Below are 112,268 nucleotides of genomic sequence, written 5' to 3'. Positions count from 1 at the left end.
GCCAGGACGTGCCGCAGGTAACCGGCGAAGAACGCCAGGAAGAGTCCGGCGACGAGCAGCAGGTAGAGGCCGACGCCCTGCCTGGTGTCGTGGGTGAGGTAGAACGCCCTGACCGCGACCCCGGAACTGCCGATCCCCGGGGTGTCCCCCTGGAGCGCGTACGAGACGGCGGCGAGGATCACGGCCGCCAGGCCGGTGAGCGGTCCGAGTCGCATCGGGGGTCTCCGATCCGTCCGTTGGCCCCCCAGACCGGTGGATGTCCGTACCGATGCTGTCACGGCTGGTGTCGGGCCGCCCATCGGCGGCGCCCACCCGGGGCGGGTCCGGTACGGCTCAGAGGGCCTCGGCGACGGCGGCCCGCTCGGGCGTGACCGAGGCCTGCGCGGGCAGCGTCACCGGGACGACCGTCTGGGCGCGGCGCTCCCGGCGGAAGACGTACGCGGCGAGGGAGCCGGAGCCGACCAGGGCGACGGCGGAGGTGGCGGTGCCGAGCCAGCCGGCGCCGAGCCACTGACCGCCCGCGTAACCGAGTCCCACGCTGTACGCGGCCCAGGCCAGGCCGGCCAGCGCCGACCAGGGCAGGAACTCGCGGATGCGGCGGTGCGCGGCACCCGCGCTCAGGCTCACGACGGAGCGGCCGGCCGGGGCGAAGCGGGCGAGCACGACGAGCGCGCCGCCGCCGCGGGACAGGACCGCACCGAGGATCTCCTGGGCGGTGGAGAGGCGGCGGGAGTGCGCCACGTGCTGGTCGATCCAGTCGCCGCCACGCCAGGCGAGTCGGTACGCGGCGAGGTCGCCGAGGGTGGAGGCGACGGCCGCGCAGCCCAGGAGGGCGAGCACGTCGAGGAGGTCGTTGCCCCCGGCGGCCGTGCCGGCCGTGGCGGCCGAGATCAGCAGGACGCCGCTCGGCATCACCGGCAGGAATACGTCGAGCACGATGGACGCGGCTACCAGGGCGTAGATCCACGGTGAATCGAACAGGGAACCTGCTCCGATGAACACCGCGTCCTCCTCTCCTGGCGAGTGCGCGGCGCCTCCGGGGTGTGGGGCGGTATCGCGCAGAAGCGGTTCTTCTGCGATCCGCTCTCAGCCGTACAGCGTACGCCAGCCATGCTCCTGTGATCCCCTCGGGGGCGCGTGACGTTTTCCTCATCTTCGATGGTGAGCATCGGGAATAGCACGCGATTAACCGGGAGGGAGGACAGAACGTCCCCGGAACGAGATGTTCCGCCCAGGCCCGGGTTCACATCATGGACATGCCACACATTCGACGTCCCGCCGGTCCGCAGTCGAAGCCGCACGCGAAGTCGCACACGAGTGCGCCCGCGAGCCGGCCGGCCTCCTCCGGCGGCCCGGAAATCCACGCTCACCCGAATGAGTGAGTGCAGGGCACTCCACCCGGTGGGTAGTTTCCGAGGGGAAAGCGGCCGAAGGCAGGGGGACCACCGCACAACAAACCTCGTTTCAGCATGAATTGATTGCTCTAACCGCGCCTTTGTGGGCGTGGGCCATCAGGCCGCAAGGGAAGGACCATTCATGACGGTTGAGCCGGGTGTCGCGTCGGAGGCAGCGACGGGGAACGGCCAGTCTCAGCGGAGTCTGGGCACCGCTGCCGCGCGGAATTTGGCGACGACCACCAAATCCGCGCCGCAGATGCAGGGAATCACGTCACGCTGGCTGCTGCGGGTGCTGCCGTGGGTCGAGGCCGCCGGCGGCGCCTACCGGGTCAACCGGAGGCTCAGCTACTCGGTGGGCGACGGGAGGGTGGACTTCGTCCAGACCGGCTCCGAGGTCCGGGTGATCCCGGCGGAGCTCGGCGAACTGCCGCTGCTGCGCGGCTTCACCGAAGAGGCGGTACTGGCCTCGCTCGCCGGGCAGTTCGAGCAACGTGAGTACGCGGCCGGCGAGACGATCGTGGCCGCCGGGCAACCGGCCGACCACGTCTTCCTCGTCGCCCACGGCAAGATCAACAAGCTGGCCCCGGCCAAGTGGGACGGCGAGGGCGTGATCGGCAGCATCGCCGACGGCGACCACTTCGGCTCCGAGGGCCTGGCGGGCCCCGACAGCACCTGGGAGTACACCGCCAAGGCGGCCACGCCGGTCACCGCGCTCGCGCTGCCGCGCCAGGCCTTCCAGTCCGTCATGCAGCAGGCCGACGGGCTGCGCGAGCACGTCGCGGGCTTCGTCACCGGAACCCAGCAGGCGCAGAACAAGTACGGCGAGAAGGCCATCGAACTGGCCTCGGGCCACGTCGGGGAACCGGACCTGCCCGGCACGTTCGTGGACTACGACCTCTCCCCGCGCGAATACGAGCTGAGCGTCGCCCAGACCGTGCTGAAGGTCCACACCCGCGTCGCCGATTTGTACAACCAGCCCTACAACCAGGTCGAGCAGCAGGTGAAGCTGACCATCGAGGCACTGCGCGAACGGCAGGAGCACGAACTGGTCAACAACCGGGAGTTCGGGCTCCTGCACAACGCCGACTACCGGCAGCGCATCACCACGCACTCCGGTCCGCCCACCCCCGACGACCTCGACGAACTGATCAGCCGGCGCCGCAACGCCCAGTATCTGCTGGCCCATCCGCGGGCCATCGCGGCGATCGGGAGGGAATTCAACAGCCGCGGTCTCGTGCCGCACAGCATCGATTTCCACGGCCAGCACGTGCCTTCGTGGCGTGGAATCCCGATCCTCCCCTGCAACAAGATCCCGATCTCCCGCGAGAACACCACCTCGATCCTGGTGATGCGCACCGGCCAGGACAACCAGGGTGTGATCGGCCTGCACCAGACGGGAATTCCGGACGAGTACGAGCCCGGCCTCTCGGTGCGTTTCATGGGCATCGACGAGAAGGCGATCATCTCCTATCTCGTCAGCACCTACTATTCCGCGGCCGTCCTCGTCCCCGACGCCCTCGGCGTCCTGGAGAACGTGGACATCGCGCGTCCCGGCGCGTGACCCCGGCGAGCACGCGGTCGCCGGGAGCGGCGGCCGCGTGCTCGCGGAACCCCCGGACGTGGCGGGGGTTTTCCCCACCCCGCTTCCGGTGGGCGGCCTGATTCCGGGCACAACGGGCCCTCCGTAGCGTCCTGGGTATGACGAAGAGCACCCGCACGTTGAGGACATTCGCCGCCGCCGCGGGCGTCGTGGCGCTGATCGGTACGGCGTCCGCCTGCGCGAACGCCTCCGACGACAGCGAGCCGGAGCGCAAGGGCTTCGCGCTCGACGGGAGCGAGCTGACCATCGACTCCTCCGACAGCAAGGTCGTGGTGAGGCCGGCCGACGTGAAGGAGGTCCGGGTCACCCGTTGGTTCGACGGCTGGGCCGTGTTCGGCGACACCCCGAAGGCCACCTGGTCCATGAACGGCCACACCCTGACCTTCCGCACCAAGTGCCAGGGCGCGGTGCAGGACTGCTCGGTGCGCCACGAGGTGCTGGTGCCGCGCGGAGTCCGCCTGACGGTGGTCAACGGCGACGGCAGCGTGGAGGCGAGCGGCTTCAGCACCCCGCTGGACCTCACCACCCGCGACGGCTCGGTCGTCGTCCGGGACGTGACCGGACCGCTCCGGCTCTCCAGCGGCGACGGCCGGATCGACGCGGGCGGCATCGACTCCCGCGAGGTCAGCGCCCACACCTCGGACGGCTCGGTGAAGCTGGCCTTCGACAAGGTGCCCGACCTCGTCGAGGCGACGAGCGGCGACGGCCGGGTCAGCGTCGCGCTGCCCCACCAGAGCTACAAGGTCTCCGCGCGCTCGGGCGACGGGCACGTCAGCGTCGACGTGCCGCGCGACGACACCAGCGGCCACGTCGTGACGGTCCGTACGGGCGACGGCTCGGTGAGCGTCACGGAAGCCGGCCGCTGACCGCAACCGCCCGGCCCGTGTATTCGTCCCAGCCAGGTGGGAGACTGGAGCGGACAACCACCGGCGGCGGACCTGCGGGAGAGGGCGACTGTGACGACGGCACGCTCGTGGTGGCGGCGTGGGGACAATCTGCGCGCCGACGCCCAGGCCGCGAAGGACGCCGCCGCCGAGGCGTTCTACGAGCTGGACACGACCCAGCGCGACCTGGTGATCTCCATAGAGACCATCACCGCGGTCGACAGCTCCCCCGCCGCACGGCGCGCGAGCGAGGACTTCCGGGCGCTGGGCGAACGCATCGACCAGGTCAGCGCCGCGTACATCGCGGCGGTCGACGCCTACGACCTGGACCGCGACGAGTTGGAGGCCGCCACGGCGGCCCGTGCCCGCAACGAGCTCACCAAGGCGAAGGACGACCTGGTCCGTGCCAGGAAGGACCTGGACGCCTTCGCCCGGGGGCTCGGCCCGCTGCTGGACAAGGCCGAGACCCAGCTCGCCCGTCTCGCCCCGGCCGTGGAACGGGCCCGGCAGGCGCTGCTCGCCGCGTCCAACGCGCTGGACGCCGTACGGGCCTCGGGCCTGCGCGCGGACGACCTCGCGGCCCGGCTGGCCGCCCTCGGCCCGGAGCTGACCAAGCTCAACCAGGGCGCCGGAACGCACGGCGTCCAGGAGACCATCCGGCGCGGCGACGAGGTGCTGCGCACGGCCGAGGCCATCCGCGCCGAGGCCGAGCGGCTGCCCGAGCGGTCCCGTGAGATCGACAAGCGGATCGTGTCGCTGCGTACCCGGACCCAGGCCCTGGCCACCCGCACGGAGGGCGTCGATCCGGTCCTCAGCGAGCTGCGCCGCCGCTTCAGCATGGCGTGCTGGCAGGACCTGCAGCACGTGCCGGAGCGGTCGACGGAGGCCGTGGGGCGCGCGGAGCAGAAGCTCCAGGAGGCCGCGAAGGCCCGGGACGAACAGCGCTGGCCGGACGCGACGGCCCTGCTCGGCACGGTGCGGGCGCTGCTCGACGACGCCGACGCGGCGGTGTCCGCGGCCGGCGACCGGCTGCGGCGGCTCAACGAGGTCAGCAAGGACCCGCAGGGCGAGATCGAGCGGACCCGGTTCGCCGTCCGGGACGCGCAGCGGCTGGCCATGCAGGGCCGCACGACACCGGAGCAGCGGCACGCGCGCCCCCTCGACGAGGCGGTCGCCCGGCTCGACCGCGCCGTCGAAGGCATCCAGGGCCGGCACCCCGACTGGTGGCACTTCCTCACGGAGACGGCGGCGGTGCGCGAGACGGCCGGCCGGGTCGTCGCCGCGATCCGCGAGGACCGCGCCACGGGGCGGGCCTAGCCGCCCTCGGCCACCCCGCCGCCGCGCCACTCACGACGCGCCGCCCGTCCCAGCGCCAGTTCCCCGGGTGGAAGTCGCAATGCACCACGGTGTGCGGCAGCCCGCAGGCGTCCGGGTCCGCGACGAGCGCGGGCGGGCGGGCGGCAGGCCTGCGGGCCTGGGTCCGCTCCGGCGGGGTGAGTTCCCGCCCGGCGGCAGCGTCCCGCGAACGGTTCCGGTGCCGCGGCCCGTCAGCCGCAGCAGCCGCCGCCGCAGCAGCCCCCGCCGCCCGCGGCCGGGCGGGGCGCCGCCGCCCCTGAGGCGGCGGCGGTGCCGCCGACCGCGACCGTCGACAGGAGCTTGACGGTGTCGTCGTGCCCGGCGGGGCACTCCGCCGGTGCGGAGGACTCGGCCATCGGGCGGCTCAGCTCGAACGTGGTGCCGCAGGAGCGGCAGCGGTACTCGTAACGGGGCATGGGCACAGATTAACCACGGCTCACAGCCTGCGCGCCAGGGTCAGCCCGTCCGCCACGGTCAGCAGCAGCGCCTCGACGCGCTCGTCGGACGCGACACGGTCGTTGAACGCCCGGATCCCCGCCGTGTCACCCGTGGCGTGCGGGTCCACAACCCGCCCGTGGTAGAGCGTGTTGTCGGCGGCGATGATCCCGCCGGGCCGCATCCGCGGCACCAGCTCCTCCCAGTAGGCGACGTAGCTGCCCTTGTCCGCGTCGAGGTAGACGAGGTCGATCCACGGTTCGCGCGGCAGCGCCCGCAGCGTGTCCAGCGCGGGCGCGATCCGCAGGTCCACACGGTCGGCGACACCGGCCTTGGCCCAGGCCTGCCGGGCGACCGCGGTCCACTCCTCGGAGACGTCGCAGGCGATGAGCCGCCCGTCCGCGGGCAGCGCCTGCGCCATGGACAGCGCGGAGAATCCGGTGAAGGTGCCGACCTCGACGACCTGCCGGGCCCCGATCAGCCGGACCAGGAAGGCCAGCAGCGGGCCCTGCTCGCGCGCCGACTGCATGGCCGCCGCGGCACCGAAGCGGGCGCGGGTGACCTCGACCAGCTCCTCCTGCACCGGGTCCAGCGGCGGGTTGTGGTCGAGGACATACGCGTACAGTTCGGGCGTGAGCTGCGGGTTCTTGGTCTCGTGCACGGCTGCTCCTTAAGGTGGCGGCATGTACGTGGATGACGTCCTCGCCCTGGTGCCCAGCATGCCAGGCAGGCGGGTGCTGCTGGGGCTCGCGGGCGCGCCCGCGGCGGGCAAGTCGACCCTGGCCCGGGCGATGGTGGAGGCGGTCGACGCGCGCCTCGGCGCGGGCACGGCGGCGTACGTGCCGATGGACGGCTTCCACCTCTCCAACGCCCAGTTGGACCGGCTCGGGCTGCGCGGCCGCAAGGGCGCGCCGGAGACCTTCGACGTGGACGGATACGTCCATCTGCTGCGGCGGCTGCGCTCCCGGCAGGCCGGCACCGTCTACGCGCCGGACTTCGACCGGGTCCTGGACGAGCCGGTCGCGGCCGGGATCGCCGTGCCGCCGCAGGCCCGGCTGGTGGTGACGGAGGGGAACTACCTGGCCGACGACGCCGCCGGCTGGCACGAGGTCAGGGACCTGCTGGACGAGCTGTGGTTCGTCGAGACCGATCCCGCGGTCCGCGAGGAGCGGCTGCTGGCGCGGCATGTGACGGGCGGTCGCACGGAGGCGGAGGCCCGGGCCTTCATCGAGGCCAGCGAACGGCCGAACGCGCTGCGCGTCGAGGCGACGCGCAGCGCGTGCACGCGGGTGGTGCGGCCGGACGGGGTCAGCGGCGCGCCACGCTGAGCATCCGGCGCAGGATCTCCTCCCCCGCCGCGACGCCCGGCAGGGCCAGCGCGTCGACGTGCGGCGCGCCCCAGCCGGTGTCGGCGAGTTCGCCGTGGCCGGGACGCCAGGCGGTGTGGGCGGCGAGCAGCAGTTCGGCGTCCAGGAGGGAGTCGCCCGCGGCGAGCACGTGGTCGGCGCCGGTGCGGCGGACGACCTCGGCCAGGGCCGCGGACTTGGTGAGCGGCTTGGGCACGGCGTAGACCTTGCGGCCCTGCAGGGAGACCGTCCAGCCGCGCTCCTCCGCCCATTCGGCGAGGTCCTTCACCCACAGTTCGGGCAGCAGCGAGCGCTCCACGACCAGGTAGACGAACAGGTCCTCGGCGACACGCTCCTTGCGCAGCCAGGACTCGTCCGCGGTGCGCGCCATGTACGCGCGGACCTCGTCCAGCGGCGCGCAGCCCTCGGCGAGGCGGCGGCGCATCTCGGCGTTCCACTCGTGGTCGGTGTGGCCCTTGACCAGGATGTGCCCGCCGTTGGCGCAGATCGCGTACCGCGGGACCGGGCCCGGCAGGTTGATGCGCCGGTACTGCTTGCGGGTGCGGGTCGTGGCGGGGACGAACTCCGCGGCGGCCGCGAGCCGCTGGATCAGCGCGGCGGCGGTCTCGGTCATGAAGGACAGCGGCCGGCCCTCGTGCACCTCGACGCACAGCAGCCGCGGCGCCTCCTCGTCCGCCATGGACAGGGCCAGGGCCGAGGGCGAGTAGATGAGGGTGCGGTCCAGGTCGCTGGCGACGAGGGACTTCACGATCTCCGGGCGCTGCTTCACTTGGCCTCCACCGCCTTGCCGTCCGTGCCGGTCGCGCCCCGGGTGAAGCGCGGGTGGATCAGCCCGACGCACGAGTACGGCAGGTCGTCCACCTCCTCCACCGGGACGCCGCGCTGCTCGGCGAGCAGCCGGATGTGCGCCAGGTCGGCTCCCGCGCCGCGCCGGGCGAGCACCCGCCACGGCACGCGGCGCAGCATCACCCGGGTGGTCTCGCCGACGCCGGGCTTGACCAGGTTGACGTCCCCGATCCCGTACTCCTCGCTGATCCGCTCGACCGCGGCCCAGCCCTCCCAGGTGGGCGTGCGGTCGCCGGCCTGGAGCTCCTTGACGTCGCGGGCGACCTCGTCGGCCACGGCGCCGAAGCGGGCCGAGACCTCGTCGAGGAAGAGGCCGGAGACGTCCGAGCCGGCCAGCTCGCGGTAGAACTTGGCGCCGTGGAACTCGTCGGGGCCGATGAGGTCGGCGCGCAGCACGGTGCGCGAGACCAGCCCGGAGACGGTCGAGTTCAGGCACGCGGACGGGATGAGGAAGTCGTCGCGGGTGCCGAAGGTGCGAACGCACGACCCGGGGTCGGCCAGCACCGCGATCTCCGGATCGAAGCCCCCGAACGGGGCCACCGCGTCGGCCAGTTCACGGGTGATGGCGCCCTTGCCCGTCCAGCCGTCCACGAACACCACCCGTGCGGGGTCGTGGTGTTCGGCCAGCCAGCGCAGGGCGGTGGTGTCGATGCCCCGGCCGCGGACGATGGACACCGCGTAGTGCGGCAGGTCCAGGCCGTGCGCGTGCCGCGCCCAGCGGCGCATCAGCACACCGACCGGGGTGCCCGCGCGGGCCAGCGACACCAGGACGGCCTGCGGGCCGCGTTCGGCGAGCACCAGTTCGGTCACGGCGCCGACGGCGCGGGCGATCCGGCCGGCGGAGTCCGCCAGCGCGTTCCGGAACAGCTCCTGGTACTCCGCGCTGGGCTGGTACTCCACCGGCAGCGACTCGGCGTAGTGCGCCCCGCCGCTCTGGATGGCCTCCTCGCGCTCCTCGGTGGGCGCCTCCAGTTCGGCGTCGGAGAGGTCCTTCAGCAGCCAGCCGACCTCGTCGGGCGCGTACGAGGAGAACGCGGGCCCGCGCAGCGGCTCCGGGAGCGTCGGGGCGGGCGGACGGGGTTCGTACGAGGGCACCACGGCCAGCAGGAGCCTTTCGGTGTGGCCGGCGAGCTGCGCGAGCAGTCCTCCGGGAGCGTGCAGGGCGGGCGTGTCGCCCGCGCTGTCCACGACGGCGACGACGGCGTCGAAGCCGGCGCCCGCCACGTTGTACGCATGGCGCTCGCCGGGCCCGTCGGCCGGGTCGTCGTGGTCGGGGAAGGTGATCCGGGTACGTATCGCGTACCCCGGGTCGTCCACGGCCAGGACCGGCGAACGGGTCGTCGTGGAGAAGCGCACCTCCACCGCGGGCAGGGCCTCCTGGAGGGCCTGGGCCAGCCGCAGCGGGGCGTACATCAGCTCCTCGTTGCCGAGGACGAGGACGCGGGGTGCCGGTCCCTCACCGACGGCGCTCAGGCCCCCTGTCAGGCCCCCTGTCAGGCCCTCCGCCAGGCGTGCCGCCATCGCGGGCAGCGCCGCCTCCAGCCGCGCGCGGTGCGCGGGCGTGAAGCCGTGCCGGCCGCCGTCGGGCAGCCCGGCGGGCCAGTCCAGGTGCACCCGGTGCGGCGCCACGGCCGGGGCCAGGCGCGCGGGTGCGGCGGCGCCGTGCGCGGCCACCAGCGCCTGGCCCCGCTCCAGCACCCCGTCCGGCAGGCCGACCGTGCCCGAGGCCAGGGCGAGGACGTCGACGCCCGCGCCGAGATCCGCCGCGAAGCGGGCGAGCAGCGCGCGGTCGGCGTCCGAGCGCATGTCGACCAGGGCGACCACGACGTACCGGCGCCGGGGGTGGCGGGCGTGCAGCGCCCGCACCGTGTTGAGCACCGTCCGGCCGGTCGAGAACTCGTCGTCGACCAGCACCAGCGGCCCGTCCCCGGCCAGCAGGCCGGCGTCCTCGGGCAGCAGCAGGTGCGAGGTCGCGTGGCTGTGCTCCTCCTCGAAGCCGCCGACCGCCTCGACCCCGGGCACGGGGCGCCGCGTGGAGTGCAGGTACGGGGCGACGCCGAGGCCGTCGGCCACGGCGTGCCCGAGGCCGGTCGCGGTCTCGGCGTAGCCGAGCACCACGGCCCGGGCCGCCTCCTCCTCGCCGAGCAGCTCCCGTACGCGCACGCCGAGCCCGTACCCGGCGTCGTAGACGACCCGCGGGCGCTGCGGCACGTGCTTGCCCAGCACATTGGAGACCAGCAGGTGCGCCCGCTTGGGGTTGCGGCGCAGGGCGAGGCCGAGCAGTCCGCCCAGGCCCTCTCCCCGCAGGGTGACACCGAGGCGGTCGGCGACCCACTGCCCGGACCAGACGTGCTCCACTGCCATGCGTTCGGCACTCTCCCTCTCGTAGCCGGTCACGACGGCACGCACGCGGAGAGCAGCTCGACGAAGCCGATCTCCTCCCGCGCCACGCCGAAGACCTCGGCGCGCCGCACGGTGCGTTCGGCCCAGGCGCGGTGCGGCTTCACCTCGTTCATCTTGTTCGTGTAGGCCGAGCGCAGCACGCCCCCGCCGCTGCGGTCCTCGTGGAGTATGTCGGCCGCGTCGCTCCACTCCTCGTGGGAGACGACGCTGAGCGCGTGCACGGGCTGGACGTGCGAGGGGTGGATGCAGGTCTTTCCCTGCAGGCCGTTCGTCCGGTCCAGTTCGATCTCGCGCAGCAGCCCGTCCATGTCCCGCTGGATCAGGGCCTCGCGCAGGTCGACGGCCGCGGGGACGAAGGGGCTCTGCCGCAGCAGCGGCTTGAACATGCGCTCGGAGTGCTTGAAGTACTCCCAGACCGGTCCGGTGATGGTGAAGCCGGTGCCGTCGGCGCGCCCGAGGACGTTGACCACGTCGGCGATGATCGAGGCGACGATGCGGACGTCGTAGGCGGTCATGTCGGGCGAGCGGCGCAGCCCGTAGGCGGAGCAGAAGTCGGTGACGCCGAGCCGCAGCGCGAGGACGCGGTCGCGGTACTTGTCGACGGTGCGGGAGATGCCGTACAGCGTCTCGGTGCGGGTCTCGAGGTGGAGCAGCTGCGGGGACTCCAGGACCGGCATGGCGAACAGCCGCCGTCCGCAGTCCGCCTCGGCGGCGGCGAGGGCCTCCAGGAAGGGGACCCCGGACTCCTCGGTGAACTTGGGGAGCACGAACCCGGAGAGCAGGGACACGTCGTCGCCGAGCCGGCGCACGAGGTCGGTGATCTGGCCCGGGGTGCGGACGCGGATGAAGAGCAGCGGGGGGTCGCCGTCGGGGATCCGGTGGGACAGTTCCCCGAACTGGCGGACGAGGTTCTCCTCCGCGGTCTCGACCTCGCGGTCGTCGATGGAGTCCTCCAGGCACAGCACCATCGAGACGACCCCGCGCGCGGCCTGCTTGAGCACGTCGTCGGCGAGCCGCAGCCGCGTGGCGGGGCAGTAGAGGGTGGCGCCGAGGGCGACGGCCAGCGTGCCGGCCGGCGAGGCCGCGGTGAACTCCGCGGGCTCCCGGTGGAAGAGCTCGTCCCGTACGTCCGGTGCGAGGTGCCCGAAGTGGCGCATGCGTTCCCCCGTGGCAGGTGGTGGTTGGAGAGGTGGGAAGCGTCCCCCGACGCCGTGTGGCCGATTATCGTACGCGCGACCCCCCTGCGGACGTTCCCGGCGTACGTGAAAATCAGGTAACCCCCTCGGGTCCGGTACATGTCGGCCTGTCCGCATCCCTCCCCTGCGGCACACCCGTCACACGCCCCGCGTTGTGGACGCGGCCCCCGGGAGGGCAGGATTACGCGCATGACGCAGGCGATGGTGAAGGGCTCCAACATCCCGGTGACGGCCTCGGCGGTGCGGGCGGTGCTCCGCTGGAGCCCGGGGGCGGGTGTGCCGGACGTGGACGCCTCGGCGCTGCTGCTGGGCGCGGACGGCCGGGTGCGCTCGGACGAGGACTTCATCTTCTACAACCAGCCCCGGCACCCCGGGGGCGCCGCCCGGCACCTGCCCAAACGCAGCGAGCCGGCCGGGCTGACGGACGCGGTCGAGGTGGACCTGACCGCGCTCGAGGCGGGCGTGGAGCGCGTGGTCGTCGCGGCCTCCTCGGACGGCGGCCCCTTCGCCCTGGTCTCCGACCTGACGGTGCTGCTCTACGACACGGCCTCGGGCGCCGACGCCGAGCCGCTGGCGCTCTTCGACGTCGTCCCCGACACGGGCGACGAGTCGGCGCTGATCTGCGGCGAGCTGTACCGCAGGGCGGGCGGCTGGAAGTTCCGTGCGCTGGGGCAGGGCTACACCTCGGGGCTGGAGGCCCTGGCCACCGAGTTCGGCATCACCGTGGAGGAGGGCGACCTCGACGAGGCGCCGCCGCCGCGGCCGGAGGGCGAGGCCGCGGTGCCGCAGCCCGTGCCGCCGACCGTCGCGGTGACCGGCGAGCCGGACGCGTACACCCTGCAGGCCCCGGCGCCTGTGCCCCCGCAGCCCGCCGCGCCGCCCGCCTACGGCTACCCGCAGGAACCGCAGCCGACGGTGGCCGCCCCGGCGTACGGCTACCCGCAGGAACCGCAGCCCACCGTGGCAGCCCCGGCCCACGGCTACGGCTACCCGCCGCAGCAGCCCGTCCCGGCCCCCGCCCCGGCCCCGGCCCCGGCCCCGGCGTACGGCTACCCGCAGCCGGTGCAGGGGTTCCGGCTGCCGCCGATGGGCCCGCAGTTCCAGGAACGCCGCTGAACGTTCCCGGCACGGGGCCGCGCGGTCAGACCTTGGTCTTGTAGCCGCGGCCCCACTGCAGGCCCCAGCCGTAGAGCCGGTCGAGCTCGGCCTGGAAGCCGTAGACGTACTTGACCTCGCGGCGCACGGTGAGGTCGCCCTTCTTGTTCTCGATGAGCACCACGGCGCACGAGCGGGCCTGCGGTTCGCGCTCGTCCAGCGGGATCTCGATCCGCGGGCCCGAAGTAGGGAAGATCTCCACCTTGGCGTGGGTGCGGTCGAAGGCCGGCGTGCCGTCGTAGATGTAGACGAAGACGAGCATGCGCTTGAACTCTTCGTGCTTGTCGAGGTTGATGTAGAGCGTCTCGCCGGACGAGCCGCCGAAGCGGTCGTCACCGGTCATCTGGATGTACGGCGGTGCGTCGAGGTCGCCGAGGAAGCTGCCGAGCGGCTGCACGACGCCCTTGGTGCCGTCGGCCAGCTCGTACATGCACGCCAGGTCGAGGTCGACGTTGACCATGGCGGGGCCGGCGGCCTGTACGGGCTCCGGTTTGAACAGGTGCATCTGGCGGCTCAGCCAGGAGCCGCTGCGCTGGTTCCAGCCGCCGGTGTCGGAGGTGCGCATCTGCCAGGACAGGTTGATGCGCAGATTGCCGACGGCCGCGCCCTGCTTGGACAGGGACACGACCTGGTGCCGCCGGGTGAGTTCGATGGTGTGCGCGTTCGCCATGTCGAACTGCGTGTTGATGCCGCCGCTCGGCCGCAGGAAGTTCCACATGTCCGTCCCTCCCCAGGACGCAGGCCGCCCCCCGCCGGGCGGCGAGGGGCGGCGTGAGCCGTCTGCCGTGACGAGACGGGGGTCAGACCCCGCTCGTCACCTCCGCTTTGTCGTCCCGCTGCTCGGAGCTTTCCCCGAGACGGCGGTTCCGCACCACCGACGACCAGTAGGAGGCGCCGATCAGGACGACGCCGATGAGGCCGGTGATGACCTCGTTGATCTCGAACCGGATGGTGACCAGGAGGATGACCGCCAGCGCGCCGATCGCGTAGTGCGCGCCGTGCTCCAGGTAGACGTAGTCGTCCAGGGTGCCCTTGCGGACCAGGTAGACGGTGAGCGACCGGATGTACATCGCACCGATGCCGAGGCCGAGGGCGATGATGAAGATGTCGTTGGAGATCGCGAACGCGCCGATGACGCCGTCGAAGGAGAACGACGCGTCGATGACCTCGAGGTAGAGGAAGAGGAAGAACGCCGCCTTGCCCGCCAGGCCCACGGCCGAGGCGCCGCTGCCGGCCGGCTTGCCGCCCGAGCTCATCTCCTCGAGCTCCTCGTCGGCCTCCTCGGCCTCGTCCTCCAGCTTGTCCTCGAAGTAGCCCGAGATGCCGCCGACGACGAGGTAGGTGATGAGGCCGCCGATGCCGGAGAGCAGCACCGTGGAGGACTTGTCGCCCCCGCCGTGCGGGACGGCGGTGGCGAGGGTGGTGGCGGTGATCAGCAGTGCGACCAGCGCGACGACGACGGAGAGCGTGTCGAGCTTGCCGAGCTTGGAGAGGGGCTTCTCCAGCCAGGCGAGCCACTTGTGCTCACGCTCCTCGAAGATGAAGTCGAGGAAGATCATCAACAGGAACATCCCGCCGAACGCGGCGATCGCCGGGTGCGCGGAGGTGACGAGGTGCTCGTACTGTTCCTTGTTGTTGATCGCCAGGTCGATGGCCTCGATGGGGCCCAGCTTCGCCGTGATCGACACGATGATGATCGGGAAGACGAGGCGCATGCCGAAGACGGCGATCAAAATGCCGATGGTGAGGAAGATCTTCTGCCAGAAGGCGTTCATCTTCCGCAGGATGCCGGCGTTGATCACCGCGTTGTCGAAGGAGAGCGAGATCTCCAGCACCGACAGGATGGCGACGAGGGCAAGCCCCTCCGCACCCCACAGATAACCGGCGAGGGCGAGGCCGGCGGCGGTGACACCGAACGACCAGCCGAAAGTTCGGAGGAGCACTGGATATCCAATCCCTTTACGAAACGTTGACCCCAAAGTCTAGGGCGATGCCCCGGAGCCCTGATGCATACCCCTGGCCAACGGCTCGGAACTTCCATTCGCCGCCGTATCGGTACAGCTCGCCGAAGATCATCGCCGTTTCGCTCGAGGCGTCCTCGGAGAGGTCGTAACGGGCCAGTTCGCTCTGGTCGGTCTGGTTGACCACCCGGATGAAGGCATTGCTGACCTGACCGAAGGTCTGGCCGCGGGCGTCGGCTTCGTAGATGGAGACCGGGAAGACGATCTTGTCGACCCGCTCGGGTACGGCGGACAGGTCCACCAGCAGGACCTCGTCGTCGCCGTCGCCGTCGCCGGTCAGGTTGTCGCCGGTGTGCTCGACCGAGCCCTCCGGGCTCTTGAGGTTGTTGTAGAAGACGAAGTACTCGTCGCCGAGCACCCGGCCCGAGGCGCACAGCAGGGCGCTGGCGTCCAGGTCGAAGGGCGCCCCGGTGGTGGAGCGCGCGTCCCACCCGAGCCCGATCAGCACGCTGGTCAGGTTGGGTGCGGCCTTGGTGAGGGAGACGTTGCCTCCCTTGGCGAGCGTCACGCCCATGCTGTTCTCCTCCCCCGCGGGGCTCGCGGCCCGCCGGACGCGGACCGCGCGACCCCGGCGAATCAGACGTTGACGCCGAAGTCCTGCGCGATGCCGCGCAGGCCGGACGCGTAACCCTGGCCGATGGCCCGGAACTTCCATTCCGCACCGTGCCGGTAGAGCTCTCCGAAGACCATCGCCGTCTCGGTCGAGGCGTCCTCGGTGAGGTCGTAGCGGGCCAGTTCCCTGTCGTCGGCCTGGTTGACGACGCGGATGAACGCGTTGCGCACCTGGCCGAACGACTGCTGACGGGTCTCGGCGTCGTAGATCGACACCGGGAAGACGATCTTGGCGACCTCGCCCGGCACACCGGCCAGATTCACCTTGATCTGCTCGTCGTCCCCCTCGCCCTCACCGGTGATGTTGTCACCGGTGTGCTCCACGGAGCCGTCGGGGCTCCTGAGGTTGTTGAAGAAGACGAAGTGCTGGTCGGAGAGGACCTTGCCCTCGGTGCCCGTGAGCAGGGCACTGGCGTCGAGGTCGAAGTCCGAGCCCGTGGTGGTGCGGGCGTCCCATCCGAGGCCGACGATGACGGCCGTGAGGTTGGGGGCCTCCTTCGTCAGCGATACATTGCCACCCTTGCTGAGGCTGACTCCCACGAGTCCTCCCATGTCATCGCGTGCTGCTCGTATCAGGATCAACGCCCTGAGGTTAGTACCCGGTTCCCCAGGACTACAGGGCTTCGAGCGCCTTGACATAGTCGTTCAGGTCACGGGCGTCCGGCAGGCCGTTGACGACGGTCCAGCGGACCACGCCCTCCTTGTCGATGACGAAGGTGCCGCGCACCGCGCAGCCCTTGTCCTCGGCGAAGACGCCGTAGGCCCGGGAGACCTCGCCGTGCGGCCAGAAGTCGGACAGCAGCGGGTACTCCAGGCCCTCCTGGTCGGAGAAGACGCGCTGGGTGTGCATCGAGTCGTTGGAGACCGCGAGCAGCTGGACCTCGTCGTTCTGGAAGGCCGGCAGTTCGTCGCGGAGCGCGCACAGTTCGCCCGTGCAGACCCCGGTGAAGGCGAAGGGGAAGAAGAGCAGCACGACGTTCTTGGCGCCCCTGAAGTCGGACAGCCGCACGGTCCGGCCGTGCTGGTCCCGCAGCGCGAAGTCGGGAGCCTGGTCGCCTACGGCGAGCACCATGGTGGACACACCTCTCCGGTGGACGGTGAACGGGACCCGCGGCGGGCCCCGCCGTCAGTCTCGCACCGCCACGGGCACCCCATGCGAGGCGCCCCCGCGACGCTCGGTCACGGGGGCGCGGTGCCGGTCGCCAGGGTTCAGCGCTTGCCGGCCTTCGCCGTCTTGGGAGTCACCAGACGACTGGCGGTCCAGTCCTTGGAGACGTTGACACTGCTGGTCTGAGCCAGGCCGGCGGTCTGCGCGGCCTCTCCGATGTCACTCGGCTCGACGTGCCCGTCACGGCCGGTCTTCGGGGTCATGAGCCAGATCTGGGCGCCCTCGTCGATGGCGGACGTGGCGTCGACCAGGGCGTCGGTCAGATCGCCGTCATCATCACGGAACCAGAGGATGACGCCGTCGGCGACGTCGTCGTACTCCTCGTCCGCGAGTTCTTCGCCCGTGATCCCCTCAATACCCTCACGGAGCTCGTGATCGACGTCGTCGTCGTAGCCGAGCTCCTGGACCACCTGTCCGGGCTCAAAACCAAGCCGGCTTGCCGGGTTGGTCTGCTCCTCCGCGTGGCCCGCGGTCGCGCTCACGCTCTGCCTCCTGTCATGGGGGTTGTCTTCCCGCTCCTGTGCGGGGTTATGGGCGGTAGTCCACACGGGCGCGGCGGTTCGCGCAAGTACCCAGCCGCCCATCCCGCCCAAACGTTGACGTGTCACCGCAACCCGAACCGTGAGGGGTGACGTGGCTCACTCCACTATGCCAGGATTTCTCCCGAATCGGGGTTGCGGTCGGTCGTACGTCCGAGTGGGCGTAGAGTTGCGGTTTGGTCGAACGGCCACCGGACAGCCATGCGTGAGCCTCAAGAGGGTCTGTAAGAGGGGTCTGTCTCACTTAGTGATGGTTACCACTCAGTAGAGATGACGTATCCCGAACGCGCGGTACACGATGGAGGCGGCGCGACCCAGCAGAGCAAGACCCTAGAAGCGAAGGAATAGCGTGGCTTCCGGATCAGATCGCAACCCGATCATCATTGGCGGCCTTCCCAGCCAGGTCCCGGATTTCGATCCCGAGGAGACGGCGGAATGGCTCGACTCGCTTGACGCCGCCGTCGACGAGCGCGGACGCGAGCGCGCCCGCTACCTCATGCTCCGCCTGATCGAGCGAGCCCGCGAGCGGCGGGTTGCCGTGCCCGAGATGCGCAGCACGGATTACGTCAACACCATCGCCACCAAGGACGAGCCGTTCTTCCCCGGCAACGAGGACATCGAGCGGCGCATCCTCAACGCGACCCGCTGGAACGCGGCGGTCATGGTGTCCCGGGCGCAGCGGCCCGGTATCGGCGTCGGCGGGCACATCGCCACCTTCGCTTCCTCTGCCTCCCTGTACGACGTGGGCTTCAACCACTTCTTCCGGGGCAAGGACGACGGCAAGGGAGGGGACCAGATCTTCTTCCAGGGCCACGCCTCCCCCGGTGTGTACGCCCGCGCCTTCCTGCTGGACCGGCTCTCCGAGACCCAGCTCGACGCGTTCCGCCAGGAGAAGTCCAAGGCGCCGTACGGCCTGTCGAGCTACCCGCACCCGCGGCTCATGCCGGACTTCTGGGAGTTCCCGACCGTCTCCATGGGCCTCGGCCCGCTGGGCGCGATCTACCAGGCCCGGATGAACCGCTACCTGCAGGCGCGCGGCATCGCCGACACCGAGCAGTCGCACGTGTGGGCGTTCCTCGGCGACGGCGAGATGGACGAGCCCGAGTCGCTCGGCCAGCTCTCCCTGGCCGCCCGCGAGGGCCTGGACAACCTCACCTTCGTCGTCAACTGCAACCTGCAGCGGCTCGACGGCCCGGTGCGCGGCAACGGCAAGATCATCCAGGAGCTGGAGTCGCAGTTCCGTGGCGCCGGCTGGAACGTCATCAAGCTGATCTGGGACCGGACCTGGGACCCGCTGCTCGCGCAGGACCGCGACGGCGTGCTGGTGAACAAGCTCAACACCACGCCCGACGGCCAGTTCCAGACCTACGCCACCGAGACCGGCGAGTACATCCGCGACCACTTCTTCGGTGACGACCACCGGCTGCGGAAGATGGTCGAGGGCCTCACCGACGACCAGATCCTGCACCTGGGCCGCGGCGGCCACGACCACCGCAAGATCTACGCGGCGTACAAGGCGGCCCGTGAGCACAAGGGCCAGCCGACCGTGATCCTGGCCCAGACGGTCAAGGGCTGGACGCTCGGCCCGAACTTCGAGGGCCGCAACGCGACCCACCAGATGAAGAAGCTGACGGTCGACGACCTCAAGCGCTTCCGCGACCGGCTGCACCTGCCGATCTCCGACAAGGAGCTGGAGTCCGGCGCCCCGCCGTACTACCACCCGGGCCGGAACTCGGAGGAGATCCAGTACATGCACGACCGGCGCAAGGGCCTGGGCGGCTACGTCCCGACCCGCGTCGTGCGCGCGAAGCCGCTGGCGCTGCCGGACGACAAGGCCTACGCGGGCACCCGCAAGGGCTCCGGCAACCAGACGATCGCCACCACGATGGCCTTCGTCCGGCTGCTCAAGGACCTCATGCGGGACAAGGAGATCGGCAAGCGCTTCGTGCCGATCGCCCCCGACGAGTACCGCACCTTCGGCATGGACTCGCTCTTCCCGTCGGCCAAGATCTACAACCCGCTGGGCCAGACGTACGAGTCCGTCGACCGCGAGCTGCTGCTGGCGTACAAGGAGTCCCCGACCGGCCAGATGCTGCACGACGGCATCTCCGAGGCGGGCTGCACCGCGTCGCTGATCGCCGCCGGGTCGTCCTACGCGACCCACGGCGAGCCGCTGATCCCGGTCTACGTCTTCTACTCGATGTTCGGCTTCCAGCGGACCGGCGACCAGTTCTGGCAGATGGCCGACCAGCTGGCGCGCGGCTTCGTGCTGGGCGCCACGGCGGGCCGCACCACCCTCACCGGTGAGGGCCTGCAGCACGCCGACGGCCACTCGCACCTGCTGGCCTCGACCAACCCGGCCGTCGTCTCGTACGACCCCGCGTTCGGCTTCGAGATCGCGCACATCGTCAAGGACGGTCTGCGCCGCATGTACGGCGGGACCCCCGAGGCGAACGAGGACGTCTTCTACTACCTCACCGTCTACAACGAGCCGATCGTCCAGCCGGCCGAGCCGCAGAACGTGGACGTCGAGGGCATCCTCAGGGGCCTGTACCGGTACCGGACGGCCGAGGCGGGCGCCATCCCGGCGCAGATCCTGGCGTCCGGCGTGGCCGTGCCGTGGGCACTGGAGGCCCAGCGGATCCTCGCCGAGGAGTGGAACGTCCGGGCCGACGTGTGGTCCGCGACCTCCTGGAACGAGCTGCGGCGCGACGCCGTGGAGGTCGAGGAGCACAACCTGCTCCACCCGGAGGAGGAGCAGCGCGTCCCGTACGTGACGCAGAAGCTCAGCGGCTCCGAGGGCCCGTTCGTGGCCGTCTCGGACTGGATGCGGGCCGTCCCGGACCAGATCTCCCGCTGGGTGCCGGGCACCTGGCAGTCGCTCGGTGCCGACGGCTTCGGCTTCGCCGACACCCGTGGCGCGGCGCGCCGGTTCTTCCACATCGACGCCCAGTCGGTGGTCCTCGGCGTGCTCACCGAGCTCGCCAAGGAGGGGAAGATCGACCGCTCCGTGCTGAAGCAGGCGATCGACCGCTACCAGCTGCTCGACGTCGCCGCCGCCGACCCCGGCGCCGCGGGCGGCGACGCGTAACACCGTTTGCCCGACCGGGCCCCCGTCGCGCTTCCGCGCGGCGGGGGCCCCTGCCTTTCCCGGCTCCCCGCGGGCTCGTGTCACTGGTCGACGATCTGGAAGGCGCGGACGGTGTGCCGGGACTCCGGCACCCAGGTACCGGAGGGGAACGTCACGAAGTCGCCCTCGGTGGAGCACTCGGCGCTCTGGTAGGTCGTCACGAGCTTGCGGGTCCGGTTGACGAACGACTTCGCGGACGTCCCCGGCGGCAGCGGCACGCAGGAGTTGACGTCGGTGTCGGCGAGCTCGTGCACCAGGCGTGCCCCGCGGTAGCCCGGCCTGTCCCACAGGCACAGCTCCCCGGGGTCGCAGCGCCCCGCGGGGCCGGCCGCCGCGGGGGCGGCCGCTACGGGCGGCGCCGGGGCGGCCAGGGCCGCGGCTGCCGCGGCCAGGGCAAGGGTCAGGACGGCACTGCGCATGTGGATCACTCCCCCGTGGTGGTCGGAGCTCCACGGTGGACGGCGAGGCCCGGGGCCGCCAAGGGCCCCGGGCCTCGTTCACCCGGATAGGGAATCGTCCGGTGTCAGATGTGCACCCCGCCGCCGGCGGCGTCCGCGTTGACGCCGCGCTTGGTCAGGAACGCGATGCCCGCGGCGAAGGCGGCCACCACGCCGGCGACGGTGAAGGCCAGACCCATCCCCGAGAGGAAGGTCTCGTTGGTGACCTTCGTGATCAGGGCGACCACCTCGGCCGGGGTGTCCTTGGCGACGGGCGGCACACCGACCACGACCGCGTCGGCGGCCTGCGCGGCCTGCTCGCCCTTCAGCGGGGGCAGGCCGGCGCCGGCCCACTTCTCGGGCAGCACGCTGTCGACCCGCGAGGCCATGATCGTGCCCAGTACGGCGGTACCGAGGCTGCCGCCGACCTGCATCGCGGAGCCCTGGAGGCCGCCGGCCACGCCGGACAGCTCCAGCGGGGCGTTGCCGACGATGACGTCGGTGGCGCCGACCATCACGGGGGCCAGGCCGAGGCCCAGCAGGGCGAACCAGAGGGACATGACGCCGGTGCCGGAGTCCGCCTCCAGCCCGGTCATGCCGAACATGGCGACCGCCGTGCACACCATGCCGCCGACCAGCGGAACCCGGGGGCCGAACTTGGTGATGAGCGCGCCGGCGACGGGCGAGCTGACGATCATCATCGCGGTGAGCGGCAGCAGGTGGACGCCGCACTCCACCGCCGACATGCCGTGGACGTTCTGCAGGTAGAAGGTGACGAAGAACAGACCGCCCAGGAAGGCGAAGGCCATGAGCACCATCAGCGCCGTGCCCGCGGACAGCGGCACCGAGCGGAACATCCGCAGCGGGATCAGCGGCTCGGAGGCCCTGGTCTCCCAGAGGGCGAACAGGACGAACAGCAGCACCGAGCCGGCCAGGAAGCCCAGGGTCAGCGGGTCGCCCCAGCCCCACTCCGGAGCCTTGATCAGGCCCCACACCAGGCCGAACATCGCGCCGGAGAGCAGCAGGATGCCGGGGACGTCGAAGGACCGCGGCGCGTTCTCGGCGCGCACGTCCTTGAGGATGACCAGGCCCAGGACCAGCGCGACCAGACCCACGGGCACGTTGATGAAGAAGACCGACTCCCAGTTGACGTGCTCGACCAGCAGACCGCCCGCGATCGGCCCGGCGGCGGTGGAGGCACCGATGACCATGCCCCAGATGCCGATGGCCATGTTGAGCTTCTCGGCCGGGAAGGTGGCGCGCAGCAGGCCGAGCGCGGCCGGCTGCAGCAGCGCGCCGAAGACGCCCTGCAGCACGCGGAGGCCGATCACCATGCCGACGCCGCTGGACACGCCGATCAGGCCGGAGGTGACGGCGAAGCCGGCGAGGCCGACGAGGAAGGTCTGGCGGTGGCCGAAGCGGTCGCCGAGCTTGCCCGCGGTGATCAGCGACACCGCCAGGGCCAGCATGTAGCCGGTGGTGATCCACTGGATCTGCTCACGGGAGGCACCCAGGTCGGCCTGGATGGCCGGGTTGGCGACGGCGACGATCGTGCCGTCCAGCGCCACCACCATGACGCCGATGGCGACCGAGAACAGGGTCAGCCAGGGGTGGCCGCGAAGGGGTTTCTTGGAAGGCGCCGGTATCGAGTCCGGGGCCTTGTCGGTGACGACGGAGCCTTGGGTCATGGACAAGAGATTATGGCAGCGTCTGACATTTGACCAAAGCAGTCATCCGTCGGTAACTGTCAGGAAGCACCAAAGTATCGTGGGGGCCCCTGGAGGTGGACGGCAGATGAAGCATGCGATACGCGCGACGCCCGTGTGCGGCCTGCGCGAACGCAAGAAACAGCGCACGCGCGACGCACTCATAAGGGCCGCGATCGAGCTGTTCGTCGTCAAGGGCTACGAGCGCACGACCGTCGACGAGATCGCCGCGGAGGTCGAGGTCTCGCAGCGCACCTTCTTCCGCTACTTCGCGGGCAAGGAGGAGGTCGCGCTCGCACTGGAGGACAGCGTCGAGGAGGCCTTCGTCACCGCGGTGGCCGAACGCCCGGCCGGCGAACCGCCCTTCGAGGCGCTGCGCGCCGCGCTGGACGAGTCCTGGCACAGCATCAGCGCCGTGATCGCCGCCGTCGTACCGCTGCCCACGTACATGGCGATGTACCGCGTGATCGAGTCCACGCCGACGCTGCTGTCCGCCCAGATGCGCCATTCGGCGCTCGTCGAGGGACGGCTCGCCTCGGTCATCGCCGCCCGCGAGGGCCTGGACCCGGCCGACCCGCGGCCGCGGGTGCTCGTGGCGGCCGTCGGCGGGGTCATCCGGGTGGCCCAGCGCCTGTGGGGCGACGGCGACGAGACCAGCGTGGAGTCCATCCGCCGGACCACCGAGGAGCACCTGGACCTGCTGGTCCCCGTCCTCGCACAACCGTGGGACGAACACCAGGGTGTGTCCGGAATCTCCTTGTTCCAAACGTGACTTGGGTCACGGCGCGCCTCGGGGGTCTCCGGCGTCTCCTAGGGTGTCCCCCAGTGAACCTCGTCGACGAGCGCTTCAGCTCCCCCTCCCTGCGCGCCCTTCTGGCCTTGGCCGTGGTCTTCGTGATGCTGGCGACCACCGGCTGGACCGCGCTGCGCCACCACAAGGGCGGCGGGGACGCGCTGGCGGTGGCCACTGCCGCGTGGCGGCACGGCTCGGTGGGCGGACGTCCGCTCCCGGACCCCCAGGCGGCCCCGGGCGTCATCGCGCGCTTCTTCGCCTCGGTCGGACCGGACGGCGCCAAGCTGCTCGCCCACCGCTATCCGCTCGTCGTCGGCAACCTCAACGGCGCCCCGGTCGCCGTGCGTTACCAGGCCAACCGGCGCTCGCTCGTCACGGCCCGCGCCCAGGAGACCGCCCGCTCGCGCAGCTCCCTGCTGACCGCCGAGGGCCGCCAGGACGCCGCGCAACGCGCCGACCGCTACGCCTCCCTGCTGGACGGCAAACGGCAGATCCTCGCCTTCGACCCCACCGGCCGCGGCCGGGCGGCCGAGGTCTTCGGCGACCTCGGCACCGCCGAACGGGTGTCGCTCGTCGTGCCCGGGGTCGACACTGACGTGCTCTCCTTCGAACGCGAGGACGATCCGGCCCGCGCCCCCGTCGGCATGGCCGGCTCGCTGTACGCAGCCGAGCACGCCGCCGCTCCGCGCACGCGCACGGCCGTCATCGCCTGGGCCGACTACACCACCCCGCAGGGCGTCGGCCTGGACGCCTCCACCGGCGAACTGGCCGAGCAGGGCGCCGTCCGGCTGGCCGCACTGGTGCGGTCCCTGCCGGCGCACGGCAGCGTCTCGCTGTTCTGCCACTCCTACGGCTCGGTGCTGTGCGGCGTCGCCGCCCCCGACCTGCCCTCCGGGCGGGTCTCCGACATCGCCGTCTTCGGCAGCCCCGGTATGCGGGTGGACAAGGCGGCCGACCTGGGCACGGCCGCCCGGGTGTGGGCCACGCGGGACAGCACCGACTGGATCGGCGACGTGCCGCACATGGAGTTCGCCGGGCTCGGCCACGGGGCCGACCCGGTCTCCCGCGCCTTCGGCGCCCGCGTGGTGACATCCGAGGCCGCCGAGGGGCACGCGGGCTACTTCCGCCCCGGCACCGACAGCCTCGCCAACTTCACCAGCATCGCCCTCGGCCGCTACCCGGACGTCCGGTGCGCCGACGGCAGCGACTGCACGGCGGGCGTGGCCTAGTCCGGCCGTGCCCGGCCGGTTCCCGAAATCGCGACGCCGCCTACGATGACCCGTATGGGTGACGTATTGGCCGGATCCAACGCCGTATGGGAGTTCGATGCCGATGCGGTGCTCATCCGTTACGAGCGGGGGATGCGCAACTCGAAGCTGCTGCAGACCCTGGGACGGCGGCGTGTCCCGTACGAGGCCCTGGCGGGCGTCGAGCTGGGCCCGGGGCGGCGCGGCACCGTCGTGCTGCGCGCGCTCCCGCGGCGGGGCGCCGATCCCTTGATGGAGGCCGCGAAGGGCCAGCTCAAGGAGGCCGCCGACCCCTACCGGCTGGTGCTGCCCGCCGAGCGGGAGCTGCTCGCCGAGTACTACGCCGAGGAGCTGCTGTCCGCCATCGGCGCGGCCGGGGGCGGCTCGGACGCCGAACCGGCCCCGCGCCACCTCGTGGAGGTGCCGTCCGCACCCCAGTCGTTCAAGGCGTACGACGGCAAGGCGTCCTTCGACGGCGAGACGGTGTCCTTCCGCTGGTTCTGGACGGGCGCCTCGACGGCCAAGTGGAAGGCCGGTGACCAGCACTTCCCGGTCGCCGAGCTGTCCGGGGTCGACTGGCGCTCCCCCGAGATGCTCGGCGGTCACCTGCGGCTGCTGCCGCGCGACGCCGACGGCCACCACGCCGGCAACCCCGACGACGACCCGGCGACCGTGGTGTTCGGCCTGGGCTACGGCCTCGTCCACGAGTCGCTGCCGCTGGCGGCGGCGGTCGTGGCGGCGGTCCAGCGGGCCGCTCGAACGCGGCCCGCCCTGGACCGGGACGGCTACTCGCGCGCCGCCGACGTGGACGACATGTCCGGGTAGCGGTCGCCCGCGACCTGCCCGGCGAGCGGTTCCAGCCGGCCCAGTTCCGCCTCGTCGAGGACGATCCGGGTGGCGGCGGTGTTCTCCCGCAGACGCTCGGCCTTTCGGGTGCCCGGGATCGGCACCACGGTCAGCCCGTGCACCTGCGCCCGCTGCTGCACCCAGGCCAGGGCGATCTGGGCGGGTGTGGCGCCGTGCGCCTCGGCGACCCGGCGCAGCGGCTCCAGCAGGTCGAGGTTGCGCTTGGCGTTCTCCCCGGAGAAGCGGGGCTGGTACTGGCGGAAGTCGTCCGCCGACAGCTGGGAGGCGTCCTGGAAGGAGCCGGTCAGGAAACCCCGGCCCAGCGGGGAGTACGGCACGAGGGCCACTCCCAGCTCGGCGGCGGCACCGGTCAGCGAGATCTCGACGTCCCGGCTGAACAGCGACCACTCCGACTGCACGGCCGCGATCGGGTGCACGGCGTGCGCCTCGCGCAGCTCGGCCCCGGTCACCTCCGACAGGCCCAGGTGCCTCACCTTGCCGGCCCGCACCAGCTCGGCCATCGCGCCGACGGACTCGGCCAGCGGCACGGCGGGGTCGCGGCGGTGCATGTAGTACAGGTCGATGACGTCCACGCCGAGGCGGCGCAGGCTGCCGTCGACGGCATGGCGGATGTACTCCGGGTCGTTGCGCACGCCCCGGTACCGCGTGTCGTCCGCCTTCCGCGCTATGCCGAACTTGGTGGCGAGGGTGATCTCGTCGCGGTGCTCGCGCACGAAGGGGGCGATGAACTCCTCGTTGGCGCCCATCCCGTACACGTCTGCGGTGTCGAGGAGCGTGACCCCGAGGTCCAGCGCCGCGTCGAGGGCGGCGCGGGCGGCGGCCTCGTCGGTGGGACCGTAGAACTCGCTCATGCCCATGCAGCCCAGGCCCTGCACGCCGACCAGGGGGCCGCCCGTACCGAGCGTGACCTTGGCGATCGGCTCGTTGTTGTCGCTCATCTGCCTCATGCCCTCTCCGACGCCCGGCGGGCGCCAGCGTAGGTGTCGATCTTGTGGTCGAGGACCGCGAGGGTGCCCCGCAGCTCGTCGATCCGCCGCAGCACGTCGCGCCGGGTCGACTCCAGCAGCTCCTGGCGGTCGGAGAAGGTGTGCTCCCCGAGCCGCACCAGCTCGGCGTAGCGGACCATGTCCGCGACCGGCATCCCGGTCAGCCGCAGCTTGCCGACGAAGGCCAGCCAGTCGAGGTCGCGGCTGGTGAAGCGGCGCTGCCCGGTGTGCGAGCGGTCGACGTGCGGCATCAGCCCGATCCGCTCGTACCAGCGCAGCGTGTGCGCGCTCAGGCCGGTGAAGGCCGCCACCTCGCTGATCGTGTAGCGGTCCCGGCCGTCCGGGAGGGGTTGCCGCGCCTCCCCGGAGCAGTCGGGCACGCTTCCGGGCTTGCTCTTGGCCACCTGCGTCACGGTCATGGGTTCCACGCTAAAACCCTGGAGTGCACTCCAGGCAAGGCCATTCGTTAGGCTCACGGTCATGCGGAGCCTGAGCAGCCTGAGCGCGATCGAGAACTGGCCTGTCCCGACGGCCGCGGCGGCGGTCGTACGCCGTGACGGCACGGTCCTGGGGACGTACGGCGAGACCGGGCGGCGCTTCCGGCTGGCCTCGGTGACCAAGCCGCTGTCCGCCTACGCGGCGCTGGTCGCGGTCGAGGAGGGCGCGGTCGAACTCGACGAACCGGCCGGCCCCGAGGGCTCGACCGTGCGGCACCTGCTCGCCCACACCTCCGGCCTCGCCTTCGACGAGCACCGGGTGATGGCGGCTCCCGGCACGCGGCGGATCTACTCCAACGCCGGCTTCGACGCGCTGGCCGACCACATCGCCAAGGCCACCGGGATCCCCTTCGGCGAGTATCTGCGGCAGGGGGTGCTGGAGCCGCTCGGCATGCACGCCACCGACTGCCCGGGCTCGGCGGGCGCCGGTGCGGTCTCCACCGTCGACGACCTGGTCCGCTTCGCCGCCGAGGTGCAGGCACCGCGGCTGCTGGCCCCGGAGACGGTCGCCGAGGCGACCTCCGTCGCCTTCCCCGGCCTCAAGGGCGTGCTGCCCGGCTACGGCGGCCAGAACCCGAACGACTGGGGCCTGGGCTTCGAGATCCGGGACCACAAGTCCCCGCACTGGACGGGCGCCTCGTCCTCCCCGCGCACCTTCGGCCACTTCGGCCAGTCCGGCACCTTCCTGTGGGTCGACCCGGACGCCGGGGCGGCCTGCGTCGTCCTGACGGACCGTGACTTCGGCGAGTGGGCCCTGCCGTTGTGGCCGGCGCTCACGGACGCGGTGCTGGCAGCGCTGTGACCAGCGTCAGCGGGATCGGTCCGCAGGACCGGCCGCTGACGCTGCGCAGGAGGGAACCGGCCAGGTGCCGGGGGTCGGTGGAGGCCGCGACCCGGCCGCGGGCGTTGACCAGGGCGGCCGGCGCGGGCAGACGGCGCAGCAGGGGCAGCACGGCGGCCTCGAAGTGGCGCAGGTACACGTCGGCGGCGGCGACGCCGAGGAAGCGCCCGCCGTGCTGGACCGGCACCGACAGGGTGAGGCTGTACTCGTCGGAGCACAGGTAGTCCACGTACGGTCCGGCCACGGCGCGCTCGCCGGTGGCGCGGGGCAGGGCGAACCAGTCCCAGTGGGTGTAGTCGGAGTAGGCCGAGGTGCCCGGGTCGAGGTCGGGCAGGAGCGGCCGCAGCCCCTCCTCCCCGTGGTTCTGCCACCACTCCAGCCAGGCCGGTACGTCGCCGAGCAGCCCGGGTTCGGCGATGAAGCCGATGCCGGAGATCAGGTCGTGCCGCCGGCGCAGCCGCTCGTGGAGCAGCGGGCGCAGGGCGGCGAGGTCGGCGGTGGTGGGGGCCCGGCCGGCGGCGCGGACGGCGGCGATGGCGGTGGTGCGCTCGGCGACCTGGGCGACGGCGGCGAAGACGTCCTCCAGGGTGCCGCGGACCCGGTCCACGACGTCGGCGACGACCTCGTCGACGAGGGCGGTTGAGCTGACGGCCACGGCGGCTGCCTCCGGTGCGGGAGGACGGGTGGTGCGGACGCCCGGGTCAGCCGGCGACGGTCAGACGCAGTCCGATCAGGCGCTCCATCGCGTCCCGCACCCGCCGTTCGGCCAGGGACCGGGCCAGCTCCGCGTCGCCGTCGCGCACGGCGCGGAGCAGCGCGCGGTGCAGGTCGACGACCGCCGCGCGGGCGTCGTCCTCCCCGAGTGCGAGACAGATTAGCGCTCCGATCTCCGCCTGGATACGGATCTCCTCCTTGGTGAGACGGGCCGACTGGGCGGCGGCGGCGAGTTCCACATGCAGCCTGCCGTAGACGCGTCCGCGGGCGGCGGGTTCGCCGGCGGCCTCGAACTCCTCCAGGGAGCGCTGCAGCGGGGCGAGGTCCTCCGGCTCGGTACGCTCGGCGGCGAGCCGGGCGGCGGTGCCGGCGACGGCGGCCCAGTGGTCGGCGAGGTCGCGCAGTTCCTCGGTGCTCCAGTCGGCCAGCCGGTGGCCGAGCCGGGCGGTGCGCGGCTGGTCGGAGGCGGTGACGAAGCTGCCGCCGCCGCGGCCGCGGCGGGTGGTGACCAGCCCCTGCTGGCGCAGGGCCATGAGGGCCTCGCGCAGGGTCACGGTGGAGACTCCGAGGCGGGTGGCGAGCTCGCTCTCGCCCGGGAGCTGCTCGCCGTCGGCGAGCAGGCCCAGTTCGATGGCGTCCGCCAGGCGTCGTACGACCGCGTCGACCCGGGCGAGGTTGCCCACCGGTGCGAAGACGGCGTGCAGTGCGCCATTCGAAAGTTTGCTCACCCGCACACCTTCTCACTTGGCGAAAGTTTTACCCCGGCCAGGCCTTGTCCTCTGAAATATAACTTCATAGGTTTCCGGTCAATGCTCCAGCCGAAGAGAAAGGTTCCCCGCCGATGGAGGGAACGGCCAAGGAAACGGACACCGGCGCACCCGCCATACGCCTGCGGGACCTGCGCAAGTCCTTCGGCCCGGTGCACGCGGTCGCCGGGGTGGACCTGGAGATCGCCGACGGCGAGTTCTTCTCGATGCTGGGCCCCTCCGGTTCCGGCAAGACCACGGTGCTGCGGATGATCGCGGGCTTCGAGGCCCCCACCGCCGGCACCGTGGAACTGGCCGGCCGGGACGTCACCCGGCTCGCCCCCTTCGAGCGGGACGTCAACACCGTCTTCCAGGACTACGCGCTCTTCCCGCACATGACGGTGGAGCAGAACGTCGCCTACGGGCTGAAGGTCCGCAGGGTGCCGAAGGCGGAGCGGATCGAGCGCGCCCGCGCGGCGCTGGCCTCGGTCCGGCTGGAGGGGTTCGGCGGGCGCCGCCCGGCACAGCTCTCCGGTGGTCAGCGGCAGCGGGTCGCGCTGGCCCGCGCCCTGGTGGGCCGTCCCCGGGTGCTGCTGCTCGACGAGCCGCTGGGGGCGCTCGACCTCAAGCTGCGCGAGCAGATGCAGGTCGAACTGAAGGCGATCCAGCGCGAGGTGGGCATCACCTTCGTCTTCGTCACCCACGACCAGGAGGAGGCGCTGACCCTCAGCGACCGGATAGCGGTCTACCACCAGGGCCGGATCGAGCAGGTCGGCACCCCCGCCGAGGTGTACGAGCGGCCGGCGACGCCCTTCGTCGCGGGCTTCGTCGGCACCTCCAACCTGCTCAGCGACGGCTCCGGGACCTACAGCATCCGTCCGGAGAAGATCCGTCTGCTGGGTCCCGACGACGCCTCGGACACGTCGGACACCCCGGACGCCCCGGACACCTCGGACGCAGAGCTGCGCACCGTCTCCGGCACCGTCGCCGAGGTCATCTACCTCGGCGACACCACGCGCTTCCTGGTCGACCTCGACGAGGGCGGCCGGCTGACCGCCCTCCAGCAGAACCAGGAGACCTCCTCGGCCGACGTCGCCGCCTACCGGGGAACCCGCGTCCGCCTTCAGTGGCACCGCAGGCACAACGTCACCGTCCAGTCCCCCCACCCGGAAACGGAGCCCACGTGCGTCTGATCCGTACGCTCGCAGCCTGTACCGTCCTCGCCCTGGCCACCGCCTGCGGCGGCTCGTCCTCCCCCGGCAAGGGCTCCGGCTCCTCCGGCGGCGCCTTCACCCCGCCCAAGCTCAGCGCGCCGAAGGCCCTGGGCGAGACCGAGGGCGCGGTCAACCTGATCGCCTGGGCCGGCTACGCCGAGGACGGCTCGAACGACAAGTCCGTCGACTGGGTCACCCCGTTCGAGAAGGAGACCGGCTGCCAGGTCAATACCAAGGTGGCCGGCACCTCCGACGAGATGGTCAGCCTGATGAAGACCGGCCAGTACGACGCCGTGTCGGCATCGGGCGACGCCTCCCTGCGCCTCATCGCCTCGGGCGACGCCGCACCGGTCAACACCGGCCTCGTCCCCAACTACAAGGACGTCTTCGCCGGCCTGAAGATGCAGCAGTGGAACTCGGTGGACGGGGTCGCCTACGGCGTCCCGCACGGCCGCGGCGCCAACCTGCTGATGTACCGCACCGACAAGGTCTCCCCCGCCCCCACCTCCTGGTCGGCGGTCTTCGACAAGGCCTCGCCCTACAAGGGCCACGTCACGGCGTACGACTCCGCCATCTACATCGCGGACGCCGCGCTCTACCTGATGAAGACCAGGCCGGAGCTGGGCATCAAGGACCCGTACGCGCTGGACCAGAAGCAGTTCGACGCCTCCGTCGCCCTGCTGAAGGAGCAGAACGCCAACGTCGGGGAGTACTGGAGCGACTACCTGAAGGAGATCTCCTCCTTCAAGAGCGGCGACTCCGTCGTCGGCACCAGCTGGCAGGTCATCGCCAACCTCGCCAAGGCCGAGAAGGCACCGGTCGAGGCGGTCCTGCCGAGCGAGGGCTCCACCGGCTGGTCCGACACCTGGATGGTCTCGGCCAAGGCCCAGCACCCCAACTGCGCCTACAAGTGGCTGGACTGGATCGTCTCGCCGAAGGTGAACGCCCAGGTCGCCGAGTGGTTCGGCGAGGCCCCGGCGAACGAGAAATCCTGCGCCCTGACCTCGGACAAGAACCACTGCACCGTCTTCCACGCGGCCGACGAGCCCTACTGGAAGCAGGTCCACTTCTGGAACACCCCCATCCCGCAGTGCCTGGACGGCCGCACCGACGTCCGTTGCGTGCCCTACGCCAAGTGGGTCCAGGCCTGGACCGAGATCAAGGGCTGAGCCGTCCCGTGACCACCACGCCCACGACGTCCACCACGACGGGCGGCAACTTCGGGCGGCGGCTGGCAGGTTCCCTGCACCGCCGCCCGCGGCTGCGGCTGTCGCTGCTGCTGTCCGCCCCGCTGCTCTGGCTGGTCCTGGCCTATCTGGGCTCGCTGGCCGCGCTCTTCCTCTCCGCGTTCTGGACGACCGACCCCTTCACCTCCGACGTGGTCGAGGTCTGGAGCACCGACACCTTCCGCACCGTCCTGACCACCGACGTCTACCGGGACGTCGCCCTGCGCAGCATCGGCGTCGCCGTCGCGGTGACCGTGATCGACATCGTCATCGCCTTCCCGATCGCCTTCTACACCGCCCGGGTGGCCGCCCCGAGGTACCGGCACCTGCTGGTCGTCTCCGTGCTCACCCCGCTGTGGGCGAGCTACCTGGTCAAGGCGTACGCCTGGCGGATCATGCTCTCCGAGGACGGGCCGCTGGACTGGGCGCTGAAGCCGCTGGGCCTGAGCGGTCCCGGCTACGGCCTGCCCGCGGCGATCATGGTGCTGGCCTACCTGTGGCTGCCGTACATGATCCTGCCGATCCACGCCGGGCTGGAGCAGCTGCCGGCCGGCCTGCTGGACGCCTCCGCCGACCTCGGGGCCCGCACCTGGCGCACCTTCCGGTCCGTGGTGCTGCCGATGGTGCTGCCCTCGGTCGCGGCCGGCTCGGTCTTCACCTTCTCGCTCAGCCTCGGCGACTACATCGCCGTGCAGATCGTCGGCGGCAAGACCCAGCTGATCGGCAACGTCGTCTACTCCAACATCACCCTCGACCTGCCGCTCGCCGCGGCGCTGGGCACCGTGCCGGTCGCGGTCATCGTCGTCTACCTGCTGGCCGTGCGGCGCACCGGCGCGCTCCGCAGTCTGTGAGGCCCCTGACCATGCGACTCTCCCGTCCCGCCCGCATCGCCCTGCGCGTCGCGGCCGCGCTGGGCTTCACCGTCATCTACGTGCCGCTGCTGCTCGTCCTGCTCAACTCCTTCAACGCCGCCCGCGGTTTCGGCTGGCCCCCCTCGGGCCTGACCCTGCACTGGTGGGCCGACGCCTGGAACAGCTCCGGCGCCCGCGCCGCGCTGTGGACCTCGGTGAAGGCGGGCCTGGGCGCGACGGCGGTGTCCCTGGTCCTGGGCACCCTGATCGCCTTCGCCGTCGCCCGTCACCGCTTCTTCGGGCGGGAGGCGCTCTCCTTCGTCGTCGTGCTGCCGATCGCGCTGCCCGGCATCGTCACGGGCATCGCCCTCAACACCGCGTTCCGCACGGTCCTGGAGCCGCTCGGCGTCGGGCTGGGCCTGTTCACGGTCGTCGTCGGGCACGCCACCTTCTGCGTCGTGGTCGTCTTCAACAACGTCGTGGCCCGGCTGCGGCGCACCTCCGGCTCGTGCGAGGAGGCGGCGATGGACCTGGGGGCGAACACCTTCCAGGTCTTCCGCGACATCACCTTCCCGCTGGTGCGCACGGCGCTGCTGGCGGGCGGGCTGCTGGCCTTCGCCCTCTCCTTCGACGAGATCGTCGTCACCACCTTCACCGCGGGGCCCGGCGTCCAGACCCTCCCCGTGTGGATCTTCAGCAACATGGCGAGGCCGCAGCAGGCGCCCGTTGTCAACGTGGTGGCCGCGGTGCTGATCGTCGCGTCGGTGGTCCCGGTCTACCTCGCGCAGCGGCTGTCCGCCGACTCCGCCTCGGGAGGCCGCCTCTGAGGCACGGGGGGCACGCAGGTGAGGGGTCCGTGCCATGCATCCGCCCGGATAAGGCAGGCTTGTACCCGTGCCAGAACCCGCGCTGAACGCATTCGACCCCGCCCGCGACCACTCCCACACCGCCACGTTGAAGAGGCTGGAGAAGTCCTCGGGGCGCCTGGCGGCGGCCGCGATCGCGCGGATGGACGCGCAGCTGCCCTGGTACCGCGCCATGCCGCCGGAGAACCGCTCGTGGATCGGACTGGTGGCGCAGGCGGGCATCGCGGCCTTCACGGAGTGGTTCCGCCACCCGCAGACCCCGCAGGCCATCAGCACCGACGTCTTCGGCACCGCCCCGCGGGAACTGACCAGGGCGATCTCCCTGCGCCAGACGGTGGAGATGGTGCGCACCACCATCGAGGTCATGGAGTCGGCGATCGACGAGGTCGCGGCTCCCGGCGACGAGTCGGTGCTGCGCGAGGCGCTGCTGGTGTACGCGCGGGAGATCGCCTTCGCGACCGCCCAGGTCTACGCCCAGGCCGCCGAGGCGCGCGGCGCCTGGGACGCCCGGCTGGAGTCCCTGGTGGTCAACGCGGTGCTGTCCGGGGAGGCGGACGAGGGCGTGCTGTCGCGGGCCGCGGCGCTCGGCTGGAGCTCCCCCGACAAGATCGCGGTGGTGCTGGGCACGGCGCCCAACGGCGACAGCGAGCTCACCGTCGAGGCGATCCGGCGGGCGGCGCGGCACGCCAAGCTGCAGGTGCTCACCGGAGTCCTGGGCGACCGGCTGATCGTGGTCGCGGGCGGCGACGGGGACCCGCTGCGGGTGGCCAAGGCGCTGATCGGGCCGTTCGCGGCCGGGCCGGTGGTGGCCGGGCCCCTGGTGGGCGACCTGCTGGCGGCGTCGAAGTCCGCGCAGGCCGCCGCCGCGGGCCTGCGGGCGTGCGCGGCCTGGCCCGACGCGCCGCGCCCGGTGCTCGCCGACGACCTGCTCCCGGAGCGCGCGATGGCGGGCGACCGACACGCCCGCGATCAGCTGGTGGAGGAGATCTACAGGCCGTTGGAGGAAGCTGGTTCGGCACTGCTTGAGACTCTGTCCGTCTACCTCGAACAGGCCTCGTCACTGGAAGGGGCCGCCCGGATGTTGTTCGTTCACCCCAACACCGTTCGCTACCGGCTGCGACGTGTGACGGACGTCACCGGCTGGTCACCCTCGGACGTGCGCTCCGCATTCACCCTACGCATCGCGCTCATCCTGGGCCGACTCTCCGAGTCGGGGCAGACACCGTAGTACGCTCAGGGCTTTTGTGGGACACCAACAAATCGCCCGTCGGTTCTTGGTCCCTGTCCCCACGGGCGGGGATCACCTCGCTCAAGAGAGAGTTGAAAGCGTGCTCGTACTCGTCGCTCCCGGCCAGGGTGCCCAGGCCCCCGGCTTCCTGAACCCTTGGCTCGAACTGCCCGGTGTCGCCGACCGTCTCGCCGGTCTGTCCTCGACCGCCGGGCTCGACCTCGCCCACTTCGGCACCAAGGCCGAGGCCGAGGAGATCCGTGACACCGCCGTCGCCCAGCCCCTGCTGGTCGCGGCCGGTCTGCTCGCGGCGGAGCAACTGTTCGGCGACCCGGCCGCCGCGCGCTGCGCGCTGGGTGCCGTGGCCGGTCACAGCGTCGGCGAGATCACGACGGCGGCCGTCGGCGGCGTACTGAGCGCCGAGGCGGCGATGACCTTCGTCCGCACCCGCAGCACCGCGATGGCCCAGGCCGCGGCCGTCACCGAGACCGGCATGTCGGCCGTGCTCGGCGGCGACCCGGACGCCGTCGTCGCCCACCTGGAGAACCTCGGCCTCACCCCGGCGAACATCAACGGCGCCGGCCAGATCGTGGCGGCCGGCACCATGAAGCAGCTCGCAGAGCTGACCTCGGACAAGCCCGAGAAGGCGCGGGTCATCCCGCTGAAGGTGGCGGGCGCGTTCCACACCCACCACATGACCCCGGCCGTGGCGGTCCTCGACGAGCTGGCGCAGACTCTGGCGGTCTCCGACCCCGCTCTGCCGTACGTGTCCAACACCGACGGCGCGGTCGTCGCCTCCGGCGCCGAGATCGTCTCCCGCCTGGTGTCGCAGGTCTCCAACCCGGTCCGCTGGGACCTGTGCATGGAGACCTTCAAGGAGCTCGGCGTCACCGCGATCATCGAGCTGGTGCCGGGTGGCACCCTGGTGGGCCTGGCCAAGCGCGCCCTGCCCGGCGTCGCGACCCTGGCGCTGAAGACCCCGGACGACCTCGAGGCCGCCCGCGCGATCGTGGCCGAGCACGGCACCCAGGAATAGGAGTCCCCGCAGACATGGCGAAGATCAGGCCCAGCAAGGGCTCCCCGTACGCGCGCATCATGGGCGTCGGCGGCTACCGGCCGACCCGTGTGGTGCCCAACGAGGTGATCCTGGAGAACATCGACTCCAGCGACGAGTGGATCCGCTCCCGCTCCGGCATCGCCACCCGGCACTGGGCCGGCCCGGACGAGACGGTCGCCGAGATGTCGGTCGTCGCGGCGGGCAAGGCCATCGCCGACGCGGGGATCTCGGCCGAGGACATCGGGGGCGTCATCGTCGCCACCGTCTCCCACTTCAAGCAGACCCCGGCCGTCGCGACCGAGATCGCGCACCGGATCGGCGCCGGCAAGCCGGCCGCCTTCGACATCTCGGCGGGATGCGCGGGCTTCACGTACGCGGTGACCCTCGCCAAGGGCATGGTCACCGAGGGCAGCGCGAAGCACGTCCTGGTGATCGGCGTCGAGCGGCTGAGCGACCTGACCGACAAGACGGACCGTGCCACGGCCTTCCTCTTCGGCGACGGCGCCGGCGCGGTCATCATCGGCCCGGCCGACGAGCCCGAGATCGGCCCCACCGTCTGGGGCTCGGAGGGCGACAAGTCCAACACCATCACCCAGACCGTGGCGTGGGACCGCTTCCGCGTGGGCGACGTCTCGCAGCTGCCGGTGGGCGAGGACGGGGAGCTGAAGTTCCCCGCGATCACCCAGGAGGGCCAGACCGTCTTCCGCTGGGCCGTGTTCGAGATGGCCAAGGTGGCCCAGGAGGCGCTGGACGCCGCCGGGATCACCGCGGACGACCTGGACGTCTTCATCCCGCACCAGGCCAACATGCGCATCATCGACTCGATGATCAAGGCGCTCAAGCTGCCGGAGCACGTCGCGGTCGCCCGCGACATCGAGACCACCGGCAACACCTCCGCCGCGTCGATCCCGCTCGCGATGGAGCGTCTGCTCGCCACCGGACAGGCCAAGAGCGGCGACACGGCACTGATCATCGGTTTCGGGGCTGGGCTCGTCTACGCCGCCACTGTCGTTACCCTCCCCTAGGCAACACCCACGCGGCGCGCACTCCCGCCCGCCGCAGCCCGTAGTAACCAGCACGAAAGAAGGAGAGCGCCGCCATGGCCACCCAGGAAGAGATCGTCGAGGGTCTCGCGGAGATCGTGAACGAGATCGCCGGCATCCCGACCGAGGACGTCCAGCTGGACAAGTCCTTCACCGACGACCTGGACGTCGACTCGCTGTCCATGGTCGAGGTCGTCGTCGCCGCCGAGGAGCGCTTCGAGGTCAAGATCCCGGACGACGACGTCAAGCAGCTGAAGACCGTCGGCGACGCCGTCGACTACATCCTCAAGGCTCAGGCCTGAGGCTGAACCACCCCTGGACGACGCGTCTGTCGCCCGCCCTTCTAGACGTGGAGAGACAATCCCTGTGAGCCCGACCAATCACACCGTGGTCGTCACCGGTATCGGCGCAACCACTCCGCTGGGCGGGGACAGCGCGTCGACCTGGGAAGGGCTGATCGCCGGGCGTTCCGGCGTCACCCCCCTGAAGCAGGACTGGGCCGCCGAGCTGACGGTGCGCATCGCCGCGCAGATCGCCGTCGAGCCGCTGGAGGTCCTGCCCCGACCGCTCGCCCGCAAGCTGGACCGCTCGGCGCAGTTCGCGCTGATCGCCACCCGTGAGGCCTGGGCCGACGCGGGCTTCACCGCCAAGGCCGGCGAGGACAGCTCGGTCGACCCCGACCGCCTGGGCACGGTCATCGCCTCCGGTATCGGCGGCGTCACCACCCTGCTCGACCAGTACGACAACCTCAAGACCTCCGGCCCGCGCAAGGTGTCCCCGCACACCGTGCCGATGCTGATGCCCAACAGCCCCTCGGCCAATGTCGGCCTGGAGGTCAACGCCCGCGCCGGTGTGCACACCCCGGTCAGCGCCTGCGCCTCCGGCGCCGAGGCCGTCGGCTACGCGTACGAGATGATCCGCTCCGGCCGCGCCGACGTCGTCGTCGCCGGCGGCACCGAGGCGGCCATCCACCCGCTGCCGATCGCGGCCTTCGCCAACATGATGGCGATGTCGAAGAACAACGACGACCCCGAGGGCGCCTCCCGCCCCTACGACAAGGGCCGTGACGGCTTCGTGCTCGGTGAGGGCGCGGGCGTCGTGATCCTGGAGTCGGCCGAGCACGCCGCCAAGCGCGGTGCCCGGGTCTACGCCGAGGTGCTGGGCCAGGGCCTGTCGTCCGACGCCCACCACATCGCGCAGCCGGAGCCCACCGGCCGCGGCATCGCCGCCGCGCTGGAGCAGCTGATCGCCGCGACCGGTCTGGACCTGGCGCAGATCGCGCACCTGAACGCGCACGCGACGTCCACCCCACAGGGTGACGTCGCCGAGGTCAAGGCACTGCGCAAGGTGCTCGGCGACCACCTCGACCACGTGGCCATCTCGGCCACCAAGTCGATGACCGGTCACCTGCTGGGCGGCGCCGGCGGCATCGAGACGGTCGCCACCGTCCTCGCCCTGCACCACCGGATCGCCCCGCCGACGATCAACATCGTCGAGCTGGACGACGAGATCGACCCCGGTCTGGTCTCCACCGAGGCGCGGAAGCTGCCCGAGGGACCGATCGTGGCCGTCAACAACTCCTTCGGCTTCGGCGGCCACAACGTGGTCATGGCCTTCAAGGCCTGAGCCGTACGGCACCCCTGAGGGCCGGTCAGCCGCTCGCGCGGCCGGCCGGCCCTCCGCCGTTCCCGGATCAGGGGCAGCCGACGACCTGCCCGGCCCAGGACAGCCCGCCGCCGAAGCCGAGCAGCAGTACGGGAGCGCCCGGGGTGAGCTCGCCGCGCTCCACGAGCTTGGAGAAGGCGAGCGGAACGGAGGCCGCGGAGGTGTTCCCCGAGTCGACGACGTCCTGGGCCACCACCGCCTGAGGGGCGCCCAGCCGGCGTACGACGGCCTCGATGATCCGCAGGTTGGCCTGGTGCGTCACGATGCCGCCGAGGTCGCCGACGGCGACACCGGCACGCCGGCAGGCCTCCTCGGCGATCGGGGCGAGGGTCGTGGTGGCCCAGCGGAAGACCGCCTGGCCGTCCTGGGCGAAGCGGGGCTGCCAGGCGCCGGCCAGCCGGACGGCGTCGGCGCGGGTGGGGTCCGAGCCCCACACGACCGGGCCGATGCCGGGGAGCGTCCCCGGGGCGGTATCGGCGGCACTGACGACGGCGGCGCCGGCCCCGTCGCCCAGCAGGACGCAGGTGCTGCGGTCGCTCCAGTCGGTGAGGTCGGACATCTTCTCGGCGCCGATGACCAGGGCGTGCCGGGCGGCGCCGGCCCGTACCGAGTGGTCGGCGGCGGCGAGCGCGGTGGTGAAGCCCGCACAGGCGTTGTTGACGTCGTAGGAGGCGGGCGCCGTCATGCCGAGCGTGGCCGCGACCCGGGCGGCGGTGCTGGGGCAGCGGTCGACGGCGCTGGAGGTGGCCACGACGACCAGGTCGACGTCGGAGGGGTCGAGGCCCGCAGCGGCGAGGGCCTTGCCCGCGGCGGCGCTCGCCATGTCGGCGACCGTCTCGTCCTCGGCGGCGATGTGCCGGGTCGCGATGCCGGTGCGCTGCCGGATCCAGGCGTCGCTGGTGTCGACCATGGCGGCCAGATCGTCGTTGGTGAGGACACGTTGCGGCTGGTGGTGGCCCAGGGCGGCGATGCGGGATGCAGTCATGGCGGCACTATAGCGACCGATCGTTCGGACTCTAAAGGGGGAGGGGTGGCTACGATGGCCGCATGAGCCCACGCAAGTCCGCCGCCGAGGCGCGCCACACCCGCGAGCGGATCATCGAACGCAGCGTCGCGGTCGCCTCCGTGGAGGGTCTGGAGGGCCTCACGATCGGCCGGCTCGCAGCCGACCTCGGGATGAGCAAGTCCGGGCTGCTGGGGCACTTCGGCACCAAGGAGGCCCTGCAGATCGCCGCCCTGCGGCGGGCCTCGGAGATCTTCACGCGCGCCGTGTGGGTGCCCGCCGCGGGGGCCGCTCCCGGCCTCGCCCGGCTGACCGCGATCTGCGAGGCCTGGGTGACCTATCTGGACCGGGAGCGCGAGGCCTTCCCCGGCGGCTGCCTGTTCACCGCCTCCGCCGTGGAGTTCGACGGCCGCGAGGGGCCGGTACGGGAGGCGGTCGCCCGGCTCTACACCGTCTGGCGGCGCCGGCTGACCCGGGACATCCGGGCCGCGGTCGAGCACGGCGAACTGCCCACCGGCACCGACCCCGAACAGCTCGTCTTCGAGCTGAACGGGATCTACTTCTCGCTCAACCACGCCGTCCAGCTCTTCGGCGACGCGTCCGCCCCCGACCGCGCCCGGCGTGCGCTGCGGCGCGTCCTGAGCTGACGAATCAGTCCTTCGGGGGGATTGGCCCGGTCCTCCGGATGGCCGCGCACGGCACCGCGCAGGATCCTGTCCATGAGCATCTGGCTGAGGGGGGCCGGCCTCACGGCGGCCGCGGCGCTGACGGTGCTGGGGCCGTGGGCGGCCGGGGGGACGGCGTACGCGCACGATCCACCGGGGCCGCCGGGTCCGCCCGTGGTCCGGTTCCTGCCCGACGGCACCGTACGCGTCGAGACCGGCGGCGGCGCCGTCCGGGTGGAGACCCGCGACGGTGAGACGCGGGCCCGGGTCACCCATGGCGGGGACACCGTGGACGCGCGCACGGGCAAGGGCGGCTCGTCCGCGACCGTCCGGCGGCGGCACTGTCCCGCGTACGAGTCGACGGTGGACGCCCGTACGGACAGCGGTGGTTCACGGGGTTCGGTGTCCTGGCGGCATCCCTGCGGACCGGCGCCGCGCCCCACCCCCGCCCGCCCCGTACGCCGCGCACCGGCTCCGGCGCCCACGCCGACCCCGACACCCACTCCGACTCCGACCCCGACACCCACGCCGACCCCCACGCCCACGCCGACCCCCACCCCGACGCACCGCGCGGAACTGCCGCCGGTCGCCTACCGCAAGGCGAGCGCGCCGCCCCCGCCCGATGGGCCGAGCATCGTCCACCTCATGCTGCTCGTCACCGCCCCGGCGGTCCTGTCCGCCGCCGCGCTCAAGCCCCGCTCCCAAGCCCGCTCACGGAGGTGATCGATGTCGGACTGGCTCGTCCTGGGCATCGCGATGGCCGCGGCCTGCGCCGTGGTGCTGACCATCGTGCTCATCAACCAACGCCGCATCGGCGATGACGACGACCCCTCGGAGACCCCCGACGTCATCGAGTACATGACGATGATGATCGGCGTGGTGTACGCCATCGTCCTCGGTCTCGCCATCGCCGGCGTGTGGGAGGCCCGCGGCGGCGCCGAGGACACCGTCCACCGCGAGACCCAGGCCCTGCACGAGGTGCGGCAGCGCGTCCAGGTCTACCCGGCGGCCGTCCGCGACCAGGTGCGCGCCGACGTCGACTCGTACGTCTCGTACGTCGCGCACACGGAGATCCCCTACATGCTCGAGCACGGGGAGAACACGCAGCGCGGCTCGAAACTCCTCGACAAGGTGCGCCGGGACGTCACCGACTTCGAACCGCGCACCCCGCTGGCCAACCAGGCGTACCAGCCGATCGTCGACCAGGTCGCGGCCGCCGACGACGCGCGCACCGGTCGCGGCGAGAACGCCGGACCGACCATGCCGGGGGTGGTGTGGTTCGGCCTGATCGCCGGCGCCCTCGTCGCGGTGGGCCTGATCTTCAGCCTGCAGATCCGGCGCTCCCGGCGCGAACTGGTCCTCGCCGGGCTCTACAGCGCCCTGATCGCCTTCCTGCTCTTCCTCATCTGGGACCTGGACGCCCCGTTCGGCCGGGACGCCGCCGAGGCGGCGGCGTCCTTCACCAGCCTCTTCCCTCACATCGGATGATCACTTCTCGAAGCTCGCGAAGTACGAGGCCGCCATGTCCTCCTCCGCGTGCCCGAGTTCGGCCGCACGGCGGAAGCGCTCGGCACCGGCCGCGGCCACGTCGAGCCGCACCCCGACGGACTCCCCCGCCTCCACGATCAGCCGGGCGTCCTTCTCCGCGGTGTGCACGGCGAAGCTGGGAGTGAAGTCGCCGGCCAGGATCGACGCCGCCTTCGCCTGCAGGTAGCCCATGTCGAGGGCGCCGCCGGAGACGGCCTGGAGGAAGTCCGCGGCGTCCACGCCGAGGCCCTTCGCGAGCGCGAGGGCCTCGGCGGTGCCGTGGGTGACGGTGAGCACCCAGCTGTTGATCACCAGCTTCAGGCGGCTGGCCGCGCCTTCTGCCGCGTCCTCCCCCACCCACACGGTGCGGCTGCCGATCGCGTCGAAGACCGGTGCCACCGGCTGCCGGGCCTCCTGCGGCCCGGCGGCCAGCACCAGGAGCTGCCCGTTCTCGGCGGGCTGCCGGGTGCCCAGCACGGGCGAGTCCAGGAAGACGACGCCGTGCTCGCGCGCGAACTGCGCGAACGCCCCGAGGGCGCCCACGCCCGCGGTGGTGCACTGCGCCCACACCGCGCCCTTCCGCAGCGCCGGCGCCGCCTGCCGCATGGCCTCGAGGGCGGAGTCCGCGTCGTGCAGGATGGTCAGCACCACGTCGGCGCCGTCCACCGCCTCCGCGGGGGTGCCGGCGACGCGTGCGCCGTCCTTGCCGAGCGGCTCGGCCTTCTCCTTCGTACGGTTCCACACACGGACGTCGAGGCCGGCCTTGACGAGGTTGCGGGCCATCGCGGCACCCATGATGCCGGTGCCGAGTACTGCTGCTGAGGTGGTGTCGGACATGACTGCCACGGTACGACGGACCAATCCGAAACGCTCGCGGCGCCGAATACCGGACGCGAGACTTGTCCACGACACACGGAATCGAACGCTGGAGGTGTGGTGAGGGAACCGCTGCGGTTCGGCAGGCCCGCACGGCAAGGCCCTGACCTCTCGGAACTGCTGCTCGCCGTCGCGCGCGGCGACCAGGAGGCCTTCGCCCGGCTGTACGACGCCGTGAGCGGACCGGTGCTCGGGCTGGTGCGCGGAGTGCTCAGGGACCCCGCCCAGTCGGAGGAGGTGACACAGGAGGTGCTGGTGGAGGTGTGGCGCACCGCCGCCCGCTTCCGGCCGGAGAAGGGCAGCGCGATGACCTGGGTGATGACCCTGGCCCACCGACGGGCCGTGGACCGCGTGCGGTCCGCCAGCGCGGCGGCGGACCGCGAGCAGAAGGCGGCGCTGCTGGAGCGCACCCCCGCCTACGACGAGGTCACCGAACAGGTCGAGGCCCGGCTGGAGGCCGAGCAGGTGCGGCGCTGCATGCGCACCCTCACCGAGGTGCAGCACCAGTCGGTGACGCTCGCCTACTACCGGGGGCTGACGTACCGGGAGGTCGCCGAACTGCTGTCGCTCCCCCTGGGCACCGTCAAGACCCGGCTGCGGGACGGCCTGATCCGGCTGCGCGACTGCCTGGGGGTGACCGCGTGAGCACCGATGCCGAACTGCACACCCTCACCGGCGCCTACGCCGTCGACGCGCTGGCCCGGCACGAGCGCGCGGAGTTCGAACGTCACCTCGCGGAGTGCGAGGCCTGCGCGCTGGAGGTGCGCGAGCTGGGCGCGACCGCCGCCCGTCTCGGGCTCGCGGCGGCCGAGACCGTCCCTCCCCGCATGAAGGACCACGTCATGCGGCTCATCGTCAACGTGCGGCAGGAGCCGCCGTCGGTGCCCGAGCCACCGCGCGCCGCCACACGCGCGACGCGCCGCCGCGCCCCGCAGCCCGCGCGGCGCCGCGTCCGCTTCGCCCTGGCGGCCTGCCTCGCCGCGGCCACGGCACTGGGCGGGGTGACGGTCTGGCAGCAGCAGCAGCTCGGCGACCTGCGCCAGGAGAACCGGCAGACCCAGGCCCAGGCGGAGCAGATCTCCCGGGTCCTGGCCGCCCCCGACGCCGTCACGGCCTCCGCCAAGCTCGCGGGCGGCGCCAGCGGCACGGTCGTCGTCTCCCGGAGCCAGGACCGCGCGGTCTTCTTCGCCCACGGCATGCCCGCGCTGAGCGGGAACCGGGTCTACCAGCTCTGGTACTCCGACGGCGGCGCGATGCGCTCCGCGGGCCTCATGCCGGAGCCCACCGGGCGCGACACCACCCAGGCCGTGCTCCTCCAGGGCGCCGTCGACGGGGCCTCCGGCATGGGCATCACCGTCGAACCCCCGGGCGGCTCCCCCCGGCCCACCTCCGACCCCGTGGCCCTGATGGAGTTCCCTGCGTAGGCGGACCGCCCCGCCCGTCGCGGGCTCGTGCGGCGCCCCGGCGCGACGCGGCGGGGCGCCTCACGCCGCGGCGCCGGGCGGCGCCATAGGCTCGCCGGGCGCGCGTACCCGCCAGGAGGAGTGCACCGGACGTGACGACGACGTCGATCTGCCTGTTCACCGCCGATCTACGGCTGCACGACAACCCCGTCCTGCGGGCCGCCCTCGACTCCGCGGAGCAGGTCGTCCCCCTGTTCGTGCTCGACGAGGCCATCGAGGCCGCGGGCTTCGCCGCTCCCAACCGCGCCGCGTTCCTCGCGGACTGCCTCGCCGACCTGGACGAGGGTCTGCGCGAGCGCGGCGGGCGGCTGGTACTGCGCCGCGGGGACGTGGCACGCGAGACGTGCCGGGTCGCGGAGGAGACCGGTGCCGGGCAGGTGCACATCGCGGCCGGGGTGAGCCGCTACGCCGCCCGGCGCGAGGAGCGGCTGCGGGAGGCGCTGGCCGGGTCGGGACGCCGACTGCGGGTGCACGACGCTGTGCTGACCGCGGTGCCGCCCGGTGCGGTGACCCCGGCCGGCAAGGACAGCTTCGGGGTGTTCACCCCGTACTTCCGGCGCTGGGAGCGCGCGGACCTGCGCGACCCGCTGGACGCGCCCCGTGTGGTCCGCGTCCCGGACGCCGTGGCGTCCCGGCTGCTCCCGAAGGCGCCGAAGGGCACGTCGCCCGGGCTGCCCGCGGGCGGCGAGACCGAGGCACGCGAACGCTGGCGCGCCTGGCGCGCGTCGGGGCTCGCCGCGTACGCGGACCGCCACGACGACCTGCCCGGCGACGCCACCTCACGCCTCTCGCCCCACCTGCACTTCGGGTGTCTGTCGGCCACCGAGCTGGTCCGGCGCGCCCGCGACGCGGGCGGGCCCGGTGCGGACGCGTTCGTACGGCAGTTGGCGTGGCGCGAGTTCCACCACCAGGTGCTCGCCGCCCGCCCCGACGCCGCCTCCCGGGACCTGCGGCCGCGCGGCGACCGCTGGCGCGGTGACGGCCCCGAGGCGGACGCCTGGCGCCAGGGCCGTACGGGATACCCGATGATCGACGCGGCGATGAGGCAGTTGCGGCACGAGGGCTGGATGCACAACCGTGCGCGGCTGCTGGCCGCGAGCTTCCTGACGAAGACGCTGTACGTGGACTGGCGGATCGGCGCGGCGCACTTCCTGGAGCTGCTGGTGGACGGCGACGTCGCCAACAACCAGCTGAACTGGCAGTGGGTGGCCGGCACCGGCACCGACACCCGCCCGAACCGGGTGCTCAACCCCCTGGTGCAGGCCCGCCGTTTCGACCCGGACGGCGCCTACGTGCGCCGCTGGGTGCCCGAGCTGGCCGGGGTGCGGGGCGGCGCCGTGCACCACCCCTGGCGCCTCCCCGAGGCCGAACGGGGAGCCCTGGACTACCCCGCCCCGCTCGTGGACCTCGACGAGGCCCTCGCCCGCTTCCGAGGCGCCCGCGGCAAGTAGCCGCTCCGCGGGTCGAGAGCCGCGGCGGCCCGACGCGCACGCCCCGAGGTGCACACGGCAGGCGGCACACGGGCCGTCCCGCCCGCCGGGGGCCACTCCGTCGCGCGCCTCGGTGGCGGCGCTCGCCCCGTCTGCGTGCAGCCGCGCATCACCACCGCACCACGAGCGCGACCCGCTGGAGCGGTCCCGGGCTGTCGGCAGTGCCCGCCCCGCCCCTCACCCCGGCGGGGCGCCGGTCCGCTTCCGTGGGGGCCGGGGGAGGAACCCGCTGGTGCGCGAGGCGTACTCGGCCCAGCCGGGGCGGTCCGCCATGTGCCGTTCCAGCAGGGCCTTCCCGCTGCCCCGGGTCAGCAGGTACGACATCAGCAGCGGGGACACCACGGACACCGCCGCGGACTGCCAGGCGTCGCAGGCCACCGCGAACAGGCCCCACCACACGCAGAAGTCGCCGAAGTAGTTGGGATGCCGCGTCCAGCTCCACAGACCCCGGTCCATGATGCGGCCCCGGTTCGCCGGGTCGGCCTTGAAGCGTTCCAGCTGGTGGTCGCCGACGGCCTCGAAGAGCAGGCCGGTGAGCCAGAGCAGCACACCGACCGCGACGGCCGGGCCGACCGGACCGGGGATGTACGAGGCGGCCTGGACGGGCAGCGAGACGACCAGGACGAGCGCGCCCTGCAGCAGGTACACCGCGCGGAAGGCGTAGGCGGCCCGGCTGCCGCGGGCCTTGGCCAGGAAGGCCTCGTAGCGGGGGTCCTCTCCGTGCCCGCGCCCGCGGCGGGCGATGTGGACGGCGAGCCGCAGGCCCCACACGGCGGTCAGCGCCAGCACCAGGGCGCGGCGGGCCGGGTCGCCGTGCCCGGCCGACATGCCGTACGCGCAGGCGGCGACCGCCGTGAAGGCCACGCCCCAGGCGACGTCGACGTAGCGGTGCCTGCCGCGCGACAGCGCGAAGGCGAAGGTGACGAGCATGACGGCGAGCGTGGCCCCGGCCGCCACCGCCACGCCCGCTCCGAACGCGCCCCAGGGGAAGCCGTTCATCACCCTCACCACCCCCCGTACCAGGCGGCGGGCGTGCCCGCCGTGCCGCCGGTGCCGTCGGCGGTGGGCCGTACGGCGAGGATCTGGTCGACGCCCATGCGCCGTTCGGCGAAGGCGAGCGCGCCGCCGGCCAGGTACAGCCGCCACACGCGCGCGGTCTCCTCGCCGGCCAGGAGGACGACGTCGGACCAGCGCCGCTCCAGGGTGGCCAGCCAGGCCCGCACGGTGCGCGCGTAGTGCTCGCGCAGCGATTCCACGGCCCGGACCTCCAGACCCGCCTCCTCCAGCAGCGCCACGGTCCGGCCGAGGGGCCGCATGTGCATGTCGGGGGCGATGTAGGTCTCGATGAAGGCACCGCCACCGGGGGCGACACGGCCGCGGGACATCTGCTGCACCAGCGCCCTGCCCCGGGGCCGCAGCATCCGGTGGATCGCCCCGGCGAACCGCGGGTAGTGCGCGTCGCCGACGTGCTCGCCCATCTCGATCGCGGTGACCGCCTCGTAGCCGCCGCTGCCCTCCAGGTCGCGGTAGTCGCGCAGTTCGACGGTCACGTACTCCTCCAGGCCGCGTTCGCGGATCCGGTCCCGCACGAAGTCCCGCTGGGCGGCGGAGAGAGTGACCGCGTGCACCTGCGCGCGATGGGTCTGCGCGGCGTACAGGGCGAGCGCGCCCCAGCCGCAGCCGATGTCGAGCAGCCGCATGCCGGGGCGCAGGTCCAGCTTGCGGCAGACGAGTTCGAGCTTGTCGCGCTGGGCGTCGGCGAGGCCGTACGCGGGGTCGTCGTCGCGCGTCCAGTAGCCGCAGGAGTACGCCATGGAAGGGTCGAGGAGGAGTTCGTAGAAGTCGTTGGACAGGTCGTAGTGGTGGCTGACGGCGGCCCGGTCGCGGCTCCTGCTGTGCGGGGTGCCGTTGAGCCTGGCGCGGCCGCGCGGGGCGGGTGGCCGAGGCCCGACCGCGCCGAGCCGTACGGCGGCGCCGGCGGCGCGCAGCCGGTCGGCCGCGGTGAGCCGGGGAGGACGCAGCCCGTCGTCGCGCACCGCGTGCCACAGGGCGCGCAGGCCTTCGGTGAGGTCACCACGCACGTCGATGTCGCCGGTGATGTACGCCTCCGCGAGGCCGAGTTCGCCGGGCTGCCACAGGAGTCTTCGCAGCGCCCGCCGGGAGCGCAGGACGACCACGGGGGCGTCGCGCGGCCCGGCGGTGCTGCCGTCCCAGGCCCGTAGCCGCACCGGCAGCGGGCCGCCCGTGAACTGCTCCAGCAGCGGGGCGAGAGTGTCCGCGGCGCCCTTCACCCGGCGGCCTCCCCACGGGCCAGCCGCAGTTGGCACACGTCGAGGTAGCCGGAGCGGAACCCCGCCTCGGAGTAGGCGAGGTACAGGGTCCACATGCGGCGGAAGGTCTCGTCGAAGCCGAGGGCGGCGACGTCGGCGGCGCGTTCGGTGAAGCGCTCGCGCCACAGCCGCAGCGTCGCGGCGTAGTGCGGGCCGAAGCCGTCGCAGGAGGTGACACGCAGTGCGGTGTGCTCGTCGAGGGTCCGCTCGATCGCCTCCAGGGAGGGGATGAGCCCGCCGGGGAAGACGTACTTCTGCATCCAGGTGTGGGTGTTGCGGGTGGCGAGCATGCGCTCGTCGGCCATGGTGATCGCCTGGAGGGCGACCGTGCCGCCGGGCGCCAGCAGCCGGTCCAGGGCGGTGAAGTAGACCGGCCAGTACTCGGCGCCGACGGCCTCGATCATCTCGACGCTGACGATGGCGTCGTAGCTCCCGGTGACCTGCCGGTAGTCGCGCAGCTCCACGGTGGCCCGGTCCTGCTGCCCCGCGGCCGCGATCCGGGCCGTGGCGAGCCGGCGCTGTTCCTCGGAGAGGGTGACGGAGACGACCCGGGCGCCCCGGCGGGCGGCCCGGACGGCGAGTTCCCCCCAGCCGGTGCCGATCTCCAGCAGCCGGGTGCCCTCGCCGACGCCCGCCAGGTCGAGCAGCCGGTCGATCTTGCGGTGCTGCGCGGCGGGCAGTTGGGACCACCGGGCGGGAAAACCGCGGAAGACGGCGGAGGAGTAGGTCAGGGTCTCGTCGAGGAAGAGGGCGAAGAGGTCGTTGGACAGGTCGTAGTGGTCGTGGATGTTGCCCCGGGCGCCGTCGAGGGTGTTGCGCCGCTCGGTGGGCTGCCGGTGCGCCCACAGGGAGCGCAGCCGCTGCAGCGGCTGCGGGACGAGTTCGGTGACGTGCGAGGCGAGCACGGTGAGGACGGCCGGCAGGTCGGGCGCGTCCCATTCACCGGCCATGTAGGACTCGCCGAAGCCGATGAGGCCGTTGGTGCCGACGCGGCGGTCGAAGGCCTCGGGGTCGGCGATCAGCACGGTGGGGCCGCCGGTGCCGAGGACCGGGCCACCTTCGCCGAGGCGGCAGCGCAGCGGGAGCCCGCTCAGGGCCCGTCGTACGACGGCACCGGCGACGGCGGCGCGCAGGCGTGAGCCGCGCGGCCGTGCCGCGACGTCGGGCCAGCGGCGCGGGTCCACGCCGGCGGCGGGCGCGGAGGCGGAGAGGGGGACGGATGTGGTGGACATGGTCACTCGAAACCCTCCTGGGGGGCGTGGACGGGGCGCTGCTGCACGGGCAGTCCGCGCAGCAGCAGCCGGACGCCGTGCCGGCGGATGCCGGCCGACACCGCGGCCGTGGACCAGGGGTGCCGGGCGGCGGCGCGCAGCAGGCCCGGCGCGGTGGCCGGGCGCCGCTCGCCGCGCACGGTGGCGGTGAACGGGGTGCCGTCGCCGCGGCGTTCCAGGTGGACGGTGAGGTGCAGCCGGTCCTGCGGCTCGGACAACCGCATGCGGTAGCCGCCGTCGACGGGGAAGAACGGGGAGACGTAGAAGTCCTTGGCGACGCGGGCGGTGTCGCGTTCGTCGGTGTGCAGCAGGTAGGCGTGCCGCTCGCCGTAGGTGTTGTGGACCTCGGCGACGACGCAGACGAGGGTGCCGGCCGGGTCGTGGCACCAGTACAGGGTCAGCGGGTTGAAGACGTGGCCGAGGACCCGGGCGTGGCAGAGCATGCGGACCGGGCCGCCGCGCAGGTCGACGCCCTGCGCGGCGAGCCAGGAGTCGAGGGCGGCGCGTACGGTGGCGTGCCGGCCGCCGAAGTGGTCGCGGGGGTCGAAGCGGGCGAGCGGACGCAGCGGGGCGGGGAACCGGGGCGGCCGGGCCGGGTCGGTCAGCCACATGTAGGTGCGGTGGGTGAAGGCGTGCCGCAGCGGGCGGGTGCGGACGTGGGTGATCGTGCACTCGTACAGGGCCGGCACCTGCGGTGGCAGGCCCGCGGGGGTCACCATCGGACCCCCAGCCGGCGGGCGGCCTCGGCGCCGGAACGGCAGCCGTCCTCGTGGAATCCCCACCCGTGGTAGGCCCCGGCGTAGGCGGTGACGGAGGTGGTCAGGGCGGGCAGCCGCCGCCGCGCGGCCATCGAGGCGGGGGTGTAGACGGGGTGCTCGTACACCATGCGGGCGAGCACCCGCGCCGGGTCGACGCGGTCGTCGACACCGAGGGTGACGAGGTAGTGCTCGGGGGTGTCCAGCCGCTGGAGGCGGTTCATGTCGTAGCTGACACGGACCCCGCCGGGGTCGGGTGCGCAGGTGGGCATGAGGTAGTTCCAGGAGGCGCGGGCGGCACGGCTGCGGGGCAGCACCGAGGTGTCGGTGTGCAGCAGCGTCGGGTTGCGGGAGTACGTGAGGGCGCCGAGCGTCCGGCGCTCGTCCGCGGTGGGGTCGGCGAGCAGCCGCAGCGCCTGGTCGGGGTGGGTGGCGACGACCACCGCGTCGTACGTCTCGGTCTCCCCGTCGCCGGTGACGACGTCGGCGCTGTCGGCGTGCCGTCGCAGGGCGCGCACGGGGGTGGCGGTGCGGATCGCGGTGAGCCGTTTGACGATGCGCTCGACGTAGACGCGTGATCCGCCGGTGACGGTCCGCCAGGTGGGGGCGCCGCCCACCGAGAGCATCCCGTGGTGGTCCAGGAACCGGAAGAGGTAGACCGCCGGGTAGTGGGCCGCGGTCCGCGACGAGCAGGACCAGACGCAGGCGACCAGGGGGGTCATGAAATGGGCCGTGAAGTACGCCGAGAACTCCCCCGCGTCGAGGAACTCCCCCAGCGTGGTGGTGTCGTCGGTATTGCCCTCCGCGAGCTGCCGCCGGGCAAGGCGGTGGAATCGGGGCACTTCGGCCAGCATACGCAGATAGGCCGGGCGCAGCGCGTTGCGCGGCTGCGCGAAGATCCCCGACGGACCGCGGGCACCGGCGTACTCCAGTCCGCAGCCCTCGCAGCGGACGGACATGCTCATCTCGGATTCCTGCGTGGGGACGCCGAGTTCGGCGAAGATCCGCAGCAGGGTGGGGTAGGTGCGCTCGTTGTGGACGATGAACCCGCTGTCGACGGCGGTGACCCGGCCGTCGGAGGAGGGCACGTCGTGGGTGTGGGCGTGCCCTCCGAGCCGGTCGTCGGCCTCGAACAGCGATACGTCGTAACGCCGTTGCAGCAGGTAGGCGGCGGTGAGCCCGGCGACGCCGCTGCCCACGACGGCCACCCTTCGCCTTCTGTCGGTCACATCCCGTCCCTTCGTCGCGTTCCTCTCGCTGCTGGTTGTTCGCAGCCGCCCGCCGCGCGGATTGGTCCGTACGGCAATCCGCCGGGCCGGCGGCGGCGAATCCATGGGTGGAGGCATGTGACGGGCGTGGCCGCGGGGAGCGGCCGATAATGACGGTGAGCACACGAGAGAGGCCGATCCGATGACGTACGGTGACGAAGCGGGCGGCGGGCGGCCGCGGCCGGCGCTGGTCCCGTACGTGCTGCCCCAGCGGCCGCACGCCGCCGTCCTGGTGCTGCACGGCGGCCGCGCGGAGGGCCTGGAACCGCCCCCGGCGCTGAACCTTCCGGGGGCCCGGATGCGTCCGTTCGTCCGCGCGATCGGCCGGGCCACCGCCGGGCACGGGGTGGCGCTGGCCGGCGTCCGCTACCGGCACCGCGGCTGGAACGGCGAGCGGGAGGACGCCGCGCGGGACGCCCTGCGGGCGCTGGAGGCACTGCGGCAGCGGGCCGGGGAGGTGCCCGTGGTGCTGGTGGGGCACTCGATGGGCGGCCGGGCGGCGCTGCGCGCGGCCGGGCATCCCCTGGTGGGCGCGGTCGTGGGGCTGGCGCCGTGGTGCCCCGAGGGCGAGCCGGTGGGGCATCTGGCCGGACGGCGCCTGGTGCTGCTGCACGGCGACCGGGACCGGGTCACCGATCCGGCCGGCTCGCTGACCCTGGCGGACCGGGCGCGCGCCGCGGGCGCCGAGGCCTGCCACCTGGTGGTACCGGGCGGCGACCACGCGATGCTGCGCGGTGCCGGGACCTGGCACGACCTGACGGCGCGCCTGGTCGCCGGCCTGCTGCGGCTGGGCCCGCTGCCGCCGGAGGTGGCGGGAGCGCTGACCGCCCCGGTATCGGAGGGAGCGCGATGAGCCTCACCTGCCTGGTGACGGGCGCCACCGGCTACATCGGCGGCCGGCTCGTCCCCGAGCTGCTGGAGGCCGGGCACCGGGTGCGCTGCCTGGCCCGTACGCCCGGCAAGCTGCGCGACCACCCGTGGGCGGGCGAGGTGGAGGTCGTCAAGGGCGACGTCACCGACCCGGACTCGGTGCGGGCGGCGATGGAGGGCGTGGACGTCGCGTACTACCTCGTCCACGCCCTGGGCACCGGGCGGGACTTCGAGCGGACCGACCGGGTGGCCGCGGAGGTCTTCGGGTCCCGGGCGAAGGCCGCGGGCGTGCGGCGGATCGTCTACCTGGGCGGCCTGACCCCCGCCGGGGTGCCCGAGCGGGAGCTGTCGCCGCACCTGCGCTCACGCGCCGAGGTGGGCCGGGTGCTGCTGGCCTCCGGTGTGCCGACGGCGGCGCTGCGGGCGGCGGTGATCATCGGCTCCGGCTCGGCCTCCTTCGAGATGCTGCGCTACCTCACCGAACGGCTGCCGGTGATGGTCACCCCGCGCTGGGTGGGCACCCGGATCCAGCCGACCGCCGTACGGGACGTGCTGCGCTACCTCGTGGGCTGCGCCACGCTGCCGCCCGAGGTGAACCGCGCCTTCGACATCGGCGGCCCGGACGTGCTCACCTACCGCGCCATGATGCTGAAGTACGCCGAGGTGGCGGGACTGTCGCACCGGCTGATCGTTCCGGTGCCGGTGCTGACGCCGCGGCTGTCGAGCCATTGGGTGGGGCTGGTGACCCCGGTGCCGGCGAGCATCGCGCGGCCCTTGACGGAGTCGCTGCGGCACGAGGTGGTCTGCCACGACCACGACATCGCGGCGTGGGTGCCGGACCCGCCCGAGGGCATGATCGGCGTCGAGGCGGCGCTGCGGCTGGCGCTGCAGCGCATCCGGGACGCGAACGTGGTCACCCGCTGGTCCTCCGCCTCCGTGCCCGGCGCGCCGAGCGACCCGCTGCCGACCGACCCGGACTGGGCGGGCGGCTCCCTCTACACCGACCACCGCACGCGGATCGTGGACGCCTCGCCCGAGGCGCTGTGGCGGGTCATCGAGGGCATCGGCGGCGACAACGGCTGGTACTCCTTCCCGCTGGCCTGGGCCGTGCGCGGCTGGCTCGACCGCTTCGTGGGCGGGGTCGGGCTGCGCCGGGGGCGGCGGGATGCGGCGCACCTGCGGGCGGGCGACTCGCTGGACTTCTGGCGGGTCGAGGAGATCGAGCCGGGCCGGCTGCTGCGGCTGCGCGCCGAGATGCGGCTGCCCGGCATGGCCTGGCTGGAGCTGACGGCCGGACGGGACGGCGCCGGGCACACCGTCTACGGGCAGCGGGCGCTGTTCCATCCGCGCGGGCTCGCGGGGCACGCGTACTGGTGGAGCGTGTCGCCGTTCCACTCGGTGGTCTTCGGCGGCATGGCGCGCAACATCGCCGCGGCGGCCCGGGAGGGCGCGGCGGGGCCGTGACGGCGGCGGATCACTCCGGGGCGGGGGCGCGCAGGGCGGTCAGTTCGTCGTTCATCGCGCCCAGGAAGCGCATCACGACGGCGAGTTCGTCCTCGGTGAAGCGGTCGCGCGCAGCGTCGGTGCTCCGGGCGAGCGGACGGAAGAACTCCCGCGCCACCGCCATCCCCCGCGGGGCGTAGTGCAGGTGGACCACGCGGCGGTCGGCGGCGTCGCGGGTACGGCGGATGTGGCCGGCGCGTTCCAGCCGGTCCAGGCAGGCGGTGACGGCACCGGAGGTCAGATTGAGGCGTTCGCGCAGGCGACCGGGGGTCATGGCCCCGCCCTGGTCGTCGCCGTCCAGGATCGCGACCAGCGCCTGCACGTCGGTGTGGTGCAGCTTCTGGCTCTGCGCGAAGTCCTGCGCGATGCGGTTGAACTCGCTGTTCATCCGGCGCAGCTGCACGGCGAAGGCGTGCAGCCCGGTCGGGGACTCGTCCTGGAGGTTGTCGGGCACCCCTCCATCGTAAATAATCTCGATTATTAAGATACTCGATCGCTGAGATATATCCTTCCTCGCGGGGAGATCCCCCGGTTCCGACTCCACGGGAGAGAGCGATGACATCCCTGCCGCGCGCCGTCCGATGGCTGCTGCCGGTGGTGCTGCTGGTCGCCTGGCTGGGCATCGGGGGCACCCTCGGCCCGTACGCCGGCAGGCTCGGCGAGGTCTCCACCAACGACCAGGCGGCCTTCCTGCCGCGCAGCGCCGAGTCCACGAAGGCCGTCACCGAACGCACGGCCTTCAGCCGCAACGGGACCGTGCCCGCGATCGTCGTCTGGACCGCCGGCAGCGGCCGGGTGACCGACGCCCAGCAGCAGGCCGCCACGGCCGCGCTGGCCTCGCTCGCCGGCACCGAGGGGGTCAGCGGCCGCCCCTCCCCCGCGCTGCGCTCCGACGACGGCCTGGCCCTGCAGGGCGTCGTGCAGCTCCGCCCCGACCTCGGCCGGGACGTCGGGGACGCCGTCGGCCGGATCCAGGACACGGCGTCCCGCGTGGGCGGGACCACCGCACACGTGGCCGGACCCGCGGCCTCGCAGGCCGACCTGGGCGAGGCCTTCGCGGGCATCGACGGACTGCTGCTGTTCACCGCGCTCGGCGTGGTGCTCGCGATCCTGCTGCTGGTCTACCGCGCCCTGCTGCTGCCCCTGGTCATCATCGTCGGCTCGGTCTTCTCACTCGGCCTGGCCTGCGGGGTGGTCTACGTACTGGCCGACCACGGCGTCGTCCGGGTCGACGGCCAGGTCCAGGGCATCCTGTCGATCCTCGTCATCGGCGCGGCCACCGACTACGCCCTGCTGCTCGCCGCCCGCTTCCGGGAGGAACTCGCGGCCCGCGGCGACCGGTTCGCGGCGATGCGTGCCGCGCTGCGCCGCTCCGCCGGCGCGATCGTGGCGAGCGCGGCCACCGTGGCCCTCGGTCTGCTCGCCCTGCTGGCCAGCGACCTCACCAACAACCGCGCCCTCGGCCCGGTCGGCGCCGTCGGGATCGTCTGCGCCGTCGCGAGCAGCCTGACCTTCCTGCCCGCCGCGCTGCTGCTGCTCGGCCGGGCCGCCTACTGGCCCGCCAGGCCGCGGGAGCGGCGTCCGGAGGGGGAGGGCGTCTGGCGGCGGATCGCGGCCCTCGTGGACCGCGCGCCGCGCCGGGTCTGGGCCGCGAGCCTGGCCCTGCTGCTGGGCTGTGCGGCCTTCTCCCCCGCGCTGACCGCCCGGGGCGTGCCGCTCGACGAGATCTTCGTCCAGCAGGCGCCCTCGGTGACCGCCCAGCGCGTCCTCGGCGAGCACTTCCCCGGCGGTTCCGGCAACCCCGCCGTGGTCATCGCGCAGGCGGACCGGCTCGACCCCGTCACCCGGGCCGCGTCCGGCACCGACGGCGTCGACTCCGTCGCCCCCCTCACCGCCTCGGGCCGGCCCGGCGGGGGCGAGCCGCTCGTCACCGGCGGCCGGGTCCTGCTGGAGGTGACGCTGAAGGACGCCGCCGACAGCGACGCCGCCAAGGCCACGGTGCAGCGGCTGCGCAGGGCCGTGCACGCGGTGCCCGGCGCGGAAGCGGTGGTCGGCGGGTACACGGCCCAGCAGCTCGACACCCAGCGGACCGCGGAGCGCGACCGCACCCTCGTCGTCCCCGTCGTCCTCGCGATCATCCTGGTGATCCTGGCGGCGCTGCTGCGCAGCCTGCTGCTGCCGCTGCTCATGGTCGCCACGGTGGGCCTCAACTTCGCCGCCACCCTGGGGGTGTCGGCACTGGTCTTCCGCCACGTCCTCGGCTTCTCGGCCACGGACGCCTCGGTGCCGCTGTACGGCTTCGTCTTCCTGGTCGCCCTGGGCGTGGACTACAACATCTTCCTGATGACCCGGGTCCGCGAGGAGACGCTGCGCCACGGCACGCGGCAGGGCGTCCTGCGCGGGCTGACCGCCACCGGAGGGGTGATCACCTCGGCGGGCGTGGTGCTCGCGGCGACCTTCGCGGCGCTCGGCGTGATCCCGCTGGCCTTCCTGGTGCAGATCGCCTTCATCGTGGCCTTCGGGGTGCTGCTGGACACCCTGCTGGTGCGCTCGTTCCTGCTGCCCGCGCTGGTACGCGACATCGGCCCGAAGGTGTGGTGGCCGGGTGCCGCCGCACACGGCGGCGACGGGCCGCCGGCGCGGCAGGGCGCCGCGGAGCCGCCGCGCGTGGCGGAGCGTCAGACGACCTGATGCAGCCAGCGCACGGGGGCGCCCTCACCCGCGTAGCGGAAGGGCTCCAGTTCGTCGTCCCAGGGCTTGCCGAGCAGCTTGGCGACTTCGGTCTCCAGGTCGGCCTCGCCCTTGCGGGCGCGGGCGAGCGCGGCGCGCAACCGGTCCTCGGGGATGAGGATGTCCCCGTGGATGCCGGTGACCGCGTGGAAGATGCCGAGGTCGGGGGTGCTGCTGTAGCGCTCCCCCTCGGCGCCGGCGCACGGCTCCGCGGTGACCTCGAAGCGCAGCAGGTGCCAGCCGCGCAGCGCGGACGCCAGCTTGGAGGCGGTGCCGGGTTCCGCCTGCCAGGAGAACTCGGCCCGCCAGGTGCCCGGCGAGGCGGGCTGGCGGATCCAGTCCAGGTTCACGCGCACGCCGAGGACACCCGCGACGGCCCACTCGACGTGCGGGCACAGCGCGCGTGGCGCGGAGTGCACGTACAGAACTCCACGTGTCGTCACCGGAACCTCCAGTGTGGGACGAGGTACGCCTTCCCCAGCGGCCTCATGCCCATAACCGAGCCATCCGGGACAGCAGTGGACATTCTGCACTAATCATAACGAATGAGACAAGATCTGACCTTGGATCACCTCTTTCGCACCACCTGTCAGGGAAAAAGCTACCGCGCGGCGCCAGGCGAGGAGTGACGTACTGTCGGGATCAGCGAGAAGTCACCCACTCGTCCGAGGGAGAACGGATGCGCCAGTCGCTCTCGCGCGGGGTCGGCCGCACCCTGATCGCGCTGGTCACCCTGCTCACGACGGCACTCGGGGCCGGCTGCTCGGCCACCGAGGGACCGGGCGGCGCCGAGGCCGGCGCCGCCGGGCGGGCTGACGCGGCGAAGCGCCCCGCGGCGGTGTGGGACACCACCCCCGCCTCGCTGGCCGCGCTCGGCGACTCCATCACCCGCGCCTTCGACGCCTGCGGGATCCTGACGGACTGTCCGGACCTGTCCTGGGCGACCGGCAGCCGCCGCTCCGTGGACAGCGTGGCCACCCGCCTGCTGGACAAGCCGGCCTCCAAGAGCTGGAACCTGGCGGCCAGCGGGGCCAAGATGCACGACCTGCCGGCACAGGCGAAGAAGGCCGTCGAACGACGGCCACAGCAGGTGACGATCCTGATGGGGGCCAACGACGCGTGTGCGCGCAGCACCGACCGCATGACCCCGGTGGCCGAATACCGCCGGGATTTCTCGGCCGCCCTGCGGACCCTCGACCGCGAACTACCCAAGGCCCAGGTCTTCGTCGCGAGCGTGCCCGACCTGATGCGCCTGTGGGACGTCGGCCGGCAGAACGCGCTGGGACGGCAGATCTGGAAGCTGGGCCTGTGCCCGTCGATGCTCTCCGACGCGCAGTCGATGAGCACGGCCGCCCGCGAACGGCGGCAGACCGTACGCGAGAGGGTGATGGCGTACAACGACGTCCTGCGGCAGGAGTGCGCACGCCTCGAGCGCTGCCGCTACGACGGCGGCACGGTCTTCGACTACCGGTTCACCCAAAAGGAGCTGAGCCCCTGGGACTGGTTCCACCCCAGCGCCGAGGGTCAGGCCAAGCTGGCGGGACTGGTCTACGCGGCGGCCTTCGGGCCGGGCGCCGTCGGTCGCTGACCGGGCGGGAAACGGCCCCTCGTTCGGGGTTTCGGACACGGCGCGGCACGCGCCACGGGCGGACGGACTCACTTCGGCAACATCGCCGTCACCTCCCCGGCACACCCATTGACACCGCCGGGAGCCCGTAACTACGTTCCCTTCAACATTTCGAACGTGTGACGAAATCTCGAACGACACCCTGTAAGGGGCGGCTTCCGTGCGCATCACCGGCATCAGTACCCATGTGGTCGGCACTCCCTGGCGGAATCTCACCTATGTGCTCGTCCACACCGACGAGGGACTCACGGGCGTCGGCGAGACCCGGATGCTCGGCCACACCGACGCGTTGCTCGGCTATCTCCACGAGGCGGAGGCCAACCACATAGTCGGCTCGGACCCTTTCGCGGTCGAGGACCTGGTCCGCCGGATGAAGTACGGCGACTACGGGCGCGCCGGAGAGATCGTCATGTCCGGCATCGCCGTCATCGAGATGGCGTGCTGGGACATCAAGGGCAAGGCCCTCGGCGTGCCCGTCTGGCAGCTGCTCGGCGGCAAGGTGAACGAGAAGGTCAAGGCGTACGCCAACGGCTGGTACACCACCGAGCGCACCCCGGAGGCGTACCACAAGGCCGCCGCCGCGGTGGTGGAGCGGGGCTACCGCGCGCTGAAGATCGACCCCTTCGGCACCGGCCACTTCGAGCTGGACCACGCGGCGACCGCCTACTCCGTCTCCCTCATCGAGGCCGTGCGCGACGCGATCGGCCCCGAGACCGAGCTGCTGGTGGAGATGCACGGCCGGTTCAGCCCGGCCACCGCGATCCGCGTCGCCAAGGATCTGGCACCCTTCAAGCCCAGCTGGATCGAGGAGCCGGTGCCGCCGGAGAACCTCAAGGCCCTGGCGAAGGTGGCCGCCCACACGGACCTGCCGATCGCGACCGGCGAGCGCATCCACGACCGCTACGAGTTCCGCGAGCTGTTCGAGCTGCAGGCCGCCGACATCATCCAGCCCGACCTCGGGCACATCGGCGGCATCAACGAGGTCCGCAAGCTGGCCGCCACCGCGGAGACCCACTACGTGCTGGTCGCCCCGCACAACGTCGGCGGCTCCGTGCTCACCGCCGCGAGCCTGCAGCTCGCCGGGTGCACCCCCAACTTCAAGATCCTCGAGCACTTCAACGACTTCGCGGACTCCGAGATCAAGAAGGTCGTCAAGGGCGCACCCGTGGTCGGCGAGGACGGGTACTTCACCCTCTCGGACGCACCGGGCCTCGGTGTCGAGCTCGACGTCGACGCCGCCGCCGAATTCCCCCAGCAGCAGGCCCGTTTCGACCTGTGGGCCGAGGGCTGGGAGCGCCGGAAGCCGAAGGGCTCGAGGTGACCGTCCACACCCCCCGCGCCGTCGTCCTCGACGGGCCCGGCCGGCACCGGATCGCGCCGGCCGGACCGGTGCCGCCCGGTCCGGGCGAGGCGCTGGTCCGCGTGCACGCCGCGGGCATCTGCGGCAGCGACCGGGAGATGTACGCCGGCACCCGCCCCGAGGGCTACGTCCGCTACCCCGTCACCCCGGGCCACGAGTGGTCCGGCACGGTGGAGGCGGTCGGCGCCGGGGTGACCGCCGGACTGGTGGGCCGGAAGGTCGTCGGCGAGGGCTTCCGCAACTGCCAGGTCTGCGAGCGGTGCCACGCCGGGGAGACCACGCTGTGCAGCGCGCCGTACGAGGAGACCGGCTTCACGCAGCCCGGCGCGATGGCGGACACCCTGACACTGCCCGCCAGGCTGCTGCACGTCCTGGACGACGCCGCCGACCTGCGCACCGCCGCGCTCCTGGAGCCGGCCGCGTGCGTGGCGGCGGCACTGCTGAAGGCCCCGGCGGCGCCGGGCGAGCGGGTGGCGGTCGTCGGCACCGGCACGCTCGGCATGCTGGCGGTGCAGTTCCTCGCCGCGGTGTCGCCGGCGGAGCTGCTGGTGGTGGGCACCGGCCGGGTCCGCGAGGAGCTGGCCGCCTCGTTCGGCGCCACGCGGTTCCGCACGACAGCCGAACTGGCCGACACCGAAGGGGAGTACGACCTGGTGGTCGAGGCCGCCGGGTCCGCCTCCGCGGCCCGTGTCTCGGCGGGGCTGCTGCGCCGCGGCGGCCGGATGGCGCTGACCGGCATTCCCGCGCCGGGGGCGCTCGGGCTCGACCCCACCGACCTGGTGGTGCGCCAGCTGACCGTGCACACGGTCTTCGGGGCGCCGCCCGCCGCCTGGGCCCACACCGTCCGGGCCTTCGACGCCGGGATCCTGGACCCCGCACCGCTGATCACGCACGACCTGCCCCTGGAGGAGTACGCCGGCGCCCTGGAACTGCTGGGGAGCCGGGATCCCAAGGTGGGGAAGGTGCTGCTACGTCCGTGACCGCTCCGTGCGCGGCGGACACACGATGTCCCATCCGTGCCCACTCACACCCAATGAACCGAACGTCGTCCGACATCTCGAACGGCGAGAACGAAGGAGCACCGTGACCGACGCACCCACCCCGAGCCCCGGAAAGGCCGGCACCACCTCCGGTCCCCGTCACCCGGGCCAGTACGCGCTCACTCTCCTCGGTCACGGAGCGCCGGCGAACGACCCAGCCGACTCCTCCCCTCACTCCTTCCCCGACGGCGGGACCTGGCGCACCGAGATCCCCTCCGTGGAGGGCCCGGAGGCCCTGGCCACCGTGCTGGAGGAGAGCGAGCGGCTGGAGGTGCCGGTGCACCGGATCAGCCAGGGCAGCGGCATCTGGATGCTGACGGACGCGGAGATCACCGAGATGGTCACCGCCTGCGCCGAACGCGACGTCGAGCTCTGCCTGTTCACCGGGCCCCGCGGCACCTGGGACATCGGCGCCGCGACCCGCACCGACTCCCGCGGCGGGGGCCTGCGGGCCCGCGGCCACGACCAGGTGGCCGGCTGCGTCGAGGACGCGCTGCGGGCGGCTGCCCTGGGCGTGCGCTGCCTTCTCGTCGCGGACGAGGGCGTGCTGTGGCTGCTGCACCAGCTGCGGGAGCAGGGGCTGCTGCCGGCCGACACCACCTTCAAGGTCTCGGCGCTGGTCGGCCCGGTCAACCCGGCGGCCTACGCGGTGTGGGAGCGGCTGGGTGCCGACTCCATCAACATCCCCTCCGACCTGACCCTCCAGCAGATCACCGAGATCCGCCGGGTCAGCCGGGCGCCGATGGACTTCTACATCGAGGCCCCGGACGACCTCGGCGGCTTCGTACGGCTCTACGACGCGGCGGAGCTGATCCGCCGCGGAGCACCGATCTACCTCAAGTTCGGGCTCAGCAAGGCCCCCGGCATCTACCCGTACGGACGCCAGCTGCGGGAGGTCGCCCTGTCGACCGCCCGCGAGCGGGTCCGGCGCGGCCGCCTTGTGCTCGACCTGCTCTCCCGGCTGGGCGCGGACGGCGGGCAGTCCCCGCTGGGCGCGCGGCTGCCGGGCCCGCTCCACCGCTTCCCCCTGGACATCGCGACCGACCCGGACCAGGCGACCGACCCCCGCCTGGCCGCCGAAAGGATCTGATCAGCCATGCGCATCGCCAGAGCCGCACGTCTGCGCACCACAGCCGCGCTGATAGCCACCCTCGCCCTCGGGGCCACCGCAACCGCCTGCGGGCAGAGCGACAACACCGGCGGTGGCGACAAGGACGGTGGGAAGGGCACCATCGGCATCGCCATGCCCACCAAGTCGTCGGAGCGCTGGATCGCCGACGGCGACAACATGGTCAAGCTGTTCAAGGAGCAGGGCTACAAGACCGACCTGCAGTACGGCGACGACAAGGTCGAGAACCAGGTCGCCCAGATCCAGAACATGATCACCAAGGGTGACAAGCTGCTGGTCGTCGCGGCCATCGACGGCTCGGCCCTCAGCGACGTGCTGCAGCAGGCCCACGACGCGGGCATCAAGGTGATCTCCTACGACCGCCTGATCCTGGGCTCGGAGAACGTCGACTACTACGCGACCTTCGACAACTACAAGGTCGGCGTGCTCCAGGCCGACTACATCATCGACAAGCTGGGCCTGAAGGACGGCAGCAAGAAGGGCCCCTTCAACATCGAGCTCTTCGCCGGCTCGCCCGACGACAACAACACCAAGTACTTCTTCAACGGCGCGATGGACACCCTCAAGCCGTACATCGAGAAGAAGCAGCTGGTGGTCAAGAGCGGCCAGACCGAGCTCAACCAGGTCACCACCCTGCGCTGGGACGGCGCGACCGCCCAGGCCCGCATGGACGACCTGCTCAGCAAGTCGTACACCTCCGACGACGTGGACGCGGTGCTCTCCCCGTACGACGGCATCTCCCGCGGCATCATCTCGGCGCTCAAGAGCGTGAGCTACGGCACCGGCAAGAAGCCGCTGCCGGTCGTCACGGGCCAGGACGCCGAGGTCGCCTCGATCAAGTCGATCATCGCGGGCGAGCAGGCCCAGACCGTCTACAAGGACACCCGCGAGCTGGCCAAGGTCGCCGTCCAGATGGGCAACGCGGTGCTGACCGGCGGCAAGCCTGAGATCAACGACTCCAAGACCTATGACAACGGCACCAAGGTCGTCCCGACCTACCTGCTGCCGCCGGTGAGCGTCGACAAGTCGAACTACAAGGAGGCCGTCGTCGACTCCGGCTACATCAAGGAGTCCGAGCTCCAGTAGTCCCGGAGCCGTACCCGACCGACGATCTTCCCCTTCCCACCACCCGAGGAGAACGGAAAGCAGGAATGGCCGGACCCGTCCTCGAAATGCGCTCCATCACCAAGACCTTCCCAGGGGTCAAGGCGCTCTCCGACGTCACCCTGACTGTCGCCGAGGGCGAGGTCCACGCCATCTGCGGTGAGAACGGTGCGGGCAAGTCGACCCTGATGAAGGTGCTCAGCGGGGTCTATCCGCACGGCAGTTACGAAGGGGAGATCCTCTTCCGCGGTGAGACCTGCGAGTTCCGCGACATCCGCGCGAGCGAGCAGCGCGGCATCGTGATCATCCACCAGGAACTCGCCCTGGTGCCCTACCTGTCCATCGCCGAGAACATCTTCCTCGGCAACGAGCACTCCACACGCGGTGTCATCAGCTGGAACGAGACGCTGCGGCACGCGGGCCGGCTGCTCAAGCGGGTCGGGCTGACCGACCAGCCGAGCACCCGTGTGGCGGACATCGGCGTCGGCAAGCAGCAGCTCGTCGAGATCGCCAAGGCGCTGTCCAAGGAGGTCAAGCTCCTCATCCTGGACGAGCCGACGGCCGCCCTGAACGACGAGGACAGCCGCAAACTCCTGGATCTCATCCTGGAGTTCAAGGAGCACGGCATCTCCTGCATCATCATCTCGCACAAGCTCAACGAGATCGCCAGGGTCGCCGACTCCATCACCATCCTGCGGGACGGGCGGACCATCGAGACGCTCGACATGAAGGCCACCGACGAGGACGGCGAGAGCACCGTCACCGAGGAGCGGATCATCCGCGGCATGGTCGGCCGCGACCTCGACCACCGCTTCCCCGAGCGGGAACCGGAGATCGGCGAGGTGGCCTTCGCCGTCGAGGACTGGACCGTGCACCACCCGATCGACCAGCAGCGCAAGGTCGTCGACGGGGTGTCCCTCAACGTCCGGCGCGGCGAGATCGTGGGCATCGCCGGGCTGATGGGGGCCGGCCGCACCGAACTGGCCATGAGCGTCTTCGGCCGCTCCTACGGCCGGGGCATCAGCGGCCGGGTCTACCTGGACGGCAAGGAGATCCGCACCCGCACCGTCCCGGAGGCGGTCGGCCACGGCATCGCCTACGTCACCGAGGACCGCAAGCACTACGGGCTGAACCTCATCGACGACATCAGCCGCAACATCTCGCTCAGCGCCCTGTCCAAGGTCGCCAAGCGCGGCGTCGTCAACCAGCACGAGGAGGCCCGCGTCGCCGAGACCTTCCGCTCGACGATGAACATCAAGACCCCGACCGTCTTCGAGACCACGGGCAAGCTGAGCGGCGGCAACCAGCAGAAGGTCGTCCTCAGCAAGTGGATCTTCGCCGGGCCGGAGGTCCTCATCCTCGACGAACCCACCCGGGGCATCGACGTCGGGGCCAAGTACGAGATCTACACGGTGATCAACGATCTGGCGGCCCAGGGCAAGGCCGTCGTCTTCATCTCCTCCGAGCTGCCGGAACTGCTCGGCATGTGCGACCGCATCTACACGATGTCGGCGGGCCGGCTGACCGGGGAGATCCCGCGCGAGAGCGCGACGCAGGAAGTGCTTATGCGCCACATGACCATGGACCGAGGTAACTGAGATGGGCAGCCCGGTGAAGACCGACAAGACTCCTCCGCCGCCCGCCGGGGGCGCGGCCGCGGCCGTCAAGGACGGCGGCGCGGCGGCCGGAGCCGCTGGCCTGCTGCTGCAGGCGGCACGGCGCAACATGCGCCAGTACGGCATGATCATCGCACTGGTGCTGATCGCGGCGCTGTTCCAGATATGGTCCGGCGGCATCCTGCTCAAACCGCAGAACGTCACCAACCTCATCGGCCAGAACAGCTACATCCTGATCCTGGCGATCGGCATGATGGTCGTGATCATCGCCGGCCACATCGACCTGTCCGTCGGTTCGCTGGCGGCCTTCGTCAGCGCGGCCGCCGCCGTGATGATCATCCACCATCACGTCCCGTGGCCGCTCGCCCTGGTCGCCTGCCTGCTCATCGGCGCGATCGCCGGCGCCTGGCAGGGCTACTTCATCGCGTACGTCGGGATCCCGTCGTTCATCGTGACCCTGGCCGGCATGCTGCTCTTCCGCGGCGGCACCCAGATCTTCCTGGAGGGCCAGTCCATCTCGCCCTTCCCCCGCGGCTTCCAGAAGATCGGCAACGGCTTCCTGCCCGAGGTCGGACCGCACACCAACTACCACAACCTGACGCTGCTCATCGGTCTCGTGGTGATCGCCATCGCCGTCGTCCAGGAGATCCGCGACCGCCGCCAGCAGCTCGCGTACGACCTGGACGTGCTGCCGCGCAACTTCTTCCTGCTGAAGCTGCTCGCCATCATCGCCTGCTGCGTCGCCTTCACCATGACCCTCGCCAGCTACCACGGCGTGCCGATCGTGCTGCTCATCCTCGCCGGGCTGCTCATCGTCTTCGGCTTCGTGATGCGCAACGCGGTGGTCGGCCGCCATGTGTACGCGCTCGGCGGCAACCAGGCGGCGGCCAAGCTCTCCGGTGTCAAGGACAAGCGGGTCGTCTTCCTGGTCTTCGTGAACATGGGCGTGCTCGCCGCGCTCGCCGGACTGGTCTACGCGGCGCGGCTGAACGCCGGCGTCCCGCAGGCCGGCATCAACTTCGAGCTCGAGGCCATCGCGGCCGCCTTCATCGGCGGTGCCTCCGCGACCGGCGGCGTCGGCACGGTGCTCGGCGCCATCATCGGCGGCCTGGTGCTCGGGGTGCTCAACAACGGGATGTCGCTGGTCGGCATCGGCACGGACTACCAGCAGGTCATCAAGGGTCTGGTGCTCCTGGCCGCGGTCGGCTTCGACGTCTGGAACAAGCGCAAGGTCGGTTCGTAAAGCAGCTACCTACAGAAGGAGCCGCAAGTGAACAGACGTACATTGATCGCGGGCGCGGCGCTCGGGGCGGTCGCGCCCGCGATCGGCGGGACGAACGCCTGGGCGGCCGGGGAGGCCGCCCCGGCGCGGCAGACCGCCGACGCCAGGCACAGGCCCGTGGGCAGGAGCAAGGTGAGCAAGGAACACTTCGGGACCCTGGAGGACGGCACCAAGGTCGACATCTGGACGGTCAGCAATGGCGGGATCACCCTCAAGGTGCTCTCGTACGGCGGCATCGTCCAGACCTTGGAGCTGCCCGACCGGCGCGGCCGCCGCGTCAACGTGTCCCTCGGATTCGACGACCTGGCCGGCTACGTGGCGAGCAGCCCGTACTTCGGCGCGCTGATCGGGCGCTACGGCAACCGCATCGCGGGCGGCAAGTTCACCCTGGACGGCCGCACCTACCAGCTGCCCGTCAACGACGGCCCGAACAGCCTGCACGGCGGCGACCGGGGCTTCGACAAGCGGGTCTGGGCGGTCGAGGGCTTCAAGGCGGGTTCGGACGCCGGTCTGGTGCTGCGCTACACCAGCGCGGACGGCGAGATGGGCTACCCGGGCACGCTGAAGGTCAAGGTCGTCTACACCCTGACCGCGGACGCGCGGTGGCGGATCGACTACACCGCCACCACCGACAAGGCGACGGTCGTCAACCTCACCAACCACACGTACTTCAACCTGCGCGGCGAAGGCGACGGCGGCGTCTACGACCACGAGGTCCAGATCGCCGCCCGGCGCTACACCCCGGTCGGGTCCACCCTGATCCCCACCGGTGAACTGGCGCCCGTCGCGGGCACCCCGTTCGACTTCCGCTCGGCGAAGACGATCGGCCGCGACATCCGCTCCGCGCACCAGCAGATCCTGTACGGCCAGGGCATCGACCACAACTTCGTGCTCGACAAGGGCCGCACGGCCGCGCCCGAGCACATCGTGACGGTCACCGAGCCCGTCTCCGGCCGGGTCATGCGGATCGCCACCACCGAGCCCGGTGTGCAGTTCTACACGGGCAACTTCCTGACCGGTACGTTCGCCGGCTCCTCGGGCCGGGTCTACCGGCAGGGCGACGGGTTCTGCCTGGAGACCCAGCACTTCCCGGACTCCCCCAACCAGCCCTCGTTCCCGTCGACGGTCCTGCGGCCGGGGCAGACCTACCGCTCCACCACCGTGCACTCCTTCGGCACCCACTGAGCGGCGCCACCCTCCCCGCGGGCGGGGGCGGCCGGGATTGTCTCCCGGGCGCCCCCGCCTGTCGACTTGGGGGACGACTCCGGGTGAACGTCCCCTGGGCCGTACGGGAATGTTCTGGGCCACCGGAATGACAGCGGCACAGAGTCCGCGCGCCGGGGGGTACGCATCCCGTCGATCAGGCCCTGCGGCTTTCGCATTCGACGAGGAGTCCCCCATGAGTCCTGACGGCAGGTCGTCTTCGCCGCGCAGGTTCCGGCGGTACGGACGGCTGACCGGCGTGGTCCTGCCGCTCGCCGTCGCCGCGGCCGCGGTGTCGGCGCCCGTGCTCGCCACGACCCCCGGCACCGTGACCACGGCGGCCGGCACGAGGACGGCCGTGAACGACCCCCGGCCGCCCGTCACGCGGAGCGTCGCCGCCGACGACGACGAGGAAGAGGCGGCGGAGGGCGAGGAGGGCGGCCGCGAGCAGGAGGCCCGCGACGAGGACGGCGGGGACGGCGGGGAGCGCACCGACCAGCGGGGCGAGCGGGAGACCGACCGGGGCGACGGCGGCCGGGACGAGGGCGAGAACGAGCGCGGCGACGAGGGCGACCAGGGACGGAACGACCGCGGCGACCAGGGCGGAAACCAGGGCGGCGACCAGCGCCCGCAGCAGCAGCACCGCGACGACCAGGGCGGGAACCAGGGCCGGAACGACCGCGGCGACCAGGGCGGAAACCAGGGCGGCGACCAGCGCCCGCAGCAGCAGCACCGCGACGACCAGGGCGGGAACCGCGACGACGGCCGCCGGGACGAGCAGGGCGACGCACGTGGCGGCCGCGAGGGCGACTGCGTCAGCATCGACTCCACCCTCCGCAAGAACGACCAGGAGATCTCCGTCGCGGTGTTCGACGGCCGGATCTTCATCGGCGGCCGCACCCTTCCGCGCGGGCGCTTCGTGTGGCACTCCCTCAGCGGCAACCGGGGCTACCCGCGCGGTGTCTGCGGGGCCACGGTGACCTCTGTCGGCTCCGGCGTGTGGGTCAAGGCGATCACCCGGGACGGCCGGGTGGTCGAGACGCACTGCACCATCCAGGAGACCCGCGGCAAGCAGAGCTCGTGCGGGGAGTGGAAGACCCTGGAGAGCCGCTCGTTCCGCTCGGCCAGGTGACCGTGCGCCCGCGCCGGCCGGTGAACGACCGGCCCGCGCGGGCGCGGTGCGTCAGGAGGCGTCCTGCCAGTACAGGGCCGGCCGCGGGGTGCCGGACGGCACCGCCGCGAAGGCCGGCGGGACCTCGGCGGCGAGCGCGGGGTACATGTCGGTGGCGGGCCCCTCGGCCCGCGGCTGTACCTGCGGCTGGGGCTGCGGCTGGACCTGCTGCTGCGGCTGCGGCTCGCGTCTGACCTCGTAGACCGGCTGCGGCGGCGCCGGGGGCGGCGCGAAGGGCTGCTCGTACAGCGGCTGGGACGGTGGGGCCTGCTGGATCTGCGGGAGCGGCTGCGGCGGCGGGGCGGGCTGGATCTGCGGCAGCTGCTGCGGCGCGGGCTGCGGGGGCGGGGCGGGCTGCTCCTGGACGGGCGCGGGGGCCGCGGCGGCGGGCGCGGGGGCCGCGTACCAGGTGCTGCCGTACAGCACCGTGCTCAGCCCGGTGAGCAGCCGCTGGACGTCGGCCTGGGGGCGGACCACCAGCCGCATGAAGCGGCTGCTGCTGCCCAGCTTGTTGCCGCACTCGCGGACCAGCACCCCGTGCTCGGCCAGCAGCCGGTCGCGCAGGACGGCGCCGTCGACGCCGTCGGGGAGCTTGACGAAGACGAAGTTGCCCTGCGACGGGTAGACGGTGAGCCCCGGCAGCGCCGCGAGCTGCCAGGTCATCTCCTGGCGGTCGCGGGAGACCATGCGCAGGCTCTGCGCGTACTCCTCGCGGTGGTCCTTGAGCATGAAGACCACGGCCTCGGCGAAGGAGTTGAGGTTCCACTTCGGCAGCATGCGGCGGACCTTCCCGGCCAGCGCCGGGTTGGCGACCAGGTAGCCGAAGCGGATGCCGTGCAGGCCGAAGTTCTTGCCGAGGCTGCGCAGGACGACCACGTTGGGCCGCAGGACGGCCTCGTCGGCGACGCTCGGCCAGGCCTCGGCGTCGCTGAAGTCGAGGAAGGACTCGTCGATCACGACGAGGTCGAGGTCGGACAGGGCGTCCATGAGCGCCACGACGGCGTGCTTGGGGAGGAAGCCGCCGTCGGGGTTGTTGGGGTTGCAGATCACGGCGGTACGGGAGCCGCGCGCCCGGACGAACGCGACGAAGGCCGCCGGGTCGAGGGCGAATCCGGCCGCCTCCGGGAGGAGGAACATGTCGACGCGCTTGCCGGTCTCCATCGGCTGGTCGGTCCAGCGGCCGAAGGTCGGTATGGGGATCGCCAGACTCTCGCGGACCAGCAGGTGGTCGATCCAGGTGATCAGCTCGGTGGAGCCGTTGCCCATGGCCACGGTCTGCGGGTTGAGGCCGAGCAGCGAGCACAGCTCGTTGGTGATGACGTCCGTGCCGCTCGGATAGTAGGTGAGGATGTCCCGCATCGACTCCTGGAGCTTCTCGTACATGGCCGGGCTCGGGAAGTACGGGTTGCACGGGATGCAGAAGTCGACGATGTCGCGCCCTCCGCCGGAGGGCGACAGGCCGCCGGCGGCGCGGCGCAGCGCGAAGTACGAGGGACTGTGCGCGGTGTTGGCGCGGAACAACTCGGTGGCATTACCGGTGACGCCGACAGCGACGGTCACGGCAGAACCTCCCTCGATCACGGGGGCCGCGCCGCGGCGGCCCGCTTCCCCTTGCCTGCACGACCTTGTCACACATTCCTCACATCTCGTACATGTGGGTTGATCGTGGGACAAGTGGTGCACGGTTCGGCTATCTTGCGGCCTCCCGCGTCTCATACGGGCCCGGGCGCGCTTCCGTTCAGTGACCGCCGCCCCTTCCCGCGGAGCTCGACGGCGGCAGCGGGGCGCCGGGTCCCTTCAGCCGAGGGTGCCCGCGGCCGCGACGAGGAGGGCGCGGATCTGGGCGGTGACCGCCATCCGCTGGGCGACGAAGGCGGGATCGGTGACCGTGCCGGTGGCCGGTTCGGTGTTGCCGGGGCCGAAGTGGAGCACCGGGGTGTGGACATGGCCGCCCGGGGCGGGCAGCGCGAGCCTGTCCCGGAGCAGGGTGGCCCGGTACGCGATCTCGTTGGAGAGGTAGTCGCCGCCGCCCCCGGCGCGGGCGGCGGAACCGGCCGTCGGGCCGCCGTCACGGGTGACGGGGGCGCCGCCCCCGGCGGGCACCTCGGTGACGGTGGTGCGGTCGTGCACCGGGAAGGCACCGGTCCCGGCGGCGGCGATCGCCGCGTACGGCAGGGTGGACGCCGTCCACTGCGGCTGTTCGCCGGGGACGGCGACGGGGACCGGGCCGGTGGCGGACAGGCCCGCGTTGTCGGGGTGGCCGCCGCGCCAGGCGCCGTTGAAGCGTTCGAGGTCGAAGCGTCCGTCCCGGCCCTGGCTGACGGTGGCGAAGAGGTCGACACGGCGCGGGCCGGGCCGGAACCGGGGGCGGAGCACGTGTTCGACCGTGCCGTCGGTGAAGTCGCCCCAGCGCACCGGGAAGACGACGGCCTCGACGCGGGCCGGGCCGGCGGCGGTCTCCAGCGTGACGCCGTCCAGGGCGAGCGCCGCGGCGCCGGAGGGATTGCTGCAGCGTATGTCCGCGTCCAGCCGGAAAGGGTCGAAGCCGGTCAGCAGGATGCGCCGGACGCCCTCGGCCACGGGCGGGCGGACGGCGTCCTGCCCCCGCGAGGCGCGCTCCAGACGGGCCGCCAGCGCCGCGCGGACGGCGGCGGGCAGCGTGAACGCCGGTTCCCAATTCCGCAGTTCCCTGCCGAGGGCGAGCCGGGCCCAGTACAGCGGCCGGTCGTCGTCGTGACCGAGGTCGCCCTCCACCGGCCCGCGGCCCTGGGCCCGGTCCACGGCGGTCCGCCACAGGGCGCGCCCGTGCCGCCGTACCGTCCTGGCGGCCCCGGCCGGGTCGCGGGACTCCGCCAGCGCCCGGGCGAACCGGGGAGCCGCGGTGTGGAAGCCGCTGCGGCGCAGGATCTCCCGCGGCACCGTCCGCTCCAGACGCAGTTCCTCGCCCGCGGGCGGCGGGACGTCGGCGGGTACGCCGGGGTGGAGCGGCAGCCGCATCACGGGGAACCTCCGGTCGGTCGGGGACGGGTCGGCTGCCCGGAGCATGCCAGAGAGCCCCGCTCCGCCAGGGCCCGGGGTGCCGGGGCCGCGCCCGGCTAGGCCGGCTAGGCCGGCTTGCGGACGAGGAAGAAGATGCTCGGCCCGAACCCCACGCGGGCCAGCGGGGACTGCAGCGCGCCCTCGGCCCTCACCAGCGCCGAGTGCGGGACCACGCGCTTCAGCCGCGCGCTGCGCAGGTTGGACACCGACAGCCGCCGCTCCACGCGCAGCCCCGCGGCCTCCAGTTGCCCGGCGACCGTGCGCGGGTGGTGGTTGACGAACGGGATGCTGTCGCGCTCGCGGTTCTCCGCCGAGCGTATGTCCACCGGCGACAGCGGCACCCGCCGGCGGTGCGCCGCGTAGCGGAGCCGGTTGGCGGCGTGCGCGAGGTTGGCGGTCTCGACGACGACGGTACCGCCCGGGCGCAGCACCCGGGCGATCTCGGCCAGTGCGCCCCGCGGGTCCGGCAGGTGGTGCATGACGCGGATCAGGGTGACCAGGTCCACGCTCGCGGAGTGCAGGCCGAGGCCGTCGGCGCTCATCAGCCGCATGCTCACCCCGGCGAGCCCCTTGAGGTACACCTCGGCGTCGTTCAGCTGCTTGCGGCTGGCGTCCACCAGCGTGACCCGGTCGGCGAACTCCCGCAGGACGGGTACGAGCCGGCCGTAACCACCGCCGACGTCCGCCGCGTGGCCGAAGTGCCGCCCTTCGAGCAGCCGGCGCAACGCGGCGACCTCGGCGTCGTGTTCGTAACCGCGGCTCACCCAGTAGGTCCGGTAGCTCTGCGGGTTGTCGTCGTACTGGTTGGTGCGCTGCGCCATCGCGCGCCTCCCCCTCGCGTGCTCGTCCCCGTACATAGGTCACACGACGGGTGCGGAATGGTTCCCTCCGGTTCGCCCCCGGCGGCTACGGCTTGCGGAAGTCCAACGGCTCCACGGGCGCACCGGCCTCCGGCTGCGGCTCAGGTGCTTCCTGCGGCGGCATCAGGGACCGCACCAGAAGCGTGGCGCCGGCCACCGCGCCGGGCATGAGCAGGACGGAGACCAGCGGCACCAGGAAGCACAGGATCAGCGGCACCCCGAACCCGAGCGCGAGCGCCATCCGGCCGCGCAGTATGCGCATCCGCTCCCGCAGCGGCACCTCCCGGCGCTGGAAGGCCACGCCGGTGAGTTCGAGGGCGAGGAAGTAGCCGGAGACGCAGAAGCCGATCGCGGGGACGACGGTCTGGCCGATGACGGGGACGAAGCCGGCGGCGAAGAGCAGGACGCCCCAGATCGCGACCCGGACCAGCACCCGCAGGCTGTCGCGGGCGGACTGCAGCAACTCCCGCCACAGCGGGAGGTCGGGCCCGTCCGGGGCGCCGCCCTCCGAGACGTCGACGCGCTCGGCCAGGGACTCGTAGAAGGGCTGGCCGACCAGCAGGGTCACCGCGGTGAAGGAGATCACCGCCAGCAGCAGGCCGCCGCCGAAGGCGACCGCGGTGAGCAGCCCGCGGAACAGGCCGCGCCAGGGCGAGTCCCAGTCGTCGGCGAAGGGCGTGGCCCAGGCGGTCGCGTCGTCGGCCCAGAAGGCGAGGGCGACCAGTGCCGCCGCGTAGCCGACGAGCGTGACCAGCGCGGGCAGCAGCCCGAAGCCGAACCAGCGGCCGTGCCGGAGCACCCAGCGCTGGCCGTCCACGAAGAGCCGTATACCGGAGGCAAGATCTCGCATGCGCGACAGGGTATGCCAACCGCGGGCGGCCGGGGCCGGCTCAGACCATGACCTCGCAGTCCCGCAGGCCCGAGGGGTCCGGGTCGAAGAGGCAGACGTCGGAGCCCGTGTCACCGGTCACGACGCCGGTGCCCGCGATGTCCTCGGCCCTCAGGAAGAGCACGTCGTCGCCCCGCCCGCCGCTGACGGTGCCGGAGTTGGCGTCGGCGTCGCCGATCAGGTCGACGAGGTCGTCTCCCTCGCCTCCGGTGACGATCCCGCTGTTCCCGCCGCTGATCTCGATCATGTCGGCCCCGGCGCCGCCGTCGACGGTCCCCGTGTTGCCGCCGTGGACGGTGATGACGTCGACACCGCCGCCCCCGGCGACCACCACGCCGGCGGGGACGCCGTGCGCGCAGTCGATCTCGTCGAAGCCCTCGGTGCCGGTGACGGCGGTGCCGGTGACCGGCCGGCCGTTGACCGAGCAGCCGGCGACGGCGGGCGCGGGCGGTTCGCCGGCCCGTGCGGAGCCCGGCAGCACGGACGCGCCGGCCAGGAGGAGTGCCGCGCCGGCCAGGACCGGACGGATACGCGTTCGTGCCGTCATCGCTGCTCCTCGGGTGGACGCCTGGAGTGGGGCGCGGATGGCACGAGCGTCACGTCACGGCCCGCGGCCCGCAATCGGGCGGGGTCCGCCCGGGGGACCGCCCCGGCGCGGCGCCTGACGACCCGTCACCGAGCGGCGTGCCTCCCGTCCGGGCCGATCGCGGCCGGGACGCCGTGCTCGACGACCCCGCACCCCGGGGAGGCTGTCAGGGACCTCCCCGGGGTGTGTGGGTCAGCCGTTCACGGCCACCGGCACCGTGAGACGGCGGTCGGCGACGCTGCGCGCGACCTCGGCGGTGTACGTACCCGCAAGAGTGCGCCAGTCACCCTCCGAGGGGTCCCAGATCTGCGCGGCTCGGCGCGCGAGCGCGATACGGGCCTGCGTCACGGCGCCGGCGGCGAGCTCGGCGGAGAGGAAACCGGCCAGGACCCGGGCCGGACGGCCGACCGCCGGATCCTCCCCCGCGGGCGCCGCCAGATAGACCTGGACGACCTCGCGCCCCGGCCGGTCGCCGGTGTTGCGCAGCCGTACGGTGAGCGTGCCCAGCACGTCCGGCCCGCCGTCCCCGGCAGGGCCGCCCTCGGCGGGCGCGAAGGAGGCGTCCTCGTAGGCCCAGTCCGTGTAGCCGAGCCCGTGGCCGAAGGGGTACGCGGGCGCCGTCCCGGCCCGTTCCCAGGCGCGGTAGCCGATGAAGACGCCTTCGTCGTAGCGCAGCACCCCGTCCCGGGGCACGACCTCGGCGACCGGGGCGTCGGCCAGCCGGGCCGGCCAGGTGGTGGGCAGCCGGCCGCCGGGCTCGGCCGCGCCGAGGAGCACGTCGGCGAGCGCCGCGCCGGCCTCCTGTCCGGGGAACCAGCCGACCAGCACCGCGGCGACCTCCTCGCGCCACGGCATCTCCACCGGCGAGCCGGTGTTGACCACGACCACCGTCCGGGGGTTCACCGCGGCCACCGCGTGGACGAGTTCGTCCTGCCGGCCCGGCAGCCGCAGGTCCGCGCGGTCGAAGCCCTCGCTCTCCACCCGCTCGGTGGTCGCGACGACGACCACCGCCACCTCGGCGTCCCGGGCCGCCGCGACCGCCTCCGCGATCGACTCGTCCCCGTCCCGCCGCGGTTCGGCGTGCATCAGCGAGAAGACGACCGCCCGGACCGGCCCCCTGCCGTCCCGGGGGACGACATGGGTCAGCGAGACGCCGACGGGGACCCCCGCGGTCAGGGCGACGCGGCCCCGCTCGACGGGCGCGCCGAACATGCCCTCGAAGGGCCCTGACTCGGGACCGGCGACCTGGGTCCCGTCGAAGACCACCGCGCCGTCCACGACGAGCCGGAAGCCGCCCAGCCCGCGGGTGCCGAAGTGGTGGGCGCCGCTCTCGCGGGGCGTGAAGGTCCCGGTCACCTCGACGGAGTGCAGGGCGTCGTGGGTCACGCCGTCGGGCAGGTCGCTGCCCATCCACTGCACATGGCCACCGGGCAGCGTGCAGGTGCCCAGGACCTCTCCCGCGGCGTCCCGGCAGACCGCGCGCAGCGCGAACCCGGGCCCGGCGGGCGACAGTTCCCCGTTGGGATCGGCGCCCACGGCGTAGGTCAGGGCGGCGCCCTGCGGCAGCGCCGCGCGCAGGCCGTCCAGCGGCGAGACCACATGGCCGGGGAAGACCTGCGCGGACCCTCCCCCGAGCACCCGGGCGTCGCGGGCCGCCGCGCCGATGAGCGCCATCCGGCGCACCCCGGTGGGGTCGACGGGGAGGACGGGCCGCTCGCCGCGCGGCTCGTTGCGCAGCAGGACGAAGGAGCGGCGGGCGATCTCCCGGGCCAGCGCGGGCCCGTCGATCGCGGCGGGGATCCGCTCGGGGGGCACCGCCGCGGGGGTGCCCGCCGGCAGGCCCACCCGGGCGGCGAGCCGCAGCACGTTGCGCACCGCCGCGTCCACGGCGGACTCCTCGGCGCGCCCCTCGCGCACGCGCGGGCCTGCGCCTCCCCGAAGACGGTGCGCGGTCCGGGCATGGCCACGTCGAGGCCGCCGGCCAGGGCCGCGACGGTGTCCCGGGCGGCCGCCTGCTGCAGTGGCTGCACGACCCCGGCGCGGTGGACATGCCGGCCGTCTTCCGGCACTTCGTCACCCTGCTCGACCCGGGCGGAGGCGACGGGGAGCCCGATGGCACACAAGGGGTGCGCCCGCCCGGGCGCACCCCTTGTCCCCGCCGCCGCCCGCCGCTACTCGGGCAGGCGCACCAGCATCTTCCCGGTGTTGTCGCCCCGCAGGACGCCGAGGAAGGCCTCCAGGTTGTTCTCGATCCCGTCGACGACGGTCTCGCGGTAGTGCAGCCTGCCCTCGCGGATCCAGCCGCCGACCTCCTGGACGAACTCCGGCTGCAGGTCGTAGTGGTCGCCGACGAGGAAGCCCTCGATGCGCAGCCGGTTCTGGATGAGCCGGGACAGGTTGCGGGGGCCGGGGGCGGGCTCGGTGGCGTTGTAGATGGCGATCATGCCGCAGACGGCCACCCGGCCGTGCAGGTTGAGGGCGCCGATGGCCGCCTCGAGGTGCTCGCCGCCCACGTTGTCGAAGTAGACGTCGATGCCGTCGGGCGCGGCCGCCGCCAGCTGCTCGGCCACGGGGCCGTTCTTGTAGTTGAAGGCGGCGTCGAAGCCGTACTCCTCGACCAGGAGCTTGACCTTCTCGTCCGAGCCGGCGCTGCCGATCACCCGGGAGGCGCCCTTGAGCCGGGCGATCTGGCCGACCTGGCTGCCGACCGCACCCGCCGCGCCGGAGACGAAGACCACGTCGCCCTCCTTGAGGCCGGCGACGCGCAGCAGGCCCGCGTAGGCGGTGAGACCGGTCATCCCGAGTACGCCCAGATAGGTGCTCAGCGGGGCGAGGCCGGGATCGACCTTGACCACGGCCTCCGCCTTGGCCAGGGCGTACTCGCGCCAGCCGAGGGGGTGGAGCACGTGGTCGCCGGGGGCGAAGCCCTCCGCGCCCGAGGCGACGACCCGGCCGACCGCGCCGCCGTGCATCGGCTGGTCCAGCCGGTACGGCTCCGCGTACGACTTGGCATCGTTCATGCGGCCGCGCATGTAGGGGTCGACCGACACGTAGAGGTTGCGCACGAGGATCTCACCGGGCCCGGGCTCGGGAACCTCGGTCTCGCGCAGCGCGAAGTCCTCGGGCTTCGGCCACCCGTGAGGACGGGCTACCAGATGCCATTCACGGCTCTTCGGCATGGGGGGAACGCCTCCAAAGCTTTAGGTTCTTAACTAACCATGAGCCTGAATGCTTGAGGAAGTCAAATAAATCGGCATGGGCGTGTCCCGTCGCACAGCGGAGCGCCGGCCGGTGGAACCGGCCGGCGCGGTGAGCCGGTGCGAGCGGGGTGGGACGGACGCGGGACGGATCGGCGAAGGCGCCGGGGAGGACGGGCGGCTGCCCGTCAGGTGCACCACCACAGGAAACGGGTGCAGGAGGGGGTCGGCTTCGGCGTGTGCGTGGCGGGCGGCGAGGCCGGGGCGGAGTGCGGCGGCGCCGAGGCGGTGGGGGCGCCGCCGGCGGGGGCCGAGCCCCCGGAGCCCGTGGGGGGGCGACTGACCGTGGCGGAGGCGGTGGCCGAGGGGGACTGCGACTTCTTGGCGCTCTCCGACACGCTGGGCGACGCGGAGGGGCTCGTGCTCGCGGACGCCGAGGCGTCGGAGGCGGGTGCCTTCGGGGCCCCGGAGGTGTCGTCGCCGGGCGAGGAAGTCGCGCTCGGGGAGGCGCCGTCGGTCCGCGTGTGGTCGGCGGCGGCCGAGTTCCCACCCGTCGCGTAGCCGGCGAGCGGGAGTTCCGCCACGCTCCAGCCGACGAGCACGATGGCCGCGCCCACCAGGGCGCCGATCAGCAGCCGAGAACGGCGGCGGGTACGGACGCGGCGGGTACGGGCCCGGCTGCCGGAGCGGCGCGGGGCGCCCTCCGCGGGGCCGCGCCCCGCGCCCTTGCGTCGTTCGGCGCGACCGCCCTCGGGGGCGGCGGCGTTCTCGCCGTCCCCGGCCGCGGATGCCTGCGCGGGCGCGTCGGCAGGCCCCTGCGCACCGAGTTGGTGGGCGGGCGTTCCGCACCCCGGGCAAGACAGGGCGCCGTTGATGTGCCGTCGGCAGGCTGCGCAGTAGTCCATTGCCCTGGCAGCGTATGGGACGCACCGATACGACGTACATATGAGTTGCCCGTCGATCCCGTGAAACCTCTGTGAAACCCGGGACATGCGGGTTTAGGGCGCCGATCAGCGCCGAACAGCCCCGAATCAACCCCGAACCACCACGGAATCAACCACCGAACGGCACATCGGGCATCCCCTGCCCGGCTCCCGGCACCACCAGCAGCGATCCCGACAGGGGCCGCTCCGCCAGCTCCCGGGCGTCAAGGCCCGTGCTCGCGGAGGTGATGTAGAGATCCGTCAGGGACGGGCCGCCGAAGGCGCAGGCCGTGGGCCGCCGTACCGGCACCTCCACGACCCGGTCCAGGTCGCCCCGCGGGGTGTAGCGGCGGACGGCCGCCCCGTCCCACAGGGCCACCCAGACGCAGCCCTCGGCGTCCACGGTGAGCCCGTCCGGGAGGCCCGCCTCCTCCTCGACGACCGCGAACGGCCGCCGCCCGCGCACGAGTCCGGTGTCCCGGTCGACGTCGAACACGTCGACGCGCCGGGTCGGGCTGTCCACGTAGTACATGAGGGAGCCGTCGGGACTCCAGTCGGTGCCGTTGCTGACGGTCACGTCGTCCAGCACCGGCACGACCGCGCCGTCCGGGCCGATCCGGCGCAGGGTCCCGCCGCCGGGCGCCTCGTCGTAGCGCATGGTGCCCGCCCACAGGGTGCCGGCGGCGTCCACGGCCGCGTCGTTGGCCCGCCGCCCGGGGACGGGGTCGTGGTGCAGCCAGCGGAAGGCGCCGTCCGCGTCGTACAGCCCCACGCCGTCGCGCAGGTTGACGACCACGCCGCCGGCCGCGCGCGGCTTGGCCGCGCCGACGTGCTGCCCGGTCGCCATCACGGACTCGCCGCCGCCGGCCGGGTCGTACCAGTGCACCCGGGAGGCGAGGATGTCCACCCACAGCAACCGCGCGCCGACCGGGTCCCAGGTGGGACCCTCGCCGAGCCGCGCCTCGGCCTTCAGGGCGAGTTCCACCCCGTTCACCGCGCACCGTCCCGGTGGCCGAGGCGCTCGGACAGCTCGGCGGCGCCCTTGGCGGCCAGTTCCTCCAGCTCGGCCCGGCGCTCCTCGTTCCAGCGGATCATCGGCACCGAGATGCTGAGCGCGGCCACCACCCGCCCCACCGAGTCCCGGACCGGGGCGGCGACGCAGGAGACGTCGGGGTTGGACTCGCGCCGCTCGACGGCGACGCCGCGCTCGCGCACCGCGTCGAGCTGCCGTCGCAGTTCGCCCGCCGAGGTGATGCTGTGCTCGGTCATCGCGGGCAGCGGCCCGTCCCCGGGCAGGCGTTCGTCGAGGTCGTCGGGGGGCAGCGAGGCCAGCAGCATCTTGCCGACGGAGGTGCAGTGCGCGGGCAGCCGCCGCCCGGCCGCCGACACCATCCGCACCGCGTGGGTGCTGTCCACCTTGGCGATGTAGATGACGTCGGTGCCCTCCAGGACGGCCACGTGCACCGTCTCGTCGCAGGTCTCCGCGACCGAACGGGCCACCTGCTGGCCCTCGGCGGCGAGGTCCAGCTGCTCGGCGTAGCGGCTGCCGAGCTGATAGGTGCGCACGCCGAGCCGGTAGCGGCCCGCCTGACCGGGCTGCGGCACCAGGTAGTTGCGCGCCGCGAGGGTCGTCACCAGCTCGTGCACGGTGGTGCGCGGCAGCCCCAGCCTGCGGGTGATCTCGGGCGCGGACATCGAGCCGTCGCCTTCGAGGAAGAGCTCCAGGATGTCCAGGGCTCTGGTCACGGCGGGTACGAGACGTCCCATCTCTGCTCGCTCTCTCCGGCGCCTGTTCGAGATTCCGTATAACGATCGGTATCGCGAACGCAGCGTATCCGCGCCAGGTCGTAGCGGGCAATGGGCGCGCACCGCGCCACGCCGATTGTCGGCTTGTCAGACAACTCTAGGGCCGTTTGCTACTTTCTCAGTGCCCATCAGGTGATTTGCACCCTTTCCCGACTGTTCGGTGATTCCTTCACCTCTCTCCTCCTACGGGGTCGCCGTGACGATCACGCCCAGCAGCATGCGCAAGACACCCGCCCGGCCCGGCGGGCTCGTCCCCTCCCCGGCCACCGGGGACGGCGACCGGCCGGGCACGGACCCGGGCACGCACCCGGACACCGCCCGCCGCCACGACTACGCACGCCACGGCACGCTCGCCGGGCCCCTCAACGACCCGCCGCGACCGGGGGTGCTGTACCGGGTCAGGTACCGCAGCCTGATGTCCCGCGAAGGGCACCGGGTGCGCACCTGGCTGCTGCTCACCGCCGCGCCCCTGGCCTCGCTGGGCGTCCTGGTCTGGCTCCTGCAGCCCCGCCACTGGGCGACCCGTGAGGCCGTGCCGCTGTGGGCGCATGTCGCGGACGTCGCGTTGCTGGTCTGCCTCGGCCTCGTCGCACTCTTCCGGCTGGTCGCCGTCGTGTCCCACGCCCACGCCACCCTGGTCGCCCGCGACCCGGTCCCGGTCGCCCCGGCAACGGGCACGCGGGTCGCCCTGCTGGCCTCCGCCGCACCGGGCGAGGAGTCCCTGGCGCGGGTGCGGGCCACCCTGGAGGGCGCGGTGCGCGTCCGGCACGACGGCCCCGTCGACGTGTGGCTGCTGGACGAGGACGACGACCCGGAGATCCGGCGGCTCTGCGAGGCGATGGGCGTACGGCACTTCACCCGCAAGGGTGTCGAACGCTGGAACCTGCCCGAGGGCGCCTTCCGCGCGGGTGCCCGGCACGGCGGCCACAACGCCTGGCTCGACGCCCACGGCGACGACTACGAGTTCACGGCCTCGGTCGGCACCGGCCGGGTGCCGCTCCCCAACTACCTGGAGCGGACGCTCGGTTACTTCCGCGACCCGGACGTCGCCTTCGTCGTCGGCCCGCAGGTCCACGGCGGCCACGGCACCCGCGGCACGGCCGTGGCGAGGGCCGCCGAGAGCCACCGGTCCCTCGTCGATGCGTCCGCCCAGCGGGCCGCCAACCGCTACGGCTCCGCCCTGTTCAGCGGCACCACCAACGTCGTCCGCGTCTCGGCGCTGCGACAGGCCGGCGGGCTGTCCGACTCCGCCGCCGGCGATCTGGCCACCGGGCTGGAGATCCACGGCCGCCGCAACCCCGCCACGGGCCGCAAGTGGCGCTCGGTGCACACCCCGGACGTGGTGGCCGTCGGCGCGGGACCGTCCTCCTGGTCCGGCTTCTTCGACCAGCAGCGGCGCCGGAGCCAGGGCACCTGCGAGGCGGTCCTGCGCCGGTTCTGGAAGGCCCCGTGGAAGCTGCGTCCCGGCAGCCTCCTCACCTACACGCTGACGGCCGCCCACTACCCCCTGGCGGGCCTCGGCTGGCTCCTCACCGCGCTCGCCAGCGTCCTGTTCCTCGGGTTCGGCGCTTCCCTGGCCGCCGTCGACCCCGCGGTGTGGCTGACGCTCCACGGCACGGCCGTCGCGTTCCGGATCGCCCTCTGCCTCGGCAACCGCGGACGCAACGTCAGCCCCCACCGGCCCAGGGGCTCCTTCGGCGTCGCCGGGACGGTGATGTCCGCGGTGGCCGCCCCGCTCTACGTGCTCGCCCTCGTGACGGCGCCGCTGCGGCGCACGCCGGGCACGGCGGCCGCGCCCGACCCGGCCCGCCCCGACCGGCTCGCCACCTTCCGTGCCCACCTGCTGTGGGCGGCCGTGTTCGCCGGTTCGCTGCTCGCCTCGGTCCCCCTCGGCCACACCCACGCGGCGATGCGCACCTGGGCGGCGATCGCGCTGCTGACCGCCCTCGTCCCGCTGCTGGTCTGGCGGTGCAGTGTGCTGCGGCGCCGGGTGGCGGGCGCGCTGGCCGCACGGAGGACCCCGGCCGGCCGGGGCCGGCACCGCGCGCCCAGGCAGCGCGCCGCCACCCGGATCGCGGCGGTACGGCGCCACTTGGCGCGGCGCTGAGGGACGCGGGAGGACCGAAGAAGCGAGGACGGCCGCCACCGGGCGGCCGTCCTCGCCTGCCTCCCGCGACGCCCCCGTCATCCCCCGGCGGGCCCGGCGGGGGATGACGGCCCGCCCGAGGCCGATGCGGCGGGGACGCCCGCCGAAGGGGGCGTTCACCGGAGCCGGGGCGGATGCCGGGGCGGACGGCGACGGGCTCCACGTGACCACGGCCGGGGCGGGCCGGGACGCGCGCACCGACACCCGCCGCCCCGACTCCCGGGCCAGTTCGAGCGCGCACGCCGCCCACCAGTGCTCCTCGGGCGGCGCGTCGCAGCAGCGCGGCGTCCGCCGTCCGGCCGCGGGCCACCCAGGCGTCGGGCCTGGCGTGCGGCCCGGCTCCGGGGCCACCCAGAACGGCGAGGACCCGCCGCCGTCCGGCGGGCCCAGCGCCAGGGCGGCCCCGCGGCCCCACCCCGGTGACGGCAGCACCGCCGCGCCGGCCGGTCCTGCCACGACGCGTACGGTGCGTGCGCCGGGTCGTCGAGCACGTGCGATCCCAGCGAGAGGCATGTGCCCCACCGTCACATCGGCGACCGGGGGCGCCGCTTCTCGTGCGCCGAACGGTCGCCCCGGGCTCCGGGAACTGACGAATCGTCATGCGGTATCCGAATCCGGTACGACTATTCGGGTGATCATGCGCATCCATGGACAAATCGGGTCGTTGATCAGATCACGACCTTTGGTCCCCTCCAGTCCGAAAGGAACACAAGTGAAGCGTTTCTCCAAGGCTGTCGCCCTGACTGTCGCCACCGGTGCCCTCGTCCTCGGTTCCGCCACCACCGCCCTCGCCGGCGGATACGACGGCGGCGGCAAGGGCGGCGGCCACGGCTACGGCAAGGGCTACGGCAAGAGCTACGGCAAGAGCTACGGCTACGACGGCTACGGCTACGGCAACCGCCGCAGCGGCGCCAACGCCCGTGCCATCGCCGTGGGCTCCCCCGGCATCCTGAGCGGCAACGTCATCCAGGTGCCGATCAACGTCCCGATCAACGTCTGCGGCAACGGCCTCAACGCGATCGGTCTGCTCAACCCGACCGCGGGCAACGTCTGCATCAACGGCTGACGCTCCCGCCGCATCTCCCGGGGCCGCCGGAGGGCACCTCCTCCGGCGGCCCCGCCATGTCACAGGCCGTTCGTGTAGGCCGACAGCCGCGCGGTGCCGTAGCCGCCGTCGATGGGCACGTTGCGGACGGCGTGGCCGGTGAGCCACGCGCTGAGCGCCTCGAAGGACGCGTCACCGTGGGTGTCCTTGTACAGGGCGGCGATCCCGGTGACGTGCGGGGCGGCCATCGACGTGCCGTCCATGTCGCGGAAACTCCCGTTGAGGTACGCCGACAGGATGCCCGTGCCCGGTGCGTGGATGTCGACGCAGGTGCCCCAGTTGCTGAACCAGGCGCGGCGGTCCTCCTGGTCGATCGCCCCGACGGTGAAGGCCGTCCGCGAGCTCGCCGGCGAGACGAAGCACGCGTTGAGGTTGTCGTTCCCCGCCGCGGCCACCGGGAACACCCCGGCCTTGGCCAGACCCTCGACGGCCCGGTTGGCCGCCTGCGACCAGCGCCCCGACAGCGACAGGTTCGCCACGGCGGGCCTCCTCGCGTGCCCGGCGACCCAGTCGACGCCCGCGATCACCGCGGAGTTCGAGGTCCGCCCGACGCAGGGGAAGACCCGCACCGACACCAGCGTCGTCTTGCGGGCGACACCGGTGTAGCCGCCGCCGACGACGCCCGCCACATGGGTGCCGTGGCCGTTGCAGTCCCCGCCGTCCAGTCCGTCGCCGATCGCGTCGTACCCGGGCACGGCGCGGCCGCCGAAGTCCGGGTGCGAGAACTCGATGCCGCTGTCGACGATGTACGAGGTGACCTTGGCGCCGGTGGCCCGCACCTCGAAGCCGGAGCCCCCGAGGGCCCGGTTGTTGATCCGGGTCAGGCCCCAGGGCGTGAACCCGCCCAGGCCGCGCAGCCCCTTCGACCGGGGTCCGGAGGAGTCCGGCACCGGTGCCGAGGGCGTGGCCGGGCCGGGGACGGTCTGCGGCACCGGTACCGGCTTGGTGCCGGGCCGCGGCGCGAGGGACTCCCCCGGCGCCGCGGGATCCTGCGAGGACTGCCCGGGCGCGGCCGGTTCCGGTTCCGCCCGGTACGGCACCGTCAGATCCGGTGCCGCCGGACCCGACACCGCCGGGTCCGGACCGGACGCTCCCGGCATCGGCTGCCCGGGGAGCCGTTCGGGGGCCTGCTCCGGCGACCGGCCGTCCGGTCCCGGCCCCGGTCCCGGTCCCGCCGGCATGGGCGCCCCGGGCGCGGCGGTGTCCTGGGGGAAGTCGACGGGTCCCGTCGGCTCACCCGGGACGCCGCCGGGGTAGGGGGGTTCCAGGTCGCTGTCCGCGGGGGCGTCCTCGCCGAGCGGGATGGCGACCACCGCGTCCTGCTCCACCTCGTCCACGCCGGGCGCGGCGCGTACCCGCTGCACCTGGGCCGGTGTGAGCCGGGCGGCGAAGCCGGCCAGCGCGTGCCGGTAGGTGAAGAGCGGCCGCACGCCCAGCCCGTCGAGAACGGTGTGCGGCGCGGTGCCGTGGTCCAGGGTCACGATGTACTGGTCCGGAATCGCCCCGGGAGGGCCGGGCCGTGGTTCCGCCGCGCTCGGGAGGGGAGCCGCCAAGGTGAGGGCGGGAAGAGCAGTCATCAGGGCGGCGGAGGCGGTCCGCCGCAGAGAGGTTCGCATCCGCGGAGCTCCTTGATCGGTAGACGATCTGACGGTCCCCCAGGTTTCTGGTTATCAGCTCACCATCCCGGCTGCCCGGTTCCGGCGGCTGTTCGGGTGATGCTTCGCATCCGCCCCGCCGTACGCGTCGTTGACCAGACCGCACATCAGTGACCAAGGAAAGGAAGAGCTCGTGAAGCGTCTCTCGAAGGCCGCAGTGCTGACCGTCGCGGCCGGTGTCGCGGTGATGGGGAGTGCGGGCGGCGCCCTCGCCAGCGACGGTGGCAAGGACCGCCACTACGACCGCGGCGGTGCCTCGGCCGAGGGTGCGGCCATCGGCTCCCCGGGTGTGCTCAGCGGCAACGTCATCCAGGTCCCGGTCAACATCCCGGTCAACATCTGCGGCAACGGCATCAACGCCGGTGCGCTGCTGAACTTCACGGCCGGCAACGCCTGCTTCAACGTCTGACGGCGGCGCCCGCCCCCGGGCGCCCCGCCATCCGTCCGCACCTCATTCTGGAGCTCCGCAACATGCTGAAGAAGGCACTCGCCTGCGCCACCCTGGCGGTGGCCGCGTCCGGCAGCGCCGCGGCCCTCGCGCCGACCGCCCAGGCCTCCGACGTCCACGGTGGGAACTACTCGCAGAACGTCAACGTCCTGCCCCATCTCTGCCTGGACGTGAAGCGCATCAACGCCCTCAACCCAGTCGCGCTCGACGCGCTGACCGAGACCAGCGGCCAGCAGTGCAACGAGAAGTCCAGCGTGGTGGACGCGCACAAGTCGGCGCTGTCCGACCTCGCCGACGTCGGCGCGTACCAGAACTGATCCGGGCGGGATCCACGGCGGCCGTCCCCTCACCACGAGGGCGGCCGCCGCCTGTGTGCGTCGGACAAGGACGCGCACCGGAAGAGACGAGCACCGGCAAAAGGGCCCGGCCCCACGGAGTTCCGTGGGGCCGGGCCCTGTGTGCGCCCGGTCCGTCAGTTCTGGTAAGCACCGGCGTCGATAAGGTCGGAAAGCGCCGACTTGTGCGCGTCGACGACCTTCGACTTCTCGTTGCACTGCTGGCCGCTGGTCTCGGTCAGCAGATCGATCGCCAGCGGGTTGAGGGCGTTGATGCGCTTCACGTCCAGGCAGGGGTGCGGGATCAGGTTGACGTTCTGCGAGTAGTTCCCGCCCGAGGTGTCGGAGGCCACGGCGGCGGGGACGACGGCGCCGGCGGCCGCGACGGCGAGTGAAGCACAGGCGAGAGCCTTCTTCAGCATGGGGAGTTTCTCCTCTGGGAGTTCAACGACGTCCTCCGGACGCCGACACCAGGAGCAACGCCCCCCACCGGGTGGACGTGACGGGCGTTGCTCCAGGTTTTCCCGCATTCACTCCCAGGCCGTAGGGCACGCCGCTAATACGAGGAGTCGGCGTCCAACGACCCCAGGACGACGGCGCTGTTGAACCCGCCCGTCCCGCGGGCGAGGACCACGGCCGTGGTCAGCCGCTCCGGCCGCGTCCAGCGGGTGACGAGGCGGACGCCGTACCGCTCGCGGGCGGCCCGCGCGTCGCCGCCGCGGGTGGGCGGGACGACCCCGGTGCGCAGGGCGAGGGCGGCGGCAACCGCGTCCAGGGCGCCCGCGCCGGAGGTCAGCCGGCCCACGCCGGCCTTGGGCACCGTCACCGGGATCTCCGCCAGCCGGTCGCCGAAGACCCGGCGGAGCGCCGCCGCCTCGGCCGCGTCCCCGGCCGGGTCGCCGGCGCCGTCGGCGAAGACCACGTCCACGTCCCCGGGGGCGCGGCCGGCTTGCTCCAGTGCCGTGGTGACGGCCCGGGCCAGCTGGACGCCGTCGGCCGCGGGCGCCGTGTGGTGGTGGGCGTCATGTGTGGCGGCGTGGCCCAGTAGTTCGGCGTAACCGCGTACCCCGCGCTCCGCGGCGTGCGCCTTCTCCTCCAGAACCATCAGGGCGCCGCCCTCCCCGGGCACGAACCCCGAGGCGTACGGGCTGAAGGGCAGATAGGCCCGTTCGGGGTCGGTGCCGCGGTGCACCGTGGGCAGGGTCGACTGGCAGGCGAGCGCGAAGGGCGACAGCGGCGCCTCGGTGCCGCCGACGATCACGGCCTTCCCGCCGCGCCGCAGCAGCCGCCAGGCGTGCTTGAGCGCGTCGAGACCGCCCGCGCCGTCCGCGGCGACCACCCCGCAGCCGCCGGTCAGCCCGTGCCGGATGGAGATCTGGGCGGCGCCCGCCGCGTGGAACCAGGCGATGGACTGGTGGGCGCCGGTCTCGCCGAGCTGCCGGGCCCACAGGGCGTGGGTCTCCCGCTGGCCGGACTCGTTGCCGCCGGAACCGCTGGAGGTGACCACCGACAGGTGGAACGGGGGGTGGTCGGCGGGCCGCAGCATCGCGTCGGCCAGCGCCATCTCGGCCGCAGCCAGGGCGAACCAGGTCCAGCGGTCGGTCTCGGCGCGGAGTCCGTCGTCGATCCAGCGGGCGGCGTCGAACCCGGTGACCTCCCCTGCCAGCACGACCGGCGAGCGACCCGCGTCGGGCCGGCCGATCGGCCGGATGCCGTTGCGCCCGGCGATGGTGGCCCGCCAGTAGGGGCGGGCGCCGACGCCGGTGGGGGCGACGACCCCGAGCCCGCTGAGGACCGCGCGTGTGGTCATGCCTCCGCCTCCCGTTCCGGGTCCGGCTCCAGGGCCGAGAAGACCATCGCCGACTGGAAACCGCCGAGGCCGCAGGCCACCGACAGCGCGTGCCGCACCCGCCGTTCGCGGGCGAGGACCGGCGTGTAGTCGAGGTCGCACAGGGGGTCGGGCCGCAGCAGGTTCGCGGTCGGCGGGATCATCCCGCGCCGGACGGCGAGGGCGCAGGCGGCCATCTCCAGTGCGCCCGCCGCGCCGAGGCAGTGGCCGATGACGGACTTGACGGAGCTCACCGGGACCTTGCGCGCGTACTCGCCGAGGGCGCGCTTGTACGCGGCGGTCTCGTAGCGGTCGTTCTGCACCGTGCCGGAGCCGTGCGCGCTGATCCAGTCGAGCTGCTCGGGGGCGATGCCGGCCTCCGACATGGCGGAGATGATCGCCTCGCTCAGGTCGTAGCCGTCGGGGCGCAGACCGGTCATGTGGTAGGCGCCGGTCCGGTTGTCCCAGCCGCGGACCTCGCAGTAGACGGACGCGCCCCGGGCGCGGGCGTGCTCCAGTTCCTCCAGCACGAGCACCGCGCCGCCCTCGCCGAGCACGAAGCCGTCACGCCTGGCGTCGAAGGGTGCCGGTGTCAGCTCGGGATCGCCGGTGTGGGCGGTGGTGGCGCGGATCGCGTCGAAGCAGGCCACCGTCACCGGCGAGATGGGCGCCTCGCTCGCGCCCGCCAGCATGACGTCGGCCTCGCCGTCGCTCAGCGTCCGGAAGGCGCAGCCGATCGCGTCGACGCCGGAGGTGCAGCCGGTGGAGACGACCGAGGACGGGCCGTGCAGGCCGTGCCGGAGCGAGAGTTCGGCGGCGGCCGAGGAGGGGTGCATCGCCCGGTGCAGGAAGGGCATGCCGTGGTCGGGGCTGACCTCCCAGTGCCGGCCGCCGTCGCTGGCGACCATGTACTCGTCCTCCAGGGTGGAGGTGGCGCCGACGGCGGTGCCGAGGCAGACCCCGAAGCGGTCGGTGTCCTCGGCCTCCGTGCGCAGTCCGCTGTCGGCGAGCGCCTCGGCGGCCGCGGCGAGCGCGAACTGGGCGAACCGTCCGTTGCGGCGTATCTCCCGCGGGGTGAGCCCGGCCGCGCGGGGGTCGAAGTCGGCCTCGGCGGCGATCCGCGAGCGGTACCGCGAGGGGTCGAAGCGGGTGATCCGGCGGATCGCCGGCCGGCCCCCGACGATCCGCTCCCAGAACGCCTCCCGCCCGACGCCGCCGGCGGCGACGGCTCCGACGCCCGTCACCACCACCCTGCGCGCGGTACGGCCCGCGGTCACCGGTCGACCAGTTCGCGGCCCGGCGGCGGGCCCTCCGTCGCCGGGCCCGCCGCGGTGGCGGCGCGGGCGACGGCGGCGGCCTGCTCACGGGTCTCGGTGTCGACGTGCCCCAGTTCGGGGCGCGGCGCGAGCGGGGCCAGGAAGAACACGGCGCGGGCCACGGCGTCGGAGGTGTTCACCAGCCGGTGGCGGACCCCGCGCGGCACGAGCAGTGCCTCGTTGGCGGCGACGCTGCGGGGCGAACCGTCGAGGTCGACCCGTACCTCCCCCTCGACGACGACCAGTTGCTCCTGCGAGTACGGGTGGTAGTGCTCGGCGACGGCCTCACCGGGGCCGACGGTGACCATGCCGCAGAACCCGTCCGTCGTACCGACCGAGGCGGTGGTCAGCAGGGTGCGGATGTCGCCGCCGCGTCGGGTGTCCGCGGGGGTGTCCAGGGTTCCGACGGGGCGGATGCGGCGGGACTCCAGCCGGTCCTTGACGAGTTGCATCTGGACGCGGGAGTTGCTGTTGATCCGCTGCCGCATGCCCTCGTCGTCGACGGGCGCGTCCACCTTCATCCGGAAGTCCTGCAGCCAGCGCATCCGGGTGCTCTCCGGGCCCAGCTCCTCGTACTGCCAGTAGATGTTCATGAACTCGAACGGGCCGGTCTCCAGCCGCCGGGCCCGCACGGTACGGGTCTCGGGGTCGGCGGTGCGCTCGGACACCCAGGACCAGACGCGGCCCTTCTCGTCGGGGTGCATGGTGAGGCGGAAGCGGGTGGTGTCGCCCTCCCGGGAGATGATCTCGGCCTCGGCGTACTCGCTGAAGAGGGTGGGCCAGCCGGCGACGTCGTTGGTCCGCAGCCACACGTACCGCAGGGGTGCGTCGATGACGATCTCGTTCTCGGTGTGCATCGTCATCGGGTCCGCACCTCCGCGGCGCGGTGGCCGGGCTGACGTTCCGTCACTGGTTTCATGGGGGTCCTACCTCCAACCGAGCGGGCCGAATAATCACACAATCGGTCCCCGCGGTGACGGAGCGTGTCACACCCTCCCGTCCCGCTCCACCCGGACGGGGGCACACTTCATGAGGGTCCGTCAGCGACCCTTGCGGACCCCCGTGCACCGGCCCGGGCGTCCGCGGCCGGCGGCGCGCGGGGCCATGCACCACGACGCCTCCCGTGCGCCGCCCTCACGCGCGGTGGTGGGGCGCCTCCGTGCCGTCCACATGGGTGCCGGGCACCACCGGGGCGTGCGCGCGCGGGAGGTCCTCGGGGACGCGCTCACGGCCGGGGGCCTCGCCGCCCTGCGGGGCGGCGTGACGGGCGGGGCCGCCGGTCCTGACCTGGGAGCGGTGCGGCCAGAGCGAGGTCTTCCTGTGTTTTCCGGTCATAACGGGCGAATACCCGCGCCGGGCGCCCGTCACCCGTCACCCGTCACGCGGCCGTGAGCGCGACCGCCGCCTCCGCCGTGTGCACCAGGAAGGTGAGGGTCTCCTGGAAGTACAGCCGCACGCTGGTGTCGTTGTGCGAGAGGTAGCCGATGGACACGTCCTCGCCGATCCGCAGCTCGAAGTCGCCGCCGCGGGTGGAGAGCAGGAACGCCCCGTCGATGGCGGGCGCCCACACGATCTCCCCGTCGAGGAGCCGGGCGAGGTGCGCGTGGACCGGGTAGCCGTAGTGGGAGGTCTCGTTGACGGCGGTGTACGCGTCGGCGCTCAGCGCGAGCGTGTACGGGCCGCCGACGCCGGCGAGGCGCAGCGCCGAGATGGCCTGGCTGACGGCGTCGGGGTAGTCGCGCACGTCCTCGGGGAGGCCCAGCGGCGGGTTCGACGCGCTCGCGCGGATGCCGGTGATGCCGGCCGCCGCGTACCCCTCGAAGACCGCCCGGTCCTCGGTGAACGCGATGCGCCGGGCGGCGTCCTTCACGGGCTGCCAGTCCGCGTCCTGGGCGCCGCGCTCCACGAGGTCGACCTCACGGCGGTCGACCGTGAAGGGCACGCGCAGCTCGACGACCGGCTGCGCGCGGCGCACACGGGCGACGACGTCCTCGTGGGGCGCCTCGACCGGGTCCAGGTGGCCGGTGTTCACCCCGGCGAACGCGGGCCCGGCGGCCTCGGGCACGTCGACGATCCGGCGGGCGGCGACATGGCGCTCGAAGGTGCGCCGCGCCTCCTCCTCCAGGTCGTCCCAGGCGGCTTCGGAGATCGGGGCGAGTTCCCGGTGCAGGTTGTTCATGATGTGACGGTCTTCCTCAGGTCGCCGATCCCCAGCGACTTCGCGGCCGGGCGGGCCGCGACGGCGGGGGGATCGGGAAGGTCGTCCAGGAAGTCGGCGGAGGGCGCGAAGAACAGCGTGCCGGTCACGGCCCGGGAGAAGTCCAGGATCCGGTCGTGGCTCGCCTGCCCGTCGCCGAGGAACATGTTGCGCAGCATCCGCTCGGTCACCTCGGGGGTCCGGGCGTAGCCGATGAAGTACGTCCCGAACTCGGCGGTGCCCACGCGGCCGAAGGGCATGTTGTCGCGGAGGATCTGCCGTTCGGTGCCGTCCGGTTCGACGATCGTGGTCAGGGCGACGTGGGAGTCGGCGGGCTTGACGTCGTCGTCCATCTCGACGTTGCCCAGCTTGCTGCGGCCGATCACCCGCTCCTGCGCCTCCACGGGCAGGGCGTTCCAGGCGTCGAGGTCGTGCACGTACTTCTGCACGATCACATAGCTGCCGCCCGCGAAGTCCGGGTCCTCGTCGCCGGTCAGGACCGCCTCGGTCGCCTCGGGGCCCACCGGGTTCTCGGTGCCGTCGACGAAGCCCAGCAGGTCGCGGATGTCGCGGTACTTGAAGCCGTGCACCTCGTCGCGGACCGTGACATGGCCGCGCAGCCGGCCCATCACCAGGGAGGCCAGCGCGAAGCACAGGTCCAGCCGGCCGGCGCGGATGTGGAAGAGCAGGTCGCCCGGGGTGGCGGGCGCCTGGTGGCGGGCCCCGGTCAGTTCGGTGAAGGGGTGCAGCTCGGCGGGGCGCGGCCCGCCGAAGAGGCGGCCCCACACGTTCGACCCCACTCCCGCGACGCAGCTGAGGCGCCCGTCCGGGGTGCCGAAGCCGACCGAGCGCTGCAGTCCGGACAGGTCCTCCAGCAGATCGCGGACGGCGCTCTCCCCGCCGGGGTCGACCGTCACGACCAGGAAGATCGCGGACGTGGTGAGAGGGCTGAGCACCGGCTGCGGCAGCGGTTCCGCCATCACCACGCTCCTTCGTGTCGGGGCGCACCCGGGTCCGGGCGGACACGCTCAAGTCTGCTCCGGGGCCCGGTCCGGTGCATCCTGACCAGGAGCGGCACCGAACCCCTGGGGAAGGCGGCTGGACATGAGCGGTGGCCCGGAAGGGGAACGGCGGCGCCTGCTGACCGTGCTGCTGCTGGTCCTCACCGTGCTCAGCGGGCTGGTCGACGCCGTGAGCATCCTCAGCCTCGGCCATGTCTTCGTGGCGAACATGACGGGCAACCTGGTCTTCGTCAGCCTGGGCCTCGCCGGGGCGCCCGAGTTCTCCGTCGTCACCTCGCTGGTGGCCCTCGGCGGCTTCACGGTGGGCATCCTCTTCTGCCGGGCGGCGCTGTCCCGGCTGAGCCCCCCGGTCGCGCTGGTGAGCGCGGCCGCGCTGTGCGAGACCGCGCTGCTCGCCTCGGCGACGGTCCTGCACGCGCTGGACGGGCCGCGGCGCGTGCTGGTGGTGGTCTGCGCGGTGGCGATGGGGCTCCAGAACGCCATGGCCGGACGCGTCGGCATCGCCGGCCTGACCACGACCGTGATGACCCGCACCCTGGTCGGGCTGATCGGCGACACCGGCGCCGCGGCGCACGACCGGCGGATCGCCGTACGCCAGGCGCTGAGCGTCGCCGCCCTGGTGTGCGGCGCCCTCGCCGGGGGCCTGCTGGTGCTCCTGGTGACACCGCCCGCCGCGCTCGCCGCGGCCACCGGGTGCGCGCTGGCGGTGGCCGCTACGGCGACCGTCGCCGCCCGCCGGTGACCCGGCCCGTACCGCCGCTCAGAAGCGGACCGGCAGGGCGATCAGGCCGCGGGTGCGCATCGAGGCGCGCCACCGCAGCTCCGCGGGGTCGGCGTCGAGGGCGAGCCCGGGCAGACGGGCCAGCAGTTCGGCGAGCGCGACCTCGGTCTCCAGCCGGGCCAGGGGCGCGCCGAGGCAGTAGTGGATGCCGTGCCCGAGGCCGAGGTGCGCGGTGTCGGCCCGGCCGACGTCGAGCCGGTCGGGCTCGGGGAAGCGGGCGGGGTCCCGGTTGGCCGCGGCCAGCGACAGCAGCACCGTCTCCCCGGCGGGGACCGTGACGCCGCCGATGGTGACGTCCTCCAGGGGGAAGCGCCGGATGGCCAGCGGCGCCGGCCCGTCCCAGCGGGTCAGCTCCTCGACCGCCGCCGCGATCGTGCCCGGCTCGGCACGCAGCGCCGCCAGTTGCGCGGGGTGCGTCAGCAGCGCCAGGACGGCGTTGCCGATGAGCTGCACGGTGTTCTCGTACCCCGCGAACAGGACGAGGAAGGTCAGCGACATCAGCTCGTCCTCGCTGAGCCGGTCGCCGTCGTCGCGGGCGGCGATCATCGCCGAGAGCAGGTCGTCCTCGGGGTGGGCCCGCTTGCGCGCGATGAGCTGCCCGAAGTACGCGAGCATCGCGTCGACCGCCTCCTTCGCCGCGGAGGGGCGCGACGGGTCCGGGGCGACCAGGGCGTCCGTCCAGCCCCGGAAGTCGCGGCGGTCGCCGGGGGCCACGCCGAGCAGGTCGCAGATCACCCGGATGGGCAGCGGCGCGGCATAGGCGGCGATCAGGTCCGCGCGGCCGTCGGGGGCGAGGGCGTCCAGGAGTTCGGCGGCGGTACGGCGGACCGGTTCGCGCAGGTCCGCGACGCGGCGCGGGGTGAAGGCCTGCGACACCAGGCGCCGGATGCGGGTGTGGTCCGGCGGGTCCATGTTCAGCAGGTTGGCGTCGAGGGCGGGGGGCAGGGCGAACCCGGAGTAGTTGCCGGGCAGGGCGTTGCGCTTGTCCAGGGACAGCAGCGGGTCGCCGAGCGCCTGCCGCACGTCCTCGTACCGCGTGACCACCCAGGCGGGACGCCCGTCGGTGCCGGTGACGCGGTGGACGGGGCCGGCCTCGCGGAGCCTGCCGTACGTCCCGTGGGGGTCGGCGATCAGCTGGGCGGGACCGACGGGGCTCCGGCCGGGCGGGGTTGCGTCCGGGGCGGCGTTCGGCGGGGTCGAAGTGGCCATGGCCCCAGCCTAGGAGCCGGCTCGCGGCGGTTCGTCCCCCAAGCCCCCCGGGGGCCGCCTCGACGGGCGCTAACCGAGCGCCGCCGAGAGAAGGGCGGCGGCCACGAGGTAGACGATCGCGGCGGCGAGGACGACGCCCACCATGGCGAGCGCCTTCACCGCGGAGGACAGGCCGGAACGGGCGATCTTCAGGTTGATCATGGTGGCCGCTCCGCCGGCGAGTCCCCCGAGGAGCCCCCCGACGACGATCAGCACCAGCGGAAGGACCGCGCCCCCGACCTGCCACGGCGGAAGGCCCCGGAACTGGGCCCATCTGTCGGGCTTCGCGGCGGAATCGGGCAGGAGATCGGGCAGCCGGGCCATGCGGGTTCCTTGATCACGTCGGAATGCGGAGCGCAAGGATGGCATACGTGCCGGACGGGCGGAAGAGCCCCGCGACCGGTGCCCGCGGGCGGGACGGGCGCGGGGCCGCGACGGGCCTGAGCAGGACGTCCGCTTCCGCCGCGCCGCACGCCCGGCCGAGGCGGCGGCCGGCGCCGCCACCGAGGCCGCGGCGCGCCGAGGGGGCCGGGCGGTGGTCTGCCCGGGCGCCGACGGACTCACCGGCACGGTCACCGTGGCCGAACTCCTGGCCCGCACCCCGACCACCCGGCTGGTCGTGCTCGGCTCCCCCGCACACGAGCGGCCCGAGCCGTCCGCGGAGATCCTCACCAGCGGCCATGTCCGCCCCGAGTGGCGCGCGGGCGAACTGGTCCTGCCGCTGGTCCCCGCGGCAGGGGGACGTCTCGCCCCGTTCGAGGTGCCCGACCCGACGCCATGCTGCGCGGACCGCTGACGGCTCCGGCCGGCGGCGGGAGGCGTCAGCAGAAGACCTCCGGGTGCTCCCGGACCAACTCCGCCATACCGGAGGCCGGTCGGCCCAGGATCTCCCTGACGTCGCCGGTCGCGCGGTCGTAGCGGTTCGCCGCGTGGAGGCGGGCCATGGTGGCGATGTGCTGCCGCACGTGGTCGGGGAGCCCCAGGGCGTCCAGCTGCCCGGCCCACTCGTCGTACGGCACGTCGACGTAGCGGACCTTCCGCCCCAGCACCTCGGTGAACTCGGCGGCGATCGCCGTCATGTCGCGGGACTCCGCCCCGGTCAGCTCGTGGACCCGGCCGACGTGCGGCGCCGGGTCCGCCAGCACCGCCGTGACCACCTCGGCGACGTCACGGGCGGCGACGGGCGAGGTCCTCCCGTCGCCGAAGGGCAGGCGGATCGTGCCGTCCCGGGCGATCGAGCGGAAGCCGAGCCCGAGGAAGAGCGGGTTCTCCATGAAGACCGTCGGCCGGATGTGGCAGACCGGGACCCCGGACCAGTCCATGACCTGCTCCGCCAGCCACTGCTGCCACTGCTGCTTCGACTCCGTGGTGCTGGTGAGGTCCATCTGGGAGACCGTCATCTGCGACATGTCGACCAGGACGTCGAGGCCGCCGTGCGCGCGGGCCACGGCCGCCGTCGTCGCGGCGGCCTGCAGGTACTGCGCCGACACCCCCATCCCGAAGTACATCCGGCCGCAGCCCTCCGAGGCCCGCGCGACGTCCGCGGTCCTGGTGAGGTCGCCGGCGAACACCTCCGCCCCGGTGGCCCGCAGTTGCTCCGCCCGCTCGTCCTCCCGGTGGACGAAGGCGCGGACGGGGAAGCCGCGTTCCCTCAGCAACTCGACGGTGGTGTGGCCGACCGCTCCCACGCTCCCGGCCGCGCCGGTCACGAGGATCATCGGGCTGTCGGACCTCATCGGGCCGCTCCGCCGGTTCCGTCAGGAGGGCGGCGTCACGCAGGTCCGAGGTGCGCCGCCCGCCTCCAGGCAGGAGACGACCGGCCCCAGCGCCGCCGTCAACTGGTCGGCCGTCATGCCCGGATGCGCCTGCAGCCACTGCGTGGCGAGTGCGGCGAAGACCTGCACATGGGGATCGTCCGCGATGTCCGGATGGGCCTGCAGGAAGGACTGCAGCGCCTCCTGGACGTCCGCGGCGGACCATCCCGATCCGCCGGGCAGGCAGTGCGACGGCGAACCGCCCTGGCCGTCCCCGTCGTGGCAGCCGTCGTCGGCCAGGGCCGTACCGATGCCGCCGAAGGCCAGGGCCCCCGCCGCGAGCGCGGCGGCCGTTCCTGCGGCGAGCTTCTTCGAGAGAGCCATGGGATCCGCCTCGGGTCGGGTGGTCGGATCGGCCGATGCCGGCGCTCCCGAGGCACCGGGCACACGACGGTGCCTGCGAGGGAGCGCGGATCACCGGCCCCCTGGGAAGGGGCGGGATAGCCGGGGCCCGGGGCACCCGCGGGTGCCGGGCCGTCATCGACAGACCCAGCACATCACAGTCACCCGGATGGCGCATCCGGAGCAGAACCGGGCCCCGGCGTCCCCGTTCAGCCCGTGATGCCGTCCAGTTGCTCCGGTGCCGGCCGCAGTACCCACCGGTCGCCGCCCGGGGCGCCTCCAGGTCCGCCGGCGCGGCGCGCGCCCGCCGGTCACCGCGGTCGGCGGCGGCGTGGACGACGTCGGAGGCGGCGTAGGCGGGAAAGTCCGGCTCGGGGTGGGGCCAGGGTGCGGCGCCGGTGGCGGCCGGCAGCAGGAAGCCCACGGCCTGGCGCAGTGAGGAGCCGTCCGGTCCCGTGCGGTGCCGCAGATCGACGGCGGCGAGCCGGGTGAAGGCCACCGGATTAAGGCCGAGTAGTGCCGGCTGCGGGTGGGCGCGAGGCGTGTGGTGGAAGGCGCCGTGGTTGTTGGCGGCGGAACCCTTCTGCTTGCCGAAGTCGGCGTCCACCAGCCAGTCGAGGAACCCGTCCTCCCAGGCCCGCGTGGCGTCGCGGTCCCGTGCGGTCCAGCGGGGGGCGCCCACGTGCAGGACGGCGCAATCCCTGGGAGAGGTCGATGATGCCGATGGCCCGGCCGTCGTAACGGCACGGGATCGCCTGGGCGTTGCCCGGTTCGGGGTTCGTCCGCGTCGCCGGGTCGACGAACCAGGTGCGCAGGATGCGGGCGGCGTGCTCGGCGTGAGCGCGCGCCCGTTGCGCTCCCCGTCCCGCTGCACCTACGGCAACCCTGCGGGTTGTCAGGGCGCTTGGGCGCGAGGGCCACCCGTAGGGGGGCCTGGCTGAAGTAGTCGTGCGGGATCGGCGCCGGGCGGGACACGGTCCTTGCCCACGACCGTCCAGAGACCCTGCCCCCACCGGGCGTCCGCCTGACCACGAGGTCCCGCAGGCACGGCGGGCCCGCGGATCGCCGTCGCGGAGCCGTGCGTTGGCCCGCAGGAGGTCCTTACCGTCGAGGACGGCGAGGACGCCTGCGCGGCGACGCCGGGAGTGGCCCCAGGGGTGCGCATGTCCCTTCCCCTTCTGTTTGTGTACGCGAACAGGACACGGCTCCATGAACGCGCCACCGGCACCTAGAACAGCGCTGATAGGGCGTCAAGAGCGCCTCTCCGGCCAGAAACCCCGCCTCGACGTTCATGTACAGGAACTCACGCTACATAGGTGTACAGACATGTCATAGCCATGCCACGCTGACCACGGCCTCCTCGCGCATCCCCCACTCCGAATGGCAGGCACCCATGGGCATCTCCCGGCGCCATCTGCTGACCACCGCCGCCGGCACGGCCGCGGCGACCGCCGCGCTCGCACCCCCGGCACGGGCCGCGACCGGCGGGCCCGACTCCCTGGCCGCGTACGCCGACGACCCGGCGGCGACCACCCGCACGCTGCGGGAGGCGGCGGACTACGCCGTGACGAAGCTGCGCGCGGTGGCGCCGGCCGTGACCTCGTTCCCCGTCATCACCAGGTTCGAGAAGTGGACCTACTCCACGGGCGGCGACTGGGTCGGCGGCTTCTGGCCCGGCACGCTCTGGATGGCCTGGCTGCACAGCGGCGACGCGCAGTTCCGCTCCCTGGCCCTCGCCGCCGCGGAACGGCTGGCGCCCCGGCGCACCGACACCGGCACGCACGACCTCGGTTTCCTCTTCTACCCGTCCTGGGTGACCGCGTGGCGCCTCACCGGAGACCCCAAGTGGCGCGACGGCGCACTGCAGGCGGCCGCCTGCCTGAGCAAGCGGTACAACACGGCGGGCCGCTTCATCCGGGCCTGGGGCGCGCTCGGCAGCGCGGACAACGCGGGCCGCGTGATCATGGACACGATGATGAACCTCGACCTGCTGGCCTTCGCCGCCGAGCAGACCGGGGACGCGGCGTACCTCGACATCGCCGTCGCGCACGCGCGGACCACCCAGCGCCACTTCCTCCGCCCCGACGGCTCCACCCCGCACGTCTTCGACTTCGACCCGGCCACCGGCGCCCCCGTGGGCCCGAACACCGTGCAGGGCTACAGCCCCGACTCCTGCTGGTCACGCGGCCAGGCCTGGGGCGTCTACGGCTTCACCACGATGTTCCGCCGCACCGGCGACCCGCAGTTCCTCGCCACCGCCCGCAGGCTCGCCGACTTCGCGCTCGGGGCGCTGACGCCCGATCACGTACCGGTCTGGGACTACCTCGCCCCGCAGCAGCCGAACGACGTCAAGGACGCCTCGGCCGGCGCGGTCATGGCCTGCGGCCTGCTCGACCTCGCCGCGGCCACCGGCACCGCCCGCTACCGCGACAGCGCACTGCGCCTGCTCCTCGCCCTGTCCCGCACCTGCCTGACGACCCGCTCCGCCCGCGCCCAGGCCGTCGTCGCCCGCTGCACCCGCAAGGTCTCGGTCCCCTACGGCGACTACTACCTGCTCGAAGGCATCCTCCGCGTCCTGCGCCCGGCGGACGTCGACCGGGCGATCGACCTCTCGACGGTGTGACGGGCCGTCCGGCGGCCACGCGAGGCGCCCCCTGTCCGGCCGATGACGGGCCGGACAAGGGGCGCTCTCGTACCTTCAGGGCCTGGTGTCGATGCCGCCGGCGAGGTCGAGGACGATGCCCGCGACAATCGGCGCCATCAGGCTGATCTCATGACCGCCCCTTCGCTCACGCCTCCGCCGGCGGCGGCTCCGCCACGAAGCTGCCCAGGCCGCGCACCGTGTAGATCGCGCCCTCTTCCCGCAGGTTCGCGAGGACCTTCTGCGCGGTGTCGACGGCGACTCCGGTATCGGCGACGAGCTGCTGCACGGACGGCACACGGGACCGCGGCGGGTAGGTGCCGTCAGCGATCCGCTGCCGGATCACGTCGGCGATCTGCTCCCACTTCGGCCGGTCCCCTGCCCACTCGTCGATCATGAGTGCACCGTAGGCGTGCGCCGTATTGGCCGGCGATCCGTGGAATTCCGGGGTGTACTACCCAGCACTAGGGGTATCGTCGATGGAGAGAGCCCGGCCGAAAGGGGTCGACATGCCCCACAGCACCGACACACGCACCCGAGGGGCGGCGTCCGGAGCGGCCGCCCGGTCGGAACACCGGGAGCCGGCCGGGCGCAGGCGCTACGCGGACCCGCACCACGGCGCTGCACGCTGCCCGGCTCCCCCGGCACCGCCGTCACCCCCCACTGCGGCTGCGGACGCCACCGGAAGAGCCCGCGATGAGCGCCGCCGACGACCGCGTCGCGGGCACCTGCGCCCGCTGCCAGACGTACACCGAGGACGCCGTCTCCCGCCTGGTCGAGACCGGCTCCGGCCCGGGCGGCATCCTGGTCCTCTGCGCCGACGCCGAGGCCTGCATCGCGCGGGCGCCCGCCCCGCACCGCACCGGCCCCCGCTGACGGCCGAGGCCTCCCCCATGTCCGGCGAGAGCCCGCCGGGGTGACGGCGCCTCGGGCGTGGCGCGTCGGCAACTCGGCGCGGCGGGGGCCCGGCTGACGAACAATGAAGCCCCTCCGGGTGACCCGGAGGGGCTTCGTTCGTTATCTCGCTGCGGGTCCCGAACCTGCGGGCCCGCGACCCTCGGTGGGGCGGGTGGGACTCGAACCCACGACCGACGGATTATGAGTCCGCTGCTCTAACCGGCTGAGCTACCGCCCCGTACGGCGTGCCGTCACCATCCTGCGCACGCCGTCTGCCGCAGCATAGCTGCTCATACGATCTGTCGCCCTCGCGGGTCACAGACGCACCACCTAGTGGACTGCGATCACCGGGTGATCGGTTCCCGGGGGCACGAAAAAGGACCCCCGAGGGGGTCCTTGACCGCTGCTCCCCCGACTGGACTCGAACCAGTAACCTGCCGGTTAACAGCCGGCTGCTCTGCCAATTGAGCTACAGGGGATAGAGGAGCGCGAGCTCCCCCGACTGGACTCGAACCAGTAACCTGCCGGTTAACAGCCGGCTGCTCTGCCAATTGAGCTACAGGGGATCGCTCCGCTTGCACCGAATGCACCCGTTTCCGGCATCCCGGACGGCGTGCGCTCGCTGCGACACATACATTAGCGCAAGGTGGGGGGTGCTCCGCCAACCGGTATCTCCGTGGTTGTCCGCAGGCCACGGCGGGTAGGCGCGAAGCACAGCCCCGAGACGAGGAGAGGGTGGAGCCATGCGCTACCGGCTGACGTTCATCAGCGGGGTCGCCGTCGGGTACGTGCTCGGGGCGCGGGCCGGCCGCGAGCGGTACGAGCAGCTGCGCAAGAGCGCCCAGCGCATCGCGCAGAACCCGGCGGTGCGGAACAGCGTGGAGTCCGCGGGACAGGCGGGGCGCGGGGCGGCCGTGAAGGCCGTGGACGTGGTCACCGCCAAGGTCGGGGACCGGCTGCCGCCGGCGGTCGCGGAGCGGCTGCGCCGGGTGCGCGGCAACGGCTCCGCCGGCGAGGACGACTGGGGCACCAGCAACACCTGACGCCACTGCCCGTCACTGCCCGGCGCTGACGCGCGTGCCCGGTTTTCCGCCGTACGCGCCGGGTGCGGCATGATGCCCGCATGGGGATTGTGGCGGGGATCGACAGCTCGGGCACCGGCACGACGGTGGTCGTGTGCGACACCGGGAGCGGGGCCGTGCTCCGGCAGACGCACGCCCCGCACCCCCTGCCGGGCGGCGAGGGCGCCGGGACACCGACCGAGGTCGACCCCGAGGCGTGGCTGCTGTCGCTGGGCGAGGCGGCCAAGGGCGGGATGCTGGAGGGCGTGGAGGCCATCGGGGTCTCCGGACAGCAGCACGGGATGCTGGCGCTGGACGCCGGCGGGGCGCTGGTCCGGCCCGCACTGCTGTGGAACGACAAGCGGGCGCAGATCCAGGCCGCCGACCTGACCGAGGAGCTGGGCGGTCCCGGCGCCTGGGCCGAGGCGGTCGGGGCGGTGCCGCAGGCCGCGTACCCGGTGGCGAAGCTGCGCTGGCTGGCCCGGCACGAACCCGCCTCGGCGCAGCGCACGGCCCAGGTGCTGCTGCCGCACGACTGGCTGGTGTGGCAGCTGATGGGCCGCCCCCAGCGGCGTACGACCGACCGGGGCGACGCCTCGGGGACGGGCTACTGGTCGGCGGCGACCGGCCGGTGGCGTACGGACATCGTGGAACTGGCCCTCGGCCATCCGGTGCAGCTGCCCGAGGTGCTGGCGCCCGCCGAGCCGGCCGGCCGGACCCCGGAGGGGCTGCTGATCTCGGCCGGCACCGGGGACAACATGGCGGCCGCGCTGGGCCTGGGCGTCGGCCCCGGGGACGCCGTGGTGTCGCTGGGCGCGGCGGGGACGGTCTTCGCGGTGCACCACCACGCGCTGAGCGACCCGTCGGGCATGATCACCTCGTTCGCCGACGCGACCGGCCGCCACCTGCCCGTGGTGCACACCCGCAACGCGGTACGGGTGCTGCGCGGCACCGCCGAGCTGCTCGGCACCGACCTGGCCGGCCTGTCCGAGCTGGCGATGCGCTCCACGCCCGGCTCGTACGGGCTGGTGCTGCTCCCCTACCTGGAGGGCGAGCGCACACCGGACCTGCCGCACACCGCGGGGACGCTGCACGGACTGCGGCGCGAGAGCATGAAGCCGGAGCACCTGGCGCGGGCGGCGTTCGAGGGGATGCTGTGCGGGCTGGCGGACGCGCTGGACGTGCTGCGGGCGCGCGGGGTGGAGGTGCGCCGGATCTTCCTGCTGGGCCCGGCGGGCGACCTGCCCGCCGTGCGGGCGATGGCCCCGGCGCTGCTGGGCGCGCAGCTCGTGGTGCCCCCGCCGGGCGAGTACGCGGCGCTGGGCGCGGCCCGGCAGGCGGCGTGGTCGCTGGGGGTGGTGAACGGCACGGACTCGCCGGAGCAGCCGCCGTACTGGCACCCCGCCGACTACGCCGTGGTCGAACCGGGCGAGGACGACGGGCCGATCGGGCACTCGGTGCGGCAGCAGTACGTGTCGGTGCGTGAGCAGACGCATCCGGGGGCGTTCCCGGGTTGATTCCGGTGTCGGCCATGAGCCGGTAAACCGTGTGCCTGCGGCAACCATCGGACTATAGGGTCATCGGTCGTGCTGATCCGTCTCCTGCGGTCCCATCTCCTGCCCTACAGGCGTGCCGTCTCCGTGCTCGTCGTACTGCAGCTCGTGGCGACCCTCGCCATGCTCTACCTGCCCACCCTGAACGCCGACATCATCGACGAAGGCGTCGTGAAGGGGGACACGGGCTACATCCTCAGGATCGGCGGCATCATGCTCGCCGTGACCCTGGTCCAGCTCGCCTGCTCGGTGGGCGCCGTCTACCACGGGGCCCGCACCTCGACGGCCGTCGGCCGGGACATCCGCGCCTCGGTCTTCGACCGGGTGCAGCGCTTCTCCTCGCGCGAGGTCGGGCAGTTCGGCGCCCCCTCGCTGATCACGCGTACGACCAACGACGTCCAGCAGGTCCAGATGCTGGTGCTGATGACCTTCACGCTGATGGTCTCGGCGCCGATCATGTGCTTCGGCGGCATCATCATGGCGCTCGGCCAGGACGTGCCGCTGTCCTCGCTGCTGCTGGCGGTGGTACCGGTGCTGGGCCTGCTGGTGCTGCTGCTGGTGCGGAAGCTGCGTCCGCTCTTCCGCTCCATGCAGGAGCGGCTCGACACGGTGAACCGGGTACTGCGCGAGCAGATCACCGGCATCCGGGTCATCCGCGCCTTCGTCAAGGACGACTTCGAGCAGGACCGGTTCCGCAAGGCCAACGACGACCTGACGGACGTCGCTTTGCGCGCCGGGCGGATGATGACGCTGATGTTCCCGGTCGCGATGGCCGTCGTGAACGTCACGAGCGTGGCCGTGCTGTGGTTCGGCGCCCACCGGATCGACAGCGGCGGTATGCAGATCGGCGCGCTGACCGCCTTCATCAGCTATCTGATGCAGATCCTGATGTCGATCATGATGGCCACCTTCATGGTGATGATGGTGCCGCGCGCCGAGGTCTGCGCCGAGCGCATCGAGGAGGTGCTCGGCACCGATCCCAGCGTCGTCCCGCCCGCCCAGCCGGTGCGGCTGCCGGCACGGCGCGGCGAGCTGGAACTGCGCGCCGCGGACTTCGCGTACCCGGGCGCCGAGGCCGAGGTACTGCGGGGCATCGACCTGATCGCCCGGCCCGGTGAGACCACGGCGGTGATCGGCTCCACCGGCAGCGGCAAGACGACCCTGCTGGGGCTGGTGCCGCGGCTGTTCGACACCACCGGCGGCCAGGTGCTCATCGACGGCACCGACGTCCGCGAACTGGACCCGGTGCACCTGGCCGAGACGGTCGCCCTGGTCCCGCAGAAGCCGTACCTGTTCTCCGGGACGGTCGCCTCCAACCTGCGCTACGGCAACCCCGAGGCCACCGACGAGGAGCTCTGGCACGCCCTGGAGATCGCCCAGGCCAGGGACTTCGTGGAACGGCTCGCGCAGGAGGACGGCGGCTCCGGGCTCGACGCCCCGATCGCGCAGGGCGGCACCAACGTCTCCGGCGGCCAGCGCCAGCGCCTCGCCATCGCGCGGGCCCTGGTGCGCAAGCCCGGCATCTACCTCTTCGACGACTCCTTCTCCGCGCTGGACTACGCCACCGACGCCGCGCTGCGCCGGGCACTGGGCCGGGAGACGGCGGACGCGACGGTCGTGATCGTCGCGCAGCGGGTCAGCACCATCCGCGACGCCGACCGGATCGTGGTCCTCGACGAGGGCCGCGTGGTGGGTACCGGCACCCACCGCGAACTGATGGACGGCAATCCCACGTACCGGGAGATCGTGCTCTCCCAGCTCACCGAGCAGGAGGCGGCATGAGCGTCCCCGCGCCCCGCAGGGGGCCCGCACCCGCGGCGGGGCCGATGCGGTTCATGAGCGGCCAGCCCACCGAGCGGTCCATGGACTTCAAGGGCTCCGGCAAGCGGCTGCTGGGGCTGATGCGTCCCGAACGCGCCCTGGTCGTCGCCATGCTGGCCTGCACGACCCTGGGCGTCACCCTCAACGTCATCGGCCCGAGGATCCTGGGCAAGGCCACCGACCTGATCTTCGCCGGGGTCCTCGGCCGTTCGCTGCCCGCCGGCACCGACAAGGCCGGGGCCATCGAGCACCTGCGGCAGCAGGGCAGCGACACCCTCGCCGACCTGCTGCAGTCCGCCGACTTCACCCCGGGCGCCGGGATCGACTTCGACGCCGTGGGCCATGTGCTGCTGACCGCCCTCGCGATCTACGCGGCCGCCGCGGTCTTCGCGATCGTCCAGGGCCGGCTCGCCACCACGGTCATCCAGCGGACCGTTTTCCGGCTGCGCCAGGACGTCGAGGCGAAGCTGGCCCGGCTGCCGCTGTCGTACTTCGACCGGCAGGCGCGCGGCGAGGTGCTGAGCCGGGCCACCAACGACATCGACAACATCGGCCAGACGCTGCAGCAGACGATGGGGCAGATCATCTTCGCGCTGCTGTCGATCGTGGGCGTGCTGGTGATGATGTTCTCGATCTCCTGGCTGCTCGCGCTGGTGGCACTGGTGACCGTGCCGCTGTCGGTGTTCGTCGCCACGGCGGTGGGCAAGCGGGCCCAGCCGCAGTTCGTGCAGCAGTGGCGGACCACCGGCAAGCTCAACGCCCACATCGAGGAGATGTACACCGGGCACACCCTGGTGAAGGTCTTCGGCCGCCAGGAGGAGTCCGCGGAGTCCTTCCGCGAGCAGAACGAGGCGCTCTACCAGTCGGGCTTCCGGGCGCAGTTCATCTCGGGCGTCATCCAGCCCGCGATGATGTTCATCGGGAACATCAACTACATCCTGGTCGCCGTGGTGGGCGGCCTGCGGGTGGCGAGCGGCGCGCTGTCCATCGGCGACGTCCAGGCCTTCATCCAGTACAGCCGGCAGTTCAGCCAGCCGCTGACCCAGGTGGCGAGCATGTCCAACCTGGTGCAGTCCGGGGTCGCCTCCGCCGAGCGGGTCTTCGAACTGCTCGACGCGCAGGAGCAGAGCCCGGAGCCCAAAGCGCTCTCGCTGCGCAAGGTGCGACGCGGCGAGGTCCGCTTCGAGGACGTGGCGTTCCGCTACGAGCCGGAGAAGCCGCTGATCGAGGACCTGTCGCTGACCGTCGAACCGGGCCACACGGTGGCCATCGTCGGCCCCACGGGCGCGGGCAAGACCACCCTGGTCAATCTGCTCATGCGCTTCTACGAGGTCACCGGCGGCCGGATCACCCTCGACGGGACCGACATCGCGTCCATGCCGCGGGAGGAGCTGCGCTCCGGCATCGGCATGGTGCTGCAGGACACCTGGCTGTTCGGCGGCACCATCGCGGAGAACATCGCGTACGGCACCGAGGGAGCCGGCCGCGAGCAGATCGAGGAGGCCGCGCGCGCCGCGCACGCGGACCGCTTCATCCGGACCCTGCCCGACGGCTACGACACCGTCATCGACGACGAGGGCACCGGCGTCAGTGCCGGCGAGAAGCAGCTGATCACCATCGCGCGGGCGTTCCTCTCCGACCCGGTGATCCTCGTCCTGGACGAGGCCACCAGCTCGGTCGACACCCGCACCGAGGTGCTGATCCAGCGGGCCATGGCGCAACTCAGCCACGGGCGGACCAGCTTCGTCATCGCGCACCGGCTGTCCACGATCCGCGACGCGGACGTCATCCTGGTGATGGAGGGCGGCGACATCGTCGAACAGGGCACCCACGAGGAGCTGCTCGCCGGTGACGGTGCCTACGCCCGGCTGTACGCGGCGCAGTTCGCGCAGGCCGTGGCGGAGGTCGACTGACCGCCGGGCCGCCGCGAGACGAGCCCCCGCCGGCCCGGCCGGCGGGGGCTCTCGCGTGCTCAGTCGAGATAGCCGCGCAACTGGTCGGCGAAGGCGTGGTCGCGCAGCTTGTTGAGGGTCTTGGACTCGATCTGCCGGATGCGCTCGCGGGTGACGCCGAAGATCCGGCCGATCTCCTCCAGGGTGCGCGGGCGCCCGTCGGCCAGGCCGTAGCGCAGCTGGACGACCTTGCGCTCGCGCTCTCCGAGGGTGGACAGCACCGCCTCCAGGTGCTCGCGCAGCAGCAGGAAGGAGGCGGACTCCACGGGCGAGGCGGCGTCGCCGTCCTCGATGAGGTCGCCGAGGGCGACGTCCTCCTCCTCACCCACCGGGGCGTGCAGGCTCACCGGTTCCTGCGCCAGGCGCAGCACCTCGCTCACCCGCTCCGGGGAGATCTCCAGGTGGGCGCCGACCTCTTCGGTGGTGGGCTCGTAACCGCGTTCCTGCAGCAGGCGGCGCTGGACGCGGACGACGCGGTTGATCAGCTCCACGACGTGCACCGGGACCCGGATGGTGCGGGCCTGGTCGGCCAGGGCGCGGCTCATGGCCTGGCGGATCCACCAGGTCGCGTAGGTCGAGAACTTGTAGCCCCGGGCGTAGTCGAACTTCTCCACGGCGCGGATCAGCCCGAGGTTGCCCTCCTGCACCAGGTCCAGCATGGTCAGGCCGCGGCCCACGTAGCGCTTGGCGACGGAGACGACCAGGCGCAGATTGGCCTCGATCAGGCGGCGCTTGGCCATCCGGCCGAGCACGACCAGCCGGTCGAGGTCGACGGCGAGCCGTGAGTCGGGGTCCTGGGTGCTGTTCAGCTTCTCCTCGGCGAAGAGGCCCGCCTCGACGCGCCGGGCGAGCTCGACCTCCTCCTCGGCGGTGAGCAGGGGTATCCGGCCGATCTCCCGCAGGTACTGGCGGAACAGGTCGGCGGACGGGCCGGCGACCTCGTCGCCGGACCGCCGTACCGGTCCCGGGTCGGGATCGGACTCGGACTCGGGGTCGGGGTCGGAGCCCGCCTCGGCCGCGGCCTCGGCCCGCGCCTGCGCCACCGCCTCGTCGTGTTCACCGGCCGGCTCCTCGGGGTGAACGGCCGCGTGGTTCTGCTCCGGCACGCGCTCCAGCAGGTCGTCGGCAGGGGCCGCCGGGGGCCTCAGGGTCTGGATGTGCACGGGAGCGACCTCCACGGTGAGCGCAGCCACGGGCTCGGAGACGCGCGCCAACGGAACGGTCACGGCGCCCTCGCCGCGGCCCGTCCGGGAGTTCGCCGTCAGCGGTACCGCGGTGGCGTCACCATCGACACCGCTCGGCAGTCCGCGCTCCGAGGACTCTTGCACCGCCCCCAGTGTGGCGTACGGCACACCGAGCCCACGAGAGTCGTGCGCCGCTTTTTTGTGACGGAGGGCAACCCCCTCGTCACGCCGGTGTTCGCATCCGTTCCCGCCCGTTCAGGCCCGTTCACGGGCCGGACGGCGCTGCGCGACCCGGCTCAGAGGGCCGCGGCGCCCTGTTCGCGCAGGCGCTGGCCGTACTGCTGCAGCGCCCACAGCTCGCCCTGTACGGCCGAGAGCTGGGCCTCGTCCGCGCGGGGGCCGAGCCGGGCGAGCGAGGCGCGGACCTCGGCGACGCGGCGGTCGACCGCGAGCAGGCGGACCCGGACGAGGACCTCGCCCGCGTAGATGTCGGGGGCCTTGTGCATCACGGCCTCGACGGCGAGTTCCGTCACCATGCTGCGGACCGTGTCGTCCGGCGCGACGTCGCGGACGCGGGCCAGGTACCCGGCGTCGGCGGACTCCGCGCCGCCCGCCTCGGTGATGGCGCGGCGCACGGCGACGTACGGCGGGGCGGTGAACTCGTCCTCCCCGTAGGCGTCGAAGGCCGGGGAGACCAGCCCGGGGTGCTGCAGGGCCAGCTTGAGCAGCTCGCGCTCGACGCGGTGCGCCGGGCTGCGCAGGTCCAGCCGGGGGCCGCTCGGTACGGGAGGACCGGCGGGAGCCGCCTGGTGCCCCTGCGGCGGGCCGTTGCGGGGCCCCTGGCCCGGGCCCGACGGGCCGCCGGACTGGCGGCGTTCGCGCTGCCAGCGGGCGAGCTGGGCGACCCTGCGCACCACGAACTGCGAGTCGAGGATGCCGAGCATGCCGGCGAGCTGCACCGCGTACTCGTGCTGGATGGCGGCGTTCTTGATGCCCGCCACGATGGGCGCGCCCGCCTCCAGCGCGGAGGCCCGGCCCTCGGCGGTGTCGAGGTTGTAGCGGGCGACGACCGACCGCAGCGCGAAGGCGAACAGGGGCGTGCGGGTGTCCACCAGCCGCTGCACGGCCGCGTCGCCCTCCGCCAGGCGCAGATCGCACGGGTCCATGCCGCCGGGGGTGATGGCGATGGAGGTCTCGGCGGCGAACTTCTGGTCGTCCTCGAAGGCGCGCAGGGCGGCCTTCTGGCCGGCCGCGTCGCCGTCGAAGGTGAAGACGACCTCGGCGTTGGAGTTGTCCATCAGCAGCCGGCGCAGGATCTTGATGTGATCGCCGCCGAAGGCGGTGCCGCAGGTCGCGATGGCGGTGGTGACACCCGCGAGATGGCAGGCCATGACGTCGGTGTACCCCTCGACGACGACGGCCCGGCTGGTGCGGGCGATCTCCTTCTTCGCCAGGTCGATGCCGTACAGCACCTGCGACTTCTTGTAGATCGGCGTCTCGGGGGTGTTGAGGTACTTCGGGCCCTGGTCGTCCTCGCGCAGCTTGCGCGCGCCGAAGCCGATCACCTCGCCGGTGATGTCGCGGATCGGCCAGATCAGCCGGCCGCGGAAGCGGTCGATGGCGCCGCCGCGGCGGCTCTCGCTGGCCAGCCCGGAGACGATCAGCTCGCGATCGCTGAAGCCCTTGCCGCGCAGGAAGCGGACGAGGTGGTCCCAGCCCGCCGGGGCATAGCCCACGCCGAAGTGCTCGGCGGCGGCCTGGTCGAAGCCGCGCTCGGCGAGGAACTTCCGGCCGATCTCGGCCTCGGCGCCGCCCAGCTGCTCGACGTAGAACTGCGCGGCCGCCTTGTGGGCCTCGACCAGCCGGATCCGCTCGCCCTGCTGGCGGCCCGGGGTGTAGCCGCCCTCCTCGTACCGCAGTGTGATGCCCGCCACGGCGGCGAGCCTCTCGACGGCCTCGGAGAAGGACAGGTGGTCGACCTTCATCACGAAGTCGAGGGTGTCGCCGCCCTCCTGGCAGCCGAAGCAGTGGTAGAGCCCCTTGCTCGGGCTCACGTGGAAGGAGGGGGACTTCTCGTCGTGGAAGGGGCACAGGCCCTTCAGATTGCCGCCGCCCGCGTTCCTGAGCTGGAGGTACTCGGACACGACGGCGTCGATCGGGACCGCGTCCCGTACCGTCTTGACGTCCTCGTCCCTGATCCGCCCAGCCACACAGGGATTCTACGGCGCGGCCCGCGGAGGGTCAGACCGGCTTGGCGACGAAGAGGAAGTGCGGCCCGGCCGGCTCCAGCACGAACTCCTCCCCCACCGCCGTGAAGCCCTGCCCCTCCCAGAAGCCGCGGGCCGAGGTGCGGCCGTTGCACCACACCAGCTCGGCCCCGCGCCGCCGGGCCTGCTCCAGCGCGACGTGCAGCAGCGCCGCCCCGTAGCCGCGGCCGCGGACCTCGGGGGCGCTGGCCATGCCCCGGATCCGGTACGCGATCGCGGGGTCGCCGGGCAGCCGCTCCGGGAAGAGCGTGACGCACGCCACGACCTCGTCGCCGCCGTCGCCGCCGTACGCCGCCATGTGGAAGGCGAGCGGGTGACCGTCCTCCAGGAAGATCGCCGACTCGCGCGGCAGCCCTGGCCGCAGGACCCTCCAGCGCAGATCGAAGATCTCCTCGACGGGTACGACGGCGGTCCTGGGCTCCATGGCAGCCATGCTAGGCGGTCGCCCCTGCGCTCACTCCAGCAGGGAGGCCAGCGGCACCGTGGGGTCGGCCAGCGCGTCGGTGTCGATCTGGCGGCCCGAACGGATCAGCTTCTGGACGGTGTCGGTCACGTCCCACACGTTGACGTTCATCCCGGCCAGCACCCGGCCCTCGCGCAGCCAGAAGGCGATGAACTGCCGCTTGCCCATGTCGCCCCGGGCCAGCACCTGGTCGTAGGTGCCGGGGGAGGCGTGCCCGGAGAACTCCATGCCCAGGTCGTACTGGTCGGTGAAGAAGTACGGGACCCTGTCGTACAGGACGTCCTTGCCCAGCATGGCGCGCGCCGCCACGGGCCCGCTGTTGAGCGCGTTGGCCCAGTGCTCGACCCGCAACCGGCCGCCCAGCAGCGGGTGTTCGGCGTTGGTGACGTCGCCGGCGGCGAAGACGTCGGGGTCGGAGGTGCGCAGGGAGGCGTCCACGGCGATGCCGCCGCCGGCGGCCCGGTCGGCGAGGGCGAGCCCGGCGGCCTCGGCGAGCGCGGTGCGCGGGGCGGCGCCGATCGCGGCGAGCACCTGGTGGGCGGGGTGCTCCTCGCCGTCGTCGGTGAGCACCGACATCACCATGCCGTCCTGGCCGGTGATCTCGGTGAGCCGCGCGCCGAAGTGGAAGCGCACACCGTGCTCGCGGTGCAGGTCGGCGAAGACCTCGCCGAGTTCCGGGCCGAGGACGGAGTGCAGCGGGCACGGCTGCGGCTCGACGACCGTGACCTCGACGCCGTAGCCGCGGGCGGCCGCCGCCACCTCCAGGCCGATCCAGCCCGCTCCCGCGATGACCAGGTGGCCGTTCTCGCGGCCGAGCGAGGTCAGCACGTTCTTCAGCCGCTCGGCGTGCGCGAGGCGGCGCAGGTGGTGCACCCCGACCAGGTCGGTGCCGGGGATGTCCAGCCGGCGCGGCTCGGCACCGGTGGTCAGCAGCAGCCTGTCGTACGGGATGGACGTCCCGTCGCCCAGGGTGATCCGCCGGGCGGCCCGGTCGAGGCCGGTGACCGGCTGGCCGAGGTGGAGTTCGACGTCGTGCTCGGCGTACCAGGCGGCCGGATGGACGAAGACCGAGTCGCGCTCCTCGTTGCCCAGCAGGAAGCCCTTGGACAGCGCGGGTCGCTCGTAGGGGTGGTCGCGTTCGTCCCCGATCAGTATCACGCGGCCGGTGAAACCCTCGGAGCGCAGCGTCTCCGCCGCTTTCGCCCCGGCGAGCCCCGCCCCGACGATGACGAATGTGTGGTCTGCGTCCACCACTGTGCGCCTCCCTGGTGTCCTCGGGTGCCCCGCGGCCCTCCCTCTGGCAATTGCCAGTCATGTGAGCGTCCCGCACCCCGGCGCCGACGTGAAGAGTGCCGCGCCGACCGGGGAGCGGGGGCGGCGCGGTACCAGGGGGCGGGCGGGGCTCACCGGGAGGCGCTGAGCCGGGCGTGCAGGGCGGTCGCGGCGCCGTCGGTCAGCGAGGCGATCTGGTCGACGACGGCCCGCTGCCGGGCCCGGTCGTCCTTGGCCGCGTCGAAGATGCCGCGGAACTGGGGGTCCAGTCCCTCCGGCGCCCGGGCCAGCAGGGCCTCGGCGAGCTCCCCGATGACCACCCGCTGCTGGGCGCGCCGCCGCTCCTGCGCCTCGCGCTGCATGACGTACCGGTCGGCGACGGCCTTCAGGACGGCGCACTCCAGCCGCTGGTCGCGCGGGACGACCAGCTGGGCGCGGTGGCGGGTGAGCCGGCCGGTGCCGTAGGCGTCCCGGGTGGCGCGCTCCGCGGCCAGGCAGAAGCGGCCGATCAGCTGCGAGCTGGCGTCCTTCAGCCGGGCCTGGGCGATCGCGGAGCCGTCGTAGCCGTGCGGCCACCACTCCATGCCCAGCAGCCGGTCCAGTGCCTCGGCGAGCTCGTCCTCGGCCGCCCCGGGGGCGTAGCGGCCGGCGGCGACGGCGAAGATCTCGCGGCGCTCGGGCTCCGCGAGCAGCACCGCCGGGTCCAGGTGGCCGGCGTGCAGCCCGTCCTCGACGTCGTGGACGGAGTACGCCACGTCGTCGGCCCAGTCCATGACCTGCGCCTCGAAGCACTGCACGTACGGGCGGTCGGCGGGGGCGGTGCGGCGCAGCCACTCGAAGACCGGCAGGTCGTCCTCGTACACGCCGAACTTCGGGCTGGCGGGATCGGTGGGGTGGCCGCCGCGGGGCCACGGGTACTTCGTCGCGGCGTCCAGGGCCGCCCGGGTCAGGTTGAGGCCGACGCTGACCAGGGTGCCGTCGTCGGCGTGGGCGAACCGCTTCGGTTCCAGCCGGGTCAGGATGCGCAGGCTCTGGGCGTTGCCCTCGAAGCCGCCGCAGCCGGCCGCCACCTCGGCGAGCACCATCTCGCCGTTGTGGCCGAAGGGCGGATGGCCGAGGTCGTGGGCCAGGCAGGCGGTCTCCACCAGGTCCGGGTCGCAGCCGAGGGCCGCCCCGAGCTCCCGGCCGACCTGGGCGCACTCCAGGCTGTGCGTCAGACGCGTCCGCGGGCTGCTGTTGATTGCCCGGGCGTCGTCGACCGGGTCCACCACCTGCGTCTTCCCGGCCAGCCTGCGCAGTCCCGCGGAGTGCAGCATGCGGGCCCGGTCCCGCTGGAACGACGTGCGGCCGGGCCGCTTGTCGGGCTCGGGCACATAGCGTTCGGTGTCGGCTTCGCTGTAGGGGGCGTGGTCGGCCGCCGCGGGGTGGTTCGCGTCCATACCGCGACGTTAGCGGGCGCGACCGGATACCGGTGGCTACGCGGTGGCCGGCTGCGCCGCGGCGGCGGAACCGGCCGTGCCGGCCAGCGCCCGGTCGTAGCGGTGCAGCACCAGCGCCGCCATCGCCGGATGCGCGCCGAGCGGTGCGGCGGCGATCCACGGCGCCGCGGCGGCCGTCGCCGTCGCGAAGCGGCCCGGAGAGGCGAAGCAGGACGCCACCGCGACCCGGTCCCGGCCCTCGGCCGCCAGCCGGCGCACCGCCGTGGCGACGTCCGGTCCAGCCGACGCGTACGCGGCCACCACCGGGACGCCACCGCCCAGCCGCGCCCCCAGCAGGGCCGCCGTCGCCTGCGTGTCCCGGGCCGACCGCGGGTTCCGGGACCCGGCGGCGGCCAGCACGACCCCGGCACGCCGGGCGGCCTGCCCGGAGCCGGAGCACCAGCCCGCCTCGGCCAGCCGGCCGGCCAGCGCCTCCGCGAGCAGCGGGTGCGGCCCGAGCGGCGCCGCGACCCGTCCGCGCAGGTGCGGGGCCCGGGCCAGCGCCCCGGGGACGTCCCGTTCGACGTGGTGGCCGCGGGTCAGCATCAGCGGCACCAGGACCACCTCGCCGCTCAGGGCGGCGAGAGCGTCGTCCAGCGACGGCTCGTCGATCTCGATGTGCCCGAGCCGCACGGGCAGCCCCGGGCGCAGGTCCCTGATCCGGTCCAGCAGGGCGTGCGCGGTGCGCAGCGCCTCCGGGTCCCGGCTGCCGTGCGCGACGGCGACCAGCACCGGGGGGCGCGGCGGCGCGGAGCGCAGCGTCACC

106 protein-coding genes, 3 tRNA genes and 2 pseudogenes (2 of these 111 running past the window's edge) are annotated in these 112,268 nt (G+C 73.0%); 49 read left to right on the top strand and 62 right to left on the bottom strand.

Going from position 1 to position 112,268, the window contains the following annotated elements:
* Positions 1–215: the start of a hypothetical protein gene (locus PV342_RS08215; RefSeq protein ID WP_386993604.1), read on the bottom strand. 463 nt of this gene lie to the left of the window's left edge; 215 of the gene's 678 nt are visible here — the first part of the coding sequence; it begins with the start codon at positions 213–215; its stop codon lies off the left edge, out of view.
* Between the two features lie 118 nt (positions 216–333).
* Positions 334–1,002: a DedA family protein gene (locus tag PV342_RS08210; protein WP_360999238.1), complete on the bottom strand. Its 669-nt coding sequence runs from the start codon at positions 1,000–1,002 to the stop codon at positions 334–336.
* Positions 1,003–1,536: 534 nt separating this feature from the next.
* On the opposite strand from PV342_RS08210, the gene PV342_RS08205 reads away from it, so the two are divergent.
* The 3 genes from PV342_RS08205 to PV342_RS08195 all read left to right on the top strand — a co-directional run bounded on the left by PV342_RS08205 (position 1,537) and on the right by PV342_RS08195 (position 5,198).
* Positions 1,537–2,958, top strand: coding sequence for a family 2B encapsulin nanocompartment shell protein (locus PV342_RS08205; protein ID WP_360999236.1), 1,422 nt, complete (start codon positions 1,537–1,539; stop codon positions 2,956–2,958).
* 137 nt (positions 2,959–3,095) lie between these two features.
* Complete coding sequence (locus PV342_RS08200; protein ID WP_500316336.1) at positions 3,096–3,863, top strand: DUF4097 family beta strand repeat-containing protein; 768 nt, start codon at positions 3,096–3,098, stop codon at positions 3,861–3,863.
* Positions 3,864–3,953: 90 nt separating this feature from the next.
* A complete protein-coding gene (locus PV342_RS08195) occupies positions 3,954–5,198 on the top strand; it encodes a hypothetical protein (protein WP_500316334.1) in 1,245 nt (414 codons plus the stop codon).
* On the opposite strand, the pseudogene PV342_RS08190 reads toward PV342_RS08195, so the two are convergent.
* The 3 genes and pseudogenes from PV342_RS08190 to PV342_RS08180 form a co-directional block, all read right to left on the bottom strand.
* A pseudogene (locus tag PV342_RS08190) lies at positions 5,116–5,415 on the bottom strand (phosphotransferase); the annotation flags it as partial. The gene PV342_RS08195 and the pseudogene PV342_RS08190 sit on opposite strands and share 83 nt — an antisense overlap.
* 13 nt (positions 5,416–5,428) lie before the next feature.
* Positions 5,429–5,653, bottom strand: coding sequence for an FmdB family zinc ribbon protein (locus PV342_RS08185; RefSeq protein ID WP_018556777.1), 225 nt, complete (start codon positions 5,651–5,653; stop codon positions 5,429–5,431).
* Between the two features lie 20 nt (positions 5,654–5,673).
* Positions 5,674–6,333, bottom strand: a complete 660-nt coding sequence (locus PV342_RS08180; protein ID WP_500316332.1) for an O-methyltransferase — start codon at positions 6,331–6,333, stop codon at positions 5,674–5,676.
* A gap of 22 nt (positions 6,334–6,355) precedes the next feature.
* Between PV342_RS08180 and PV342_RS08175 the strand changes: the two genes are divergently transcribed.
* Positions 6,356–7,000 carry a nucleoside/nucleotide kinase family protein gene (locus PV342_RS08175; protein ID WP_500316330.1) on the top strand — a complete coding sequence of 215 codons (645 nt, stop codon included), beginning with the start codon at positions 6,356–6,358 and terminating at the stop codon, positions 6,998–7,000.
* On the opposite strand, the gene PV342_RS08170 is transcribed toward PV342_RS08175, so the two are convergent.
* Genes PV342_RS08170 through PV342_RS08160 form a run of 3 tightly spaced genes read right to left on the bottom strand, consistent with a single transcriptional unit; the run spans position 6,981 to position 11,445 of the window.
* Entirely contained in the window at positions 6,981–7,808 is an 828-nt protein-coding gene (locus PV342_RS08170; protein ID WP_329188095.1) for an HAD family hydrolase, read from the bottom strand. The genes PV342_RS08175 and PV342_RS08170 overlap by 20 nt on opposite strands.
* Positions 7,805–10,249 carry a phosphoribosyltransferase gene (locus tag PV342_RS08165; RefSeq protein WP_500316328.1) on the bottom strand — a complete coding sequence of 815 codons (2,445 nt, stop codon included), beginning with the start codon at positions 10,247–10,249 and terminating at the stop codon, positions 7,805–7,807. The genes PV342_RS08170 and PV342_RS08165 overlap by 4 nt, the downstream gene beginning before the upstream one ends.
* Positions 10,250–10,278: 29 nt before the next feature.
* Positions 10,279–11,445 carry an HpcH/HpaI aldolase/citrate lyase family protein gene (locus PV342_RS08160; protein ID WP_386993612.1) on the bottom strand — a complete coding sequence of 389 codons (1,167 nt, stop codon included), beginning with the start codon at positions 11,443–11,445 and terminating at the stop codon, positions 10,279–10,281.
* Positions 11,446–11,673: 228 nt separating this feature from the next.
* Here PV342_RS08160 and PV342_RS08155 point away from each other — a divergent pair, with 228 nt between their 5' ends.
* Complete coding sequence (locus tag PV342_RS08155; RefSeq protein ID WP_500316326.1) at positions 11,674–12,600, top strand: TerD family protein; 927 nt, start codon at positions 11,674–11,676, stop codon at positions 12,598–12,600.
* A 25-nt stretch (positions 12,601–12,625) separates the two neighbouring features.
* Here PV342_RS08155 and PV342_RS08150 read toward each other — a convergent pair whose 3' ends face one another.
* The 6 genes from PV342_RS08150 to PV342_RS08125 all read right to left on the bottom strand — a co-directional run bounded on the left by PV342_RS08150 (position 12,626) and on the right by PV342_RS08125 (position 16,922).
* Positions 12,626–13,357, bottom strand: coding sequence for a TerD family protein (locus tag PV342_RS08150; protein ID WP_400801744.1), 732 nt, complete (start codon positions 13,355–13,357; stop codon positions 12,626–12,628).
* Positions 13,358–13,439: 82 nt separating this feature from the next.
* Positions 13,440–14,582: a DUF475 domain-containing protein gene (locus tag PV342_RS08145; RefSeq protein WP_018556769.1), complete on the bottom strand. Its 1,143-nt coding sequence runs from the start codon at positions 14,580–14,582 to the stop codon at positions 13,440–13,442.
* 16 nt (positions 14,583–14,598) lie between these two features.
* Complete coding sequence (locus PV342_RS08140) at positions 14,599–15,174, bottom strand: TerD family protein (protein ID WP_018556768.1); 576 nt, start codon at positions 15,172–15,174, stop codon at positions 14,599–14,601.
* Positions 15,175–15,236: 62 nt separating this feature from the next.
* Positions 15,237–15,812 carry a TerD family protein gene (locus PV342_RS08135; RefSeq protein WP_018556767.1) on the bottom strand — a complete coding sequence of 192 codons (576 nt, stop codon included), beginning with the start codon at positions 15,810–15,812 and terminating at the stop codon, positions 15,237–15,239.
* 73 nt (positions 15,813–15,885) lie between these two features.
* Complete coding sequence (locus tag PV342_RS08130; RefSeq protein WP_026250566.1) at positions 15,886–16,344, bottom strand: peroxiredoxin; 459 nt, start codon at positions 16,342–16,344, stop codon at positions 15,886–15,888.
* 137 nt (positions 16,345–16,481) lie between these two features.
* Entirely contained in the window at positions 16,482–16,922 is a 441-nt protein-coding gene (locus tag PV342_RS08125) for a DUF3052 domain-containing protein (RefSeq protein ID WP_026250565.1), read from the bottom strand.
* Positions 16,923–17,328: 406 nt separating this feature from the next.
* Here PV342_RS08125 and aceE point away from each other — a divergent pair, with 406 nt between their 5' ends.
* Positions 17,329–20,070, top strand: a complete 2,742-nt coding sequence (gene aceE, locus PV342_RS08120; protein WP_500316322.1) for a pyruvate dehydrogenase (acetyl-transferring), homodimeric type — start codon at positions 17,329–17,331, stop codon at positions 20,068–20,070.
* A gap of 80 nt (positions 20,071–20,150) precedes the next feature.
* Here the strand turns inward: aceE and PV342_RS08115 are convergent, their stop codons facing one another.
* Positions 20,151–20,528 carry a peptidase inhibitor family I36 protein gene (locus PV342_RS08115; protein ID WP_329188089.1) on the bottom strand — a complete coding sequence of 126 codons (378 nt, stop codon included), beginning with the start codon at positions 20,526–20,528 and terminating at the stop codon, positions 20,151–20,153.
* A gap of 104 nt (positions 20,529–20,632) precedes the next feature.
* Positions 20,633–22,234 (bottom strand): MFS transporter, encoded by a 1,602-nt coding sequence (locus tag PV342_RS08110; protein WP_018556762.1) that lies wholly within the window; start codon positions 22,232–22,234, stop codon positions 20,633–20,635.
* A gap of 106 nt (positions 22,235–22,340) precedes the next feature.
* Here PV342_RS08110 and PV342_RS08105 point away from each other — a divergent pair, with 106 nt between their 5' ends.
* The 3 genes from PV342_RS08105 to PV342_RS08095 are packed head-to-tail and all read left to right on the top strand — an operon-like array spanning position 22,341 to position 25,117.
* Positions 22,341–23,024 carry a TetR/AcrR family transcriptional regulator gene (locus tag PV342_RS08105; RefSeq protein ID WP_018556761.1) on the top strand — a complete coding sequence of 228 codons (684 nt, stop codon included), beginning with the start codon at positions 22,341–22,343 and terminating at the stop codon, positions 23,022–23,024.
* A gap of 53 nt (positions 23,025–23,077) precedes the next feature.
* The gene (locus tag PV342_RS08100; protein WP_386993618.1) at positions 23,078–24,274 is read left to right on the top strand and encodes an alpha/beta hydrolase; all 1,197 of its coding nucleotides are present in this window, start codon (positions 23,078–23,080) and stop codon (positions 24,272–24,274) included.
* Between the two features lie 54 nt (positions 24,275–24,328).
* Positions 24,329–25,117 (top strand): DUF4429 domain-containing protein, encoded by a 789-nt coding sequence (locus PV342_RS08095; protein ID WP_360999206.1) that lies wholly within the window; start codon positions 24,329–24,331, stop codon positions 25,115–25,117.
* Here the strand turns inward: PV342_RS08095 and PV342_RS08090 are convergent.
* Entirely contained in the window at positions 25,078–26,097 is a 1,020-nt protein-coding gene (locus PV342_RS08090; protein WP_018556758.1) for an aldo/keto reductase, read from the bottom strand. The two genes, PV342_RS08095 and PV342_RS08090, sit on opposite strands and share 40 nt — an antisense overlap.
* 5 nt (positions 26,098–26,102) lie before the next feature.
* Positions 26,103–26,564: a MerR family transcriptional regulator gene (locus PV342_RS08085; protein ID WP_400801738.1), complete on the bottom strand. Its 462-nt coding sequence runs from the start codon at positions 26,562–26,564 to the stop codon at positions 26,103–26,105.
* A 61-nt stretch (positions 26,565–26,625) separates the two neighbouring features.
* Between PV342_RS08085 and PV342_RS08080 the strand changes: the two genes are divergently transcribed.
* A complete protein-coding gene (locus PV342_RS08080) occupies positions 26,626–27,444 on the top strand; it encodes a serine hydrolase domain-containing protein (protein WP_360999202.1) in 819 nt (272 codons plus the stop codon).
* Here PV342_RS08080 and PV342_RS08075 read toward each other — a convergent pair.
* Together PV342_RS08075 and PV342_RS08070 are read right to left on the bottom strand one after the other, a co-directional pair.
* The gene (locus tag PV342_RS08075; protein ID WP_018556755.1) at positions 27,416–28,138 is read right to left on the bottom strand and encodes a cache domain-containing protein; all 723 of its coding nucleotides are present in this window, start codon (positions 28,136–28,138) and stop codon (positions 27,416–27,418) included. The two genes, PV342_RS08080 and PV342_RS08075, sit on opposite strands and share 29 nt — an antisense overlap.
* A 46-nt stretch (positions 28,139–28,184) precedes the next feature.
* Positions 28,185–28,931, bottom strand: a complete 747-nt coding sequence (locus PV342_RS08070) for a FadR/GntR family transcriptional regulator (protein WP_400801736.1) — start codon at positions 28,929–28,931, stop codon at positions 28,185–28,187.
* A gap of 107 nt (positions 28,932–29,038) precedes the next feature.
* Here PV342_RS08070 and PV342_RS08065 point away from each other — a divergent pair, with 107 nt between their 5' ends.
* The 9 genes from PV342_RS08065 to fabF all read left to right on the top strand — a co-directional run bounded on the left by PV342_RS08065 (position 29,039) and on the right by fabF (position 38,054).
* Positions 29,039–30,136, top strand: a complete 1,098-nt coding sequence (locus PV342_RS08065; protein ID WP_500316318.1) for an ABC transporter ATP-binding protein — start codon at positions 29,039–29,041, stop codon at positions 30,134–30,136.
* The gene (locus PV342_RS08060) at positions 30,127–31,326 is read left to right on the top strand and encodes an ABC transporter substrate-binding protein (protein ID WP_400801732.1); all 1,200 of its coding nucleotides are present in this window, start codon (positions 30,127–30,129) and stop codon (positions 31,324–31,326) included. The genes PV342_RS08065 and PV342_RS08060 overlap by 10 nt, the downstream gene beginning before the upstream one ends.
* 8 nt (positions 31,327–31,334) lie before the next feature.
* Positions 31,335–32,234 carry an ABC transporter permease gene (locus PV342_RS08055; RefSeq protein ID WP_500316317.1) on the top strand — a complete coding sequence of 300 codons (900 nt, stop codon included), beginning with the start codon at positions 31,335–31,337 and terminating at the stop codon, positions 32,232–32,234.
* 11 nt (positions 32,235–32,245) lie between these two features.
* Positions 32,246–33,061, top strand: coding sequence for an ABC transporter permease (locus PV342_RS08050; protein WP_500316316.1), 816 nt, complete (start codon positions 32,246–32,248; stop codon positions 33,059–33,061).
* A gap of 67 nt (positions 33,062–33,128) precedes the next feature.
* Positions 33,129–34,328 carry a PucR family transcriptional regulator gene (locus PV342_RS08045; RefSeq protein ID WP_018556749.1) on the top strand — a complete coding sequence of 400 codons (1,200 nt, stop codon included), beginning with the start codon at positions 33,129–33,131 and terminating at the stop codon, positions 34,326–34,328.
* A gap of 100 nt (positions 34,329–34,428) precedes the next feature.
* Positions 34,429–35,364: an ACP S-malonyltransferase gene (locus PV342_RS08040; protein WP_500316315.1), complete on the top strand. Its 936-nt coding sequence runs from the start codon at positions 34,429–34,431 to the stop codon at positions 35,362–35,364.
* Positions 35,365–35,378: 14 nt separating this feature from the next.
* Positions 35,379–36,410, top strand: a complete 1,032-nt coding sequence (locus PV342_RS08035) for a ketoacyl-ACP synthase III (RefSeq protein WP_360999191.1) — start codon at positions 35,379–35,381, stop codon at positions 36,408–36,410.
* A 74-nt stretch (positions 36,411–36,484) separates the two neighbouring features.
* Positions 36,485–36,730, top strand: coding sequence for an acyl carrier protein (locus PV342_RS08030; RefSeq protein WP_018556746.1), 246 nt, complete (start codon positions 36,485–36,487; stop codon positions 36,728–36,730).
* A 64-nt stretch (positions 36,731–36,794) separates the two neighbouring features.
* Positions 36,795–38,054, top strand: a complete 1,260-nt coding sequence (gene fabF / locus PV342_RS08025; RefSeq protein ID WP_360999188.1) for a beta-ketoacyl-ACP synthase II — start codon at positions 36,795–36,797, stop codon at positions 38,052–38,054.
* A gap of 67 nt (positions 38,055–38,121) precedes the next feature.
* Here the strand turns inward: fabF and PV342_RS08020 are convergent, their stop codons facing one another.
* Complete coding sequence (locus PV342_RS08020; protein WP_400801722.1) at positions 38,122–39,078, bottom strand: beta-ketoacyl-ACP synthase 3; 957 nt, start codon at positions 39,076–39,078, stop codon at positions 38,122–38,124.
* Positions 39,079–39,140: 62 nt separating this feature from the next.
* On the opposite strand from PV342_RS08020, the gene PV342_RS08015 reads away from it, so the two are divergent.
* From PV342_RS08015 to PV342_RS08005, 3 genes are all read left to right on the top strand, one after another.
* A complete protein-coding gene (locus PV342_RS08015) occupies positions 39,141–39,743 on the top strand; it encodes a TetR/AcrR family transcriptional regulator (RefSeq protein ID WP_329188066.1) in 603 nt (200 codons plus the stop codon).
* A 72-nt stretch (positions 39,744–39,815) separates the two neighbouring features.
* Entirely contained in the window at positions 39,816–40,484 is a 669-nt protein-coding gene (locus PV342_RS08010; RefSeq protein WP_026250563.1) for a hypothetical protein, read from the top strand.
* A gap of 3 nt (positions 40,485–40,487) precedes the next feature.
* Entirely contained in the window at positions 40,488–41,249 is a 762-nt protein-coding gene (locus tag PV342_RS08005; RefSeq protein WP_500316314.1) for a bestrophin-like domain, read from the top strand.
* On the opposite strand, the gene PV342_RS08000 is transcribed toward PV342_RS08005, so the two are convergent.
* Positions 41,250–42,125: an NAD(P)-dependent oxidoreductase gene (locus PV342_RS08000; protein ID WP_329188061.1), complete on the bottom strand. Its 876-nt coding sequence runs from the start codon at positions 42,123–42,125 to the stop codon at positions 41,250–41,252.
* Between the two features lie 99 nt (positions 42,126–42,224).
* Here PV342_RS08000 and PV342_RS07995 point away from each other — a divergent pair, with 99 nt between their 5' ends.
* The 3 genes from PV342_RS07995 (at position 42,225) to PV342_RS07985 (ending at position 45,078) form a co-directional block, all read left to right on the top strand.
* Positions 42,225–42,809, top strand: coding sequence for a sigma-70 family RNA polymerase sigma factor (locus PV342_RS07995; protein ID WP_089222145.1), 585 nt, complete (start codon positions 42,225–42,227; stop codon positions 42,807–42,809).
* Positions 42,806–43,588 carry an anti-sigma factor gene (locus tag PV342_RS07990; protein ID WP_400801715.1) on the top strand — a complete coding sequence of 261 codons (783 nt, stop codon included), beginning with the start codon at positions 42,806–42,808 and terminating at the stop codon, positions 43,586–43,588. Before PV342_RS07995 ends, PV342_RS07990 begins: the two co-directional genes overlap by 4 nt.
* A 131-nt stretch (positions 43,589–43,719) precedes the next feature.
* Entirely contained in the window at positions 43,720–45,078 is a 1,359-nt protein-coding gene (locus PV342_RS07985; RefSeq protein WP_500316311.1) for a cryptochrome/photolyase family protein, read from the top strand.
* A 216-nt stretch (positions 45,079–45,294) separates the two neighbouring features.
* Here PV342_RS07985 and PV342_RS07980 read toward each other — a convergent pair whose 3' ends face one another.
* The 5 genes from PV342_RS07980 to PV342_RS07960 are packed head-to-tail and all read right to left on the bottom strand — an operon-like array spanning position 45,295 to position 50,702.
* Complete coding sequence (locus PV342_RS07980) at positions 45,295–46,116, bottom strand: DUF1295 domain-containing protein (protein WP_400801711.1); 822 nt, start codon at positions 46,114–46,116, stop codon at positions 45,295–45,297.
* A gap of 5 nt (positions 46,117–46,121) precedes the next feature.
* A complete protein-coding gene (locus tag PV342_RS07975) occupies positions 46,122–47,408 on the bottom strand; it encodes a class I SAM-dependent methyltransferase (protein WP_392604662.1) in 1,287 nt (428 codons plus the stop codon).
* Entirely contained in the window at positions 47,405–48,679 is a 1,275-nt protein-coding gene (locus tag PV342_RS07970) for a class I SAM-dependent methyltransferase (RefSeq protein ID WP_400801708.1), read from the bottom strand. The genes PV342_RS07975 and PV342_RS07970 overlap by 4 nt, the downstream gene beginning before the upstream one ends.
* Positions 48,680–48,681: 2 nt before the next feature.
* Positions 48,682–49,437 carry a DUF1365 domain-containing protein gene (locus tag PV342_RS07965; RefSeq protein WP_500316309.1) on the bottom strand — a complete coding sequence of 252 codons (756 nt, stop codon included), beginning with the start codon at positions 49,435–49,437 and terminating at the stop codon, positions 48,682–48,684.
* Positions 49,431–50,702, bottom strand: coding sequence for an NAD(P)/FAD-dependent oxidoreductase (locus tag PV342_RS07960; RefSeq protein WP_400801704.1), 1,272 nt, complete (start codon positions 50,700–50,702; stop codon positions 49,431–49,433). Before PV342_RS07960 ends, PV342_RS07965 begins: the two co-directional genes overlap by 7 nt.
* Positions 50,703–50,883: 181 nt before the next feature.
* On the opposite strand from PV342_RS07960, the gene PV342_RS07955 reads away from it, so the two are divergent.
* Both PV342_RS07955 and PV342_RS07950 read left to right on the top strand, forming a co-directional pair.
* Entirely contained in the window at positions 50,884–51,594 is a 711-nt protein-coding gene (locus PV342_RS07955; protein WP_400801702.1) for a dienelactone hydrolase family protein, read from the top strand.
* Complete coding sequence (locus tag PV342_RS07950) at positions 51,591–53,075, top strand: SDR family oxidoreductase (RefSeq protein ID WP_400801698.1); 1,485 nt, start codon at positions 51,591–51,593, stop codon at positions 53,073–53,075. Before PV342_RS07955 ends, PV342_RS07950 begins: the two co-directional genes overlap by 4 nt.
* Positions 53,076–53,085: 10 nt before the next feature.
* On the opposite strand, the gene PV342_RS07945 is transcribed toward PV342_RS07950, so the two are convergent.
* Entirely contained in the window at positions 53,086–53,532 is a 447-nt protein-coding gene (locus PV342_RS07945; protein WP_391578151.1) for a MarR family winged helix-turn-helix transcriptional regulator, read from the bottom strand.
* 137 nt (positions 53,533–53,669) lie between these two features.
* On the opposite strand from PV342_RS07945, the gene PV342_RS07940 reads away from it, so the two are divergent.
* The gene (locus PV342_RS07940; protein WP_400801696.1) at positions 53,670–55,805 is read left to right on the top strand and encodes an MMPL family transporter; all 2,136 of its coding nucleotides are present in this window, start codon (positions 53,670–53,672) and stop codon (positions 55,803–55,805) included.
* Here PV342_RS07940 and PV342_RS07935 read toward each other — a convergent pair.
* On the bottom strand, positions 55,793–56,287 hold the full coding sequence (locus tag PV342_RS07935) for a DUF3145 domain-containing protein (RefSeq protein WP_026250557.1): 495 nt from the start codon (positions 56,285–56,287) through the stop codon (positions 55,793–55,795). The genes PV342_RS07940 and PV342_RS07935 overlap by 13 nt on opposite strands.
* Before the next feature lie 236 nt (positions 56,288–56,523).
* Between PV342_RS07935 and PV342_RS07930 the strand changes: the two genes are divergently transcribed.
* The 9 genes from PV342_RS07930 (at position 56,524) to PV342_RS07890 (ending at position 67,337) form a co-directional block, all read left to right on the top strand.
* Complete coding sequence (locus tag PV342_RS07930; protein WP_386993648.1) at positions 56,524–57,432, top strand: SGNH/GDSL hydrolase family protein; 909 nt, start codon at positions 56,524–56,526, stop codon at positions 57,430–57,432.
* A gap of 199 nt (positions 57,433–57,631) precedes the next feature.
* On the top strand, positions 57,632–58,792 hold the full coding sequence (locus PV342_RS07925) for a mandelate racemase/muconate lactonizing enzyme family protein (protein ID WP_386993649.1): 1,161 nt from the start codon (positions 57,632–57,634) through the stop codon (positions 58,790–58,792).
* The gene (locus tag PV342_RS07920) at positions 58,789–59,811 is read left to right on the top strand and encodes a zinc-dependent alcohol dehydrogenase (protein WP_386993651.1); all 1,023 of its coding nucleotides are present in this window, start codon (positions 58,789–58,791) and stop codon (positions 59,809–59,811) included. Before PV342_RS07925 ends, PV342_RS07920 begins: the two co-directional genes overlap by 4 nt.
* A gap of 103 nt (positions 59,812–59,914) precedes the next feature.
* Positions 59,915–60,961 carry a hypothetical protein gene (locus PV342_RS07915; RefSeq protein WP_360999158.1) on the top strand — a complete coding sequence of 349 codons (1,047 nt, stop codon included), beginning with the start codon at positions 59,915–59,917 and terminating at the stop codon, positions 60,959–60,961.
* A 6-nt stretch (positions 60,962–60,967) separates the two neighbouring features.
* Complete coding sequence (gene chvE, locus PV342_RS07910) at positions 60,968–62,086, top strand: multiple monosaccharide ABC transporter substrate-binding protein (RefSeq protein ID WP_386993652.1); 1,119 nt, start codon at positions 60,968–60,970, stop codon at positions 62,084–62,086.
* 65 nt (positions 62,087–62,151) lie between these two features.
* Positions 62,152–63,702: a multiple monosaccharide ABC transporter ATP-binding protein gene (gene mmsA / locus PV342_RS07905; protein WP_018556722.1), complete on the top strand. Its 1,551-nt coding sequence runs from the start codon at positions 62,152–62,154 to the stop codon at positions 63,700–63,702.
* Between the two features lies 1 nt (position 63,703).
* Positions 63,704–64,963: a multiple monosaccharide ABC transporter permease gene (gene mmsB / locus PV342_RS07900; protein WP_360999154.1), complete on the top strand. Its 1,260-nt coding sequence runs from the start codon at positions 63,704–63,706 to the stop codon at positions 64,961–64,963.
* 27 nt (positions 64,964–64,990) lie between these two features.
* Entirely contained in the window at positions 64,991–66,187 is a 1,197-nt protein-coding gene (locus PV342_RS07895) for an aldose epimerase family protein (protein ID WP_386993654.1), read from the top strand.
* A gap of 214 nt (positions 66,188–66,401) precedes the next feature.
* Positions 66,402–67,337: a hypothetical protein gene (locus PV342_RS07890; protein WP_400801690.1), complete on the top strand. Its 936-nt coding sequence runs from the start codon at positions 66,402–66,404 to the stop codon at positions 67,335–67,337.
* Between the two features lie 51 nt (positions 67,338–67,388).
* Here PV342_RS07890 and PV342_RS07885 read toward each other — a convergent pair whose 3' ends face one another.
* The 10 genes and pseudogenes from PV342_RS07885 to PV342_RS07840 form a co-directional block, all read right to left on the bottom strand.
* Positions 67,389–68,936, bottom strand: a complete 1,548-nt coding sequence (locus PV342_RS07885; RefSeq protein WP_400801688.1) for a pyridoxal phosphate-dependent aminotransferase — start codon at positions 68,934–68,936, stop codon at positions 67,389–67,391.
* Between the two features lie 237 nt (positions 68,937–69,173).
* On the bottom strand, positions 69,174–70,373 hold the full coding sequence (locus PV342_RS07880) for a PA0049 C-terminal domain-containing protein (RefSeq protein ID WP_500316303.1): 1,200 nt from the start codon (positions 70,371–70,373) through the stop codon (positions 69,174–69,176).
* 107 nt (positions 70,374–70,480) lie between these two features.
* Complete coding sequence (locus PV342_RS07875) at positions 70,481–71,236, bottom strand: class I SAM-dependent methyltransferase (RefSeq protein ID WP_500316301.1); 756 nt, start codon at positions 71,234–71,236, stop codon at positions 70,481–70,483.
* A gap of 85 nt (positions 71,237–71,321) precedes the next feature.
* The gene (locus PV342_RS07870; protein WP_500316299.1) at positions 71,322–72,125 is read right to left on the bottom strand and encodes an EI24 domain-containing protein; all 804 of its coding nucleotides are present in this window, start codon (positions 72,123–72,125) and stop codon (positions 71,322–71,324) included.
* 40 nt (positions 72,126–72,165) lie between these two features.
* Positions 72,166–72,711, bottom strand: coding sequence for a hypothetical protein (locus PV342_RS07865; protein ID WP_400801681.1), 546 nt, complete (start codon positions 72,709–72,711; stop codon positions 72,166–72,168).
* Positions 72,712–72,942: 231 nt separating this feature from the next.
* A pseudogene (locus tag PV342_RS07860) lies at positions 72,943–74,759 on the bottom strand (glycoside hydrolase family 3 C-terminal domain-containing protein); the annotation flags it as partial.
* Between the two features lie 162 nt (positions 74,760–74,921).
* Complete coding sequence (locus PV342_RS07855) at positions 74,922–75,929, bottom strand: NADP-dependent oxidoreductase (RefSeq protein WP_360999139.1); 1,008 nt, start codon at positions 75,927–75,929, stop codon at positions 74,922–74,924.
* A 206-nt stretch (positions 75,930–76,135) separates the two neighbouring features.
* Positions 76,136–76,852, bottom strand: a complete 717-nt coding sequence (locus PV342_RS07850; RefSeq protein ID WP_500316298.1) for an SCO2400 family protein — start codon at positions 76,850–76,852, stop codon at positions 76,136–76,138.
* A 148-nt stretch (positions 76,853–77,000) separates the two neighbouring features.
* Positions 77,001–77,864, bottom strand: a complete 864-nt coding sequence (locus PV342_RS07845) for an SMP-30/gluconolactonase/LRE family protein (protein ID WP_400801675.1) — start codon at positions 77,862–77,864, stop codon at positions 77,001–77,003.
* Positions 77,861–78,637: an IclR family transcriptional regulator gene (locus PV342_RS07840; RefSeq protein WP_391578055.1), complete on the bottom strand. Its 777-nt coding sequence runs from the start codon at positions 78,635–78,637 to the stop codon at positions 77,861–77,863. Before PV342_RS07840 ends, PV342_RS07845 begins: the two co-directional genes overlap by 4 nt.
* 235 nt (positions 78,638–78,872) lie before the next feature.
* Between PV342_RS07840 and PV342_RS07835 the strand changes: the two genes are divergently transcribed.
* On the top strand, positions 78,873–80,783 hold the full coding sequence (locus tag PV342_RS07835) for a glycosyltransferase family 2 protein (RefSeq protein ID WP_500316295.1): 1,911 nt from the start codon (positions 78,873–78,875) through the stop codon (positions 80,781–80,783).
* Positions 80,784–81,534: 751 nt separating this feature from the next.
* Complete coding sequence (locus PV342_RS07830) at positions 81,535–81,888, top strand: chaplin (RefSeq protein WP_386993666.1); 354 nt, start codon at positions 81,535–81,537, stop codon at positions 81,886–81,888.
* A gap of 59 nt (positions 81,889–81,947) precedes the next feature.
* On the opposite strand, the gene PV342_RS07825 is transcribed toward PV342_RS07830, so the two are convergent.
* Entirely contained in the window at positions 81,948–83,543 is a 1,596-nt protein-coding gene (locus PV342_RS07825; protein ID WP_500316293.1) for a S8 family peptidase, read from the bottom strand.
* A 172-nt stretch (positions 83,544–83,715) separates the two neighbouring features.
* On the opposite strand from PV342_RS07825, the gene PV342_RS07820 reads away from it, so the two are divergent.
* Complete coding sequence (locus PV342_RS07820) at positions 83,716–83,991, top strand: chaplin (protein ID WP_386993669.1); 276 nt, start codon at positions 83,716–83,718, stop codon at positions 83,989–83,991.
* A gap of 62 nt (positions 83,992–84,053) precedes the next feature.
* Positions 84,054–84,347, top strand: a complete 294-nt coding sequence (locus PV342_RS07815; RefSeq protein WP_500316291.1) for a hypothetical protein — start codon at positions 84,054–84,056, stop codon at positions 84,345–84,347.
* 155 nt (positions 84,348–84,502) lie between these two features.
* On the opposite strand, the gene PV342_RS07810 is transcribed toward PV342_RS07815, so the two are convergent.
* From PV342_RS07810 to PV342_RS07780, 7 genes are all read right to left on the bottom strand, one after another.
* The gene (locus PV342_RS07810) at positions 84,503–84,787 is read right to left on the bottom strand and encodes a hypothetical protein (protein WP_018556704.1); all 285 of its coding nucleotides are present in this window, start codon (positions 84,785–84,787) and stop codon (positions 84,503–84,505) included.
* 134 nt (positions 84,788–84,921) lie between these two features.
* The gene (locus PV342_RS07805; RefSeq protein ID WP_500316289.1) at positions 84,922–86,175 is read right to left on the bottom strand and encodes a beta-ketoacyl synthase N-terminal-like domain-containing protein; all 1,254 of its coding nucleotides are present in this window, start codon (positions 86,173–86,175) and stop codon (positions 84,922–84,924) included.
* Complete coding sequence (locus PV342_RS07800) at positions 86,172–87,470, bottom strand: beta-ketoacyl-[acyl-carrier-protein] synthase family protein (RefSeq protein WP_386993672.1); 1,299 nt, start codon at positions 87,468–87,470, stop codon at positions 86,172–86,174. Before PV342_RS07800 ends, PV342_RS07805 begins: the two co-directional genes overlap by 4 nt.
* Positions 87,467–88,372, bottom strand: a complete 906-nt coding sequence (locus PV342_RS07795; protein WP_386993673.1) for a cupin domain-containing protein — start codon at positions 88,370–88,372, stop codon at positions 87,467–87,469. The genes PV342_RS07800 and PV342_RS07795 overlap by 4 nt, the downstream gene beginning before the upstream one ends.
* Positions 88,373–88,643: 271 nt before the next feature.
* Positions 88,644–88,844, bottom strand: coding sequence for a hypothetical protein (locus tag PV342_RS07790; protein WP_400801660.1), 201 nt, complete (start codon positions 88,842–88,844; stop codon positions 88,644–88,646).
* A gap of 43 nt (positions 88,845–88,887) precedes the next feature.
* Positions 88,888–89,688, bottom strand: coding sequence for a family 1 encapsulin nanocompartment shell protein (locus tag PV342_RS07785; RefSeq protein ID WP_500316287.1), 801 nt, complete (start codon positions 89,686–89,688; stop codon positions 88,888–88,890).
* Positions 89,685–90,686: a Dyp-type peroxidase gene (locus tag PV342_RS07780; RefSeq protein ID WP_500316285.1), complete on the bottom strand. Its 1,002-nt coding sequence runs from the start codon at positions 90,684–90,686 to the stop codon at positions 89,685–89,687. Before PV342_RS07780 ends, PV342_RS07785 begins: the two co-directional genes overlap by 4 nt.
* Before the next feature lie 124 nt (positions 90,687–90,810).
* On the opposite strand from PV342_RS07780, the gene PV342_RS07775 reads away from it, so the two are divergent.
* Positions 90,811–91,470 carry a YoaK family protein gene (locus PV342_RS07775; RefSeq protein ID WP_360999115.1) on the top strand — a complete coding sequence of 220 codons (660 nt, stop codon included), beginning with the start codon at positions 90,811–90,813 and terminating at the stop codon, positions 91,468–91,470.
* Between the two features lie 18 nt (positions 91,471–91,488).
* Here the strand turns inward: PV342_RS07775 and PV342_RS07770 are convergent, their stop codons facing one another.
* Positions 91,489–92,718 carry a cytochrome P450 family protein gene (locus PV342_RS07770; RefSeq protein WP_400801655.1) on the bottom strand — a complete coding sequence of 410 codons (1,230 nt, stop codon included), beginning with the start codon at positions 92,716–92,718 and terminating at the stop codon, positions 91,489–91,491.
* A 69-nt stretch (positions 92,719–92,787) separates the two neighbouring features.
* The gene (locus tag PV342_RS07765; RefSeq protein ID WP_391578044.1) at positions 92,788–93,081 is read right to left on the bottom strand and encodes a hypothetical protein; all 294 of its coding nucleotides are present in this window, start codon (positions 93,079–93,081) and stop codon (positions 92,788–92,790) included.
* A 211-nt stretch (positions 93,082–93,292) separates the two neighbouring features.
* Here PV342_RS07765 and PV342_RS07760 point away from each other — a divergent pair, with 211 nt between their 5' ends.
* Positions 93,293–93,553, top strand: a complete 261-nt coding sequence (locus PV342_RS07760) for a hypothetical protein (protein ID WP_500316284.1) — start codon at positions 93,293–93,295, stop codon at positions 93,551–93,553.
* A gap of 25 nt (positions 93,554–93,578) precedes the next feature.
* Here PV342_RS07760 and PV342_RS07755 read toward each other — a convergent pair whose 3' ends face one another.
* The 3 genes from PV342_RS07755 to PV342_RS07745 all read right to left on the bottom strand — a co-directional run bounded on the left by PV342_RS07755 (position 93,579) and on the right by PV342_RS07745 (position 96,124).
* Entirely contained in the window at positions 93,579–94,493 is a 915-nt protein-coding gene (locus PV342_RS07755; protein ID WP_500316282.1) for an NmrA family NAD(P)-binding protein, read from the bottom strand.
* Positions 94,494–94,514: 21 nt separating this feature from the next.
* Positions 94,515–94,895, bottom strand: coding sequence for a hypothetical protein (locus PV342_RS07750; RefSeq protein WP_400801649.1), 381 nt, complete (start codon positions 94,893–94,895; stop codon positions 94,515–94,517).
* Between the two features lie 521 nt (positions 94,896–95,416).
* Entirely contained in the window at positions 95,417–96,124 is a 708-nt protein-coding gene (locus PV342_RS07745) for an alginate lyase family protein (protein ID WP_500316280.1), read from the bottom strand.
* 182 nt (positions 96,125–96,306) lie between these two features.
* Here PV342_RS07745 and PV342_RS07740 point away from each other — a divergent pair, with 182 nt between their 5' ends.
* Positions 96,307–97,536, top strand: coding sequence for a glycoside hydrolase family 88 protein (locus tag PV342_RS07740; protein ID WP_500316278.1), 1,230 nt, complete (start codon positions 96,307–96,309; stop codon positions 97,534–97,536).
* 166 nt (positions 97,537–97,702) lie between these two features.
* Here PV342_RS07740 and PV342_RS07735 read toward each other — a convergent pair whose 3' ends face one another.
* On the bottom strand, positions 97,703–97,951 hold the full coding sequence (locus PV342_RS07735; RefSeq protein ID WP_400801646.1) for a GntR family transcriptional regulator: 249 nt from the start codon (positions 97,949–97,951) through the stop codon (positions 97,703–97,705).
* 299 nt (positions 97,952–98,250) lie between these two features.
* On the opposite strand from PV342_RS07735, the gene PV342_RS07730 reads away from it, so the two are divergent.
* Positions 98,251–98,430: a hypothetical protein gene (locus tag PV342_RS07730; RefSeq protein ID WP_386993683.1), complete on the top strand. Its 180-nt coding sequence runs from the start codon at positions 98,251–98,253 to the stop codon at positions 98,428–98,430.
* 185 nt (positions 98,431–98,615) lie between these two features.
* Here the strand turns inward: PV342_RS07730 and PV342_RS07725 are convergent.
* From PV342_RS07725 to PV342_RS07715, 3 genes are all read right to left on the bottom strand, one after another.
* Positions 98,616–98,689 (bottom strand) — tRNA-Ile (locus tag PV342_RS07725).
* Between the two features lie 168 nt (positions 98,690–98,857).
* Positions 98,858–98,930: transfer RNA gene (locus PV342_RS07720), tRNA-Asn, on the bottom strand.
* A gap of 14 nt (positions 98,931–98,944) precedes the next feature.
* A tRNA-Asn gene (locus tag PV342_RS07715) sits at positions 98,945–99,017 on the bottom strand.
* Positions 99,018–99,194: 177 nt separating this feature from the next.
* Between PV342_RS07715 and PV342_RS07710 the strand changes: the two genes are divergently transcribed.
* The 4 genes from PV342_RS07710 (at position 99,195) to PV342_RS07695 (ending at position 104,799) form a co-directional block, all read left to right on the top strand.
* A complete protein-coding gene (locus PV342_RS07710) occupies positions 99,195–99,494 on the top strand; it encodes a hypothetical protein (protein WP_018556692.1) in 300 nt (99 codons plus the stop codon).
* A gap of 80 nt (positions 99,495–99,574) precedes the next feature.
* Positions 99,575–101,029, top strand: coding sequence for an FGGY family carbohydrate kinase (locus PV342_RS07705; protein WP_500316276.1), 1,455 nt, complete (start codon positions 99,575–99,577; stop codon positions 101,027–101,029).
* A gap of 69 nt (positions 101,030–101,098) precedes the next feature.
* Positions 101,099–102,847 carry an ABC transporter ATP-binding protein gene (locus tag PV342_RS07700; RefSeq protein ID WP_386993685.1) on the top strand — a complete coding sequence of 583 codons (1,749 nt, stop codon included), beginning with the start codon at positions 101,099–101,101 and terminating at the stop codon, positions 102,845–102,847.
* The gene (locus tag PV342_RS07695) at positions 102,844–104,799 is read left to right on the top strand and encodes an ABC transporter ATP-binding protein (RefSeq protein WP_500316275.1); all 1,956 of its coding nucleotides are present in this window, start codon (positions 102,844–102,846) and stop codon (positions 104,797–104,799) included. Before PV342_RS07700 ends, PV342_RS07695 begins: the two co-directional genes overlap by 4 nt.
* 59 nt (positions 104,800–104,858) lie before the next feature.
* On the opposite strand, the gene PV342_RS07690 is transcribed toward PV342_RS07695, so the two are convergent.
* The 6 genes from PV342_RS07690 to PV342_RS07665 form a co-directional block, all read right to left on the bottom strand.
* Positions 104,859–106,166, bottom strand: a complete 1,308-nt coding sequence (locus PV342_RS07690; RefSeq protein ID WP_500316273.1) for an RNA polymerase sigma factor — start codon at positions 106,164–106,166, stop codon at positions 104,859–104,861.
* 152 nt (positions 106,167–106,318) lie between these two features.
* Entirely contained in the window at positions 106,319–108,232 is a 1,914-nt protein-coding gene (gene dnaG, locus PV342_RS07685; RefSeq protein WP_360999090.1) for a DNA primase, read from the bottom strand.
* Between the two features lie 31 nt (positions 108,233–108,263).
* Positions 108,264–108,713, bottom strand: a complete 450-nt coding sequence (locus PV342_RS07680) for a GNAT family N-acetyltransferase (protein WP_500316271.1) — start codon at positions 108,711–108,713, stop codon at positions 108,264–108,266.
* Between the two features lie 30 nt (positions 108,714–108,743).
* The gene (locus PV342_RS07675; RefSeq protein WP_500316269.1) at positions 108,744–110,006 is read right to left on the bottom strand and encodes an NAD(P)/FAD-dependent oxidoreductase; all 1,263 of its coding nucleotides are present in this window, start codon (positions 110,004–110,006) and stop codon (positions 108,744–108,746) included.
* Between the two features lie 149 nt (positions 110,007–110,155).
* On the bottom strand, positions 110,156–111,463 hold the full coding sequence (locus PV342_RS07670) for a deoxyguanosinetriphosphate triphosphohydrolase (RefSeq protein ID WP_400801634.1): 1,308 nt from the start codon (positions 111,461–111,463) through the stop codon (positions 110,156–110,158).
* Between the two features lie 36 nt (positions 111,464–111,499).
* Positions 111,500–112,268: the 3' portion of a sirohydrochlorin chelatase gene (locus tag PV342_RS07665; protein WP_386993692.1), read on the bottom strand. It continues 110 nt past the right edge of the window; the window shows 769 of its 879 coding nt (coding positions 111–879); the start codon falls outside the window, past its right edge — the gene reads right to left on this strand; the stop codon is at positions 111,500–111,502.

Origin of the sequence: Streptomyces sp. PA03-3a (genome assembly GCF_033792735.1) — a bacterium.
Classification (GTDB): domain Bacteria; phylum Actinomycetota; class Actinomycetes; order Streptomycetales; family Streptomycetaceae; genus Actinacidiphila.
This window is presented reverse-complemented; position numbering and strand designations above follow the sequence as displayed.

Coding starts and splice junctions, on each gene's coding strand:
- PV342_RS07850 (WP_500316298.1), bottom strand. CDS start 76,852: ATGGACTACTGCGCAGCCTGCCGACGGCACATCAACGGCGCCCTGTCT.
- PV342_RS07775 (WP_360999115.1), top strand. CDS start 90,811: ATGAGCGGTGGCCCGGAAGGGGAACGGCGGCGCCTGCTGACCGTGCTG.
- PV342_RS07930 (WP_386993648.1), top strand. CDS start 56,524: ATGCGCCAGTCGCTCTCGCGCGGGGTCGGCCGCACCCTGATCGCGCTG.
- PV342_RS08150 (WP_400801744.1), bottom strand. CDS start 13,357: ATGTGGAACTTCCTGCGGCCGAGCGGCGGCATCAACACGCAGTTCGAC.
- PV342_RS07680 (WP_500316271.1), bottom strand. CDS start 108,713: ATGGAGCCCAGGACCGCCGTCGTACCCGTCGAGGAGATCTTCGATCTG.
- PV342_RS07705 (WP_500316276.1), top strand. CDS start 99,575: ATGGGGATTGTGGCGGGGATCGACAGCTCGGGCACCGGCACGACGGTG.
- PV342_RS07815 (WP_500316291.1), top strand. CDS start 84,054: ATGCTGAAGAAGGCACTCGCCTGCGCCACCCTGGCGGTGGCCGCGTCC.
- PV342_RS07695 (WP_500316275.1), top strand. CDS start 102,844: ATGAGCGTCCCCGCGCCCCGCAGGGGGCCCGCACCCGCGGCGGGGCCG.
- PV342_RS07795 (WP_386993673.1), bottom strand. CDS start 88,372: ATGACGATGCACACCGAGAACGAGATCGTCATCGACGCACCCCTGCGG.
- PV342_RS07980 (WP_400801711.1), bottom strand. CDS start 46,116: ATGAACGGCTTCCCCTGGGGCGCGTTCGGAGCGGGCGTGGCGGTGGCG.
- PV342_RS07785 (WP_500316287.1), bottom strand. CDS start 89,688: ATGAACAACCTGCACCGGGAACTCGCCCCGATCTCCGAAGCCGCCTGG.
- PV342_RS07865 (WP_400801681.1), bottom strand. CDS start 72,711: ATGACGGCACGAACGCGTATCCGTCCGGTCCTGGCCGGCGCGGCACTC.
- PV342_RS07950 (WP_400801698.1), top strand. CDS start 51,591: ATGAGCCTCACCTGCCTGGTGACGGGCGCCACCGGCTACATCGGCGGC.
- PV342_RS07735 (WP_400801646.1), bottom strand. CDS start 97,951: ATGATCGACGAGTGGGCAGGGGACCGGCCGAAGTGGGAGCAGATCGCC.
- PV342_RS08155 (WP_500316326.1), top strand. CDS start 11,674: ATGACGCAGGCGATGGTGAAGGGCTCCAACATCCCGGTGACGGCCTCG.
- PV342_RS08185 (WP_018556777.1), bottom strand. CDS start 5,653: ATGCCCCGTTACGAGTACCGCTGCCGCTCCTGCGGCACCACGTTCGAG.
- PV342_RS08175 (WP_500316330.1), top strand. CDS start 6,356: ATGTACGTGGATGACGTCCTCGCCCTGGTGCCCAGCATGCCAGGCAGG.
- PV342_RS08030 (WP_018556746.1), top strand. CDS start 36,485: ATGGCCACCCAGGAAGAGATCGTCGAGGGTCTCGCGGAGATCGTGAAC.
- PV342_RS07740 (WP_500316278.1), top strand. CDS start 96,307: ATGGGCATCTCCCGGCGCCATCTGCTGACCACCGCCGCCGGCACGGCC.
- PV342_RS07825 (WP_500316293.1), bottom strand. CDS start 83,543: ATGCGAACCTCTCTGCGGCGGACCGCCTCCGCCGCCCTGATGACTGCT.
- PV342_RS08085 (WP_400801738.1), bottom strand. CDS start 26,564: ATGACCGTGACGCAGGTGGCCAAGAGCAAGCCCGGAAGCGTGCCCGAC.
- PV342_RS07750 (WP_400801649.1), bottom strand. CDS start 94,895: ATGGCTCTCTCGAAGAAGCTCGCCGCAGGAACGGCCGCCGCGCTCGCG.
- PV342_RS07840 (WP_391578055.1), bottom strand. CDS start 78,637: ATGGGACGTCTCGTACCCGCCGTGACCAGAGCCCTGGACATCCTGGAG.
- PV342_RS08000 (WP_329188061.1), bottom strand. CDS start 42,125: ATGTCCGACACCACCTCAGCAGCAGTACTCGGCACCGGCATCATGGGT.
- PV342_RS08095 (WP_360999206.1), top strand. CDS start 24,329: ATGGGTGACGTATTGGCCGGATCCAACGCCGTATGGGAGTTCGATGCC.
- PV342_RS08160 (WP_386993612.1), bottom strand. CDS start 11,445: ATGCGCCACTTCGGGCACCTCGCACCGGACGTACGGGACGAGCTCTTC.
- PV342_RS08080 (WP_360999202.1), top strand. CDS start 26,626: ATGCGGAGCCTGAGCAGCCTGAGCGCGATCGAGAACTGGCCTGTCCCG.
- PV342_RS07790 (WP_400801660.1), bottom strand. CDS start 88,844: ATGACCGGAAAACACAGGAAGACCTCGCTCTGGCCGCACCGCTCCCAG.
- PV342_RS07955 (WP_400801702.1), top strand. CDS start 50,884: ATGACGTACGGTGACGAAGCGGGCGGCGGGCGGCCGCGGCCGGCGCTG.
- PV342_RS07880 (WP_500316303.1), bottom strand. CDS start 70,373: ATGCGGCTGCCGCTCCACCCCGGCGTACCCGCCGACGTCCCGCCGCCC.
- PV342_RS07765 (WP_391578044.1), bottom strand. CDS start 93,081: ATGGCCCGGCTGCCCGATCTCCTGCCCGATTCCGCCGCGAAGCCCGAC.
- PV342_RS07940 (WP_400801696.1), top strand. CDS start 53,670: ATGACATCCCTGCCGCGCGCCGTCCGATGGCTGCTGCCGGTGGTGCTG.
- PV342_RS08020 (WP_400801722.1), bottom strand. CDS start 39,078: ATGACTGCATCCCGCATCGCCGCCCTGGGCCACCACCAGCCGCAACGT.
- PV342_RS07745 (WP_500316280.1), bottom strand. CDS start 96,124: ATGGAGCCGTGTCCTGTTCGCGTACACAAACAGAAGGGGAAGGGACAT.
- PV342_RS07780 (WP_500316285.1), bottom strand. CDS start 90,686: ATGGCGGAACCGCTGCCGCAGCCGGTGCTCAGCCCTCTCACCACGTCC.
- chvE (WP_386993652.1), top strand. CDS start 60,968: ATGCGCATCGCCAGAGCCGCACGTCTGCGCACCACAGCCGCGCTGATA.
- PV342_RS07890 (WP_400801690.1), top strand. CDS start 66,402: ATGAGTCCTGACGGCAGGTCGTCTTCGCCGCGCAGGTTCCGGCGGTAC.
- PV342_RS07855 (WP_360999139.1), bottom strand. CDS start 75,929: ATGCCGAAGAGCCGTGAATGGCATCTGGTAGCCCGTCCTCACGGGTGG.
- PV342_RS08065 (WP_500316318.1), top strand. CDS start 29,039: ATGGAGGGAACGGCCAAGGAAACGGACACCGGCGCACCCGCCATACGC.
- mmsB (WP_360999154.1), top strand. CDS start 63,704: ATGGGCAGCCCGGTGAAGACCGACAAGACTCCTCCGCCGCCCGCCGGG.
- PV342_RS07970 (WP_400801708.1), bottom strand. CDS start 48,679: ATGTCCACCACATCCGTCCCCCTCTCCGCCTCCGCGCCCGCCGCCGGC.
- PV342_RS08115 (WP_329188089.1), bottom strand. CDS start 20,528: ATGCGCAGTGCCGTCCTGACCCTTGCCCTGGCCGCGGCAGCCGCGGCC.
- PV342_RS08165 (WP_500316328.1), bottom strand. CDS start 10,249: ATGGCAGTGGAGCACGTCTGGTCCGGGCAGTGGGTCGCCGACCGCCTC.
- PV342_RS08005 (WP_500316314.1), top strand. CDS start 40,488: ATGTCGGACTGGCTCGTCCTGGGCATCGCGATGGCCGCGGCCTGCGCC.
- PV342_RS08200 (WP_500316336.1), top strand. CDS start 3,096: ATGACGAAGAGCACCCGCACGTTGAGGACATTCGCCGCCGCCGCGGGC.
- PV342_RS07670 (WP_400801634.1), bottom strand. CDS start 111,463: ATGGACGCGAACCACCCCGCGGCGGCCGACCACGCCCCCTACAGCGAA.
- PV342_RS07770 (WP_400801655.1), bottom strand. CDS start 92,718: ATGGCCACTTCGACCCCGCCGAACGCCGCCCCGGACGCAACCCCGCCC.
- PV342_RS08050 (WP_500316316.1), top strand. CDS start 32,246: ATGCGACTCTCCCGTCCCGCCCGCATCGCCCTGCGCGTCGCGGCCGCG.
- PV342_RS08205 (WP_360999236.1), top strand. CDS start 1,537: ATGACGGTTGAGCCGGGTGTCGCGTCGGAGGCAGCGACGGGGAACGGC.
- PV342_RS07755 (WP_500316282.1), bottom strand. CDS start 94,493: ATGAGGTCCGACAGCCCGATGATCCTCGTGACCGGCGCGGCCGGGAGC.
- PV342_RS08035 (WP_360999191.1), top strand. CDS start 35,379: ATGGCGAAGATCAGGCCCAGCAAGGGCTCCCCGTACGCGCGCATCATG.
- PV342_RS07730 (WP_386993683.1), top strand. CDS start 98,251: ATGAGCGCCGCCGACGACCGCGTCGCGGGCACCTGCGCCCGCTGCCAG.
- PV342_RS07810 (WP_018556704.1), bottom strand. CDS start 84,787: ATGCTGAAGAAGGCTCTCGCCTGTGCTTCACTCGCCGTCGCGGCCGCC.
- PV342_RS07965 (WP_500316309.1), bottom strand. CDS start 49,437: ATGGTGACCCCCGCGGGCCTGCCACCGCAGGTGCCGGCCCTGTACGAG.
- PV342_RS07870 (WP_500316299.1), bottom strand. CDS start 72,125: ATGCGAGATCTTGCCTCCGGTATACGGCTCTTCGTGGACGGCCAGCGC.
- PV342_RS08090 (WP_018556758.1), bottom strand. CDS start 26,097: ATGAGCGACAACAACGAGCCGATCGCCAAGGTCACGCTCGGTACGGGC.
- PV342_RS08015 (WP_329188066.1), top strand. CDS start 39,141: ATGAGCCCACGCAAGTCCGCCGCCGAGGCGCGCCACACCCGCGAGCGG.
- PV342_RS08010 (WP_026250563.1), top strand. CDS start 39,816: ATGAGCATCTGGCTGAGGGGGGCCGGCCTCACGGCGGCCGCGGCGCTG.
- PV342_RS08105 (WP_018556761.1), top strand. CDS start 22,341: ATGAAGCATGCGATACGCGCGACGCCCGTGTGCGGCCTGCGCGAACGC.
- mmsA (WP_018556722.1), top strand. CDS start 62,152: ATGGCCGGACCCGTCCTCGAAATGCGCTCCATCACCAAGACCTTCCCA.
- PV342_RS08110 (WP_018556762.1), bottom strand. CDS start 22,234: ATGACCCAAGGCTCCGTCGTCACCGACAAGGCCCCGGACTCGATACCG.
- PV342_RS07875 (WP_500316301.1), bottom strand. CDS start 71,236: ATGGCGCAGCGCACCAACCAGTACGACGACAACCCGCAGAGCTACCGG.
- PV342_RS07710 (WP_018556692.1), top strand. CDS start 99,195: ATGCGCTACCGGCTGACGTTCATCAGCGGGGTCGCCGTCGGGTACGTG.
- PV342_RS08140 (WP_018556768.1), bottom strand. CDS start 15,174: ATGGGCGTGACGCTCGCCAAGGGAGGCAACGTCTCCCTCACCAAGGCC.
- PV342_RS07805 (WP_500316289.1), bottom strand. CDS start 86,175: ATGACCACACGCGCGGTCCTCAGCGGGCTCGGGGTCGTCGCCCCCACC.
- PV342_RS08130 (WP_026250566.1), bottom strand. CDS start 16,344: ATGGTGCTCGCCGTAGGCGACCAGGCTCCCGACTTCGCGCTGCGGGAC.